The sequence below is a fragment of the Streptomyces sp. RKAG293 genome (assembly GCF_023701745.1).
GTDB lineage: Bacteria > Actinomycetota > Actinomycetes > Streptomycetales > Streptomycetaceae > Actinacidiphila.
Genome location: NZ_JAJOZB010000001.1, coordinates 5,566,213 through 5,681,555, shown reverse-complemented (window position 1 = coordinate 5,681,555; position 115,343 = coordinate 5,566,213). Strand labels below are relative to the sequence as shown.

The following is a 115,343-nucleotide window of genomic DNA, read 5'->3' as shown; positions in this document are numbered from 1 at the left end:
GCACCCCGCCGCGCGGGACCCAGGGCCCGGCGGGCGCCGCCATGGAGCCCGCCGGCCATCCGCGCCACGAGGAGCCGGCCGCGGCGCTGGCACCCACCCCCGCGGCGCCGCCCCCGCCCGCGGCCTCCGCGCTGCCCGCCCCGCCCGCCTCCGGCACCCTCGGCGCCCGTACGGCGGGGTCCTCGATCTCGGAGGCCGAGCGGCTGCGGTACGTCGGGGCGGCCACCCGGCGGATCGCCCGCGGTCTGGACCTCGACGAGATCCTGCTGGGCCTGTGCCGCTCCGCCGTCCCCGCGTTCGCCGACGCGATCCTGGTCTACCTCCGCGACCCGCTGCCGGTCGGCGACGAACGGCCGTCAGGGCCGCTCGTGCTCCGGCTGCGGCGCGCCGACGGCGGCCTGGACGAGCCCAGCGGGCAGTCCTACGTCGGCACCGTGCTGGCCCCGGTGCCCGCGGAGCCCGCCTACGGCGGCGCCGCCGAGAGCACCCTCGTCCGGCTGGACGGACCGCTCGCCGAGGTGCTGCGCGGCGTACGCCCGGTCTTCGCGGAACACCCGCAGTCCGCCGCCGCGCTGGAGGAGCTGCTGCGCTTCGGCGAGGGTCCTTCGGCCTCCGCCGGCGCGGGCCGGCCGGGTGAACGGCCCGGATTACACCCCGAGCCGGGCGCCGCCAGGAGCGACAGGCCGCTGCACCCGCCCGTCCTGCCGACCGGACGCCGCGCGATACTCGCCCCGCTGCGCGGCCGCCGCCGGGTCATCGGCGCGGCCGTACTGCTGCGCCGTCCCGACCGGCCGCCGTTCGAGTCCGACGACCTGCTGGTCGCCGCCCAGCTCGCCACCCACACGGCGCTCGGCGTCGACAAGGCGGTGCTGTACGGACGCGAGGCGTACATCGCGGACGCGCTGCAGCGCGAGATGCTGCCCGATTCCCTGCCGCAGCCCACCGGGGTCCGGCTCGCCAGCCGCTATCTGCCGGCCGCCGAATCGGCCCGGGTCGGCGGTGACTGGTACGACGCGATCCCGCTGCCCGGCAGCCGCGTCGCGCTCGTCGTCGGCGACGTCATGGGCCACTCCATGACCTCGGCGGCGATCATGGGCCAGCTGCGCACCACCGTGCAGACCCTCGCGGGGCTCGACCTGGCGCCGCAGGAGGTGCTGTACCACCTGGACGAGCAGGCCCAGCGGCTCGGCAGCGACCGCATGGCGACCTGCGTGTACGCGGTCTACGACCCGATCGCGCACCGCCTGGTGGTGGCCAACGCCGGCCACCCGCCGCCCATCCTGCTGCACGCCAACGGCCTGGCCGAGGTGCTGCGGGTACCGCCGGGCGCGCCGATCGGCGTCGGCGGGGTGCCGTTCGAGGCGGTCGAGCTGCCGGCGCCCGCGGGCGCGACCCTCGTGCTGTACACCGACGGCCTCGTCGAGTCCAGGACGCGGGACGTCTGGGGCGGCATCGAGCTGCTGCGCGAGCGGCTGCACGACGCCGCGACCGTACTGTCGCCGCCGCCGCTGGAACCGCTCTGCGACGAGATCCTGGAGATCCTCGGCCCCGGCGACCGGGACGACGACATCGCGCTGCTCGCCGCCCGCTTCGACGGGATCTCGCCGAGCGACGTGGCGTACTGGTACCTGGAGCCGCAGCCGCAGACCGCCGGCCGGGCCCGGCGGCTCGCCCGCCAGGCGCTGCGCCGCTGGGATCTGGAGCACCTGATCGAGCCGACCGAACTCCTGGTCAGCGAGATCGTCACCAACGCCGTCCGGTACGCCGAGCGGCCCATCACGCTGCGGCTGCTGCGCACCGACGTGCTGCGCTGCGAGGTCGGCGACGACGCGCCGCTGCTGCCGCAGATGCGGCACGCGCAGCCGCAGGACGAGGGTGGCCGCGGCCTGTATCTCGTCAGCCGGATGGCTCAGCGGTGGGGGCCACAAGACTGAGTGCGGGCAAGGTCGTCTGGTTCGAGCTGGCGATTCCGTAGTTCCCGGCACCCGGGCCCGGGTGCCGGAGGCCGCGCGGCCTCCGGCACCCCGCTGTCGCCCGGCGTGCCGAGCGGGAGGTTCGGTGCAAGGGTGGTCGAAGCGACGCCCCGGTACCGGACTCTCGACTCGAACGGGAGACACACGCGATGAGCACCCCGTACACCACCAACAACGCCGGTGTCCCGGCGGAGAGCGACGAGCATTCGCTCACGGTGGGCCCGGACGGCCCGATCCTGCTGCAGGACCACTACCTGATCGAGAAGATGGCCCAGTTCAACCGTGAACGGGTCCCCGAGCGGGTGGTGCACGCCAAGGGCAGCGGAGCCTACGGCAGCTTCGAGGTCACGAACGACGTCAGCCAGTTCACCAAGGCCGATCTCTTCCAGCCGGGCCGGCGCACCGAGATGCTGGCCCGCTTCTCCACCGTCGCGGGCGAGCAGGGCAGCCCGGACTCCTGGCGCGATCCGCGGGGCTTCGCGCTGAAGTTCTACACGGAGCAGGGCAACTACGACCTGGTGGGCAACAACACGCCGGTGTTCTTCGTCCGCGACCCGCAGAAGTTCCAGGACTTCATCCGCTCGCAGAAGCGCCGCGCCGACAACGGCATGCGCGACAACGACATGCAGTGGGACTTCTGGACGCTCTCCCCGGAGACCGCGCACATGGTCACCTGGCTGATGGGCGACCGCGGCATCCCGAAGAACTTCCGCCACATGAACGGCTACGGCTCGCACACCTTCATGTGGGTCAACGGCTCCGGACAGCGGTTCTGGATCAAGTACCACTTCATCACCGACCAGGGCATCGGCTTCCTCACCCAGGCCGACGCGGACGCGCTGGCCGGCGAGGACCCCGATGCCTTCCGGCGCGATCTGTTCGAGACGATCAAGCGCGGCGAGCACCCTTCGTGGACGTTGAAGGTGCAGGTCATGCCGTTCGAGGACGCGGCCGGCTACCGGTTCAACCCGTTCGACCTGACCAAGGTGTGGCCGCACGGCGACTACCCGCTGATCGAGGTCGGCCGGATGACGCTGGCCCGGAACCCGGAGGACTTCTTCGTCCACATCGAGCAGGCCGCCTTCGAGCCGTCGAACATGGTGCCGGGCATCGGCCCGTCCCCGGACAAGATGCTGATCGGCCGGCTCTTCTCGTACCCGGACACCCACCGGTACCGGATCGGCCCGAACTACGCCCAACTGCCGCCGAACCGGCCGCACTCGCCGGTCTACTCGTACGCCAAGGACGGCCCGATGCGGTACGAGCCGTCCCGTACGGCCGCCGTGTACGCGCCGAACTCCTACGGGGTCCTGCCGCCGACACCGAGCGGTTCGGTGAGCCGGCGGGCTGGGCGAGCGCGGGCGAGATGGTGCGGGAGGCGTACGCCCTGCACCGCGAGGACGACGACTGGGGACAGGCCGGCACGCAGGTGCGGCAGGTGCTCGACGACGATGCCCGCGCCCGGCTGGTGACGAACGTTTCCGGCCATCTGCTGAAGGGCGTCAGCGCACCCGTCCTGGAACGGGCGCTGCGGTACTGGCGCTCCATCGACAAGGAGGTCGGCGACCGGATCTCGGTCGCCGTCAAGAGCGGCTGACCCCGCCGCCGCAGCACCTCCGCCCTCGAAACCGCAGCCCCGGCGCACGTGTTACCCCCCTCCGTGCCCCGGGGCTGCATCGTGCGCCTATAGCCCTCCGTGCATTAATCTGCTATCACTTTGCTAGGCGGGCGAATGAGCGCGCCGAGCACTGTGAACGGGGGACCCATGTCCGAGAACCGCACCACCGATCTCCAGTCCGAGATCCCCGAGATGCCCGCCCCGCATGTCACCGAACGCGTGGCCGCCGGCATGCCGGGACTGCCCTTCCTGCTGATCGCCGTACCGGTGCTGTTCGGCGGCATCGCACTCTTCATCGTCGGCATCGCCAAGGCCAAGGACAGCGGCGGCGCGCTGGCGGGCGTCCTGACCGGCGCCGGTGTGGTGATCGCGATCGCCGCCTTCATCACCATGTTCGGCCTCACCCAGGTCGCCCCCGGCGAGGCCCGCGTCTGCCAGCTCTTCGGCCGCTACCAGGGCACCATCCGCCAGGACGGGCTGCGCTGGGTGAACCCGTTCACCAGCCGCCGCAAGATCTCCACCCGGATCCGCAACCACGAGACCGCGGTCCTGAAGGTCAACGACTCGTACGGCAACCCGATCGAACTGGCCGCCGTCGTCGTCTGGCAGGTCAGGGACTCCGCGCAGGCGGTCTTCGAGGTCGACGACTTCGTGGAGTTCATCGCGATCCAGACCGACACCGCCGTCCGGCACATCGCGACGAACTACCCGTACGACGCGCACGACGTGGAGGGCCTGTCGCTGCGCGGCAACGCCGAGGAGATCACCGAGAAGCTCTCCGTCGAGATCGCCGCGAGGGTCGGCGCGGCCGGAGTGAAGATCATCGAGTCCCGCTTCACGCACCTCGCCTACGCTCCCGAGATCGCCTCCGCGATGCTCCAGCGCCAGCAGGCCGGCGCGATCGTGGCCGCCCGCCAGACCATCGTCGAGGGCGCGGTCGGCATGGTCGAGTCCGCGCTGACCCGGATCTCCGAGCAGGGCATCGTCGAGCTCGACGAGGAGCGCAAGGCCGCCATGGTCAGCAACCTGCTCGTGGTCCTGTGCGGCGACCGCGCCGCCCAGCCCGTACTCAACACCGGGACCCTCTACCAGTGACAGAACGCACCGGCCGCACCGCCCGCAAGCAGGTGCTGCTGAGGCTCGACCCCGCCGTCCACGACGCCATCGCGACGTGGGCGGCGACCGAGCTCCGCAGCGCCAACGCACAGATCGAGTTCCTGCTGCGCCGGGCGCTCGCCGAGGCCGGGCGCCTCCCCGGCGCCGCCGAACCGATCCCCCGCCGCGGCCGTCCGGCCCGGTCGGCGGAGCCGCCCGCAGAGGGGTCGGCAGAACCGGAGAACCCGACCGAGAGCTGATAGGAGTGGCCTGACCTGCACTGATCAACTACACACCACGTCTATACACACCACGTATACACGTCATGTAGAGTGCTCGCATGTCAATCGGCCACACCCTGCTCGGGCTTCTTGAGTCCGGCCCACGCCATGGTTACGACCTCAAGCGCGCCTTCGACGAACGCTTCGGCCACGACCGCCCGCTGCACTACGGGCAGGTCTATTCGACGATGGCCCGACTCCTCAAGAACGGGCTCGTGGAGGTCGAGGGCATAGAGCCCGGCAGCGGCCCCGAGCGCAAGCGGTACGCGATCACCGACGCCGGACTGACCGACGTCGAGACGTGGCTCGCCCAGCCCGAGAAGCCCGAGCCGTATCTGCAGACGACCCTGTACACGAAGGTCGTCCTCGCCCTGCTGACCGGCCGCAGCGCCATCGACCTGCTGGACACCCAGCGCGCCGAGCACCTGCGGCTCATGCGCGAACTGACCCGTCGCAAGTCCAGCGGCGACCTCGCCGACCAGCTGATCTGCGATCACGCTCTCTTCCACCTTGAAGCGGATCTGCGGTGGCTGGAACTCACCGCCGCCCGGCTCGACCAGCTCGCGACGGAGGTACGCAAGTGACCAGCTCCACCCCTCAGCCCAGCACACCCCTGCTGACCGCCGACGCGCTGCACAAGACCTACGGCCCCACCCCCGCCCTGGACGGCGCCGACTTCACGATCCGCTCCGGTGAGGTCGTGGCCGTGATGGGCCCCTCCGGCTCCGGCAAGTCGACGCTGCTGCACTGCCTGGCCGGCATCGTGCGGCCCGACGCCGGCAAGGTCCTGTACCGGGGCGAGGAGCTGTCGGCCATGTCCGACGCCGCCCGCAGCGCCCTGCGCCGCGGCGACTTCGGGTTCGTCTTCCAGTTCGGCCAGCTCGTCCCCGAGCTGACCTGCGTCGAGAACGTGGCGCTGCCCCTGCGGCTGAACGGCACCAAGCGCAAGGAGGCCGAGCGGCTGGCCACCGAGTGGCTGCACCGGCTGGAGGTCGACGACCTCGGGCACAAGCGCCCCGGCGAGGTCTCCGGCGGCCAGGGCCAGCGGGTCGCGGTGGCCCGCGCGCTCGTCGGCGGACCCCGTGTGGTCTTCGCGGACGAGCCGACCGGCGCCCTGGACTCCCTCAACGGCGAGCGCGTCATGCGACTGCTGACCGACGCCGCCCGGGACACCGGCGCGGCCGTCGTCCTGGTCACCCACGAAGCGCGGGTCGCCGCGTACTCCGACCGCGAGATCGTCGTACGCGACGGCAAGTCCCGCGACATGGAGCGGGTCGCGTGAGCACGCCTTCGGACAACGCCCCGCGCACCGCTCCACGCACCGACGCCCGCACCTGGGCCCGTGACCTCGCGCTCGGCGCGCGCTTCACGCTCGCCGGCGGCCGGGAAGGCTGGATCCGCAACCTGCTGACCGCCGTCGGCGTGGGCCTCGGTGTGGCGGTGCTGCTGCTCGCCGCCGCCGTCCCGGCGATGATGGACGCCCGCTCGGATCGCGGCCACGACCGGGACGACCTGTACTTCGGCGAGAAGCTGAAGCCGACCGCCTCCACGATGCTGATCGACAACACCGACACCGTCTACCACGACGAGGACATCTACGGCCGGGTCCTGGACCCCGACGGCGACAAGCCGCCGGTACCGCCCGGCCTGAGCAGGATCCCGGCCCCCGGCGAGATGACGGTCTCCCCCGCGCTCGCCAAGCTGCTGGACTCCTCCGAAGGCAAGCTCCTCAAGGAGCGGCTCAACTACCGCGTCACCGGCACCATCGCCAAGAGCGGCCTGCTCGGCCCCGCCGAGCTCGTCTACTACGCGGGCAGCGACACCCTCACCGACGCACACGCCACACGCGTCGACACGATCGGCGGCGCCCAGCACGGCTCCGAGGGCCTGGGCGCGGTCCTGACCCTGCTCGTCATCATCGGCCTCGTCGTGCTGCTGATGCCGGTGGCCATCCTCATCGCCACCGCTGTCCGCTTCGGCGGCGAACGCCGCGACCTGCGGCTCGCCGCACTGCGGCTGGTCGGCGCCGACACCCGCATGACCCGGCGGATCGCGGCCGGCGAAGCGCTGGTCGGGGCACTCGTCGGGCTCGTGTTCGGCCTGGGGTTCTTCCTTCTGGGACGGCACTTCATCGGGCAGATCGAGCTCTACCGGCTGAGCGTCTTCCCCTCCGACGTCCGGCCCGGCACGGGACTCGCCCTGCTGATCGTGCTCGGCGTCCCCGCGGCGGCCGTCGCGGTCACCGTCCTCGCACTGCGCGGCATCGCCATCGAACCGCTGGGCGTCGTCCGGAACGCGGCGCTGCGCAAGCGGCGGCTGTGGTGGCGGCTGCTCATCCCGGTCGCCGGACTCGCGCTGCTGGCACCGCTGTTCGGCGGCGTCCAGGGCAACGCGGACCTCAACGCGTACCAGATCTCGGCCGGCGCGATCCTGCTGCTCGTCGGCGTCACCGCCGCCCTGCCCTGGCTCGTCGAACTGATCGTCAACCGCTTCGGCGGCGGCAGCGTCCCCTGGCAGCTCGCCACCCGCCGCCTGCAGCTCAACAGCGGCGCCTCCGCCCGGATGGTCAACGGCATCACCGTCGCGGTGGCCGGCGCCATCGCCCTGCAGATGCTGTTCAGCGGCATCGAGAGCGACTTCACCTCCAACACCGGCAAGGACCCGAACCGGGCCCAGATGCAGGCGGCCTTCGACGTCACGAACGGCCCGCAGGCAACCGCCGGGATCCAGGCGTACCGGACCACCCCCGGCGTGCGCTCGGCGCTCGGACTCGTCCAGACGTCCGCCATCCCCGGCGGCGCGGCGGCGAAGGCGAAAGCCTCCGGCAACCCCGACGCGGGAGGCGAGATCCTGGAGTTCCCGGTGTTCGTCGGCGACTGCGCCGCGCTCGCCGAGATCGCCGAGATCGGTGACTGCGCCGACGGGAGCGTCTACCGCGTCCTGCCGGATGCGTCGTACACGACCCCGCCCGACATCTCCAAGGCCGGCGCCGGGCTGGACCTCAACGCCCCGCAGAGCGGCGTGCTGTCCGGCCCGCCCCGACCGTGGACCGTCCCGGCCAACGCCCGCACGGTCAAGGCCCGCACCAGCCCCAACGGCGACGTGCAGTGGGGCATCCTCGCCACCCCCGGCACCCTGGACGTGGCACGGATGCGGGAAGCGCACGCCATGGTGCTGATCAAGCTCGACGCGCAGCGGCCGGACGCGGAGGACTACGTCCGCAACACCACGGCCCGGCTGGGCCCGGGCGCGAACACCTACACGCTCGAAAGCACCCGAACGGCGCGGAAGTACACCAACATCAAGCGCGGACTGCTCATCGGCGCGGTCACCACCATGCTGCTGATCGGCATCAGCCTGCTGGTCTCGATGCTGGAGCAGCTGCGCGAGCGCAAGAAGCTGCTCGCGGTACTGATCGCCTTCGGCACCCGGCGCTCCACCCTCGGGCTGTCGGTGCTGTGGCAGACCGCGCTACCGGTCGCCCTCGGCCTGGCGCTGGCGGTGATCGGCGGCCTCGGGCTCGGCTCCGTGCTGCTGAAGATGGTCGGCTCACCGATCCGCGTCGACTGGGCGAGTGCCGCGACGATGACGGGCGTCGGGGCGGGCGTGGTCCTGCTCGTCACCCTGCTCAGCCTGCCGCCGCTGTGGCGCATGATGCGCCCGGACGGTCTGCGGACCGAGTAGCCCCGCCGGATCCGGCACCGACGCCGGCCGGGCCTGCTTCCCTCAGGCCCGGCCGGCGTCCTCCGTGCCGCCGTCCGCCACGGCCTCGCCGTCCCACACGCGCACCGGCAGCGGCCGCAGCGCCTCGCGCAGCGCGGCCGCGAAGGCCGTGAACTCCTCCGCGCGGGCGGTCCCGCCGCGCATCGCGAGGGCGATCCGCCGCGACGGCGCGGGATCCGCGAAGTACCCGGTCGACAGCTGGTCGTTGCGCCCGGTCTCCACCAGGAGCGCGGTCCGTGGCAGCAACGTCACCCCGAGCCCGCCCGCGACCAGCTGTACGAGGGTGGACAGCCCGGCCGCGGTGGTCGTCACCGGAACCCCGCCCGGCCGCCCCGCCTCCCGGCAGATGTCGAGCGCCTGATCGCGCAGGCAGTGCCCCTCGTCGAGCAGCAGCAGATCCATCTCCCGCAGCGCCTCACGGGGAATGGCCTGCCGCCCGGCCAGCCAGTGCCCCTGCGGTGCGACCACGGCGAAGTCCTCGTCGAAGAGCGGCAGTTCGGTCACTCCGGGCATCCCGAGCGGCACCGCGAGCAGCAGCAGATCGAGCCGTCCGCCGGTCAGCCCCTCCAGCAGTGACGACGTCTGCTCCTCGTGCACCTGCAGATCCAGCGCCGGGTACCGGACATGGACCAGCCGCAGCACCGTCGGCAGCAGATACGGCGCGACGGTCGGGATCACCCCGAGCCGCAGCACCCCGGTGAACGGCGCCCGCGCCGCCTCCGCCTCCTCCATCAGCTCCCCCACGGCGTCGAGCACGCTCCGTGTCCGCGCCGCGATCCGCTCCCCGGCCGCGGTGAGCAGCACCCTGCGCGTCGTCCGCTCGACCAGTTGCACTCCCAATGTCTCCTCCAGCGCGGCGACCGCCCCGGAGAGCGCCGGCTGGCTGGTCCCTATGGACGCCGCCGCGTCACGGAAGTGCAGGTACTCGGCCACAGCCGCGAACGCCCGCAACTGGGACAGGCTGGGCTGCTTGCTCATGACACTCCGGGCTACTGATAGGCGACTCCGATCAACGCCGTCGAGTCTAGCTATTTCTGTGATCAATAGCCGCCATGGGAGGGTGGAATACGTCCAACCCTCTGGAAAGCCTCAAAAGGGATTTCCTCTGTTCCAAGGAGAGCGCGTGCTCACTGTCGGTGACAAGTTCCCCACCTACGACCTGACCGCCTGCGTCGATCTCGACGCGGACAAGGCCTTCGCTCAGATCGACCACAAGTCGTACGAGGGCAAGTGGCGTGTGGTGTTCTTCTGGCCGAAGGACTTCACCTTCGTCTGCCCGACCGAGATCGCCGCGTTCGGCAAGCTGAACGACGAGTTCGCCGACCGCGACGCGCAGATCCTCGGCGTCTCCGGTGACTCCGAGTTTGTGCACCACGCCTGGCGCAAGGACCACGCCGACCTGCGTGACCTGCCCTTCCCGATGCTCGCGGACTCCAAGCACGAGCTCATGCGCGACTGCGGCGTCGAGGGCGAGGACGGCTTCGCGCAGCGTGCCGTGTTCATCGTCGACCCCAACAACGAGATCCAGTTCACGATGGTGACCGCCGGTTCCGTGGGGCGTAACCCCAAGGAGGTGCTGCGGGTGCTCGACGCCCTGCAGACCGACGAGCTGTGCCCGTGCAACTGGAGCAAGGGCGAGACGACTCTCGACCCGGTCGCGCTCCTCGCGGGCGAGTGATCCGGTATGTCACTGGACAACCTCAAGTCGGCGCTGCCCGACTACGCCAAGGACCTGAAGCTGAACCTCGGTTCGGTCATCGGTAACTCCGAGCTTCCGCAGCAGCAGCTGTGGGGCACGGTGCTCGCCGTCGCCATCGCGTCGCGTTCGCCGCGGGTGCTGAGCGAGCTGGAGCCGGAGGCGAAGGCCAACCTCTCGCCCGAGGCGTACACCGCCGCCAAGTCCGCTGCCGCGATCATGGCGATGAACAACGTCTTCTACCGGACCCGGCACCTGCTGTCGGACCCGGAGTACGGCACGCTGCGCGCGGGGCTGCGGATGAACGTCATCGGCAACCCGGGTGTGGAGAAGGTCGACTTCGAGCTGTGGTCGCTGGCCGTCTCGGCCGTCAACGGCTGCGGCCAGTGCCTGGACTCGCACGAGGCCGTGCTGCGCAAGGCGGACGTCTCACGCGAGACGATCCAGGAAGCGGTCAAGATCGCCGCCGTCGTGCAGGCGGTCGGAACGACGCTGGACGCCGAAGCGGTCATCGCCGGCTGAGCAGTCGTATCGCCTCACGCAGCGGGCCCCCGACCGATGGTCGGGGGCCCGTCGTGCGTGCGGAGTCGTGCACGGGGAACGGTCCGCGCGCGGGAGCTAGCTCTCCTCCGCCAGGCCGCCGACCGGGGCGAGGTTCTCGACCGTGACGCCGAGCGGGGCGGGCTCGGTGGCCATCGCGGTCTCCCGGGCGTGGCTGCGGAGGTAGCCGACGACCGTGTTCGTCACGGCGACGAGCGGGACCGCGACGACGGCGCCGCCGATGCCGGCGATGAGCGAGCCGGCGGCGACCGAGAGCACCACGGCCAGCGGGTGGACGCGGACGGCGCGGCCGAGGATGAAGGGCTGCAGGATGTGGCCCTCGATCTGCTGGACCGCGAGCACCACGATGAGCACCATCAGGGCGGTGAACGGCCCCTCGGTCACGAGCGCGACGACCATCGCCAGCGCGCCCGAGGCGACGGCGCCGACCAGCGGGACGAAGGCGGCGACGAAGATGACGACGGCCAGCGGCACCGCCATCGGCACGTTCAGGAACCAGATGCCCACGCCGATGAAGACGGCGTCGATGAGGGCCACGATCACCGTGCCGCGCACGTAGAGCGTCAGCGTCCGCCAGGCGCGCGGCCCGGCGCCCGCCAGTCCGTCGCGGGCGGCGGCCGGGAAGAGCTTGAGGGTCCAGTTCCAGATGTTGCGGCCGTCGTAGAGCAGGAAGAGCGTGCTGAACATGGCGAGCAGCATGCCGGTGAGCAGCTCGACGATGACGGTGACGCCCTGGAGGCCGGCGTCGGTGATGGCCTTGGTGTTGGTGCTGATGGTGTCGGTGAGGTTCTTGGCGATCTGGTTGATCTGGTCCTCGGTGACATGGAACGGGCTGTTGAGCAGCCAGCGCTTCATCTCGGCGACGCCGTCGGTGAGCTTGGTGGACAGGTCGTCGACGTTGTCCATCACCTGCCACACGACGAACCAGCCGACCAGGCCCATCAGCACGAAGCCGCCGATGAAGGTGATGCCGGTGGCGAGGCCGCGCGGTACCCCGGCGCGCTTGAGCCGGGCCACGACGGGCTGGAGCAGCGCGGTGATGAGGAGCGCGGCGACGAAGGCCAGGACGACCAGCTGGATGGCGCCGATCACCCGCATCAGCACATAGACGGTGCCGGCCAGTACCAGCAGCCGCCAGGCGACCTCGGCCGCGACGCGCATGCTCCATGGCACGACGCCCAGCGGGTCGGGCAGCCGACCGCCGTCCGGCGCCTGCGGCAGCCGGCCGGAGACGGCCACGGCCTGGGGCGCGGGCCCCGGCTCCGAGCCGGACCCGGACTCGGCTGCGGTCGTCCCGGATCCAGCCGTCCCGGATCCGGTCTTCCGCGGGACGTGCGGCCGTGGCCTGGGCGGCTTCGGCGGCGGGGCGTCGGGCTGCTCGTCCTGCTCGGCCGTCACTTCCGCGCGCCGTTCGTCGAGGCGGTCGGCGAGCTTGGCCAGCTTGGAGGCAACCACCGCGCCCCAATGGCGCTTTTCCGACATCGCGTTCCCCTGCCCCTTTGTTCCGGTACCGGCACCGGCATCGGTGAGGAGGACGACGTTACCCGTGCCCGGGGTTGCCTCCCCGGCCGCCCGCCCCTTGTACGGGTGCGGTCACACGTATGCCCCCCGACCGGCTGGGGTCGGGGGGCATACGGGGAGGCTCACCAGGTGCCGGAACGAACCGGCCGGTGCGACCTAGTACGACTGGTGCTGCTGCCAGTAGGACCAGGCACCGCACGGGCTGTCGTACCGCTCGTTCATGTAGTTGAGGCCCCACTTGATCTGCGTGGCCGGGTTGGTCCGCCAGTCGGCGCCGACGGTGGCCATCTTCGAGCCCGGGTAGGACTGCACGAGTCCGTACGCGCCCGAGGACTGGTTGGTCGCCGTGTAGTCCCAGCCGCTCTCGTGCTCCACGATGTTGGAGAAGCACTGGAACTGACTGGAGCCGACGATCTGCAGGGCCATGGCCTTGACTTCGGCGGTCGAGTACGAGCTCTTGACCGCGAACGTCGCCCGCTCCGCGGAACGGCTCGCCGCCGCCTTCGCCTCCAGTTCCCGGGCTTCCTTCGCCTTGGCGGCCGCTTCGTCGGCGGCCTTCTTCTTGGCGGAGGCGTCCTTGGCCGCCTGCTGGCGCGCGCTGTCCTCGGCGGCCTTCTTCGCTGTCGCGTCGGCGGCGTCGGACTGTGCCTGCGCCTGCTGCGTCAGAGAAGCCTGCTGCACCTGCTGGCCAGCGGGTATGTCCGCGAGTACGGTCGTCGCGCCGGCGGCCTCGACAGGCTGGTTGGAGCCCTGGTCAGCGCCTGCTGCGACGCCGACTACGGCGCCCACGGTGGTGACTGCGGTGGCCGAGGCCACTGCGAATCCCCGGACCGAGATCCGGCTCACACGGTTGTCCTTCCAGCACCGTCCGCGTGGTGACCTCGCGGACGAAATCGTGCCCCTGAACGCTGGCCTCCCCTTGTTCCGGACCGCGAACGGTCCGACTGGTCACGGGGGCACTGGCCCGGTGCGGGTCCCTCACGGGATTCCGCGTGGTGCTCGGGCGGCTTACGGCGGCAACGCTGTTCAGTTCTGGGGTTCCACACCGCTGGGGGTGTGGGTGTGCCGTAAGCGGGGCCTGACAGCGTCACACCCTAGCGGGAAGGGAACGCCGTCAAGCAATTTACGGTTGCGTGGCAAACGTCACACGGCTTCATGAGCGGAAAACACCGGCGCGGCGCGCCCCACAACGCTAGGCTGCTGCGCCCCTTGGGGGCGCAGCAGCCTCAACTCACGCACGGTTACCGGGTCATACCCCGTTGTCCTCCAGCAACTCCGTCACCAATGCGGCGATCGGGGAGCGTTCGGACCGGTTCAGGGTGATGTGCGCGAAGAGCGGATGTCCCTTGAGCTTTTCGACGACGGCCACCACACCGTCGTACCGCCCGACCCTCAAGTTGTCCCGCTGTGCCACGTCATGGGTCAGAATGACCCGCGATCCGGCACCGATACGCGACAGAACGGTCAACAGGACGTTCCGTTCGAGCGACTGGGCCTCGTCCACGATCACGAACGCGTCGTGGAGCGACCGGCCGCGGATGTGGGTGAGCGGCAGCACTTCGAGCATGCCCCGCGCCACGACCTCCTCGATGACCTCCTTCGATGTCACCGCGGACAGGGTGTCGAAGACGGCCTGAGCCCAGGGGCTCATCTTCTCCGACTCACTGCCCGGCAGGTATCCCAGCTCCTGTCCGCCGACCGCGTACAGCGGCCGGAAGACCATCACCTTGCGGTGCTGCTGTCGCTCCAGGACCGCCTCCAGGCCCGCGCACAGCGCCAGTGCCGACTTGCCGGTGCCGGCCCGGCCGCCGAGCGACACGATCCCCACATCGGGATCGAGCAGCAGATCCAGCGCGACCCGCTGTTCCGCGCTGCGGCCGTGCAGCCCGAAGGCCTCCCGGTCGCCGCGCACCAGCCGCACCCGGCCGTCCTCGGTCACCCGGCCGAGCGCCTTGCCGCGCTCGGACTGGAGGACCAGTCCGGTGTGCACGGGCAGGTCGCCCGCCTCGGGCAGGACGATGACCTCTTCCGCGTAGAGCCTGTCCACCTCCTCCGCGTCGACCAGCAGCTCCTCCATACCGGTCCAGCCCGACGTGATCGCCAGCTCGGCCCGGTACTCCTCGGCCGCGAGGCCGACGGAGGAGGCTTTCACCCGCAGCGGCAGGTCCTTGGAGACGACCGTGACGTCGTACCCCTCGGCCTGGAGATTGCGGGCGACCGCCAGAATGCGCGAATCGTTGTCACCTAGCCGGAACCCGACGGGGAGCACCCCGGGGTCCGAGTGGTTCAGTTCGACGCGGAGCGTGCCACCCAGCTCGCCGATCGGGATCGGGGCGTCGAGACGCCCGTACTTGATCCGGAAGTCGTCGAGCAGCCGCAACGCCTGTCGGGCGAAGTAGCCGAGCTCTGGATGGGCCCGCTTGGCCTCCAACTCCGTGACCACCACCACCGGGAGCACGACTTCGTGCTCGTCGAAGCGGGTGAGGGCATTGGGGTCGGCAAGCAGGACGCTGGTGTCGAGGACGTAAGTGCGCCGGTCGTGCTCCCGGCGATTCTTGCTTTTCACCACGTGTGGACGAACCCCCTCGGGCAGAGGTCGGGGTGCGACAACGTCGCGCTGTACTGGGCCGGGACCGGGCGCGTGGGCCGGTCCGCGGCCCTCCGTAAACGGCACGTCCGTGGGCAATGGGCCTCCCGGGCGGACGAACCTGGGTGCCGTCCGCTGTTGACCGGTGTATGCCCTCGAAAGCGGGTGCCTATGCGACTGCATATGACAGCTGTGCCATCAATCCTGACGTGGGCCCGAAAAAACTGCGGCAGATGAACGGAAGGTGCTGCGGCAGATGGCCGAAGGAGGCTACGGAGCAGCCACTCGGGGTCGGCCGGAGGAGGTACCCGGGTTCGGCCGGAGGAGGTACTCGCGGCCCGGCCGGAGGGGGTACTCGCGGCCCGGCGTGGTGGTTACGAACCGTAGCGGCGGTGACGCGCCGCGTAGTCGCGCAGTGCGCGCAGGAAGTCGACCTTGCGGAAGGCCGGCCAGAAGACTTCGCAGAAGTAGTACTCGGAGTGGGCGCTCTGCCAGAGCATGAAGCCCGACAGCCGCTGCTCACCGCTGGTGCGGATGACGAGGTCCGGGTCGGGCTGGCCGCGGGTGTAGAGGTGCTCCGCGATGTGCTCGACGTCCAGCAGCTCGGCGAGGTCCTCGATGGACGTGCCGCGCCCCGCGTGCTCGTGCAGCAGCGAGCGGACCGCGTCCGCGATCTCCTGCCGGCCGCCGTAGCCGACCGCGACGTTCACGAGGATGCCCTCGACGCCGTGGGTGGCCTGCTCGGCCTCCTTCAGCACCGACTGGGTGCGCGCCGGCAGCATGTCCATCGTGCCGACGTGGTGGACGCGCCAGCGGCCGGTCTCGGCCAGCCCGCTCACCGCGCCCTCGATGATGCCCAGCAGCGGGACGAGCTCCTCGGCGGGACGGTCCAGGTTGTCGGTCGACAGCAGCCAGAGCGTGACGACCTTGACCCCGGTCTCCTCGCACCAGCCCAGCATCTCGGCGATCTTGTCGGCGCCGGCCCGGTGGCCCTGCTCCGTCGTACCGCCCGCGGCCTTGGCCCAGCGCCGGTTGCCGTCCAGGATCACACCGATGTGCTTGGGTCCCTGGGCCAGATCGAGGCGGTGCTCCACTCGGCGGGCATACAGCCCATACACCAGGTCGCGCAGATTCATCGCGTACCAGCCCCTCCAGCGCTCGTCACCCGATCGCCACAGTACTGCGCGCGGCGCTGGGCGCACGAACCGGGTGCCCGGCTTCCGGTTCGGATCCGGGGGCCCGGAGGCGTGATAGGCAGAGTGCATGAATAACCGTTCCCTCTACCGCGCCGCCGACGAGCGCTACGACTCCATGGAGTACCGCCGCACCGGCCGCAGCGGGCTGAAGCTCCCCGCCATCTCGCTGGGCCTGTGGCACAACTTCGGTGACGACCGCACCCTCGACTCGCAGCGCGCGATCCTGCGCCGCGCCTTCGACCTGGGCGTCACCCACTTCGACCTGGCCAACAACTACGGCCCGCCCTACGGCGCCGCCGAGTCCAACTTCGGGACGATCCTGGCGCAGGACTTCCGCCCGTACCGCGACGAGCTGGTCATCTCCAGCAAGGCCGGCTGGGACATGTGGCCGGGCCCGTACGGCGACGCCGGTTCCCGCAAGTACCTGCTCGCCTCGCTCGACCAGTCGCTGTCCCGCATGGGCCTCGACTATGTCGACATCTTCTACTCGCACCGCTTCGACCCGGAGACCCCGCTCGAGGAGACGATGGGCGCCCTGGCCTCCGCCGTCCAGCAGGGCAAGGCGCTCTACGTCGGCATCTCCTCGTACAGCCCCGAGCGCACCCGCGAGGCCGCCCGCATCCTGCGCGAGCTGGGCGTCCCGGCGCTCATCCACCAGCCCTCGTACTCGATGATCAACCGCTGGATCGAGGACGACGGGCTGCTCGACGTCCTCGCCGACGAGGGCATGGGCTGCATCGGCTTCGTACCGCTCGCCCAGGGTCTGCTGACGGACAAGTACCTCGGCGGCATCCCCGACGACTCCCGCGCCGCCCAGGGCAAGTCCCTCGACCCGGGCCTGGTCAACAAGGAGACGGTCACCCGGCTGCAGGCCCTCAACGAGATCGCGCAGCGCCGCGGCCAGTCCCTGGCCCAGCTCGCGCTGAGCTGGGTGCTGCGCGACGAGCGCGTCACGTCCGCGCTCATCGGCGCCTCGTCGGTCCGGCAGCTGGAGGCCAACGTGGCGGCGGTCGGCGCGCCGAAGCTCACGACGGAGGAGCTGGCGGAGATCGACCAGTACGCGGTGGAGCCGGAGGGCGTGAACCTCTGGTCGGTGAGCAGCGAGGCGTAACGCTCACACCGGGCGGTCCGCCCCGATCGCCTCCGGCCCCGACCCCCTCCGGCCCGGATCCGTCGGCCCGGATCCGCCCGCCCAGGCCCTCCGGCCCACGGTTGCTGAGGTGCAGTCGGCGACACGCCGCCTTCCGACTGCACCTCAGCTCGCCGATCCGTCGGCACCGCGCTCGCCCCTCCGCTGCCGCCCCCACCACGTCGCCCGGGGAACCGCCCATCCATGAACTGACGTGGAGCGTTCGTAGGATGTGTTCTCGGAAGCGTGTGATCCGAACTGGGCGGGGGCCGGTACATGTCGATCAATTTGCCGCATTGGCTTGCCGAGGTTGTCAATATCCTCGGCTTCAATTGGCCGGAAATCGATGAGGACGAGCTGCGTGCGGCGGCCAAGGGTCTGCGTTCCTACGCGGCCGAGTGCAAGGCCTCGCACGGCAAGACGCACGCGATCGTCACGGGCGATCTCCAGGCGGCGTACGCGGCCCAGTCGTACACCGCCCTCGCCGACCTGTGGGGGAACCAGACCCAGGCCCATATGCATTCGCTGATCGAGGCGTGCGAGCTGCTGGCCGGCGGCTTGGACATCGCCGCTCTCGGCGTGGAGGCGATGAAGGATGAGTGCCTCATCCAACTCGGCCTCGCTGCCGCCGAACTGATTGCCGATCAGGTGGGTGCGGTGTTCACCCTGGGCCTGACGGAGGCGCTTGCCGTGGCCGAGATCGAACTGCAGAACCGTCTCCTCAACGGGATACTCCAGCGGTTCGAGTCCGAGGTGATCGGCGCGTTGGTGGATCAGTTGATCGGTCCGCTGAAGGAGCAGGTCGACCATGCCGTGGAGAAGCTCCTCTTCGCCGAGATCGGCCACCTGGCGGTCGGCGGCCCGCCACCGGGCCTGAAGCTGGACACGGCGGCGATGCGGACCCACGCGGAGGCCATCAGGACCCAGGCGGAAGCGAACCTGACCGGCGGCCGGGAATTCAGCGGAAAAATGTCCGCCCTTACGTTCACGACCGGAGGCTGACCGCAGCGTGAGCGACATCGTCAACAAACTGGTCAAACCGACCATCGCGTTCATCGACCACCTCGCCCGCAAGGTCCCCGAGGCCCTGGGCAAGGGACATCACCGAATAGCCGAGCACACCCACAAGGCCGCCGACCACTTCGACAAGGTCGAAGCGGACCTCGCCAACCAGGCCAAGACCCACCACCACCCGCACGACAGCGGCCACCACGATCCGTCCCCGGTGGCCGGGGTGGGAGTGTCGGCCGCGGCCAAGGCCAAGAGCGGCGAGAAGGCCGCGGCGAACGCGGTCAAGGACGCCGAGAAGACCGCGGCGAAGAACGAGAAGGGGGTGCGCCCCCACGACGGCCCCAAGGAGTCCGTGCCGGGGCCCGAGAAGGTGTGCAAGACCGACCCGGTCGACGTCGCCACCGGGGACATGCTGTTGCCGATCACGGATGTCCAGCTGCCCGGCGCGCTCCCGCTGACCCTGGAACGCACCCACATCTCCTCCTACCGCCACGGCATGTGGTTCGGTCCGTCGTGGGCCTCCACGCTCGACCAGCGACTGCAACTGGACGCCGATGGTGTGGTGTTCGTGGCGGCGGACGGTATGCGCCTCGAGTACCCGCCCCCGCGCCGGAACGCCGAGGTCCTACCGGTCAGGGGGCCGCGGAACCCGCTGACCTGGAGCGGCGTACCCAACGACCCGATGCGGGTCAGCGACCCGAGCACCGGCGAGACCCTCGTCTTCGACCACCCCCGCCCGGCCCCCGGCGCCACCGGCGCTGTCATCCTGCGCCTGGCCGCGATCGAGGACCGTAACGATCGCCGGATCGACATCACCTACGCCGACGACGACACGCCCGCGCTGATCTCCCACCACGGCGGCTACCGGATAGCCATCGACCGGCACCCGGATCTGCCGCGCATCACCGGCCTGCGACTGCTCGACACCGACGGTCCCGGCAGCGGGACGACCCTGGCACGCTACGGCTACGACAAGGCGGGCGACCTCACCGAGGTCTTCAACTCCTCCGGCGAACCCCTGCGCCTCACCTACGACGACCAGCACCGCATCACCAGCTGGACCGACCGCAACGGCACCCGGTACGGCTACTCCTACGACAACGCCGGCCGGGTGGTCAGGACCACAGGGTCGGACGGCTTCATGTCCAGCACCTTCTCCTACAACGGCGAGACCCGGACCACGACGTTCACCGACTCACTGGGCCACACGTCGACCTACGAACACAACGACGCATACCGGCTCATCCGCACCACGGATCCGCTGGGCAACGCCACCGTTCAGGAGTGGGACGAGGGCAACCGGCTGCTGACGGCCGCCACCGATCCGCTCGGCCACACCACGCGCTACACGTACGACGCGGCGGGGAGCCTCACCGCCGTCGTGCACCCGGACGGCGCCAGTGCGGGCGTCTCCTACAACGAGCTGGACCTGCCGGTGGAGGTAACCGACGCGGGGGGCCAGATCTGGCGGAGTGAGTACGACGAGCGGGGCAACCGACTGGCGTCGATCGATCCGATGGGCGCGCGGACCGGCTACACCTACGACACAGCGGGCCTCCTCACCTCGGTGACCAACGCGCTCGGCGCGCAATACCGGATAACCAACGACCCGGCGGGCCTGCCGGTCGCGATCACCGATCCCCTGGGCCACGTCACCACGGCGGAACGCGACACCTTCGGCCGCGTGGTAGCCGCCACCGACGCGCTGGGCAACGTCATCCGGGTCGGTTGGACGGTCGAGGGCCGGGTGGCATCGTGCGAGCGGGCCGACGGCCGGCGGGAAACCTGGCAGTTCGACAGCGAGGGCAACGCGATCGCCTACACGGACATGGCAGGCCGCACCACCGCCCATGCGGTCTCGCACTTCGACCTGCCCGTCTCCAGCACCACCACGGACGGCGGGACCCACGACTTCACGTACGACACGGAACGGCGCCTGACGAAGGTCACCAACCCTTATGGGCTGACCTGGCAATACGAGTACGATCCGGCCGGTTGCCTGATCTCCGAGACCGACTTCAACGGCCGTACCCTCAGCTATGAATACGACGCGGCGGGACGGCTCGCCTCCCGTACCAACGGTGCGGGCGAAACCGTCGTCTTCTCACGGGATCTCCTGGGCCGCCTCGTGGAGTATCGCCACGGCGACGAGAGCACCACCTATGCCTATGACCCTTCGGGCAATCTCCACCGCCAATCCAACGCGCATGCGGAGGTCGTCCGCGAGTACGACGCGGTGGGCCGCGTTCTCGCCGAGACGGTCAACAGCCGGCGGATGTCCTACACCTACGACGTCATGGGACGCCCTGTCGAGCGCCGCACCCCCGGAGGCATCGTCTCCACCTGGTCCTACGACCCGAGCGGATTTCCGCAGTCCCTGACCGTCGCCGGTCACCGAACCGACTTCGCGTTCGACGCGATCGGGCGGGAGACCGCCCGTAGTTTCGGCGACGGCATCACCTTCGCCCAAGGCTGGGACAGCACCGGCCGCGCGACGAGCCAATCCATCGCCCGAGGACCGGGAGCCGAACGCACTCTCCTCCAGCAGCGTGAATACACCTACCGTGCCGACGACTTCCTGACCGAGATCCAGGAACTCACCACCGGCACGCGCCGCTTCAATGTCGACGCGACGGGCCGTATCACCGGAGTCCAGGCCCACGGTGGCTGGACCGAGAACTACGCGTACGACGCTCTCGGCAATCTCACCGAGGCGGCGACCCCACTCGCCCGGCCGGACGACGCCGCGCGGGAGTTCTCCGGCACGCAGCTTCGCCGCGCGGGACGCACGTCCTACGAGTACGACGCCCAAGGGCGCACCACCCGGACCGCCAAGAGACTGCTCAACGGGCAGGTCCGCACCCGTACGTTCGCCTGGAACGCCCAGGACCAACTCACCGCCACTGTCACCCCGGACGGCGTGCACTGGCAGTACCGATACGACCCCGCCGGCCGCCGCATCGCCAAACAACGCGTCGCCACCGACGGCACGATCGCCGAAGAGATCCACTTCAGCTGGGCCGATACCCGGCTGGCCGAACAGACCCCTACCGACGGCCGCTCAACAACCTGGGAGTACACGCCCGGAACCCACCGGCCGCTGGCCCAGGTCGATCACGACCTCACGCAGACAGACGTCGACGCCCGCTTCCACGCCATCATCACCGACCTCGTCGGTACCCCCACCGAACTCGTCTCGCCCGAGGGCGAACTGGCCTGGCAACAGCGCACCACCCTCTGGGGCATCCCGGCCACCGACCCCGGCGCCGACACGATCGACTGCCCCCTGCGCTTCCCCGGCCAGTACGCGGACCACGAAACCGGCTGGAACTTCAACTACTTCCGCCACTACGACCCCGAGGCCGCCCGCTACACCACCCAGGACCCGCTCGGCCTCTCCCCGGCCCCCAACCCCTCGGCATACGTCTCGAACCCCCACGCATGGGCGGACACGCTCGGGCTCAAAGCCTCCTGGGAGCCCGCGGACATCACCTGGGGCGGCAGGGTCCGCTACGGAGACCGCGACGCGGCGCGCGGCAACCGGGCCACGGGGGTGACAGCCACTATTGGAAAGGACATGCTGGGTGGACATACAGACGCACAGGTCGACCCGGCCGGCTGGCAATCCGGCCAGGGCTACAACCGAGCGCATCTGCTCGGCGCGCTGCTAGGAGGGTCCAACGAGGATCCGAGAAACTTCGCAACCATGCATGAATTCGCAAACTCGCCGGCAATGCGCCATTACGAGTTGCAGATTCAAGCGGCCGTGAGGAATGGCGAGATCATTCAGTACAGCGCAACCCCTGTATACCGGACCAATCTCGCGGGCGACGTGGTCCCGGTCGGGATGACCATCGAAGCCCACGGCTCGAACGGATTCTCGTTCAAAACGTATTCCCCGGACAAGAAGACCAGGCGCGACATGAGGAACGGCGAGGGGACGAATGTCGTCACGATTTTGAACGTTCCCAAGCAGTGCCCTTAGACTTGCAGCGGCCTGGAGGCGCGAGTCGTCTCCCGCCAGGCGTAATGATCTTGAACATGTTGGCAAGGGCCTGTGCCATGCCGGAAAACGCATGGCCGGCCCTGCCCATCCGTACGGGAGAGGGATCGATTCGATGGACGCGTTCCTTGCTGAACTGACCCGGTTGGTTCCGCCGGCCGCGACGCCGGCCGCCAAGGACTGGACCTCGGTCGAGAACGACATCGGGACAGTGCTGCCACGCGACTACAAGGAACTCATCGGGGCCTACGGTGGCGGGCGATTTGATTTCCACCTATGGCTGCTGGAGCCGGGATGTGAAAACAGATTCTACGATCTGTCGGTAGCGAACGATGGCCGCATGGACGACTTCGAAGACCTTTGGGATCTTGGCGAGGAGAAGCCGGGCGAGCTGGAGGAAGAGGGCAGCCGGATCATCGCCTGGGGAACCACGGACAACGGCGAGGGTCTCTACTGGCTCATTCGCCCTGGACAGGAACCTGACGACTGGACAGTCATGGTGAATGAAGCCCGTGGCCCCAGATGGGAGCACTTCGCCATGACGTGTACGAATTTCCTGGCGTCCCTCCTGGCAGGATCCGTTCGCTCGGACATCCTCGCCTCGCGGCTCCCGGCCCCGGAGCACGAGTTCCGCCCGAGCGGTACTTTTCTGTAAGGCTGCGCCGGTTACACGGTGGCAGCCAGCAGGACCCCGCCGAGCGCACCGATCAGCATGAACGGCCCGAAGGGCAGGGGCGTCTTACGGTTCGCCCGGCGGGTGGCCAGCAGGACGAGCCCGGCGACGGCGCCGAGGACGAACCCGGCGAACGTGCCCGTGAAGAGCACCGGCCAGCCGTACCAGCCGAGTGCGAGGCCGAGGGTCGGGGCGAGCTTCACGTCGCCGAAACCCATGCCGGCCGGGTTGATGAGGAACAGCAGGAAGTAGACGGCCCCGAGGACGACCCCGCCGAGCAACGCCCGCGGCCAGGAGCCCTCGTGCCCCGGCAGCAGGGCGGCGGCGCCCAGCAGGGCGGCCGTGCCGGCCATCGCGGGGAGCGTCAGGACGTCGGGGAGCCGGAAGACGGCCAGGTCGATGCGGGCCAGCAGCACCCCGAGCGGCACGAGCAGCAGCCACACCACCAGTTCGGGACGCGCCCCGACGAGCGCGGCGAGCGCGGCGCAGGCGGTGACGCAGAGGAGGACGGTGCCGTAGGGGCGCTGTCGCTTGCCGGTCCCGCTGCTCCCGCTGCTCCCCCCGTTCCCGCTGCTCCCGCTGCTCCCGCCGATCCAGCCGCGCGGGCCTGTGGGGTACGGCCGTCCGTCCTCGTCGTCCGCGCGCACCGGTTCCCCGGACGCGACCGCGAGCCGGTGGATGGCGCGCGGCAGCGCGAGGCCTGCCGCGATTCCCCAGACGGCGGCGACTGCGGTGAGGTAGACAGACATCCGGTGTCCTCCCGTGGGGACGGATTCGGCACGGCGCGGGAGGCGCGGCCCTGCGGGGTTTCGGGGGCCGAGGCTACACGGAGGTGCTGGACGGATGGGTCGGACGGTCCGGTGGCGGGACGGCGGCGGAGTGTTGCGAATCGCCGCGCAGGAAGAGGTGGAAGCGGTGGACGGCACGGCATGTGCGTCGCCCCCGCCCGTACCGCTGGAGATCGCCGCGTCCTACCGGGCCAGGACCCGCGGGCTGCTCGGTCGGGACGGGCTGGCGGGGGCGCTGCTGCTCACACCCGCGACGAGCGTGCACACCGTACGGATGCGCTTCGCGATCGACGTCGCCTATCTGGACCGCAGGCTGCGCGTGCTGGCGGTGCGCACCATGCCGCCCGGCCGCCTGGGGCGGCCCCGGCTGCGGGCACGGCACGTGCTGGAGGCGGAGGCGGGCGCGATGGAGCGGTGGGGGCTGCGGCGCGGGATGCGGGTGGAGATCGATGCCGGCTGACGTCGGGACGTCGGCTGACGTTCACTGACGGTCGCTTACGTCCGCTGACGGTCGCTGACCTCAGCCGACGTCGATGCTGTTGACGATCTGCCGCAGTTCGCCGGGCCAGCCGTCGACGTCGGGTCCGGTGACGCGGACGAGGACCGGGCGGCCGTGGCTGTCGGTCGTGGTGACCTCGACGGCCCGGTTCCTGCCGCCGTCCGCCGACCGCTCCACGTACCCCACCTGCCGCGCGGGCCGGCCGTCGATCGTCATGGCCCGTGCGCGGACCCCCCGCCGGGTGGCACCGCCCGGCCACACGCTGATCTCGCCGATCGGACGGCCACCCGTGCCACGGAGCACGGCGGAAGCCTGCGCGCCGCCGACGGTGTGTTGCCCTTCCGGCCGCGTTTCCTCCCACACCTTCGGATGCGCGACGGCCACCGAGCCGCCGCGCAGCACCTTCCACCCCTCGGGCGCGCCTTCACCGGCGGAGCAGCCGCCCAGCACGGCGGCCGCGCCGATCACGCCCGCTACAACCCGAATGATCCTCTTTGCCCGCATGGCGCCAATCTAGGGTCAGCGCGCGGTGCGCAGCCGGTCAGCACGCCGCGCGAAGGTCGCCCCACCGCAAACAGCGCTCACCCCGACAAGGAGCCCGCCATGGGAGATCTGACCGGCAAGACGGCACTGGTGACCGGAGCCTCACGTGGCATCGGGCGCGCGATCGCCCGGCGCCTCGCCGCGGACGGCGCCCTCGTCGCGGTCCACTACGGCAGCAACGAGGGCGCCGCCAAGGAGACGGTCGACGGCATCCTGGCGGCCGGGGGCCGGGCCTTCACCCTGCAGGCCGAGCTGGGTGTCGAGGGCGACGTGGACAGGTTGGTGCACGCCCTCGAAGGCGGGCTGCGCGAACACACCGGCCAGGCACCCCGTTTGGACATCCTCGTCAACAACGCCGCGATCAACGCCACCGGCGGGCCGATCGAAGCGGAGTCACCGGAGCGCTTCGAACGGCTCTTCGCCGTCAACGTCCGCGCACCGTTCTTCCTCGTCCAGCGCGTTCTGCCACTGCTCCACGACGGCGGCCGCATCATCAACATCAGCTCGGCCGTCACGCGGGTCGCCCTTCCCGAGACGATCGCGTACAGCATGACGAAGGGCGCCCTCGACGTCCTCGGCCACACCCTGGCCAAGCACCTCGGCCCGCGCAACATCACCGTCAACACGGTGGCTCCCGCCACGGTCGACACCGACGCCAACGCCTTCTGGCTGCGCGACAACCCGGACGCACACGAGCTGGTCGCCGCGGACACCGCGCTCGGCCGCGTCGGCCTCCCCGACGACATCGCCGCCCCCGTCGCCTTCCTCGCCTCCGACGACGCCCGCTGGATCACCGGCCAGGTCCTCGACGCGACGGGCGGCTGCCGGCTCTGAGCTCCGAGCTCATGCGGGTGTCTGGCTGAGGGCAACAAAAAACGGGCCGGTTCGCAGGGGGGGGAGAGCGAACCGGCCCGAGGGGGGGAGTTACACCGTACCGCTTATGAGCGCGTGCTCAGCACCTCACGCGGCGGACGGTGTGAACGTAATCTCCACCCGGCGGTTCTGACGGCGACCCTCTTCGGATGAATTGTCCGCTATGGGATAGTCCTCGCCGTACCCGCGCACCTGAAAACTGTGGCTTGCGCCACCGGCGGATCCGAGCGCCTGGGCCAAAACCTTGTAAACGGCGTCGGCGCGTTGCTTCGACAACACGTCGCCGTGCTCACTGCTGCCCAGGTTGTCGGTGAACCCGAAGACCCGGATGGGTGACGAAACGTTCTTTGCGTTGATGTCGCCCCCAATGGCCTTGATCCGCGCCGCCGCGGCCGGTGACAGCACCGCGCTGTCGATGGCGAACAGCACCTCCGACTGCAGCGCGTACGTGATCGAGGAGTTGGACTCCTCATGCCGCTGCTCCGGCTGACTCGCACGCGTCGACGACTGGTCCGTGACCGCCACGATGTCCAGCACCTTCGCCGGCGCCAGCGTCGCCCCTTCCGGCAACTTCAGCCGCGGCGAGGTCGGATCGACCTTCACCGGCGCCGAAGGCGCCGCAGTAGAAGGCGAAGCCGACGGCCCACCGTCCGCCCGAGCCATCCCGACGGGCCCGGCGAAGGTGATCGTGACGACCGAAAGCGTGAGCACGGCAGCACCGGCGGCACGTCGCTTGGTACGGGGCATGATCGCTCACCCCTCCGAAATCTGGATCTTGGCGGGCGGCATGGTGGGGAGTTGGAACTCCACGGAGGTGGTGGCGGTGGGCGGGGCGGGGAACTGGGCGAAGATGGGACGGGTCTCCTTGGGCTGGATGAGGTTCAGCCCCATCGTGCAGAGGCACTTCCCTTCCGTGTCCCGGAGAACGTAATACCGCTTCTTCCCCACTTGATCGACGAGGACTGCTCCGGCAAGGGAGGACCCGGACGGGACGAGAGCCAACTCGGCGCCCTGCCAGCTCCCGGCAGTGAATGCCTCGACGCCATTGTTGGTGACGGTGCCGGAGACGGTGACAAATCCGCCTGCATCCCTGACAGCCGAGTTGATGGTGACGACGATGTCCTTCTCGCCCTTGATCTGCGCCAGCACCTGAGTGGGCGCCGGAGTCGTCGCGTTACCCCCGGACGAGGAACCCCCTTGGGGCGCAGCGGACTTGGTGGAGGGCTTGTTGTCAGAGGGCTTGTCGCCACCCCCTCCGCCGCAGCCGGCCAGTGTCAAGGCGGCGCCGGCTGCGAGAGCCACCGCCACCCCGGCCCGGCGGCCTACCGTGCTGCGTCGAATTCCCATTGCTCCCCGATCCTCGCTTCGCTCGGCCATCACTTGCTGAGGTGCACAGTGAAGAACATCGACAGATCCAGAACGAACCCGTTCTCTGTCACGTCGACACTGAGATCCTCTCCGTTGCACTTGAACCTGACGGCTTTTCCGTCCTTGCCGTTCAAGACGCAGCGCGCTTCGACAACAGCCGTGGCGTCGGCCTTCGCTCGGATGTTCTCGGTGCCGTCGATCACCGACTCACCCACGGTCCCGTTCGTGACGACAGTGACTCTGGAACCGGGCAGCCCCTCCGCCGGCACACAGCTGGTGGTCCTGGCATCGTTCTCCGAAGCCAGGGCAGAGGCGGCAGGGCATGCACCGGCCCCATCCATGCCGACCCCTCCGAGCAACTGGCCGAGCTCGACGAGGTCGCCCGCCGTCAAGGCGGCCAAGAATGGATCCTTGATCTCGTCACGGGTCTCCCGCGCAGCGGCCAGAGCCGCCGCGTCCGCGGCGGTCTGGGCGCTATTGCGCTTGGCGGACGCCTGGCCCACCGCGAAGAACGCGAACGCCAGGAAGAACAGGGCCGCCACAGCGACGATGTAGATGCCGAAGGTCTGCCCCTCGTCATGCCCGCGGCGCCTTACTTGCCGTTGCCGCCCGAGATCTTTCCGATCGCGTTGATGATGGCCGTGCGGATCGTGGTTCCGATATCCGTCGTCGCCAACGCGCCGATAATCACTGCGATCACCACCGCGATGCCGAGGTACTCGAACGACGTCTGCCCCCGGTCCGTCGCCTTCTCGCGCATCCAAATCTGCGTGACCACGAGCCGCCTTACTGCCCACCTGCTCATGTCTGATCGCCCCATCCTTTGTCACCTGACGAACGCCGACCACGCCCGATGCGACGGCCGGTCCCTCGTTCACACGCTCACTACGACCGCAGACCTCGACGTCACCCTTCACGGCGCACCGCCTCTCACCGGTCCGGTCCGTAGCGATCCGTTCTTGATTGCAGGTGCAAATATGGTTGCGTCTGCAAAGGTACACCCGAACCCCGTGCAACCGCAGCCCTTTACGCGCCAACTGGCGCATCCAATATGGCGGTTCCGTACATCGCACATGTGCGGAATCACCCATTCCCCATGATCTGGTTGAAGTTGATCTGGGAACCCATGATCGTGCCGGTGAGCAGCAGGATCATGGTCGCGGGCACAAGCAATGTGGTGATCACGCCTGTGGCTTTGGGAACTGCTCTCGCCGCTCGCCGACGGGCGTTCTGCGCTTCAGTCCTGCGCATGTCCTGGGCTATCTGCAGAAGGGTGCGGGCGATCGGTGCGCCCAGCTCTTCGCCTTGCTGCAGAGTGCTCACGAACTGGCTTACCTGATCGCTTCGATTTCGATTCCGCAATTGATCGAAAGCGTCGCGGCGGCTCACGCCCACATCCATCTGCCGCAGCGCGATACGGATCTCGTCCGACCACGGGCCCTTGTAGACCGTGTTGACGCGCTCCAGCGCCTGGCGGAAGCCGAGTCCCGCGCTCACCACCACCGCCAGCACGTCCAGGAAGTCGGGAAGCGTGCGCTCGATGTCGTCGCGGCGCTTGCGGACCGCGAGCCAGAGGCCCAGGTCGGCCCAGCCCCAGGCGTAGCCTGCAAGAACCAGTGCCAGGAACCAGTGGCCCTTGATCACCAGCACCAGCGCCGCCAGCCCGCCCAGCGCCCCGTACACCGCCCGCCGCGCCGCGTACCGTTCCACCGTCAACCCGTGCGGGTGTCCCGCGTGGTCGATCTTCATGCGCATTTTGGCGACGCGGGCGGGGCCCATCCAGCGCATCACCATCGGGGACCAGCGCATGCCGAGTTGGTCGACGGCGTTGCCGGTGCGGGTGGTTCGGGTGCGGCCTACTTCCAGGGCGAGCATCAGGTCGTCGGGGAGCTTGGCGTCGGAGCGCAGGAGGGCGATCGCGTGGACGACGCCTACCGCGCACAGTGCAAGGGCGAGAGCCAGCCCGAGACCGATCATCACCATCAGCAACTCACCGCCTTCATACGTCGATCCTTGACATCCGGCGGATCATCCAGAACCCCACCGCATAGAGACCCAGCGAGATCAGCACGCAGATGCGCCCGAGGTTGGAGCCGGTCATCGCGCTCAGTGAGCCCGGCATGATCTGGTTCAGCAGGAACAGCGAGCCGATGCCGATGACGGGGACGGCGTACGCGGTGACCGTGACCTGGGACATCTGGGTGCGGATCTCCCGCCGGGTCTCCTTGCGCTCCTCCAGGGTGACCGTCAGGTTGCGGAGCGACTCGACGACGGAGCCGCCCGCGCGGCTCGACAGGACGAGGGTGGAGACCAGGACGATGAGCTCGCGGCTGGGCAGGCGTTCCTGGAGTTCGGCCAGGGCTTCCTCGACGGAGTGGCCCATCGCCATCGCGTCGGCGACCTTCTTGAGCTCCTCGCCCGCCGGGGCCTCCAGCTCGTCCGCCGCCATGCCGACCGCCGTGCGCAGCGCGAGGCCGGCCTGGGTGGCGTTGGCCAGGACGCGCGCCAGTTCAGGCAGTTGGGCGATGAAGCGTTCGGTGCGGACCCGGCGGCGCCACTCCAGGAAGGAGTACGCGGACCAGAACGCGAGGATTCCGGCGATCGGGCCGAAGAAGGGGGCGAGGACGACGTCGGCGACGAGCCAGGCGCCGCCGACCAGGCCGACGGCCGCCGCGGTGAACTGGCCGGGGGTGAGGTCGGTGCCGGTGGCGGCGAGGCGGCCGGCGAGGCGCCCGCCCCAGCCGGTGGCGCGCACCCGGCGGTCCAGGGCGGCGAAGGGGACATGGCGGCCGGCGCCCGAGCCCAGCTCGCCCGCGAGGCGTTCGACGAGGGCGGCGCGTTCGGCGCGGCCGCCGGACCAGGCGTGCAGGCCCCAGACACCCAGCGTCAGGGCGAGCAGGGTGACGCCGATGACGATCAGCGGGAGCTGGTCGCTCACTTGGCCTCCCGGATGTCGAGTTCCAGTTCGCTGGAGCCGACGCCGTAGGCGGCCGGGATGTGTTCACCGGCCAGGTACAGCCGCTCGGCGAGCTCCCTGGGGAGGGGGTGGTGCTCGTACCAGCCGCGGACGATGCGGTCGGCACCGAGCGGCTCCGCGCGGAAGCGGGTCGCGCTGGTGAGCCGGAAGACATCGCGGCCGCGGGAGGAGAGCATGGCGATCTCGACGATGCGGCGGGTGCCGTCGACATGCCGGGTGAGCTGCACGAGCACGTCCACAGCGCTGTTGATCTGGTCGCGCAGCGCCTCGAAGGGGATCTTGACCTCGCTCATCGAGGCCAGCGTCTGCAGGCGCAGCACCGCGTCCTCGGCCGAGTTGGCGTGCACGGTAGCGAGCGAGCCGTCGTGGCCGGTGGACATCGCCTGGAGCATGTCGAGGGTCTCACCGCCGCGGACCTCGCCGACGATGATGCGGTCGGGGCGCATGCGCAGGGAGTTCCGCACGAGGTCGCGGATGGTGATGCGGCCCTCGCCCTCGACGTTCGGCGGCCGGGTCTCCAGCCGGATGACGTGGTCCTGCTGCAGCTGCAGCTCGGCGGCGTCCTCGACGGTGATGATGCGCTCGCCGTCCGGGATCAGCCCGGACAGCGCGTTGAGCAGCGTCGTCTTGCCGGAGCCGGTGCCCCCGCTGACGATGATGTTGCACTTCGCGCGGACCAGCGCGGAGAGCAGCATCAGCATGTGCTCGTCGAGGGTGCCGAGGGCTATCAGTTCCTGCAGGGTGTAGGCGCGCGGGAAGCGGCGGATGGTGAGCGTCGGGCCGCTCAGCGACAGCGGCGGGATGATGACGTTGACGCGCTCACCGCTCGGCAGGCGCGCGTCGACCATCGGATTGGACTCGTCGACCCGGCGGTTGACGGTCGAGACGATGCGCTCGATGGTCTGCAGCAGCTGCTCGGCGGACGAGAAGCGGACGGCCACCTGCTCGACCCGGCCGCCCCGCTCGACGTAGATCTTGTCCGGTCCGTTGACCATGATCTCGGTGATGGTCGGGTCCTCGAGGAGTGGTTCGAGGACGCCGAGACCGAGCGCCTCGTCCACGACGCGGCGGATGATGCCCGCGCGCTCCTTCGTCGACAGGACCGGGCCCTCGCGGCTGATGATGTGCCCGAGCACCCGCTCCAGCCGGGCCCGCCGCTCGGCGGTGGCGAGCGCCGACATCTCGGCGAGGTCGATCTCCTGGAGCAGCTTGGTGCGGTAGACGGCCACCATGTGGCCCTCTTGGGTCTGGGGGGTGGCCTCTTCCGTGACGGCGAGGCGGGCGCGCAGGCTCATGGCGTGGTGTCTTCTTTCGGCATGGTCGCGCTGCGCCGCACCGGACCGAAGATGCTCACGCCGGGGATGACGGACGGGATGTTGATGGTGGCGGTCTCGGTGACGGAGTCTCCGTCGTCGGAGGCGGGCGAGATGACGGTGCCGGCCCGCAGCCAGTCGCTCACCGCGTTGCGGCCCGCTTCCCCCGCGTCCGGGTGCGGGGCGCGCAGCGCCGCGGTGCGGGCGGCGGTACGGGCCGCGGTGCCGGCCTGGTTGACGGCGTAGGCGACGAAGCCGAGCTGGATTCCGGCGAGCGCGATGAGCAGCAGGATCGGCAGCACGCCGAGGAACTCCAGGGACGCCGAACCGCGTTCACGCCACCCAGGGGTTCTCCGCACCGTCATCGCTTCGCCTCCTCGTCCACCGTGGACGCGTGGCCGTGCACCGTCAGCGGGAAGTCGATCGCGCCCGGGAACAGGACGGGGACCTTGAGGTTGACGGTCACGGTGACCGTGCCGCCGTCCTTGCCGGTGACGATGCCCGCGCTGCCGCGCCACGCCTCCGGCAGGTCCCGCATCCCCGCCGCCGACGCGTCCTGGCCCACCGCCGCCGCCCGCGCCGCCTCGTCCGCCGCGTGGCCGGCGAGGGTGAACGTGTAGCCCGCGAGCACCGCCTGCCAGACCAGGATCAGGGTGATGAGGATGATCGGCGTCATGCCGAGGGTCTCCAGGATCACCTGGCCCCGGTCGTCGCGCAGGCCGCGCCTGCCGCGTCTGGCCGCCTTGGGCAGCGCGTGGCCGCCGACGGCGAGGCCGAGTTCGGCCGCCAGCGCCCACAGGCCCTGCTTGACCGTGGAACGGTTGTCGAGGTCGTGGAGGCGTCCGGCGTCGATGACGGACTGGAGTTCCTTGAACGCGGCGGGCACGACGGAGGCCGCGACCCTGGTGCCGGTGATGCGGGCGACGAGGGACGGCTGGATCTCGGTGCCGCGCGTGTAGCGGTTGACGACGGTCGTGGTGTCCTGCGGCTTGCGGATCTGCAGCCGGTCCCACATCCGCACCATGCGCTTGGCCGCCCGGACCGCGACGACGTCCGGGGTGGTGACCAGCAGCGCCGTGTCGGCGGTCTCGACGGCCACGGCGTTGGCCGTGGTCAGCTGGGTGCCGCAGTCGACGACGACCACTTCGTACCGCTGCCGCAGCGCGTGCAGGACCAGCCGCACCGACCGGTCCGTGACGTCCTCGCCGCGTTCGCCCTCGCCCGGGGCGAGCAGCAGGGCGGGCCCGGACTCGTGGACGTACATCGCGTCGTGCAGGACGCGCGACGAGATGTCGGCGATGTCGGCGAGGTCGGCCATCGAGCGGCGGAACTGGACGTCCAGGTACGAGGCGATGTCGCCGCCCTGCAGGTCCAGGTCGACGAGGGCGGTGGACCGGCCGGCGGCGTGCGCGGCCAGCGCGAGCTGGATGGCGGTGACGGTGGTGCCGACGCCGCCCTTCGCGCCGGCGACGGCGACGAGGGTGCCGCCGGCCACGGCGGGCAGCGCGCGCTGCGGGCTGAGGTGCCGGCGGACCCCGCCCGCCCAGGCGGCGGCCGCCTCGACGCGGGCGCCCAACTCGTCGTACGACAGCGGCAGTCCGATGACGCCGCGCGCTCCGGAGTCCATCGCGGCGGAGAGCACGGCCGGGCTCGGGTCGGCGGTGAGCAGGACGACGCCGACGGCCGGGAAGCGGAGTGCGACCTCCCGTATCAGTTCCAGCGCGGGCATCGGGGTGATGCCGTCGTGCACGATGACGACCTCGGGCAGCTCGTCGATCCCCGCCTCGGCCGCGCGGGCGAGGGTGTCGAGCAGCAGCGTGGAGTCGGGCAGCGCGGGGCCCGGCTCGGCGCCGGGCAGCTGGTGCAGCAGACCGGCCAGTGCGCGGGCGGCATCCGGGTCAGCGGTGCCGGACAGGATCCTCACGATCACCTCTTGCCTCCCGTGTCGCCCGCCAGGGTGTACGTGCGGTCGCCCGCGGCCGGGGCGCTGTCGTCGCCCGGGGCGATCAGCGCCAGCCGGACGTGCCGGGCGAAGGACTCGGAGAACGCGACGCGCTGGGCGTCGGCCGCGTCCAGGGCGAACGTGATCGGCACGCCCTGCGCGGCCTGCCGCTGGGAGTCCTGGCTCTTGTCGAACGCCTTGATCTCACCGACGTCGATGACCCGCGCCCCGGTGACGATGATCTTCGAGATGTCGGGGTCGGTGTCCTTCTTGCCCGCGAAGGTGGCGAAGATGTTGACCTTCGACCCCGGGGTGATCTTCCCGGCGACGCCGGTCTCCGCGTCGATCATGATGGCGATCTCCATCTGGCCGGACTGGAGCACCGGCCTCGCCGCGACCATGCCGGACTCCAGCAGGGAGCCGCGTTTCAGCGGGATCGCCGCGACCATCCCCTGGACGGTGGCGAGGTCGCGCACAGCGGTGTCGGGCAGCCACTTCTCCGGTATCCGGACCTTCTCCAACTGGCCGGACGTCACCGCCGTATAGGCCGGCACGTCCTTGGTCAGCTGGTACGCGGTGACCTTCGGGCCGACCTCCGACCGTGCGTTGCCGATGACCGTGACGACTCCCGCGAAGGCCGCCACCGCGCACAGCACGGAGACCACCAGGAGGACGACACCGCGTCGCTGACGTGAATTCATCGGCAGGCAGACCTATCGCTTATGGGGTTCGAGCTGGGGGCGGTTGGGGGTGGGCAGTTCCCGCGACGGCGGTTCCTGCCGCTGGTGCTGCGGCTGGTACTGCGGCGGGCGCTGCTGCTGCGGCCGGCGTAACGGCTGCTCCCGGGCCGCGACCTGCTGCGTACGGTCGGAGCGGTCCGAGGAGCGGTCCGAGGAGCGGTCGCCCCGGTCGGAACGGTCGCCGAGCCGCGTCGAGCAGAAGAGGCACTGGTCGCCGATCACCTCCAGGCCGCACCACGGGCAGGTGTCCCGGCGGACCGACGTGACCAGTTGGTACAGGATGCCGATGTCCGCGATGTACGCGGTGAACTCGACGAGCCGGCCGGTGCCCCACCAGCGCGCCGAACCCTCCGGCAGCGGCACCTCGCGGATGTGCTGGGTGCGCCAGGCGGCGGCGAGCGGGCCGGTGACCCAGCCCGCGTCGAGGCCGTGCCCGGCGACCGCGAGCTGGGTGAGGAAGCCCGGCCCCGGCGGGACGGCGTCAGGACCGGCCTCGGACAGCCCCGGCTCCGGGTGGGCCATGACGGCGAAGTGCCGCCCGGGGACGAGGGACTTGAAGTGCTTGCCGACGGTGACCGGCACCCGGTCGAGCTTGCTGACCGAGCCGAGCAGGGCGCCGGAGTACAGGTAGTACGAGAGCAGCCGGGCCGCGCCCGCGAGTACACCGGGGCCCAGGTCGGTACCGGCCAGCTGGCGCAACTGCTCCGCGAGCAGCGCGGCGGCCAGCGGCGGCAGATCGACGGGGACGATCGCCATCCGGTCCGCCTCGAGCGCGGCGCGCACGGTGTGCAGCCGGCGCCGGCCGGGGTCGGCGGGATCGGGCGAGGCGAGGGCGATGAGGTGCCCGTAGGCGTCGAGCGCGGCGGAGGTGCGCGCGACATGCTGCTCGAGCGGAAGCGCGAGATCGTCCGCTGTGACCGTTATGACGCTCGACATCCGCAGCCCTCCTGTCCTGCGCAAGGACCGTTCACCCGCCGGATCGCGTGCGCCAGCCTATCGATGTGTAGCGGAATGAGTGCGGAAAGTCGCGGATCAGGATCGGTAAACGCCTGGATGCGCCCCATGAACGAGTGGTGAAGGCCAGAGGTCTTGACAACCCGATTGGTCTGGACCAACTTGGTCACACGCAGGGCACGCCGCACGCCGCCCAACCCTCATGCGCATTTCCCGTCACCCCCCAACTCCTTGCCCCCAGGAGGCAGTCGTGGAACGTGCATCGCATGCTTATCGGAGACCGAAGGTCGCGCGAACGGCCCTCGCCACCGTAGGGGCCGCCTCGCTCGTGGCCGCCGGCTTCGCGATGGCCGACGTCGGGACCGCGCAGGCCGCCGACACCAACCTCGTCAGCAACGCCGGTTTCGAGAGCGGACTGTCCGGCTGGACGTGCACGGCGGGCAGCGGTGCGGCCGTCTCCAGCCCGGTGCACGGCGGGTCCTCGGCCCTCAAGGGCAGCCCGAGCGGCTCCGACAACGCCAAGTGTTCGCAGACCGTGAGCGTCAAGCCCAACTCCGCGTACTCGTTGAGCGCCTGGGTGCAGGGCTCGTACGTCTACCTCGGCGCGAGCGGCACCGGCACCTCGGACGTGTCGACCTGGACGCCGTCCGCCGGTTCGTACCAGCAGCTGAGCACCAAGTTCACGACCGGCGCGAGCACCACCTCGGTCACCGTCTACCTCAACGGCTGGTACGCGCAGCCCGCGTACTTCGCGGACGACGTCGTCCTGACCGGTCCCGGCGGCACTCCCACGACGCCCCCGACGACCCCGCCCACGACGCCGCCGACCACCCCGCCGACGACTCCCCCACCACACCCCCGACCACGCCTCCCACCACCCCGCCGACCACGCCCCCGGCCGGCAGCCTGCCCAAGCACGTCCTCACCGGGTACTGGCAGAACTTCAACAACGGCGCGACCGTCCAGACCATCGCCCAGGTGCAGAACCAGTACGACATCATCGCCGTCTCGTTCGCCGACGCGTCCGGCACGCCCGGCGGGGTCACCTTCAACCTGGACCCGGCGCTGAACTACTCCGTCGCCCAGTTCAAGGCCGACATCGCGGCGAAGCAGGCGGCCGGCAAGCGGGTCGTCATCTCCATCGGCGGCCAGAACGGCACCGTGTCGATCAACGACTCCGCCTCCGCCACCAACTTCGCCAACAGCGTCTACTCGCTGATGCAGACCTACGGGTTCAGCGGCGTCGACATCGACCTGGAGAACGGGCTCAACTCCACCTACATGTCGCAGGCGCTGCGCAGTCTGAGCAGCAAGGCGGGTTCCGGCCTCATCATCACGATGGCGCCGCAGACGATCGACATGCTCTCCCCGTCGAGCGACTACTTCGCCACCGCGCTCAAGATCAAGGACATCCTGACCGTCGTCAACACCCAGTACTACAACAGCGGTTCGATGAACGGCTGTGACGGCGGCGTCTACTCGCAGGGCTCCGTGGACTTCATCACCACGCAGGCCTGCACGGTCATCCAGGGCGGGCTCGACCCGTCCCAGGTCGGCCTCGGGCTCCCGGCCTCGACGAGCGGCGCCGGCTCCGGCTACGTCGACCCGTCGGTGGTCAACAACGCGATCGACTGCCTGACCAAGGGCACCGGCTGCGGCACCTTCAAGCCGGCCACCAAGTGGCCGACGCTCCGCGGTGCGATGACCTGGTCGACCAACTGGGACGCCAAGAACGGCAACCAGTGGTCCAACTCGGTCGGCGCCCACGTCCACGCCCTGCCGTAACGCCTGAATCACCCACCGCATGACTCACCGCGCCCCCCGGGACGGCTCACAGCCTCCCGGCGGGCGCGGTGTCATGCCGCGGCCGCCGCGGTGTGACGGCGTCTGCGCGACCACCACCGGTACCCCGCCAGTGCGCAGAGCCCCAGCGCCGCGGCGCCGCCCACCGCGGACCCCGCCTTCAGCCCCGGCGGGGTGAAGTCGCAGCTGATGGTGCGCGACGTGCCGTCCAGCGGGACCGACAGCAGGCCCAGGTGGTTGCCGGCCGGCCTGGCGGCGCCGCCGCCCGTCGAGCAGCTCCATCCCTCGATCGCCGGGGCGGCGATCACGGCGACACCCGTGCTGCCGGGCGGCAGCTCGGCGGTCAGACGGCTGCCGGACACCGACACCCGCGTCGCGCCGGTGGCCTTCAACTCGGCCACCCGGGCGGCGAGTTTCACCGGATCGAGGCAGCCGATCGGCTCCTTGGGCAGCGCACCGGCGCCCAGCGCTATCAGGTCCACCCGCACATCGCCGGAGGCCGGCACCGTTCCCATGGGCTGGACGGTCGCGCGGTTCTGCGGCGGGCGGGCGTCGAAGCGCACCCCGTCCGACACCCCGCGCAGCCCGCCCTGGCCGGCGAAGTCCGGTACCGAGAGGAACACTTCGCTGCCCGCCGGGCAGTGCGCCCGCAGCACCTGCGTGGGCCCGCTCTTCCCCGCCTCGCGCGCCCTGACCCCGTACTGGCCCTCCAGCGTCAGCTTCGGCACAGTGCCGTCGGCGTCGCGTATGTCGACCCGCGGAACCGTGTAGACGCTCGCACCGAGCAGCGCCTCCTGGTTGCGGAACGTGTTGTCGCCGTAGGACCGCGGTCCGCCGGCCGGGCGGACGGTCACCAGCGGGGGAACGTCCATCCGTGAGACCGACACCGTCGTCGTGTACGGGCCGCGCAGCGGGTGCCGGAACGGGTCCTGGTTGGAGTGCAGCCGGGCGCCGACCGAGAAGATGGCGTCCGTGACCGGGCCGTCGATACTGCGCGGCGACCGGCCGCGCGAGGAGTAGCCGCCGCCGAGCGCGGTCAGCGTGCTCGCCCAGACCTCCGAGGTGAGGCTGCTGTAGTACTGGGCGCCCTGCCCGCCGACGACCAGCGGATCGTTGCCGACCGTCTGCCAGAGACCGGGATCGGTGCGGTACGCGGGCCAGCCGTCGGACCGCGAGACCGCGGCGCTCTGCACGTCCTGCCGCTGGCTCCACGGCCCGTAGTCGTCGAGCCGCCCGAGCCGCGCCTTGTCGTAGGACGCCTCCGAGACCGCGGACTCCGCGACCTGCGCGCCCACCAGCAGCGCGGCGGCCAGCACCGGCGCCCAGCGGGCGGTGAGCCGCCGGGCCTCCACCGACCGCAGCAGCACCAGGCTGCCGAGCACGGCCGTCAGGGAGAGCGCCAGCAGCGGCACCGTCCAGGACTCCGTGACGACGCTGGTGCTCCCGATCGCGGTCACCAGCACGAGCAGCCCGACGCCGCCCAGCAGCGGCTTCAGCCGCGGCACGCCCTGCGCGAGGGACAGCCAGCCGGCGATGACCAGCACCCCGCAGAGCACGAACGTCTGCCGGTAGGAACTGCCGTTGGGCGTGGCGAACGCGTGCCAGGCCAGGTGGGTGGGCTTCCACTGCATGGACAGCAGGACGATGAGAACGAGCGCGCTCCAGCCGGCCCGCTCCCGCCGGGCGACCGCCGCGTTGAACGGCAGGGTCAGCGCGAGCAGCAGCGCGGCCGTGCCGACCCAGACGGCCGGGGTCCCGAAGGTGTACGTGCCGGGCAGCAACCGCGCCAGCACATCGGGCATCGCGGCCGGCGCGAACTCGTTGACGCGGCCGGGGTGCGCGAGCTTCGTCGCCTTGAACACGACGAGGATCAGCGGCGCCGCCAGCCCGATGCCGAGCAGCGTCGCCAGCACGGCCCGCCCCAGCACGGCGAGCTTGCGCCGAACGTCCTCCCGGCCGAGCAGCAGCCGCAGCAGCAGGACGAGCGCGGCGCCGATCGTCGCCATGTACGCCGTGTAGAAGTTGGCCGTCCAGGCGAGGGCGACGACCAGCGGCCCGAGCACCGGGCGCCGGTTCGTCAGCGCCCACTCGCCGACCAGGCACAGCAGCGGGAACGCGATGAGCCCGTCCAGCCACATGAGGTTGTACGACGCCTCGGCCATCGACCAGCCGCACAGCGCGTACGAGGCGCCGAGCGTCCCGGCCGTCCACCAGCGGCCCTTGCGGAGCGTCAGCAGCAGGAACGCCATCGCGGCGCCCGCCGACGCCATCTTCAGCACCGTGATCACGTACACCGCGAGGTCGATCTCGTCCCGCGGGAAGAGCCCGACCAGCAGCGCGAAGGGACTGCTCAGATACGTGCCGAAGTCGGGGAGGAAGCTGGAGCCGTACCCGGACTGCCAGTTGACCAGCAGCCCGCCGTCGGCCCTGCCGTGCAGCAGGTCCCACAGGTGCGCGTGGAACGGTACGAACTGGTTGCCCAGGTCGCTGACGCTCCGGCTGTGGCGTCCGAACGGAAAGGTCGTCGCGACGGCGTCGCCGACGCAGAACGCCAGGGCTGTGATCAGCGCGGCCAGGGCGGTGGCACGGCGGCGGATGTGCGGTGCTGGGGCGGTCCCCCGGTCCCCGGTCCCGGTGGTGGTGGTGCTGGTGTCGCTGGTGTCGCCGGCATCACTGGTGGCGCTGTCACCGGCCCCTTTCAGGGCGGCTTCCTTCGTCGGCATGGCTTCCTCCGAAGGGGACGCTAACCTGCCGGAAGCCCGGATGCGCCCCTTGACCCGAAGTGCCCGTTCACCCGACGCCTCTGCTTCAGTGGGTGTTCATCGCGCGTTCCGTCGGCGCGGGGAACCGAAGAACGCCGGGACGTCTCCGGTCAGCCGGTCCGCGGCGAATCCGACACTTCCGACCAGCGGAAAGTCCCCATCACGGCGTCGAAGAGCTCCACCATCAGATCGGCCAGCCGGGGCTCCGCCACGGCCGTCGGCGTCGAGAACGCGGCGGCCAGACAACGCCCCGGGACATCCGGGACGGGCAGCACGTAGTCCACCCGCCGGGCCTCGCCCACGACGTACTCCCGCCGCTCCTTCCTGCCGCCCACCGCGAGCTCCGACACGACGAACGACGCAGGGACCGGGGCGGCTCCGCCGCGCGGCCGTACGGGGAGGTAGAGGTCGAGCCCGGCGCCGTCCCGGCGCGCCCGGACGGCCAGCTCCCGCAGCCGGCCCTCCAGCCGGACCCGCACCTGGGCCACCGCGTCCCCGCGCGAACCGTCGAAGGCCGTCGTCACGATCCCCCGGATCGCGTCCTCGGTCCCCTCCCGCAACGGAATCCGCCCCCAGCCGGGCGGCAGCACCAGCCGGTATCCGCCAACCATCACAACTCACCCTGTTCCGTCTCCGGTTCATGCCTGTGACCTATGCCCGGACAGATCGTTCCACAGGCACACAACCCCACAGGAGTCCGGACACATGTCCAACACATGCACCAGCACTGCCGACTTGAAGGTCGACGGCCGCCTCCTCGACGCCTCGGAGCACTCCCTCAGCTCCATCCGCACCGCCCTCCAGCGCTGCCCCGCCACCCAGGACGCCCTCGCCCACGCCGTCGGCGCCCCCCGCATGGCCGAGGTCATGCACACCTTCGCCGACAACTGGAAGGACAACCGCAAGGAGACCCTCTGGAACCTCGGCCAGGTCCTCAACCTCGTCCGCGGGACGAAGGCGGCCTTCGCCGCCGTCGACCGCGACCTCGCCGCCCGAGCGAAGGGCTGAGCCCTCCCGATGCCCCACCGCCCCCGCGACTGGCACCCCCTGCGCACCGAGGACCGCTACGCCGACCCCACCCCCGGCTCCCCCGCCGACATCCGCACCGGCCGCCGGACCATGACCGACACCGCCATCGAGATCCGCACCCAGATCACCCGGCTCCGCGCCCTCGCCGACGGCACCGGCCTGAAGGGCGAGTACGCCGACGCCCTCCAGGACGGCGCGGACCGTCTGCGCGACAAGCTCGGCAAGGTCGCCGACCGCTACGAGGCCGTCGCCGTCAAGGTCTCCGCCTGGGCCGAAGCCGTCGAGGACGCCCAGCACCAGACCGTCGCCGCCTACCGCGCCGCCACCGCCGCGCACGACCTCATCACCCCGCTCGACGCCCTCCCCGAAGCCGATCTCACCCCCACCCAAAAGAGCGACCTCGACCACGCCCGCGCCTCACTCATCCGTGCACAGGCCGCCTTCGACGGCGCCGTCGGCGACTACGAGACCGACGCCCGCCGCCTCTCCGGCGCCATCGAGGACCTCCTCGACGACTCGCTGGAGGACTCGTGCTGGAGCTGGACCTCCAACCTCCTCGAACGGAACGCCGCCTGGATCAACGAAGCGCTCGAGATCATCGGCTGGATCGCCACCGTCGTGGCCATCGCCGCCGTCCTCATCGCCTGCGCCCCCACCGCCCCCGCCTGGCTCGCCCTCGCCGCGTCCTGGGCCATCGCCGGAGCCGAAGCCGCCACCTACGGCACCGCCCTCATCCACACCGCCCTGGCCGCCACCGGCAACGGCACGTGGGCCGACGTCGGCCTCGACATCGTCGCGATCCTCACGCTGCGCATGGGCAAAGCGGCGGAACAGGGGGTGACGGCGGGCGTGGACGCCACGCGGGTTGCCTCCCGGCAGGCGGCGAAGGACGCCGTGTCGGCGGCCCGGGCCGAACAGAGCGGGGCCCGGCAGGAGATCGCGCGCGAGCTGCGTAATCGGAGCATTTCGAAGCCGCGACGGCAGTTCCTGGAGGGCCAGTTGAAACGAATGAACGCGCGGGCCCGCGCGGCGGCGAAGTACCCGTCGCAGCACGAACCGGAGGTGTCGGCGGCCGACGTATTCAACGCAGGCGGATCACGAGAGTCCGCAGTTTCTCGAAAGATCAATGCGCATGAACTCGCGAAGCATGCTGACAACCCTGCGGTGCAGGAGGTGACACGGCGTGTCGAAGGCCACGCAGTGAGGAACCAGCAAGCATTCGTGGTGGGTTCAACAGCCGACCTGGCCGATAAGAGCCTCGGTAGCAGCGGCATCTTTGAGAGGAAGCCGAGCGTGACGTCTTACGACGACGCAAAGAACTCCTTTCGCTTTCAAACCAGTTGGCTCGATCCCGACATCGCGCCGCCGATCAACGCGGGAGCGAAGACATGAGCTGGGTCGATATCTACTACCCGTTGGACCGGTGGGCCGACATCACGCCGCCCGCTACCTGGTCCGACGATTCCTGGGGAACTCGGGACATGTGGGCCCGATCGACTGCCGAGACGGTCCTGCTGCTGCGTGGACAACCTCATAGCTGGCTAGCGAATCGGCGCTTGGTGAAGAGGCTTCTCCGGGCCTACGACGTCTACGCCAAGCAGCCGCTCGGAAAGCACACCTATATCCACCTGGGGAACCTGCGGCAACTGCCGCTACCTGTCACCGTCTCCTACGGCCCCGCCGAAGGCGATAAGCCCGGCGCGCTGCGGCGCCTAGTCCGCGCCCAGGACCCCGAACTCCTCCGTCCACCCCAGGTGGACACCTTCCACGCCGGCCACCTCGGCGAGGGCCTAAGAGCCCTGGGGCATGTCGAGCTCGACGACAACGACATCGTCGCCAACCTCTGGTACGCCTTCCGCGACGAGCACCACTCCGTAGACGTCGTCGTGTTCGCGTCGACCGGGGATCTCGTGCGGCTCGGGGAGGTGATGCCGGACATCGACGCGCTCGTGCACGGGATCAAGGTGCGGGCGGATGACGAGGACGGGTGGTGGGCGGGGGTTTCCGACGACATTCCCGTCGACGCCAAGTCCGACGCCGCCACCGACGCCGGCGGCAGCTGACAAGGGTGGCCGGCCCCGCCGGGCCGGCCACCCCCACGCGCGCCTAGATAACAAGGCTCAGCGAGGCGGCCACCGCGAAGCCCGCCACCGAGAGGACGGATTCGAGGACCGTCCAGGACTTGAGGGTGTCGCGTTCGGAGATGCCGAAGTACTTGGAGACCATCCAGAAGCCGCCGTCGTTGACGTGTGAGGCGAAGATGGAGCCGGCGGAGATCGCCATGATGACCAGGGCCAGGTGGGCCTGGGAGAAGTCGCCGGCGGAGAGCATGGGGGCGACGATTCCGGCGGTGGTGACGATGGCGACGGTCGCGGAGCCCTGGGCGACGCGGAGGACCACCGAGATCAGCCAGGCCAGGACGATGATCGGCAGGCCGGCGCTGTCGAAGGCGTCGGCGAGCGCCTGAGCGACCCCGCTGCCCTTGAGGACGGCGCCGAAGACACCGCCCGCGCCGACGACCAGCAGGATGTTGCCGACCGGCTTGAGCGAGGCCGTCGAGACGGTCTCGAGGGACTTGCGGGACCAGCCGCGGCGGATGCCGAGCAGGTAGTAGGCGAGGAAGAGCGCGATCATCAGGGCCACGAAGGGGTGGCCGAAGAACTCGATGACCGAGCGGCCGGTGCTGGGGTCCAGGGCGATGGAGGAGAACGTCGCGCACAGGATGAGGATGAGCGGGGTGCCGATGATGGCGAGGACCGTGCCGAGCGAGACGGGGGTCTCGACGGGGGTGACGCCCGCGGCCTGCTGCTCGGCGGCGACGGCGGCCTTGGCCTCGTCGGCGGCGTCGACCATGTCCTGCGGGACGGGGACGAAGATGCGGTTCCCGATCCAGGCGGCGTAGACCCAGGCGGCGATGACGGACGGGATGCCGACCGCGGCGCCCATCAGGATGACCCAGCCGAGCTGGACGTGCAGCAGGCCGGCCGCGGCGACCGGGCCCGGGTGCGGGGGCAGGAAGGCGTGGGTCATGGAGAGGCCCGCGAGCAGCGGCATCGCGTAGAGGACCATCGACTTGCCGCCGCGCTTGGCGGCGGCGTAGACGATCGGCGCGAGGACGAAGATGCCGACGTCGAAGAAGACCGGGATGCCGAAGATGAGGCCGGTCAGACCCATCGCGAGCGGGGCGCGCTTCTCGCCGAAGGCGTTGAGCAGGCGGGCCGAGAGGGCTTCGGCGCCGCCGGATATCTCCAGGATCGCGCCGAGCATCGTGCCGAGCGCGATGATGATCGCGATGTGGCCGAGGGTGCCGCCCATGCCGGTCTCGATGAGCGAGGTGGCGCTGGACTTCTGGACCGTGCCGAAGAGTTCGGTGACGGACAGGCCCGCGGCGAGGCCGACTGCTATGGAGACGCCGAGCAGGGCGACGAACGGCTGGACGCGCGCCTTGATGATGAGGACGAGCAGCAGGCCGATGCCGAGGGCGGCGACGGTCAGCAGTCCGGCCGTGCCGTGGATCAGCAGCAGGAGGCCGCCGGTGTGCATCGTCGGTGGTGGGTCTGCCGCGAGGGTGGCGAGCGATGAGAACACGTGGGGACTCCGTATTCGGGGGAGGGCAGGGGGGACCGCGGCACGGCGCCCGTGGTGCGGGCGCCGCGCCGTGCGGCGGCTGAGGGTTGGTGGTGCGGTGCTGCAAGGAGACCTGTGGTGTCAGGGGGTTCGGGGGGATGAAGGGTGGTGGGGGGATCGGGGGATCGTCAGCCGAGGACGGCCAGCGCGTCGATCTCGATCAGCAGGCCGGCGGGGAGGCCGACGTAGACGGTGGTGCGGGCCGACGGCGCTTCCTTGAGACCGGCGAAGTACTCGTTGTAGATCTCGTTGAACTCGGCGAAGTGCGCGGTGTCGGTGAGGTAGACCCGCGTCATGATGACGTCCTCCCAGGAGGAGCCGCCCTCTTCGAGGATCGCCTTGACGTTGGCGAACGTCTGGAGGGTCTGTTCGCGGAGCGTCGGGCCGGCGGGGGTCGGGGCCTGGCCGTCCACGGCGGGCAGGAAGCCGACCTGGCCGGCGACCTGGAGCAGGTTCCCCTTGCGCACGCCGTGCGAGAACCGGGCGGGCGGGGTGGTGTGGGTCGCCGGGGTGATGGCGGTCTTCTGGAGGGCGGACTCGTGGGTCCGGGAGTTGTCGCTCATGGGGTGTCCTTCGAAACGGTGTTTCCTGAGTACTCCCGGCTGATGGCCTCCGCGGTACGGAGGATCAGCGGGCGCAGTTTGAGCAGTTCGTCGGCGGTGACGACGACGTTCGGCGCGGAGACGGACATCGCCGCGGCGATCCTGCCGTCCGCGCCCCGGATGGGGGCGCCGACGCAGTTGATGGATTCCTCGTGGCCGCCGAGGTCGGTGGCCCAGCCCTGCTCGCGTACCCGCAGCAGCTCGGTGAGGAAGGCGGCCGCGTCGGGTGTCGACCTGGCCGTGTACTTGGGGTATTCGAGGCGCTCGGCGATGGAGCGGCGCTCGGCCTCGGGGAGGTCGGCCAGGAGCAGCTTGGCGACGGCGGCGACGGTGATCGCGACGGGCTTGCCGATCCGCGAGTACATCCGGACGGGGTAGCGGCTTTCGACCTTGTCGATGTAGACGACCTCGCCCTCCTCGTAGACCGCGAGGTGGATGGTGTGGCCGATCTTCTCGTTGAGGGCGAGGAGGTGCGGGTGGGCGATCTCCCGGACGTCCAGGGTCTCCATGGCCTGCTGGGCGAGGGCGAAGAGCCGGGCGCCGAGCCGGTAGCGCTGGTCCTCCTGGCGGTAGACCATGCCGTGTTCGTGCAGGGTGCGCAGCAGCCGGAGCGCTGTGGACTTGTGGACGTCGAGGCGGGTGGCGACCTGTTCGAGGTTGGCGGGCCCCTCCGCGAGCAGCGGCAGGATGCGCAGCGCGCGGTCGACTGTTTGGCTCATCTGTCCTTCTCCGTCCGTCCGGCCCGATCCGTCTGTCCGGCCCGATCCGTCTGTCCGAACCGATCCGACTGCCGGACCCGATGCGACTGCCCGACCGGTTCCGGCTGTCCGGCCGGTTCCGTGCCGCCAGCCCGATCCGTCCATCCGGGGCCCAGCCGCAGTGTCCCCCACGCGTCCTCTCCGAGGGCGACAAGGGCGTCGGCGTGGGCGCGCGCGGGCGGTGTGCCGAGGTCGCCGGGGACGGTGAGGGCGGCGGCGGCCATGACGTGCCCGTGGCGCAGCCGGTCGGCGAGGGGCAGGCCGCGGAGGGTGGCGGAGAGGAACCCGGCGGCGAAGGCGTCGCCCGCGCCGACGGGTTCGACGACGTCGACGGCGAGGGCGGGGACGAAGGTCGCGGTGTCACCCGTGAAGGCGGTGGCTCCCGTGCTGCCCTGCTTGACGACGAGGACGGCGGGCTCCGGGAGCGCGGTGCGGATGGCGGCCGCGTCGGCCAGGCCCCAGGCGTCCTGGGCCTCGTCCTCGCCGACGAAGACGATGTCGCAGCCGCGGGCGAGTTCGGCGAGCAGCCAGGGGTCGTCGCCGGTGCCCCAGAGGGCCGGGCGGAAGTTCACGTCGTAGGAGACGAGGGGCCGGCCCGGTTCACGGGTGACGAGCGAGCGCATCAGGGCGCGGCACTCGGGCGACAGCGCGGCGGTGATGCCGGACAGGTGCAGGATGCGGCCGGACCAGGCGTCGCGGCGGTGCACGGTCTCCGGGGACATGGCGGCGGCCGCGGAGCCGGCGCGGTAGTAGAGCACGGCGGTACGGTCCGCCAGCTGTTCCTTGAAGTAGATGCCGGTGGGGCGGTCGGCGTCGCGCTGGACGGCGGTGACGTCGACGCCGGTCGCGGCGACGGCGCGGAGCAGATGGTCGCCGAAGCCGTCGCCGCCGACCCGGCTGATCCAGCGGGCGCTGTGACCGGAGCGGGCGAGGGCGCAGGCGACGTTGGACTCGGCGCCGCCGATCCCGCGGTGGAAGGCGGGGACGTCGGCGAGGCTGCCGGGCTGCGAGGGCACGAAGGTGACCATGGATTCGCCAAGGCACGCTACGTCGAACTGCGGGCCGCTCGGGACTGCGGTCACGGTCGCTCTCGCTCCTCATGGGGCTGTCGGGTGGGCTTTCGGTCGGTTGCTGTCCGGGGTGTCGGACGGTTGCCGCCCGGGGTGTCGGACGGTCACTGTCCGGGCCGACGGACGGTCGCCGTCCGGGCCGGCCGGCGGGTGCTGTTCGGTTCGGGCGGTGCTTCACACACCGTTGACCCGGTGCTTGCCGGGATGTTAGACAGCAGGAAGCAAGACATGCAATGGACGTTGCACATGTTGCAACGCAAAGATCCGCGCAGAGATTCTCCAGGAGGTTCCATGGACGTCGCGAAGACGACCGAGCGGCTGCACGAGGAGCGGGTCGGCCACCGCTTCAAGGGCCTGCCGCCGGACGCCGCGGAGCTCACCCTCGGCGAGCTGGCGGCCGAGCGGCGCTCGCTCTTCGACGGCGGCTTCACCACTCCGGTGCTCACGCTGTCCGCCATGTCCCTGGAGCACAACCTCGCGCTGATGGAGAGCTACTCCGAGAAGTACGGCCTCGCCTTCGCCCCGCACGGCAAGACGTCCATGGCTCCGCAGCTCTTCGCCCGCCAACTCGCTTACGGCGCCTGGGGCATCACGGCCGCCGTCCCCACGCAGGTCCGGGTCTACCGCGCCTTCGGCGTCCAACGCATCTTCCTTGCAAACGAGTTGGTCGACGCCGCGGCGCTGCGCTGGCTCGCCGCCGAGCTCGCCGCCGACCCGGACTTCCGCTTCGCCTGCTACGTCGACTCCGTGCGCGGCGTGGAACTGATGGACGCGGCGCTGGCCGATGCCACCCGCCCCGTCGACGTCGTCGTGGAGCTGGGCGAGCAGGGCGGCAGGACCGGCGTACGCGGTGCCGCGGCCGCCACCGAGGTCGCCGACGCGGTCGGCGCAGCCCGCCATCTGCGGCTCGTCGGAGTCGCCGGGTACGAGGGCGAGATCCCCGTCAAGACCCAGGAGACCGTCCGGGACTGGCTGAACCGGCTCGTCGCCCTCACCCGGGACTTCGACGCCGCCGGGCGCTTCGCGGACGCCGACGAGATCATCCTCAGCGCGGGCGGCAGCGGCTGGTTCGACACGGTCGCCGAGGTGTTCCAGCCGGTCGGGGCGACGGACTTCTCGAAGCCGCTGCTCAAGCTGCTGCGCTCCGGCGCCTACATCACCCATGACGACGGCCACTACCGCGAGATCACCCCGTTCCACGACCGCATCCCCCAGGAGGGCGCCCTCCAGCCCGCGTTCCGGCTCTGGGCCCAGGTCGTCTCCAAGCCGGAAGGCGCGCTCGCCTTCCTCAACGCCGGCAAGCGCGACGCCTCCTTCGACCTCGGACTGCCGGAACCGCAGGTCGTCCGCGGCACCGACGGCGCGCTGCGGCCGGCCACCGGGCTGACGGTGACGGCCCTCTCCGACCAGCACGCGTTCGTCGCCATCGGGCCCGGCGCCGGTCTGGAGATCGGCGAATGGGTCGGCCTCGGCCTCTCCCACCCCTGCACGGCGTTCGACAAGTGGAAGCTGCTGCCGCTGGTCGAGGCGGACGGCACGGTCACGGACTACATCCGCACCTTCTTCTAAACCCTTCGAAGCCTTTGCGCCCTTTCGCCCAGTCCAGCAGGCCGAGCACAGGAAAGGCACCGGCATGGATCTCGTGTTCCGCGACGTGAGCGTCATCGACGGAAGCGGGGAGGCCGCCTACCGGGCCGACGTCGGCATCGACGGGGGCCGGATCTCCGCGATCCGGCGCGAGGACGCAGCGCGGTTCGGGGACATCCGGCTGACCGGAACCCGCGTCGTCGATGCCGGCGGCCTGGCCCTGGCCCCGGGGTTCATCGACATGCACGCGCACAGCGACCTGGCCCTGCTGCGGGACCCCGACCACTCCGCGAAGGCGGCGCAGGGTGTGACGCTGGAGGTGCTGGGGCAGGACGGGCTGTCGTACGCGCCGGTCGACGACCGCACCCTCGCCGAGGTCCGCGCGCAGATCACCGGCTGGAACGGCGACGGCTCGGACATCGACTTCGACTGGCGCAGCGTCGGCGAGTACCTGGACCGGCTCGACCGGGGCATCGCGGTGAACGCCGCCTATCTCGTCCCGCAGGGCACCGTCCGGATGCTGGCACTGGGCTGGGAGGACCGCCCGGCCACCGCGGCCGAGGTCACCACGATGAAGCGGCTGGTGGCGGAGGGACTGGAACAGGGCGCCGTCGGGCTGTCGTCCGGGCTGACGTACACGCCCGGGATGTACGCGTCGGACGCCGAACTCACCGAACTGTGCCGGGTGGTGGCGGCGTACGACGGCTACTACTGCCCGCACCACCGCTCGTACGGGGCGGGCGCGCTCCAGGCGTACGAGGAGATGGTGGCGCTGACCCGGGACGCCGGCTGCGCCCTGCACCTGGCGCACGCCACGATGAACTTCGGCGTGAACAAGGGAAAGGCGCCCGACCTGCTGGCCCTGCTGGACCGGGCCCTGGACGCCGGCTCCGACATCTCGCTCGACACCTACCCCTACCTCCCCGGCTGCACGACGCTCGCGGCGATGCTGCCGAGCTGGGCGACGGAGGGCGGCCCCGAGGCGACGCTCGCCCGGCTGCGGGACGACGTGACGGCGGAGAAGATCCGCCACGTCATGGAGGTCGACGGGGCGGACGGCTGTCATGGCGTGCCGATGGACTGGGCGACGATCGAGGTCTCCGGGGTGAGCGATCCCGGACTCGCGGGCTGCGTCGGCAAGACCATCGCGCGCAGCGCGGCCGAGCGCGGCGAGGAGCCGTTCGTGACGGCCCGGCGGCTGCTGATCGACGACCGGCTGGGGTCGACGATCCTGCAGCACGTCGGCCACGAGGAGAACGTCCGGGCGATCATGCGGCACCGGGTCCACACGGGTGGCAGCGACGGCATCCTGATGGGCTACAAGCCGCATCCGCGCGCGTACGGGACCTTCCCCGAGTACCTGGGGAAGTACGTGCGCGAGCTGGGCATCCTGTCCCTGGAGGAGTGCGTCGCCCACCTCACCTCCCGCCCCGCCGCCCGGCTGCGGCTGCCCGACCGCGGCCTGGTCCGCGAGGGCTACCGCGCGGACCTGACGCTCTTCGACCCGGCGACGGTGGCCGCCGGCTCCACCTTCGACGCCCCCCGCGTCCTCCCGACGGGCATCCCGCACGTCCTCATCGACGGCCGCTTCGTCATCGAGGACGGGCGGCGCACGGATGTCCTGGCGGGCCGCTCGGTGCGGCGGGAACGGTCCGTGGGGCTGTGACGGGCGCTTTCAGCCGGACCTGGCGGCGCGCTCGCGGCTGAGCTGGTGCAGGGCATAGGACACGTCCTCGAAGTTGGCGGTGACCTTTTCGACGCCCAGTGCGGACGCCTGCCTCTCCCGCGCCGGAGTGACCCGATCCGTGAAGAAAATCACCGGTCCGGTGTAGACAGCACTCCTCCGCAGCCGGGAGACGTACTCGAATCCCGCGTTGGCGTCGTCTCCACGCTGGACGTTGGAGATGAGCAGCGCCGGTTCGCGGACGGCGAGCTCAGCGGAGGCCAACCCCTCGTCGGCGACCTGCCACACCTCAGCTCCGAACCTGGTCAATCTGGCGGACTCCTCCACGTTGTTCTGCGGATGGTCGTCCAGCCAGATGACATACATCCCTGCGAACGGGATGTCGGGCGGCGGTTCCGGCTGCGCCGACGGCCGCTGATAGGCCGGTTGCTGATAGGGGATCGGGCCACCGTGCATGCCGTACTGCGGCATGTAGGACGCGTACGGGTCGTCGCTGTTGAGCGGCGGCGGCGGAGGTAGCTGCGTGAGGCTTCTTTCCGGTGCGCCCTGCCGCAACTGCCGCACCAGTTCCCTGGACTCCGGCAGCGCCATCAGCTCCCCGATCAGCGAGATGAACGCCGGATCGGCGGCCAGCCCCGGGAAGCCGACGGGCAGTTGCTGCTCCAGTTCGGGCAGCAGGCCCGGCCTCCACTCCGTCTGGCCGGGCGGCAGCGGCCGCACGTCATGGGCGATGAGGAAGGGATTGAAGTCGGACCGGTCGTCGGCCGGGCCGCGCAGCGCCCGCCGCAGCTCGGCGTACGTCCGGAACTCGGTGACCACATCCCCGTCCGGAGCCCCCGAAGGCGTCGTCATCATCCGGTAGAAGTCGGGATAGAAGTACTGGATGAGCAGCGTTCTGATCACGCCGCCCGGCCCGAAGTCCCGCCACATCGGGTTGAGGGTGGCTTCCAGGACGAAGCCGTTGACCAGCCGTTTGATGCGGCGCGGGTTGCGGGCCGAGCGTTCGATGAGGAGGTCGGTCAGGCTCGCGTCGAGGTAGCGGCTGATGCCGGCGGTCTCCGCGCACCAGCGGACGTACTCCTGGGTCCCCTCGCCGTCCGTCACCGGGATGCGGTAACTGGTCTGGAAGATTTTTTCCATGAACGCGGCGGCGGCGGGCGACATGTCGCGCAGCAGTCCGTTCGGGGCCATCGCGGAGCGGTCGCAGCCGATGACGAAGGCGAGGCCCGGCACGTCCAGATAGATCTTGGCCGCCTCGCAGACGGCGAGGACGGTCTCCTCCGAACAGCGGTCGAGGTCGTCGATGAAGACCACGAGCATCCGCTGGTCCTGGAGCCCGGGGCCGGCGTCCGCCCAGTCCCTGACGAGCTCTCCGATCACGTCGCGCATGTCGTTGCGGGTCTTCGCGTCGACGTTCATCGAGTTCCACAGCTCGTCGGTCATCGCGGCGATCCCCAGCGGGCCGGCGACCACCAGACTCAGCGCGCGCAGCACCCCGAGCAGCGAGCGGTGCCGGGTGATCCGGTGCAGGCCGCGGCGCAGCACCCGTTTGTCGAAGCCGGTGAGGACGGACTTGATCAGCCCTTCGAGGGCGTCGTCGCCGGTGGAGGTCCAGGCGTTGTACCAGACGGTCTGCACGCCGGGCGCCGCGCTCAGCCGGGCGTCGACCAGCCGCATCAGGCTGCTCTTGCCCATCCCCCAGCCGGCGTCGACCGCCAGGGTGAACGGTGTGGAGCCCCGTGAGGCGACGAGCAGTCCGGCCAGTTGTTCCGCGACGCGTCCCGCGCCCAGCAGATCGCGTCCGGTGGCGGACACCGGCTCGTCGTTGAGGAGGGAGTACGGCAGCCATGAGGAGTGCGGAGAGTAGGGCGACACCACCGTGCCAGTGTGGCAGGGCGGCCTCCGGCCGTCCCGACGTGGCGAAAAACACCGGGCGGGCAGCCGTACGCGCCCGTAAGGTGACGGGCATGCAGCAGGTGATCCAGTCCACGAAGCTCGCGAATGTCTGTTACGAGATCCGGGGCCCGGTCCTCGAAGAGGCGATGCGGCTCGAGGCGGCGGGCCACCGCATCCTCAAGCTCAACACCGGCAATCCGGCGCCCTTCGGTTTCGAGTGCCCGCCCGAAATCCTTGAGGACATGCTGCGCACCCTGGGCGACGCGCACGGCTACGGCGACGCGAAGGGCCTGCTCTCGGCGCGCCGGGCGGTGATGCAGCACTACCAGACGAAGGGCATCCCGCTGGATGTCGACGACGTCTACCTCGGCAACGGCGTCTCCGAGCTCATCCAGATGTCGATGCAGGCACTGCTCGACGACGGTGACGAGGTGCTGGTCCCGGCGCCCGACTATCCGCTGTGGACGGCCTCGGTCTCGCTGGCCGGCGGCACCGCGGTGCACTACCGCTGCGACGAGCAGGCCGACTGGATGCCGGACCTCGCCGACATCGAGCGCAAGGTCACCGACCGCACCAAGGCCATCGTCATCATCAACCCGAACAACCCGACGGGTGCGGTGTACGACGACGAGATGCTCCGCGGCCTCACGGACATCGCCCGCCGCCACAAGCTGATCGTCTGCTCCGACGAGATCTACGACAAGATCCTGTACGACGGCGCCACCCACACCCCGACCTCGGCCATCGCCCCCGACCTGCTGACGCTGACGTTCAACGGGCTGTCGAAGGCGTACCGGGTGGCGGGGTACCGCAGCGGCTGGATGGCGGTGTGCGGTCCCAAGTCCCACGCCTCCAGCTACATCGAGGGCCTGACGATCCTGGCCAACATGCGGCTGTGCGCCAACATGCCCGCCCAGCACGCGATCGCCACCGCGCTCGGCGGCCATCAGTCGATCAACAGCCTGATCCTGCCCGGCGGCCGGCTGCTCGCGCAGCGCGACGCCGCGTACGACGCGCTCACCCAGATCCCGGGCGTCACCTGCGTGAAGCCGAAGGGGGCGCTCTACCTCTTCCCCCGGCTCGACCCGAACGTCTACAAGATCAAGGACGACCGGCAGATGGTCCTCGATCTGCTGCGCGCCGAGAAGATCATGGTCGTGCACGGCACCGGCTTCAACTGGCACGAGCCGGACCACTTCCGCATCGTGACACTGCCGTACGCCGACGACCTGACGGAGGCGTGCGCGCGCATCGCCCGCTTCCTGGACGGCTACAGCCAGCCGTAACGCTCGCGCTGGCGGCAAGCCGGAAACGACCCGGGGGCCCGGTCACGACGTGAGTCGTGACCGGGCCCCCGGTCGTGAGGGTTGGCGTCGGTCCGCCTGACAGACGTTCTTGGTCGGGGTGCCTGCCGGGCGGCCGAGCCGCGCCATCGGGCGGCCCGCCCGCATCGCACATGCGGACGGGCTGCCCGAGTTCTCGTGGAGCCGACTGTCAGGTCAGCCGAGGCGGGCGACCAGCGCGCGGTATTCGTCCCACAGTTCCTTCGGCGTGTGGTCGCCGAAGGTCTCCAGGTGGGCGGGGATCAGGCCGGCCTCGTCGCGCCAGACGTCGAGGTCGACGGAGAGCAGCAGGTCCAGGTCCTCCTGCGAGATGTCGAGCCCCTCGGTGTCGAGGGCGCCCGCGGCCGGGAGGATGCCGATGGGCGTCTCGACGCCCCCGCCCTCGCCGTTGAGGCGCTCGACGATCCACTTCAGGACCCGGCTGTTCTCGCCGAAGCCCGGCCACACGAAGCGGCCGCCGGCGTCCTTGCGGAACCAGTTGACGTAGTAGATCTTCGGCAGCTTGGCGGCGTCGGCCTGCTGGCCGATCTTGATCCAGTGGCCGAAGTAGTCGCCCATGTTGTAGCCGCAGAACGGCAGCATGGCGAACGGGTCGCGGCGCAGCTCGCCGACCTTGCCCTCGGCGGCGGCGGTCTTCTCCGAGGCGATGTTGGAGCCGATGAAGACGCCGTGCTGCCAGTCGAAGGACTCCGTGACGAGCGGCACCGCGCTGGCGCGGCGGCCGCCGAAGAGGATCGCGGAGATCGGGACGCCCTTGGGGTCCTCCCACTCGGGCGCGATGGTCGGGCACTGCGAGGCCGGGACGGCGAACCGGGCGTTGGGGTGCGCGGCCGGGGTGCCGGACTCCGGCGTCCAGTCGTTGCCCTTCCAGTCGATGAGGTGGGCCGGCGGCTCGTCCGTCATGCCCTCCCACCAGACGTCGCCGTCGTCGGTCAGGGCGACGTTGGTGAAGACCGTGTTGGCGTACATGGTCTTCATGGCGTTGGCGTTGGTGTCGTCGCCGGTGCCGGGCGCGACGCCGAAGAAGCCGGCCTCGGGGTTGATCGCGTAGAGCTGGCCGTCCTCGCCGAAGCGCATCCAGGCGATGTCGTCACCGACGGTCTCGACGGTCCAGCCGGGGATGGTCGGCTGCAGCATCGCGAGGTTGGTCTTGCCGCAGGCGGAGGGGAACGCGGCCGCGATGTACTTGGCCTCGCCGGTCGGCGGGGTCAGCTTGAGGATCAGCATGTGCTCGGCGAGCCAGCCCTCGTCGCGGGCCATGACGGAGGCGATGCGCAGCGCGTAGCACTTCTTGCCGAGCAGGGCGTTGCCGCCGTAGCCGGAGCCGTAGGACCAGATCTCGCGCGTCTCGGGGAAGTGCGAGATGTACTTGGTGGTGCTGCACGGCCACGGCACGTCGGCCTGGCCCTCGGCGAGCGGCGCGCCGACGGAGTGCACGGCCTTGACGAAGAAGCCGTCCTCGCCGAGGTCGTCCAGGACGGCCTTGCCCATGCGGGTCATGGTGCGCATGGCGACGGCGACGTACGCGGAGTCGGTGATCTCGACACCGTTGGCGGAGAGCGGGGAGCCGACCGGGCCCATGCAGAACGGGACGACGTACATGGTGCGGCCCCGCATGGAGCCGCGGAACAGGCCCTGCTCGCCCGAGAAGATCTCGTGCATCTCCGCGGGGGCTTTCCAGCGGTTGGTCGGGCCGGCGTCCTGCTCACGCTCGGAGCAGATGAACGTACGGTCCTCGACCCGGGCCACGTCGGTGGGGTCGGAGGCGGCGTAGTAGGAGTTCGGGCGCTTGTTGGGGTCGAGCTGCTTGAAGGTGCCGTTCGCCACGAGGTCGTCACAGAGGCGCTGGTACTCGGCCTCCGAGCCGTCGCACCACACGATCTCGTCCGGCTGGGTGATTTCGGCGATCTCGCCGACCCAGGCGATCAGGTCCTTGTGATTGGTGGGAGCCGCAATTTCGCGCGCCACGATCGCTCCGTCCCGCCGAATTTGCACAGATTCGGCGTAAGATTTGAGGGTTTTGCGGACTCTAGTCCTGCTGTCCGCATGGTGGAACTACCTCGGCCCCTTGGGGGCTGCGACCCGGACGCCACGTGGCCGCTCATCCGGTGCCGACCTCACTCATATGAGTGTCGGGGGAGAAAACCCGATCTGTCCAGGGCGCGAAGGGTGAGCATCGCCACTTCCACCTGCCATACCTACGGTGCCGTAACCTACGGTCCCGTAGGTAGCATTGACGCTATGGACCCCGTCGAGGAGACTTCCGCTGTGTCTCAAGCCGTAGAAGAGCTCGACCCGCCCACCCTCTTGAAGCCGTTGCTCAGAGGGTGGATTCATGCCGGTATGTTCCCTGCGGTGCTGATCGCGGGAGTGGTGCTGACCGCCTTCGCGGAGAGCACCCGGGGCCGCATCGCCTGCGCCGTGTTCACCGTGACCGCCTGCGCGCTGTTCGGCGTGAGCGGCCTCTACCATCGCGGAAACTGGGGCCCGAGAGGTGAGGCGATCCTGCGTCGCCTGGACCACTCCAACATCTTCCTGATCATCGCGGGCAGCTACACGCCCCTCGCGATCCTGCTGCTCCCGCCGAACAAGGCGACCCCGCTGCTGTGGTTCGTCTGGGCGGGCGCGCTCGCCGGCATCGCCTTCCGCGTCTTCTGGGTCGGCGCGCCGCGCTGGCTCTACACCCCCTGCTACATCGCGCTCGGCTGGGCGGCCGTCTTCTTCCTCCCGGACTTCCTGCGCACCGGCGGTATCGCGGTGCTGGTCCTGGTGGTCGTCGGCGGACTGCTGTACAGCGCGGGCGGCGTCATCTACGGCCTCAAGCGGCCCAATCCGTCACCTCGCTGGTTCGGCTTCCACGAGGTGTTCCACTCCCTGACGCTGGCGGCCTTCGTCATCCACTACGTCGGGATCTCGCTGGTCGCGTACCAGCACGCGTAAGCGGGACGGGGTCTGGACTCCGGCTCATGCCCCGCTCAAGGCACCGCCCAACGACCCGCCCCAGACTCACGTCAGGCGCCCGCGACCGATCCGGTCGCGGGCGCCTTTGCGTACCCGGTTCCGCGTAGCCGATTCCACGTACCCGGCTCCGCGTCCCGGTGCACAGTGGCGCGCACATCTGAATATTGACAGGCCCCATCTTTTGCGAGTTACTGTCACTTGATAGCAACTCTTAAAGATTTGACGGAGGAGTGTCATGACCGCACAGCTCGACCCCCGGCGCTGGTGGGCGCTCGGCGCCATGGTCGCGAGCATGCTCGTGCTCGGCTTCGACATGACGATCCTGAACGTGGCACTGCCGACGATGGCCGGCCAGCTCGGCGCCACCACCGGCGAGCAGCAGTGGATGGCGGACGCCTACGTCGTCGTCTTCGCGGCCCTGATGCTCCCCGCCGGACTGCTCGGCGACCGCTTCGGCCGCCGCAGGATGCTGGTGACGGGCCTCGGGATCTTCCTCGCCGGCTCGCTCGTCGGCTCGCTGGCCACCAGCGTCGAACCGGTCATCGCGGCCCGCGCGGTCATGGGCATCGGCGGCGCGCTGGTGATGCCGCTCGCCCTCGCCGTACTGCCGTCGCTCTTCGCGCCCCAGGAGCGCACCAAGGCGGTCGGCATCGTCACCGCCGCCTCCGCGCTCGGGATGCCGCTCGGCCCGATCATCGGCGGCTTCCTGCTCAACCACTTCTGGTGGGGCTCGGTCTTCCTGATCAACGTCCCGATGGCCGCCCTCGGGATCATCGCCTGCGTCTTCCTGCTGCCAGAGACCCGCGACCCGGCGTCGCCCCGGGTCGACGCGGTCTCCACCGCGCTCACCGCGGCCGGTCTCGGCGCACTGATCTACGGGATCATCGAGGCGCCCGCCCGCGGCTGGTCCGACCCGGTCGTGGTGGGGATGCTGGCCGGGGCCGCCGTGCTGATCGCGGCCCTCGTCCTGCGCGAGCGCCGGATGGTCCGGCCCATGCTGGACATGACGCTGCTCGGCCACCGCCCGTTCCTGCTCAACACGCTCGCCGCGACCCTCGGCATGTTCATCTTCTCCGGGCTGATGTTCGTCCTCCCGCCGTATCTGACGGCGGTGCTCGGCAACGACGCCTTCGGCACCGGCCTGCGGCTGCTGCCGATGATGGGCGGCGTGATGTTCGCCGCCAAGGGCAGCGCCCCCCTCATCCAGCGGTTCGGGGCCCGCGCGGTGATCAGCGGCGGGCTGGTGGTGCTCGCCTTCGCGGCGTTCCTCGGCAGCCGCACCACGGTCGACACCGGCTACGGCTTCACCGCCCTGTGGCTGTCCATCGTGGGATTCGGCTTCGGCTTCGCGGTGGTCCCCGCCATGACGGCGGCGCTCAGCGCACTGCCCGCGGACCGGGCGGGCAGCGGCTCGGGACTGCTGAGCACCGTCCGGCAGGTGGGCGCCGCGATCGGGATCGCGCTGCTCGGCTCGCTGCTCGTCGGCGCCTACGCCGACCGGCTGCCGGCCGGGGCGCCGCACGCCGCCGCCGACTCCGTGGTCGCGGCCCACGTGGTGGCCGGCAGGCTCGGCGACACCCGCCTCGCGGCCGCGGCGGACGCCGCGTACGTGCACGGCATGTCGACGGTGCTGCTGGTCTGCGGCCTCACCGCCCTCGTGGCGGCACTGCTCACCGCGACGCTGCTCCCCAGGACCGGTGCCGACGCCGGCACCGGGTCCGGTGCCGGTGCCGGTGCCGGAACGGAAGGCGCGGCGGGTGCCGAGACGGTTACCGAGGCCGGTACCGCGGCGGGTGCCAAGGCCGGAAACGCATCCGGGGCCGTACCGCCGGTGGCCGCGCTGCCGGCCGATGCCGGACAATGACCGGCATGTCCGCACGTACGACGGCCGCCACGACCACCGCCCCCGCCGGCACGCTCTCCGGCGCTCCCACCGGCACGCCGAAGATCGGCCTGCGGGAGCGGAAGAAGATCCAGACCCGCCAGGCGATCCGCCGGGCCGCGTACCGGCTCTTCGACGAGCAGGGCTACGACGCCACGCCCGTCGACCGGATCGCCGAGGCCGCCGACGTCTCCCCCAGCACCGTCTTCCGGTACTTCCCCACCAAGGAGGACATCGTCCTCACGGACGAGTACGACCCGCTCATCGAGGCGGCGATCCGGGCCCGCCCGGCCGACGAGTCCCCGCTCCAGGCGATCCGGTACGCCTTCGTGGAATCGCTCCGTGCCATCTGCGAGGACCCGCAGGAGCGCGCGGACCTCAGCGCGCGGGCCAAACTGCTGCGGGACGTGCCGGCCGTCCGCGCCCGCTCGATGGAGAGCATGTCGGCGACCGGCCGGATCCTCGCCGGCGTCCTCGCCGAGCGCACCGGCCGCCCGGTGGACGACCTGGAACTGCGGATCTTCACCGGGGCGGTGCTCGGCGCCTTCCAGGAGGCCACCATGCACTGGGGCGAGCACGACCAGCAGGGCGAACTCCTGGACGTCGTCGAACGCACCCTGGACGTGCTGGAACGCGGCCTCACCCTCTAGAACCTGTCCGGCCGATCTTGAACGGCCGGACAGGCCCTAGGCGGTTTCACGCTCCGGCGGTGTTCCCCACCGACGCGGCCAGTGCGGCCGGATCGGTGGTCGGCGCGTCGCACACGAAGTGCCGGCAGACGTAGGCGGCCGGGCGGTCCCCGACCAGCGGCCGCTCGTGCAGCAGGGGGAACTCGTCGCTGCCGGGCGCACCGGGCGCCACCACGGCGCCGGGGGCGGTGGCCAGCAGCGCCGTCCGGTGCAGCGCCACGGTGGCCGGATCGTCGGCCGCTCCCACGACCGCGATCTCGCGGGGGCCGTCCAGAGCCGCCTCGGCGACGGCGAGCCCCCAGCCGATGAAGCGCGGTGCCCGCGGCGCCAGCGCCCCCACGACGCCCAGGGCGCGCTCCGCCGCTTCGCGGTGGGCGCTCGACCCGGTGTGGGCGGCGTAGGACAGCAGTGCCCCGGCGGCGGCCGTCCAGCCGGACGGGGTGGCGTTGTCGGTCGGGTCCTGCGGACGGCGGATGAGCGTCTCGGCGTCGTCGGCGGTGTCGTAGAGCGTGCCGTCGGGGGCGGCGAAGTGGTGCAGCACCGAGTCGAGGAACAGCCCCGCGAAGTCCAGCCAGACGCCCTCGGCGGTGACCGCGGCGAGCGCGAGGAAACCCTCGGCGACATCCGCGTAGTCCTCCAGCACCCCGGAGTTGTCACCCGCGACGCCGTCACGTGACGTGCGGGCGAGCCGACCGGAGTTGTCCATGTGGACCCGCACCAGCACATCGGCCGCGTCCAGGGCGGCCCAGACCAGGTCCGGGCGGTCGAAGTACGCGCCGGTCTCGGCGAGCGCCGCGATGGCCAGGCCGTTCCAGGCGGCGACGACCTTGTCGTCCCGGCCGGGCCGCGGCCGCTCCTCACGCGCCGCCAGCAGCCGCTCGCGGACCGACGCGACGCGGTCCGCGTCGCCGGGCGCGCCGTCCGCCGCCAGCTGCAGCACGGAGGCGCCCTCCTCGAAGGTGCCCTCCGGCGTCACGCCGAAGTGCGCCGCCGCGAACGCCGCGTCCTGCTCGCCGAGCGCCTCGCGCAGCTCCGCGGGCGTCCAGGCGTAGAACGCCCCCTCGGCGTGACTTCCATCGGCGCGATCACTGTCGGCGTCGAGCGCGGACGCGAACCCGCCCTCGTGCGTGCGCAGTTCGCGCACCATGAAGTCGGCGGTCTCCAGCGCGACACGGCGCGCGAGCTCCGAGCCGGTGGAGCGCCACAGGTGCGCGTAGACGCGGCACAGCAGCGCGTTGTCGTAGAGCATCTTCTCGAAGTGCGGCACGGTCCAGGTGCGGTCGACCGCGTACCGGGCGAAGCCGCCGCCCAGCTGGTCGTAGATGCCGCCGCGGGCCATCGCCTCGCAGCTGTCGGCCGCCATCCGCAGGGCGTCCTCGGAGCCGGTGCGGGCGTGGTGGCGGAGCAGGAACTCCACGGCCATGGACGGCGGGAACTTCGGCGCCCCGCCGAAGCCGCCGTTGTCGGCGTCGTACTCCCGGCCCAGGCCGGCCAGCGCGGCGTCCAGCTCCTTCGCGCCGGGCGTCGCCGACGCCCCGTAGGCGCTCTGCCGCTCGCCGAGGTCCTTGACGATCCGCGCGGCGACCTCGTCCACCTCGTCCCGGCGGTCCCGCCAAGCCGCCTGAACGCCCTCCAGCACCTGCTGGAACGAGGCCATGCCGTGGCGCGGCTCGGGCGGGAAGTACGTGCCGAAGTAGAACGGCTCGGCGTCCGGGGTCAGGAACACCGTCATGGGCCAGCCGCCCTGCCCGGTCGCCGCCTGCACCGCCTCCATGTAGACGGCGTCGACGTCCGGCCGCTCCTCGCGGTCCACCTTCACCGGCACGAAGTGCTCGTTGAGGTACGCCGCGACCGTCTCGTCCTCGAACGATTCGCGCGCCATCACATGACACCAGTGGCACGCGGAGTAGCCGACCGACAGCAGAACGGGCACCTTGCGCCGCCGCGCTTCCTCGAAAGCCTCCGGCATCCAGGGCCACCAGTCGACCGGATTGTCAGCGTGCTGAAGCAGATAAGGCGAGGTCGCACCAGCCAACCGGTTCATGCGACCCAGCCTCTCACAACGCCCGGCTCAGCCCGGAGAAGCCACCGCAGGCGCTGCCTCGCCCAGCCGATTTGCGCGTCTGCGCCATCGGCGCCAGAACAGAGAAGGAGAGGGCATCGCGCTCTTCCGAATCGCGCGGCCCGCCATCACAGCACAGTAGGCTGAGCCCAGCAGCGCTGGACCTGTCGGGGCTCCTCGAAGGAGGCACACCATGACCGCCGAGATGGTGGCGCCCGCGTGGATGCACACCCAGATCAGCGCGGAGCAGTACGACTCCTGGTCCGAGGAGCAGTGCGCCGGCATCGAGATCGTGGACGGAATGGTCGTTGTGAGCCCGAGCGCGTCCAAGCGGCACAACCGGCTGGCCCGAATCCTGGCCAATGCCCTGGACACCGCCGCGGGCCCGGACTGGAACGCCGACACAGACTTCGACGTCCGCCTTCAGGACGTTCCCCTGACCAACCGGCGCCCGGACGTCATCGTCTACCGGGCGGCGACCATCGACCTCACGCCCACCCGCCCTGAGCACGTGCTCCTGGTCGTCGAGGTCGTATCGCCCGGATCGGAGACCACCGACCGCATCGTGAAGGTGGATCAGTACGCCAAGGCCGGCATCCCCTTCTACTGGCGGCTCGAACAGACAGCTACTGGTGTCCCCATCATCTACACCTACGTTCTCGACCCCGCCACCAAGGCTTACAGGGACGGCGAGATGTTCACCGGCACGGTGAAGGCCACTGCACCCTTCTCCATCACGGTCGATCTTGGGGTCATGTAGGGGGCACCGAGAGGTCGTTCACCATCGATGCTTGACCGTAAGCACATGCATCGTGCTTCTTCGCAGTCCGATCGAGGCGTCTTCCATCTCCGGACCTGGTAAACCTCCCACCACGCCAACTCGTCAGGTAGGCGATGGTGCACGCGTGGGCGGCGTCAGCAGTGCGGCCAGCTGATCCCTTGCCCGCCACCCCTGATCGCACGCCAACGTTCAACGGGAACCCGGCCCACAGCGGCATGAATCCAGCCTCCGTAAAGGGCCTCGTCAACGATCTTCTCAAACGTGTGCCAGTCGGCTTGGTGCCCACAGGAGGCGCAGCGGTTGGGGTTGAACCCTCGCCCGCGCTGCCACGCCGGCCTGTCAGCCAACTGCTCGCGGAGGCCTGGCTCGCTGTCCGGCTCCGCCAGGATGTCGCGGGCCGTCTCAACCGCTTCGGGAAAGTCCGTGGTGGTGAACTCGTCGCCCCGCGGCCGGTGTGAGGGCAACAGCGCGAACACGCACGGAGGCCTGCACACCGGAGCCTTCTACCACCTCCAGCGACGAGGAGGACAAGGGGGAACCGGTCCAAGGCCAGACGGTCGGCAACCTGCCCTCAGCGCTCAAGGGAGTGGTGTCGGTGTCCTCCTCGGCAAGCTTCGAGGAAGCGTTCACCAAGATGCGCCTCAACGGGTACTCGCAACTGCCGGTGCTGAGCGGACCTCGGAATCTGCGGGGTGCCGTCACATGGGAATCCATCGCGCGAGCGCGCTACTCGGACCCCGAGGCCCCCTTCTCCGAGGCCATCGTCGCCGCCCACGCGGTCAGCTATGCCGAGCACCTGATCGACGTCCTGCCCGATCTGGAACGGTTCGGCTTCCTCCTGGTCAAGGACCAGACGAATCAGATCGCCGGCATCATCACCGTGGCCGACGTGGCCGCGGAATACGGCGCCACGGCCCGGCCGTTCCTGCTCATCGGCGACCTCGACCGACAACTGCGCCGGGTCATCTCGGAGGGTCTGGACCTGACGGAGGTGATCACCCTCTGCGATCCGGACGGGCGCCGGAAGCTCTCTGCCTTCGATCAGCTGTCCTACGGCGACTACCAGCAGATCTTGGGCAATCAGGAGCAGTGGGACAAGCTGGGCTGGCCGCTGGACCGCAAGTCCTTTATCGCACGCCTCGATGAACTGCGTGAGATCCGCAACGAGCTGATGCATTTCAACGACAAGGACAAGGCCGGAGACTCGGCGATACCGATGCTCCGCAACATGATCGAACTCCTGCGCGAGCACGGCGGCTAAGGCAAGGCGGTTGCCCGGCCTCGTCCGGGTGACCGCAACGACCGGTCGAAGCTCTGCGGGGCCGCGTGATCATCAGAGAGGTATGAGCACCGCCGACTACTGGGTTACGAGTTCACTGACACCAGTGGCAACTGCTGTAACCGACGCTGAGCAGCAGCGGTACCCCCCGCTCGCGGGCCTCGGCGAACGCCTCCGCGCCCCACGGCCACCGGTCCACAGGGTTGTCGGCGTGCTGCAGGAGGTAGGGAGAGGTGGAACGGCTGAGCCGATTGGCCATGTACCCACCCTCACACACGGTGTCGCTCCGCGACGTGTACGGCAGGACACTTGGGGCGGGCGGGCGACCGAGGGGGAGCTACGTTGAGAGAAGCGCCAGAGCCGGCGAAGCCGTCCGGGAGGGACCGGGCGGAGGTCGAGAGCCGGCTGAAGCTGGCCGTGGTCGAGGAGGCTCGCGGCAGTACGGCGGCGGACGCGGAGCGGCTGCTGCAGCGGGCGCTGGCCTCGCTGGACGAGATCATGGCGCAGGCGGCCGGGGAGTACGCGCTGTATCTGCGCGCCGCCGGCGGCGAGCCGGGCGGGCCGACGGGGCTCGCCGGGCGGTTCGGCCCTGAGACGGTGACCACCGCCGCGATCTTGGCGGGCGCGACCGGGGTGACCGCGTTCGCGGTGGACGCGATCGCCCACAACCTGTCGGCCGGGGTGTCGCTCATCACCGGAATCGCCGCGGGGACGGCAGGAGCGGTGGCCGTGGGGCTCAGGTCCCCTCGCCGTACCGGGCCCCCCGCGGCGACCGACGACCCGGCCCCGTACCGGCTGCGCTGGCTCGACGCGGTGGAGCAGCGCGGCATCCGGCCCTTCCTGGAGCAGCACCGGAGCCGGGCGACCGCCGAGTCCGCCGCCTCCCGGGCCGCCTCCCCCGCCGCGGCCAACGGCCGGCACCAGGTCCCGGCGCCGCGCCGCACCGACCGCAGTGCCGCCGCGCGGACCCGGGCCGTGCTGGAGCAGTCGTTCGGCCAGCTGCCGTCCGCTGACGGGCCGTTCGCCGGGCGCCGCAAGCAGGTCGCGCAGATCGCGCAGTGGGTGCACCAGGCGCGGGTGTCCACGGAGAGCAAGCCGACCGTCGTCGTCCTGCACGGACCGGCCGGCGCCGGGGCGACCACCCTCGCGGTGCGCGCCGCCCGCCAGCTGCGCGACCAGTTCCGCGGCTCGTGCGTGGTGGACCTGCGCGGCGGGGCCCTGGACGAAGGGCCGCTGCCGACCCGGGACGCGCTGCTGCACCTGCTGAACCGGCTCGGCGCGCCCCGTGAGCAGTTGCTGTTCCGGGAGCGCCCCAACCACGAGCAGCATCTGCGGCGGCTCGCCGACCAGTACCAGAAGCATCTGACGGGTACGCCGGTGACGATCGTGCTCGACGACGCCTCGGACGCGGAACAGGTGCGGATGCTGGTCCCCGAGCGGTCCGAGGCGCTGGTGCTGGTCACCGCCCGCGAGCCGCTCTCCCTGGACCTGCCGAACGCGTGGGTGCACAGCCTGCCCGTCGGCCCGCTCGGCGCCGCCGACACCCATGAGCTGCTGGGCGAGCTGGCCAGGACCGCGAAGGCGCCCGAGCCCACCTCGGTGGAGTCCGAGCGGCTGCGCGGCCTGTGCGACGGACTGCCGATCGCCCTGCGGATAGCCGGCGCGGCGCTGCAGGACCACGGCACGGCCGCCGGGCTCGCCGCCGACCTGGAGGCGTACGGCCCGCAGGAGGCCGTCGAGCGGATCCTCGCGCTGCGCTACCACGACCAGCCCGAGCCGTCCCGGCGGCTGCTGCGCCGGCTCGCGCTCGCCGGGCGGGCCAGCTTCGGCGCGGCGGCCGCCGCCGCGCTGCTGGCCACCGACGAGCAGGAGGCCGGCCGCAGGCTGGAGGAGCTGGCGCGGGCCGGACTGATCGAGCACATCCGCGGCAGCCGCTACCGGCCGCACGACCTCGTTCGCCGCTTCGCGCACGCGCGGCTGCTCGACGAGGAGGACCCGGCCGAGCGCGCCGCGGCACACGAGCGGCTGATCCGCAGCTACGCCGAGCTGGCCAACGCCGTGATCCGGCTCGTCGAGGGCAAGACGTCCACCCGGGCCGGGCGGTTCGGCGCGCACGGCTTCGCCTCGCTCGAAATGGCGCTGCGCTGGCTGGACGACGAGTCGAGCTTCATCACCGCCGCGCTGCGGCACGCCGAGGGCGTGGACCGCACCGTCGTGCAGGCCCTGCTCGGCGCGCTGTGCGACTACTGCCTGCTGCGCGGCGACCTGTACCGGCTCGGGGAGATCAGCGAGCTGGCGCAGGCGTCCAAGGCCGCCCCGGACGAGGAGCAGAACATCCTGGTGCGGTCGGTGCAGTGGCGCACCGGCATCGCGGCCCGGCAGCTCGGCGAACTCGACAAGGCGCGTTCCACCCTCAGCTCCGTCGTCGACCTGTACTTCGAGGCGCAGCATCCGGCGGGCGCCGCCCGCGCGCTCGGCAGCCTCGGCATCACCCTGCACCACCAGGGCAGCCTGCGGGAGGCGGAGAGCAAGCTCCGCGAGGCCCTGGAGCTGCAGGCGGCGCCGGAGCTCGGCGAGGACCGGGCCTGGACGCTGCACGCGCTGGCGGCCGTGCTGCGCGACATGGGCCGGCTCGGCAAGGCGCTGCCGCTGCTCCTGGAATCCCTCGAACTGCACCGGCAGAACGAGAGCGTCAGCGGGCAGGCCTGGGCCCATCTCCAGCTCGGGCAGGTCCATCTGCGGCTCGGCGCGGTCGACGAGGGCGAGGCCGAGCTGCGCAGTGCCGGCCAGTGCTACGCGCTGACCCGCGACCCGCGCGGCGCCGCCTGGACCCGCACCCAGCTCGCCCGCGCCACCCTGCAGCGCGGCAACGCCCAGGAGGCCGCCCGCGAACTGGACGAGGCACTCGTCCGCCACCGGGCCTGCGAGGACGCCCGCGGCGAGGCCTGGACGCTGTACTACCTGGGGCACGCGCTGGAGGAGTCCGGCAACAGCGACCAGGCGCTGCGCACCCTGGAGCGGGCCCGTTCCATGTTCAGCCGGATGCGGGACGTGTACGGGCTGGCCTGCGCCCGCCACCACTCGGCCCGGGTCACCCGCGACCAGCGGGCCGTCCGCACCGGCAACCTCCGCAACAGCGGCTTCGCCCGTCAGCTGCTCCAGGACGCCCGGCAGGACTTCCGGCGGATCGGCGTCGAGCACGGCGAGGCCTGGTCCTGCGTGGAGCTCGCGGTGATCGACGCCGGGAACAACCGTTTCGTCGAAGCCCTGACGCTGCTGGACGAGGCCCGTGAGCTCTTCCACGACCTCGGCGACCGGCGCGGCCAGGACTGGGCGGTGTTCCTCCGCTGCACCGTCCAGCCCCTGCTGTCCGAGGACGGCGCCGGGCAGGCCGCCGACACGCTGCGCGCCCTGCTGGCCGCGCACTACCCGGGCCGGGACCCGGATCTGGAGGAGTACGCCGAGGCCTACTCCGTCCTGCTGGAGCGCGGTACGGCCGCCTCCGGCGGCAGCTGGGAGGCGTGGCGGCTGGGCATGATGCCGGGCCGCTCCGCGCGCATGGTCATGGACCTGCTGCCGGCGGCACCCTGAGGGCGGCGGGCGGGAGCGGCAGGCCGGAGCGCCGGTCGGGCCGGTGTGCGGCCGGCCCGCCCGGCACCCGGGCGCGCTACGGAACCTGCTGGTCCGCGGACGCCTGGGCGCGCTACGGCGCCGGGTGTCCTGGGACTCCCGGGCGCGCTACGACGCCGGGTTGTCCTGGGACGCCTGGGCGGCCTGGGCCGCCTGCGCTTCCCGGTGCGCCCGCAGACCCCGCGACGGCTTCCGGGCCGCCCCCGCGGCGGGGTCCGGGGCCTCCTCGAAGTCGATCTTCTTGAACTGCTTGCCCATGTTCTTCATCAGCGCCCACAGCGACAGCGCGATCGCCGCGAAGATCACAAAGCCGATGAGACCGGGCGTCACCTTGTTGTTGTCCAGCTCCTGAGCGGCGAGCGGGACGTACTGGGTCAGTGCGTGGGAGGCAATCACGTACCCATTGTGCGCTAGGCGGTGCGGATGCCCGCGAAGAGGTCGTCCTCGGGCAGCGAGGTGTCCACGAGCGACTTGGCGAGCTCGTAGTCCTCGGTCGGCCAGACCTCCTGCTGGATCTCCATGGGGACGTGGAACCAGGCGCCGTCCGGGTCGATCTGGGTGGCGTGCGCGAGCAGCGCCTTGTCACGGATCTCGAAGAAGTCGGCGCAGGGCACGTGGGTGCTGATCTGCCGCTCGGGGCGGTCGAACTGCTTCCAGCGCTCCAGCCACTCGGCGTACGGGGACTCCAGGCCGCGGGAGAGCAGCGCCTCGTGCATGGCGACGGTGCGCGCCTTGTTGAAGCCCTGGTTGTAGTAGAGCTTCTGCGGCGTCCACGGCTCGCCGGCCTCGGGGTAGCGCTCCGGGTCGCCGGCCGCCTCGAAGGCGATCATGGAGATCTTGTGGGTCATGATGTGGTCGGGGTGCGGGTAACCGCCGTTCTCGTCGTAGGTGGTGATCACCTGCGGCTTGAACTCGCGGATCAGCTTCACCAGGGCGCCGGCGGCCTCCTCGACGTCCTGCACCGCGAAACAGCCGTCGGGCAGCGGCGGCAGCGGGTCGCCCTCGGGAAGACCGGAGTCGACGAAGCCGAGCCAGGACTGCTTGACGCCCAGGATCTCGCGGGCCTCGTCCATCTCCTTGGCGCGGACCTCGTGGATGTGCTCCTCGATATAAGGGTCACCCTGGAGCTTGGGGTTGAGCACCGAGCCGCGTTCTCCGCCGGTGCAGGTGGCGACCAGTACGTCCACCCCCTCGGACACGTACTTGGCCATGGTGGCCGCGCCCTTGCTCGACTCGTCGTCAGGGTGGGCGTGGACGGCCATCAGTCGCAGCTGCTCAGTCAAGGCTGGATCCTCTAGTCATCGGTAGTAGCCCCCTCGTTCCATGTAAAGGGCGCCTCCTATAGTGACCGAAGCGAGGGGGCAATTAATTCCATGGCCCCCACCGGAAGGAACGATCATGGCTGCGGTGCGCGAGGGGCTGCCCGAAGGGCGCTACGGACGCGGCGCCGATGCGCGGGCCGACCGGCGACTGAAGATCATCGGTGTGGTGCTGGGCGTGCTGGCACTGGGCGGGGTCGGCTGGTTCGGCTGGCATTCGGTCGCGGGCACGGACGTGAGCGGCGAGGTCATCAAGTCCCGGGCCGTCTCGGACCAGGCCGTGGAAATCCATCTGGAGGTCCGCAAGGACGCCGGAACGATCGCCGTGTGCACGCTGCGCTCGGTCGACAAGGACCACACTGAGGTGGGACGCATGGACGTGACCATGCGCGACCACAAGAAGCAGGTCGACACCGTGGTCACCATGCGGACCACGCACCGCGGGGAGACCGCTGAGCTGCTCGGCTGCAAGCCGGCGGACCAGGGCTGACCTGCTACGACGACACACTGACGATTTCCCGCTCCCGTGCGGGTGCCGGAATTGTTAGGCTCCAGGTTTCGCCCGGCCACGCGATGGCAAGGCACTTTGACGCAGTCCCATGTACCTACGAGGAGCACCAGTGACCCAGACCAGCGAGAGCGTCACCTGGCTGACCCAGGAGGCGTACGACCAGCTGAAGGCCGAGCTGGAGTACCTGTCGGGTCCGGCACGCGCTCTGATCATCGCCAAGATCGAGGAAGCCCGCCAGGAGGGCGACCTCAAGGAGAACGCCGGCTACCACGCGGCGCGCGAGGATCAGGGCAAGCAGGAGCTGCGGGTCCGCCAGCTGACCCAGCTGCTGGAGCGTGCCAAGGTCGGCGAGGCGCCGGCCGACACCGGCGTGGTCGCGCCCGGCATGGTCGTCACGATCGCCTTCGACGGCGACCCGGACGACACCATGACCTTCCTGGTGGGCTCGCGTGAGTACGTGAGCGACACCCTGGAGACGTACTCGCCGCAGTCCCCGCTGGGCAAGGGCGTGAGCGGCAAGAAGGCCGGCGAGGACGCCGTCTACGAGCTGCCGAACGGCAAGAAGTCCTCCGTCAAGATCCTCTCGGTCAAGCCGCACCGGGGCTGACCTTCACGGACACACCTTCCGGGGACACAGCTTCCGGGACGACGCAGAACGGGCTCCCCGCCGTGGGTACGGCGGGGAGCCCGTTCTGCGTTGCGGGCCGGTCAGCTCAGGCGGTCGCGGAGCGGTACTTGCGCACCGCCAGGGTGCGGAACACCACGAGGATCAGGACGGACCAGAGCAGCGACGCCCACACGGCGTGCTGCATCGGCCAGGCGCTGGACGTCGAGACGCCCGGGTTGCCGAACAGCTCCCGGCAGGCCTGCACCGTGGCGCTGAACGGGTTCCATTCGGCGATATGGGCCAGCCAGGGCGTCATGTTGCCGGTGTCCGCGAAGGCGTTGGAAATGAACGTCACGGGGAACAGCCAGATCAGACCGCCGGAGGTGGCCGCCTCCGGGGTGCGGACCGACAGGCCGATCAGCGCGCCGATCCAGGAGAAGGCGTAACCCAGCAGGAGCAGCAGCCCGAAGGCGCCGAGCATCTTGGGGATGCCCTCGTGGACGCGCCATCCGACGATCAGGGCGACGACGGCCAGCACGATGACGGTCAGCATCGTCTGCACCAGGTCGGCGAGGGTGCGTCCGGTGAGGACCGCGCCGCGCGACATGGGCAGGGACCGGAAGCGGTCGATGAGGCCCTTGTTCATGTCGTCGGCGATGCCCGCGCCGGCGCCCGCCGTGGCGAAGGTGACGGTCTGGGCGAAGATGCCCGCCATCAGGAATTCCTTGTACGTGGCGGGGTCGGTGCTGCCGCCGACCTTCATGGAGCCGCCGAACACGTAGGTGAACAGCACCACGAACATGATCGGCTGGATCAGCCCGAAAATGATCATCTCGGGGATGCGGGTCATCCGGATCAGATTGCGCTTGGCGATGACCAGCGAGTCCCGGACGGACTGCATGACCCCGCCGCCGGACCGGGGGGCCAGCGTGGTCGTGGGCTTCGCGTCGATGACGGCCATCACTTGGCCTCCTCTTCCGGTGCGGCGACCTCGGCCTCGTGGCCGGTCAGCGAGAGGAACACATCGTCCAGGGTCGGGCGGCGCAGCCCGATGTCGTCGATCTCGATGCCTTGGGCGTCGAGATCGCGGATGACCTCGGCGAGCAGCTTGGCACCGCCGTCGACCGGGACGGTGATCCGGCGGGTGTGGTCCTCGGTCTTGGTTTCGCCCTTGCCGAAGCCGCGCAGGATGCCCTCCGCGTCGGTGAGCCGGTCCCGCTCGTGGACGACGACCTCGACGCGTTCGCCGCCGGTCTGCGCCTTGAGCTGGTCGGAGGTGCCGCGGGCGATGACCTTGCCGTGGTCGATCACGCAGATGTCGTGCGCGAGCTGGTCGGCCTCTTCGAGGTACTGGGTGGTGAGCAGCAGGGTCGTGCCACCGGCCACCAGGTCCTGGATGACCTCCCACATGACCTGCCGGTTGCGCGGGTCCAGGCCGGTCGTGGGCTCGTCCATGAACATCACGGGCGGCTTGACGACGAGCGCCGCGGCGAGGTCCAGCCGGCGGCGCATGCCGCCGGAGTACGTCTTGGTGGGCCGGTCGGCCGCGTCCGCGAGGTTGAAGCGGTCCAGCAGTTCGGCCGCGCGGAGCTTCGCGTCACGGCTCTTCATCTGGTAGAGCTGGCCGACCATCTGGAGGTTCTCACGGCCGGTCAGATACTCGTCGACCGCCGCGAACTGGCCGGACAGGCCGATGTGGCGGCGGACTTCGTTGGGGTGCTTGAGCACGTCGATACCGGCGACGACGGCTTGGCCGCTGTCCGGTTGCAGCAGGGTGGTGAGCACCCGGACGGCAGTGGTCTTGCCGGCGCCGTTCGGGCCCAGCAGTCCCAGAACCGTGCCTTCCGGGACGTCGAAATCCACTCCGTCCAAAGCCCGTACGTCGCCGAAGGTCTTGACCAGACCTTCCGCGTAGATCGCGCCTGGCATGTGACTACTCCCAATCCGGGGACAGATCTCCGGTGTCGATGATCGCGAGGTTCGCGGGCGGCCGCGACCTGTTTTGGCCAACGTCCGGGCCCGCACACAGGAGTCCCAACGCGACACATCGCGAGCATGGCGCATGCGATATATCGCGTCAAGACCGAGGGTTGCCGAATCTTCGGGCACCGCGGCCCGGAGCGGACGTCAGATGACCATGTAGCCGGCGGCCAGCAGCGCGGCCTCGACCGCCTCGCAGTGCTCCGGCCCCTTGGTCTCCAGGTGCAGCTCGACCTCCGCCTCCGTGAGTCCGAGCCGCGGATCGGTCCGTACGTGGCTCACATCGAGGACGTTAGCGTCCGCCTCTGACAACACCCCCAGGAGCGTCGCCAGCGCACCCGGCCGGTCCGTCACCCGCAGCCGCAGCGACAGATAGCGACCCGCCGCGGCCATCCCGTGCCGGAGGATCCGCTGCATCAGCAGCGGGTCCACGTTCCCACCGGACAGCACCGCGACCACCGGGCCCTCGAAGGAGTCCGGATCGGACAGCAGCGCCGCCACCGGGCTCGCCCCGGCCGGTTCCACGACCATCTTCGCCCGCTCCAGGCACAGCAGCAGCGCGCTGGAAAGGGCGTCCTCGGAAACGGTACGGACCTCGTCGACCAGTTCGCGAATGATGGTGAACGGGATGTCGCCGGGCCGGCCGACCATGATCCCGTCGGCCATCGTCGCCACCGCGCCCAGCGCCACCGGCTCGCCCGCCGCCAGCGAGGGCGGGTACGACGCCGCGCCCGCCGCCTGCACACCGATCACCTTCACGTCCGGACGCAGCGCCTTCACCGCCAGCGCGACACCCGCGGCGAAGCCGCCGCCGCCGATGCCGACCACGATCGTCCGCACCTCGGGGCACTGCTCCAGGATCTCCAGACCCACCGTGCCCTGGCCCGCGATGATGTCCGGGTGGTCGAAGGGGTGGATGAAGACGGCGCCGGTCTCCTCCGCGTACGCCTTGGCGGCGCGCAGCGTCTCGTCCACCACCTGTCCGTGCATCCGCACCTCGGCCCCGTAGTCGCGGGTCGCCGCGATCTTCGGCAGCGGTGCGCCCACCGGCATGAAGACCGTGGACCGCACACCGAGCAGTGACGCGGCCAGCGCGACGCCCTGCGCATGGTTGCCGGCGCTCGCGGCGACGACCCCGGCGGATCGTTCCTCCTGCGTGAGGCCGGCGATCCGCACATACGCGCCGCGTACCTTGAACGAGCCGGTGCGCTGCAGGTTCTCGCACTTCAGATGGACCGGGGAGCCGATCAGACCGGTCAGGTACCGGCTGCCCTCCATCGGGGTCACCCGCGCCACCCCGGACAGCATCTTGTGCGCCCCGCGCACGTCGTCGAGCGTGATCGGGTGGTGTACCGCGGGCGCCGCTCTGTCCATGCGCCCAGTCTCCCAGTTCCGGTCCCGTGTCACCGCCGGAGCACGGTTTGTGCGGGATGGGTCTCATGGTGACCCTCTCCGCGTACTCTTCTCCCAACCTCCGCAGGACCGACAGAACGCGAGCTTCCGGCCATGCCCAATCCATCGGAGTCGCCCTCCTCTCCCCCCCTCGACGAGGAGGGGCCCACCGAACTCTTCGAGCGGCTCCAGCATCAGGTCGCTCTCTTCGCCCGGCGCGCGGAGCAGACCCGCCTCGGCGGTGTGGGCAAGGCCCGCAACTCCATGGACCGGGCCGCGTACCTGCTGCTCAACCGGCTCGACCGCGAAGGCCCGATGGGCGTCAAGGCACTCGCGGAGGGCATGGGCATCGACTCCTCCACCGTCACCCGCCAGGTCGCGCCGCTCGTCGACACCGGCCTCGTCAAGCGCACCTCGCACCCCGAGGACGGTCGTGCCGTCGTGCTCGCCCTCTCGCCGCGCGGCCTGGGCCGGCTGGAAGAGGTCCGCAGCTCGCGCAAGCAGCTGATGGCCCAGGTCACCGAGGGCTGGAGCGAGAACGAACGGGAGATGTTCTGCGATCTGCTCGGGCGCTTCAACCTGGCGCTGTCCGAGTGGCACGCGACGACGGTGCAGGCCGGACCGGCCGACGAGTAGGTCCCGCACGGCCGCCGGCAGCTCCCCGCCCGGCAGCTTGCCCGTCCCGCCCGGCGCATGATCCGGCCCGCCCGGCGCCTGATCCCGTCCCGTCAGGCGCTTGATCCCGTCCCGCTAGGCGCTTGATCCGGTCCTGCCCGGTCGCCGCGCGCACCCCGCACCCGCAGAACCCTTGACCTGAACCGCCTGCTTGACGTCCACTGGCGGCGTGGGCACGCGCCGGGCGGCAGCGGAGTACCAACGGGACGTCGAGTTTCAGGCGTTCACCGCAGGAGCGGCAGGACGGCTCCTGCACGCCGCCACCCTGCTCACCGGCGACCCGGCCGCCGCCGAAAAACTGCTGGGAACCGTCCTGTCGCACACGTACGCGAACTGGTTCCGTATGCGTTCCGAGGACCCGTACGACCAGGCCCGCACCGAGCTCGTACGGCGCTTCGCGTACCGGCCGTGGTGGCGCCGGCCGCACGGTGGAGCGCTGGACCGGCTCACCGCCCAGGAGCGGCTGGTGGTCGTTCTGCGGCTGTTCGAGGGCGTCGCCGAGGAACAGGCCGCCGCGCAGCTGGGACTGCCTGTGGAGCGCGTACGGGCCATCTGCAACCGTGCCACCGCCACCCTGCGCAGCCGCCCCGCGCCGGCTCCCGCCCGGTCGGTGACCGAGGCCCGTGCGGCGGCGGAGAAGGCCAGGCAACGGGCCGCGGCGAAGAACTCCCGCGAGAACCCGCCGGGGGGATCGGCGGGGGGATCGGCGTCCTCGCCCGGGGGTCCGTCGGACCCGTCCGGGGGTCCGTCGGGCACCACGGCCGAGAGCTCCTCCGCGGCCGACGAGATCCAGGGAGCGGCGTCATGATGCCCCCGGACCGCAAGGAGGAGGAGGTCCGCCGGGTCCTCGACACCCCGCACCCGTACGTCCCCGCCGACCTGGCGGAACGGGCCGCCGAGCGCGGCCGCCGCATACTGCGGCGGCGGCGCGTCGTGCACCAGCTGCTGTGGCTGCTGCTCGTCGCGGCGATCGTGACGGGTGTGGTGTTCGCGGTGCTGGAGTGGCCCGACCCGCAGCCGCTGGACACGACGCCGCCGGTGGACACCTGGTAGCGGCTCAGCCGGCCACCAGGTGCCCACGGCGACGGATCACACGGATCAGACGGATCACGCGGATCGGACGGATCGGACGGATCAGCCGAGCGCCTGGGTCAGGTCCGCCAGCAGGTCGTCGACCGACTCGATGCCCACCGAGAGCCGTACGAGGTCCGCCGGGACCTCCAGCGCGGAGCCCACCACCGAGGCGTGCGTCATGCGGCCCGGGTGCTCGATCAGCGACTCGACGCCGCCGAGCGACTCACCCAGCGTGAACAGGCCCGCGCGGTTGCAGACCGCGACGGCCGCCTCCTCGCCGCCCTTCACCTGGAACGAGATCATGCCGCCGAACGCCTTCATCTGCTTCGCCGCGATCTCGTGCCCCGGGTGCTCGGCCAGCCCCGGGTAGAGCACCCGCGACACCTTCGGGTGCGACTGGAGCAGCTCCGCGATCCGGGTGGCGTTGGCGCTGTGCCGGTCCATGCGCACCGCCAGCGTCTTGATGCCGCGCATGACGAGCCAGGCGTCGAACGGCCCGGCGATCGCGCCCATCGCGTTCTGGTGGTAGGCCAGCTCGTCGCCGAGCGCCGCGTCACCGGTGATCAGCGCGCCGCCGACGACGTCGGAGTGCCCGCCCATGTACTTCGTCGTCGAGTGCAGGACGACATCCGCGCCGAGCGCGAGCGGCTGCTGCAGGTACGGGCTCGCGAACGTGTTGTCCACCACCAGCCGCACGCCGGTGCCAGCGCCGCGGGCGATCTCCGCCAGCGCCGCGATGTCCGTGATGCCGAGCAGCGGGTTCGACGGGGTCTCGACCCAGATCGCCTTGGTGTTCGGCCGCAGCTGCGCCCGCACGGCCGCCGGGTCGGACGTGTCGGCCACCGACCACTGGACACCCCAGCGCTCGACGACCTTGGCGAACAGGCGGAACGTGCCGCCGTACGCGTCGTTCGGGATCACCACGTGGTCGCCGGGCGACAGGATGGTGCGCAGCAGGCAGTCCTCCGCCGCCAGCCCGGACGCGAAGGCCAGCCCGCGCCGGCCGCCTTCCAGCGCCGCGAGGTTCTCCTCCAGCGCGGATCTGGTCGGGTTGGCGGAGCGGCTGTACTCGTAGCCGCCGCGCAGCCCGCCCACTCCGTCCTGCTTGTACGTCGACACCTGGTAGATCGGCGTCACCACGGCGCCGGTCTGCGCGTCGGCCGCCTGACCGGCGTGGATCGCGAGGGTTTCGAAATTCTGGTGCTGCTGGTCGTGGTCGCTCATTCCGCCGAGGGTAGTCGCCCCGACCCGTTAACCGCCTGGTCCGGGTGGTACCCCGCGCCGTATGATCCCGCTTCGGTTCGAACTTTTGTCCTGTGGGGGGACCTTCTTCAATGGGCGCAACCTTGCGCGCGCTGCGCGCTCTCGTGCTGCTCGCGGGCTTCTACGTGCTGAGCGCCGGTCTGCTGGCCCTGCTGGCCGGCCTGGCCGTTCTCATCGTCGCTGAACCCGTCCACAGGCAGCATCCCGCGGTCATCCTCACCAAGCTGCTCATGGTGCCCGTGATCCTGCTGGCCGTCCCGATCATTCGCGGAGTGTTCATGTTCCGCGCCGCCACGGGTGACCAGGGGCCCGCGGGGCTGACCGTCGACGACCGGCAGCAGCCGGAGCTGTGGGCCGAGGTGCGCGCCCTCGCGCGGCAGGCCGCGCGCCCCACCATTTCCTCGCCCACAGCACGGCGCTGCAGTACTGGTGCGCGAAGTGGCACGGCTCGCAGGAGCTGGCGAACCGGTTCGCCGCCGAGGCCGCCGCGGGTGCTCCCCCCGGCAGCCTGCTCTCGGCGCTGCCGCTGATCAGCTGGTACGAGCACCGCGAGAGCGTCGCGAAGCGGGCCGAATACCGTTCGGCGTTCATGATCGCCCGTGTCGACGCCCTGCTGGCCGATGTGGCCGCCGCCCCGGCCGCCCACCCCCAGCTGCCCGACGCCCGGCACCTGCTCGCGTACTTCCTCTACCGGCAGGGACGCTTCCAGGAGTCCGCCGAGCAGTTCCGGCTGGTCGACGGCTATGTCGGTGCCCTCCCCTGGCGTTACCAGGTGGATTCCGCGGAGTTCTTCGTCGTCGTCCGGAACCAGGCGATCAAGAAGGCGCTCAAGCGGGCGAAGTGACCGGCGTACGGAATCCTGCGGCCCGCTCAGGCGTTCCCTGATAGCGAGCCGACCCCGGAGGAGTAACCCCCCATGTTCCTGAACCGTCACAAGAACCACCTGCCCTCCGCCGACGAGGCCCTCAGGGGCCGCACGGAGCCGGAATTCGACGTGGCCGCGCGGCACACCGTGCTGGGCAAGCAGCTGACCGGCCCGTATCCCGCCGATCTGGCGGTCGTGGACTTCGGGATGGGCTGTTTCTGGGGCGCCGAGCGCAAGTTCTGGCAGACCCCGGGCGTCTGGACCACCCTCGTCGGCTACCAGGGCGGCCACACCCCGAACCCCACGTACGACGAGGTCTGCAGCGGTCTCACCGCCCACACCGAGGCCGTCCGGGTCGTCTACGACCCCGCGCTGGTGTCCTTCGCCGAGCTGCTGAAGGTCTTCTGGGAGTCGCACAACCCCACCCAGGGCAACCGCCAGGGCAACGACTCCGGCACCCAGTACCGCTCCGCGGTCTACACCCACTCCGCGGACCAGCTCACCGGCGCCCAGGCCTCCCGCGACGCCTACCAGCAGATCCTCACCAAGGCCGGCTACGGCGACATCACCACCGAGATCCTCCCGGCCGGCCCCTTCTACCCCGCCGAGCCCTACCACCAGCAGTACCTCGACAAGAACCCCGACGGCTACTGCGGCATCGGCGGCACCGGCGTGAACCTGGACTCCCCCTCAGAAACCAACTGGGGCCGCTCCTGCCCGACGGGCATCGCCCCGGCCGGCGGCTGACTCCGGACCTCGTCAGTCCGCGATGCCCAGATCGGCGCGCATCAGGTGCTGGAGTTCGGTGAGCTTGGGTTCTGCCGCGCGCAGGTGGTCGAGGGCCGACTCGGCGGTCTCGCCCGGGGCGGCCATGCCGCGGTCGAGGCGTTTGGCCGCGGCATCGGCCTGTGCGAGCACCGCGTTGAGCTCTCGGGAGGCCGCGAGTACGCGTTGCGGGACGATCATCTGGGCCTCGGCGTAACGGTCCCGGTAGTCGCGGCGGGTCTCCTCGACGAGGGTGCGCTCCTCCTGGGTGTAGACGCCGTCGCGGATCCGGTGCAGGGCGTCCTTGAGCAGGGTGTGGAACTGCCGGGACGCGCGGTTCATCGCGGTGTACGCGTCGCGCCGCTCCTCGAAACCGCGCCGCCTTTCGGCGGCCGCCGCGTCCTCGGCCCGCTGGCGAGCGGCGGACCGCTGGGCGACCAACGGTGAGAGGAGCGTGCCCAGTACGCCCACCACGGCAGTGACCATTGCGGCTATCGCGACACCCATGGGTGGACCCTAGCGGGGTGGTGGGGCCGGGCTCTCCTGCGCCCGGCCCCACCACCCCGCCCGCCATCCGGCTATCTCGCCGGGACCCGTTCCGTCACCGTGACCTGGCCCTTGCGGATGGTGGCCAGGCGGGGGGCGCGTTTGGCGATGGCGGAGTCGTGGGTGACGAGGATGAAGGTCAGGCCGCGTTCTCTCCAGAGGCCTTCGAGGAGGCCCATGATGTCGTCGCGGGTGGCCTCGTCGAGGTTGCCGGTCGGCTCGTCGGCGAGGAGGACCTTGGGCTTCTTGACGAGGGCGCGGGCGATGGCGACGCGCTGCTGCTGACCGCCGGAGAGCTCGGAGGGCAGGTGGCTCAGGCGCTCTTCGAGGCCGACGGACGCCAGGGCCTCGACGGCGAGGCGGCGGCGTTCCGCGGTCTTGATACCCATGGGGACGAGGGCGGTCTCGACGTTCTCCTGGGCGGTGAGCGTCGGGATGAGGTTGAAGCTCTGGAAGATGAAGCCGATGTTCTCGGCGCGCATCCTGGTGAGCTTGGCCTCGCCGAGCCGGGCGAGGTCGACGCCGTCGAACTCCACCGAGCCCTCGGTCGGGCGGTCGAGGGCGCCGAGCATCTGCAGCAGGGTGGACTTGCCGCCGCCGGTGGGGCCCTGGATGACGAGCTGGTCGCCGTCCTCGATGGTGAGATCGACGCCCCGCAGGGCCTCGACGGTGTCCTTGCCGCGTCGGTAGCGCTTGGTGACGCCGGTCAGCTGGTACATGGTCAACTCCCTTGAGACTGAAGGTGGGTGGCTATTCGACGCGGCGCAGGGCGTCCGCCGGGCGGAGCCTGGAGGCGCGCCAGCCGCCGAAGGTGCCGGCGATGAGGCCGCCGGCGACGGCCAGGCCGACCGACAGGCCGATGGTGCCGAGGCTGACGGGAGCGGTCAGCGCGATGTCCAGCGCCTTCGTCGCGGCCTGCCGGCCGGGCCCGCCGCCGAAGCCGCCGCCACCACCGCCACCGGAGGCGACCGACGCGGTCAGCGTCGGGCTGATGGCGGTGATGAGGTACGCGCCGCCGAGGCCGAGCGCGATACCGAGGGCGCCGCCGATGAGGCCGTTGACCAGGGCCTCGCCCATCACCTGACCGGTGACCCGGCGGCTCTTCCAGCCCAGCGCCTTGAGCGTGCCGAACTCCCGCACCCGCCGGCTGACGGCGGAGGAGGTGAGCAGTCCCGCGACCAGGAACGCGGCGATCAGCACGGCGATGGAGAGCCACTTGCCGAGGTTCGTCGCCAGGTCGGACGCGGTGGAGAGCGAACCGGAGACCGTGGAGGCGAGATCGGCGGAGGTGGTGACCGTCGTGCCCGGGACGTTCTTCTGGATGGCGGACTTGACGCCGTCGATCTGCTGCGAGTCCGTGGCCTTCACATAGACCGTGGTGACCTTGTCCTTGGCGCCGGCCAGCGTCTGGGCCTGCGTCAGCGGGATGTAGACGTTGGCGGCGGCGTCGCCGCTGTCGGCGGTCGCGATGCCGATGACCTGGTACTTGACGGCCTTGATGGTGAGCGTGCCACCCACCGCCAGCTTGTTCTCCTTGGCGTAGGAGCTGTCGAGGACGGCCACGGCGGCGTTGGACTGCGCGCTCGTGAAGGACGTACCCGAGGTGATCTTCGAGGAGGTCAGCGGCCCGAGCGCCGGCTTGGCGACGTCCACGCCGTAGACCGAGTAGTTGTTGACGTCGAACTGCGCGCCACCGCCCTGCACCTCACCGGGCGGCTGCGCGCCGCCACCACCACCACGCCCGCCGCCGGTGGTCTGGCCCTGCTTGAACTGCCCCCGGTCGAACTGCCCGCTCACCTTCAGCACCCGCAGGCTCAGCCCGCCGACCGCGTCGTCCACCCCCTTCTGGCCGGCGACCTGGGACACGACCGTGGTGGGCAGCGACTCAAATCCCTGCACCATCACCTGGTCGCTGCTCTGCTCCTTGGAGTCCGTGGTGGCACCGAAGTTGAACTTCGGACGCCCGGTGGCCCCGGTGCTCCCCTGCGCGGCGGCGGCCTTGGTGACCGTCATGTCGGTCCCGAGGCCGTACAGGGACTGCAGCACCTTCCCCTGCGCCACCTGCATCCCCGCCGAGGCCGAGTTGACGGTGATGACCAGCCCGATGCCGAGGGCCAGCCCCAGCGCGATGACCAGCGCGGCTTTTCTGCGACGCCGCAGCTCACGCCTGAGATATGTGAAGAACATGCGATTCCTCGCCGTTGCCACCCCGGCCAGGATGCGGGGGGATGAATGGGGACGGCGGAAGTACGAGTGGATCGGAGGTCCCTCGTACTCCCGCTGCGCCGTCACGGTAGGAACCAGCGGTGATGAACGGGTGAGGCCGGACTGAGAGCCGGATGAGAAAGGTCAGCGGGCGCCGAGCAGATGGTCCATCGCCAGCTGGTCGAGCTGCTCGAACGCCATGCCCTTCACCGCCGCCGCCTCGACGTCGAAGTCCTCGAACGCCGCCCGGTCTCCCAGCAGATCGCTCAGCGTCTCGCCCTCCCCCAGCGTCGGCCGGGCCAGCTCGTCCAGCCGCGACGCCCTGAGCGCCTCCTGGACGACCGGATCGGCACGGAACGCGGCGGCGCGCTCCTTCAGCAGCAGGTAGTTGCGCATGCACCCGGCGGCCGAGGCCCAGACGCCGTCGGAGTCCTCGGTACGCGGCGGCTTGAAGTCGAAGTGCCGGGGCCCCTCGTAACCGGCGGTCTCCAGCAGATCGACGAGCCAGAACGCGTCCCGCAGGTTGCCCGCCCCGAAGCGCAGGTCCTGGTCGTACTTGATGCCGGTCTGGCCGTTGAGGTCGATGTGGAAGAGCTTGCCGTGCCACAGCGCCTGCGCGATGCCGTGCGTGAAGTTGAGCCCGGCCATCTGCTCGTGCCCGGTCTCGGGGTTCACCCCGACCATCTCCGGGTGCTCCAGCTCGTTGATGAACGCGAGCGCGTGCCCCACGGTCGGCAGCAGGATGTCGCCGCGCGGCTCGTTCGGCTTGGGCTCCACGGCGAACCGCAGGTCGTACCCCTGCCCCAGCACGTACTCGCCGAGCAGGTCGAACGCCTCCTTCATCCGGTCCAGCGCGACCCGCACGTCCTTGGCCGCCCCGGACTCGGCCCCTTCCCGGCCGCCCCACGCGACATAGACCTGCGCCCCGAGCTCGACGGCCAGATCGATGTTGCGGATCGTCTTGCGCAGCGCGTACCGCCGTACGTCACGGTCGTTGGACGTGAAGGCGCCGTCCTTGAAGACCGGGTGCGTGAAGAGATTGGTGGTGGCCATGGGCACCACCAGCCCGGTCGCGTCGAGGGCCTGCCGGAACCGCTTGATGTGCGTTTCGCGCTCGATCTCCGTGGCACCGAACGGGATGAGGTCGTCGTCGTGGAACGTCACGCCGTACGCGCCCAGCTCGGCGAGCCGGGTGACGGACTCGACCGGGTCGAGGGCGGGACGGCTGGCGTCACCGAACGGGTCGCGGCCCTGCCAGCCGACCGTCCAGAGGCCGAAAGTGAACTTGTGCTCGGGGGTGGGGGTGAGACTCATGGCGCCGGCTCCTATTCGTAAGACCGTTGAACAAATTAGTATGCGAGGGCCGCGATGGGAAGAGAAGGGGTCGCTCAATGGAACCGACGGTCGTGATCGGGGTGGACAGCTCCACCCAGTCGACGAAGGCACTGGCGGTCCGGGTGGACACCGGCGAGGTACTGGCGCGGGCCAGATCGCCCCACACGGTCAGCGAGGGCGGACGGCGCGAAACAGACCCGGAAGTCTGGTGGCAAGCGCTCAGAACAACCCTGACGCAGCTACAGGCGCACACCCCCGCAGCAATCTCCATCGGAGGCCAGCAACACGGCCTGGTCACCCTCGACGCATCCGGCAAGGCCCTGCGCCCGGCCCTCCTCTGGAACGACGTGCGATCAGCTCCCCAAGCGGAAGCACTCGTCGCACAGTTCGGGGCGAAGCACTGGGCCGAGCGCTTCGGCTCGGTACCCGGTGCCAGCTTCACCGTCGCGAAATGGGCCTGGCTGCGCGAGAACGAACCGGCCGTCGCCGCCGCGACGGCCGGAGTGCGCCTGCCGCACGACTTCCTCACCGAGCGGCTGACGGGCCAGGCGGTCACGGACCGCGGCGACGTCTCAGGGACCGGCTGGTGGGCCTCGGACACCGAGACCTACGACAACGCCGTCCTCACCACGGTCGGCCTCGACGAAGCCCTCCTCCCCCGCGTACTGGCCCCAGGAGAACCCGCCGGCACGACACTCCCCGGCCGCCCCCTCCCACCCGGCATCCCGGTCGCCTCCGGTACCGGCGACAACGCGGCGGCCGCCCTGGGCCTCGGCCTGACACCCGGCCGCGCGGCCCTCAGCCTGGGCACGTCGGGAACCGTCTACACCCCCTCCACCAACCGCCCCACCGACCCCACGGGAACGGTCGCCGGCTTCGCGGGGGCGCACGGCGGCTGGCTGCCGCTCGCCTGCACCCTGAACTGCACGCAAGCCGTGGACAAGATCGCCGGCCTGCTCAGCCTCACCAGAGAGGCCGTGGAACCCAACCGAACGATCACCCTCCTCCCCTTCCTCGACGGCGAGCGCACCCCCAACCTCCCCCTCGCCTCGGGCACCCTCACCGGCCTGCGCCACGACACCACCCCCGGCCAGATCCTGCAGGCCGCCTACGACGGCGCCACGTACACCCTGCTCGCCGCCCTGGACCTGGTCCTGGCCGTCGACGACCGGCCCTCCGACGAACCCCTCCTCCTGATCGGCGGCGGCGCCCGCGGCACCGCCTGGCGGCAGACCGTCCGCCGGCTGTCCGGACGGGCGGTCCAGATCCCCGACGCGGACGACCTCGTCGCCCTGGGCGCCGCCGCGCAGGCGGCCGCCCTCCTCACCGGGGAAACACCCACCGACATCGCCGCCCGCTGGGGCACGTCGGCGGGCCCGGTCTACGATCCGATCGAACGCGACGAAACCACGCTGGAAACCCTGAGAGCGGCACTCGGCACCACCTGAAGCACGGGCCGCAGTTTCACCCCCGGGCCCGACCCCCACGGGTGGCTCGAACGCGAGGGGGACGGGCCCGCAGGGGCAGGGTTTCGAAATGCTGCCGAGCTATTTGTGGGCCGCCAGGCCCGTAAATAGTCGATTTCGAAACCCTGCCCCGGAGGGACCGGCCCCCGCCCGTCCAAGCCGCCCGCACCCCACCGATAGGAGCCACCGTGGCCAAGGGCACCGGCCCCGGCCCCCAAGCCGCACTGCGCCGCCGCAACCTCTCCGCCGTCGTGCACGCCGTAGCCGCCGGCGACAACATGTCCCGGGCAGCCGTCGCCGCCGAGGTAGGCCTCACCCGGGCCACCGTCTCGACGCTCGTCGACGAACTCATCGCGGCGGGCCTCGTCACCGAGCTGGGCGCGCAGCGCCCCGGCACCGTGGGCCGTCCCGGCACCGCACTGGCGCTCAGCCCGCGCGGCCCCGCCGGGATCGGCGCCGAAGTCGGCGTGGACCACCTCGCGGCCTGCGTCGTCGACCTGCGCGGCACCGTACGGGCCCGCGCGACGGTCGAGGCCCGCAACCGCGGCCGGGCCGCCGCGCAGACGCTCGGCGAGCTGGACGGACTGGTCCGGCAGGTGACGGAGGAAGCGGTGGCGCTCGGGCTGCGCCCGGCGGGGCTGACCGTCGCGGTCCCCGGCCTGGTGGGAAGGGACCAGCACACGGTGCTGCGGGCACCGAACCTCGGCTGGAAGAACGAACGCACCGACCTGACCGTGGAGAACGAGGCGAACCTCGGAGCACTGGCAGAACTGTGGCTGGCAGGCAGGGGAGAGACGATCCCCGGCACCCGCACCCCCCAAGGCGCCGCCGCCCAAGCCCCCCTCACCGACTTCATCCACGTCTCGGCAGAGATCGGCATCGGCGCGGCCCTCGTCATCAACGGCAGCCTCTTCCGCGGAGCGCGCGGCTTCGCCGGCGAGCTCGGGCACGTCCCGGTCTACCCCGACGGCCCCCGCTGCTCCTGCGGCGCCCGCGGCTGTCTGGAGCAGTACGCGGGCGAGGAGGCGGTGCTGCGCGCGGCCGGCATCGCCCCGGAGCTGCCGGGGCGTCTCAAGGCGCTGCGGACGGCGGCCTCGGACGACGACGCGCCCGCGCTGGCGGCCCTGGAGGCCGCCGGCCGGGCGCTCGGGATCGCGCTGAGCGGCGCCGTGAACCTGCTCGACCCGCAGGCGGTGGTCCTCGGCGGCCCGCTCTCCGAGCTGGCCCCATGGCTGCTGCCGGGCGTACGGCGGGAGCTGGGCCGGCGGGTCACGGGCGGCGGCGCGCTGGTGGTCGAGTCACGGCTGGGCCGGGACGGGGTACTGCTGGGCGCGGCGTACAGCGCGGTGCGGGCGGTCCTGGACGACCCGTCCGAATGGACGGCCCGCTAGAGAGGGACCCTCCGGGCCCCGGGCCCCGGGCCGGGGACCCGAAGGACCCCCGGCCCAAGCCCGGCCGCCGACAGAAGTGCGGGCCGCAGGCTCAGACCGCCGACCCCGCCGTCCAGGCGCTCCACGTCATGTTCCACCCGTTGAGCCCGTTGTCCGGCTTGATCGTCTTGTCGGGCGAGTTCTTCATCACGACCACGTCGCCGATCAGCGACTGGTCGAAGAACCAGGCACCCAGCGTGTCCGGGTCGTTGGCGCCCTTGGTGTCACTCAGGCCGATGCAGCCGTGGCTGGTGTTGGCCGAGCCGAAGATCGCCTTGCTGCCCCAGTAGTTGCCGTGGATGAACGTGCCCGAGGAGCTCAGCCGCATGGCGTGCGGCACGTCGGCGATGTCGTACTCACCCTTGAAGCCGACCGAGTCGCCGTTCATCCGCGTCTGCTTGTACTTCTCGGAGATCACCATCTGACCGTTGTAGGTCGGGTGGTCGGCGGAGCCTGCCGATATCGGGATGCTCTTGATCGTCTTGCCGTCGCGGACGACCGTCATCGTCTTGGTGGTGGCGTCGACCGTCGAGACCTGGGACCGGCCGACGGTGAAGTTGACGTCCTTGTTCTGGACGCCGTAGACGCCGTTGGAACCCTCGACACCGTCGAGCTTCAGCTTGACGCTGACGTTCGAGCCGGCCTTCCAGTACTCCTGCGGACGGAAGTCCAGCCGGGTGGAGTCGAACCAGTGGCCCACGACCGTCTGGCCGCTGCTGGACGCCACCTTGATCGCCGACTCGACGGCCTTCTTGTTGGTGACGGCCTTGTCGAACTTGATCGACACCGGCATGCCGACGCCGACCGTGGAGCCGTCCTCCGGCGTGAAGTAGCCGATGAAGCTGTTGCTCGCGGAGACCGTGCCGAAGGTGGAGGTCTCGGTGACGACGCGGCCCTTCGCGTCCTGCGCGGTGGCCGCGACCTTGTACTTCTTGCCGCGGTCGAGGGAGGCGTCCGGCTTCCAGCTGCTGCCGTCGGTGGCTATCGCACCCGTGACGGCCTTGCCGCTCACGACCTCGGTCATGACGACCGCGGTGAGTTTGCCGTCGGTCACGGCGATCTTGGTGCCGCTGCTGATGCTCGCGTTGCTGGTCCCCGTCTTCGGGGTGATGGCGATCTTGGCGTCCGAGGAGACCTCGGCGGCCGCCGCGTCGACGTCCGCCTGCGTCTTGCCCTTGTCCGTCGCGGCGGCGCCCTTGTCCGTCGCGGCACCGCCCTTGTCCGAGCCGCTGCCGCCGCACGCGGTCAGCGCGACCGCGCCGCCGAGCACGACCGCGACGGCCGCCAGGCCGGTGCGGCGCCTGCGCCGCGAGCGCGTGCGCTGGTCGGGCGTCATGCCGTTGACGGGGCCGGTTGCGGTGCCGGGGTCGGGCGACTTCACACAAATCTCCAATGCCTGCGGGCGCACGTTCCCTGCTCGCGTTCCCGCGAGTCCTGCCCGCGTCCCCGCGAGCGACGGATCCGGACGAGATGGATCCGGAAACGAGCCTCATCCATAACCAGAGGAACATGAAGGGCCGAAGGTCCGTTCCCTTTGTCCGGAAAGTGTGTCGAGGCACACGTGCGGAACCCCGGGCCGCGAACGGCCCGGGGTCGGGGAAAAGTGCAGGTCAGACCGGCATCAGGCCGGAGCCGGACCAGGACCGGCCCGGTTCGGGTAGGGATCGGCCCGCTGCGGGCCGGGACCGGCCCGGGGTCAGGCCGTCGTGGTGGCCTCCTCGACGTCCTCCTCGGCGGCATCGTCGTCGTCGTACATGTCCCACTCCTCGGAGTCGGGGTCGTACTCGGTGTGCGCGCAGGACCACGAGGCCTGCACGAGTTCGATCCCGGGGACCGTCGTCACCAGGTCGAACGGGTCGATCAGATAGGCCAGCGCCTCGGACTCGTCCTGCTTCACGGCCGCCTCGGCGTGCGTCCGCTCCTCGGCGGGCATCTCCGCGTCGGCGGCGATGTGCTCCAGCGCGGCGGCGGTCATTTCCTGCTGTCCGGTGACCTCGAGAACGAGCTCGACCTGGAGTCGTACATAGCGCGGGCCGCTCTCGCCACGGGGAATCTCAGTAGTGCTCATGCGACGGAGCGTAAACGCCGGAGCGCCAGCTTCCCACCAGGCACACCAGGTCACTAACATCGGCGTCTACGGTCAAGTCGCCGCACCCAATGGGGGATCCGTTGACCTCACCTCTGGCTTCTCCACGCCCGTTCGTCGCCGCCGCCGCGGCTTCCGTACTGGCAGCGCTGTATTTCGTGCCGTCCGCCACCGCCAGCCCGGATCATGCCCCCGCTTCGCAGGTCAAGGCACCCGTGACGGGATCAGGACCGACGACTTCGACGACCGGGACGCTCCATCTCGCGGCCACCGGCCAGGTGCACACCACGCCCTATCTGATCGGCGGGGCCGCGTTCCTCGTCGGCGGTGCGGGGCTGGTGCTGAACGCGGGGCGCCGCTCCCGCGCGCAGGCGCTCTGAAGCACTGAGGGACGCACACCCGCGGGTGTGCGCCCCTCGTCTTCCCTCGTCTTCGTCACGCTCAGCAGTCGCGCGGCGTCCGCCGCCGGCACCGCTGATCCGGCGTCAGGCGGGCTGCCCCGTCACCGATTCGGCGGCGGGGCTGCCATGTCACCGATCCGGCGTCAGGCCAGCGGCCCGGTCACCGATTCGGCGGCCGCGTTGAGCTTTCCGGCCCGGACGAACGCGTACGCGGCCTCCAGGTCGGGCGACAGGAAACGGTCCGGGCCGACACCGTCGATGCCCGCCTCACGGACCGCCGCCACGATCGCCCGGGTGGCCGGGGCGGGCCGCAGACCGCCCGCGGTCAGCTTCTCGCGCATCTCGATGGCGCGGGTCGCGGCGAACAGCTCGACCGCGATGATCCGCGCCAGGTTGTCGACCGCGGTGCGCAGCTTGCGGGCCGCGGACCAGCCCATCGAGACGTGGTCCTCCTGCATCGCGGACGACGGGATGGAGTCCACCGATGCCGGTACGGCCAGCCGCTTCATCTCGCTGACCAGCGCGGCCTGCGTGTACTGAGCGATCATCAGGCCGGAGTCCACGCCCGGGTCGTCGGCGAGGAACGCCGGCAGCCCGTGCGACCGCGACTTGTCGAGCAGCCGGTCGGTGCGCCGCTCGGCGATGCTGCCGAGGTCGGCGGCGGCGATCGCCAGGAAGTCCAGGACGTACGCCACGGGCGCGCCGTGGAAGTTGCCGTTGGACTCCACCCGGCCGTCGGGCAGCACCACGGGGTTGTCGACGGCGGAGATCAGCTCGCGGTCGGCCACCAGCCGGGCGTGCGCCAGGGTGTCCCGGCCGGCGCCCGCGACCTGCGGCGCGCAGCGGATCGAGTAGGCGTCCTGGACGCGCGGGGCGTCGTCCTGGTGGTGCCCCGTGAAGCCGGAGCCCTCCAGTACGCGGCGCATGTTCTCGGCGCTCGCAGCCTGGCCCGGGTGCGGGCGGATGGCGTGCAGTTCGGGCGCGAGGACGCGCTCGGTGCCGAGCAGCGCCTCGAGCGAGAGCGCGGCGGTGATGTCGGCCGCGGTGAAGAGCTGCGCGAGGTCCGCGCACGCCATCACCAGCATGCCGAGCATGCCGTCGGTGCCGTTGATGAGGGCCAGGCCCTCCTTCTCGCGCAGCTCCACCGGCTCGATGCCGGCCTCGGCGAGCAGCTCGCCGGCCGGACGAATCGTTCCGTCAGGGCCTTCGGCCACGCCTTCGCCCATCAGCACCTGCGCGCAGTGCGCGAGCGGTGCGAGGTCGCCGGAACAGCCGAGCGAGCCGTACTCGTGCACGACGGGGGTGATCCCGGCGTTCAGGATCGCCGCCATCGTCTCGGCGACGACGGGGCGCACGCCGGTGCGGCCGGACGCGAGCGTCTTCAGCCGCAGGAACATCAGGCCGCGCACGACCTCGCGCTCGACGCTCGGGCCCATGCCGGCGGCGTGCGAGCGCACCAGGGAGCGCTGCAGCTGCGCGCGCAGCTCCGGGCTGATGTGGCGGACGGCCAGCGCGCCGAAGCCCGTGGACACGCCGTAGACCGGCTCGGGCTTGGCCGCCAGCGCCTCGATGACCTGCCGCGACGCGGCGATCCCGGTCAGTGCCTGCTGCGACAGTTCGACCTTCGCGCCGCCGCGAGCCACGGCCAGGACGTCGTCCGCGCTCGCGCCGTCGGCGCCGATGACCACGTTATGCATATTCATATTCACGCACCCTAGAGAGTGAATCGCCGCCTGTCACTCCTTACCTTCGCCGACGATCTTCGACCGCCCGCCCCGGCGATCTTCGCGGGCCCCGCCCGGCGACCGCTCGGGGCCGGGCACAGCACGGGAACAGCAGGGGACCGGGGCCCGTGGACAGGCCCGCCCGTCACGACCCGTGGCGCCCGCGAATCCGTCGGCGCTCGCCCTCGGGGGCGGGCGGCTGGTCCGCGAGGCGTACGACGGGGTCGTCGGGGCCGCCGCGCCCCGCGACGACCGGCGTGGTCGACCGCAGCGCCTTGGCCCGGTACTGGGCGGCGTCCGCGAGGCGGAAGAGCCGTCGGGCGGTCCGCACCGGCCCGATCGGGTCGCCCGTCGAGGCGACACCGCAGGCGACGCCTTCGCCCACCTCCAGCTCGGTGGCCCGCCGGCACAGCTCGTCCGCCGCGCCCACCACCTCGTCCGGGCTCTGACCGACCGCGACGAGGCAGAACTCGTCGCCGCCGAGCCGGGCCGCCAGGCTGCCGGGCAGCAGCGCGCCGCACAGCGACAGGACGGAGCCGAAACGTTCGAGCAGCTGGTCCCCGACGGCGTGCCCGAGCCGGTCGTTCACCTTCTTCAGACCGTTCAGATCGCACACCACGAGGCTCACCACGGCCCCCGAGACCCGGTGCAGCTCCAGCGCCTCGTCGAGCCGGACGTCGACGGCGCGCCGGTTCCCGAGCCCGGTCAGCGGATCGGTGAAGGCCAGCCGCTGGACCTCGGCGAGCCGTTCGGTCTGCGAGATCCCGGCCGCGATCACGGCGGCCAGCACCGTCGCGAAGTCCGCGTCCGCCCGGTCGAAGACCGGCTCGCCCGCGCCCCGCGCCACGTACAGCTCGCCCCAGGCACGCCCGTGCAGCACGATCGGCGCGACGACGCAGCAGCCGCGCCCGCGCCGCCGCAGGGCGGCGACCCGCTGGTGGCAGTACGCGCCCGGCCCCTGCGGACCGTCCTCGGCCGTCTCGACCCAGGCGTGCGGCTCCCCGCCGCCGGCCCATTTCCCGTGCAGGAACTCGACGATCTCCGGGAAGTCGTTCACGGGGTAGGTCTCGTCCAGCGGCTCCGGGTCCTCGCCGGGCGCCAGGTCGCCGTCGTTGACGAGCACCCGGAGCTGGCCCGATCCCCGTTCCCACGACGACAGTGCCGCGAACGAGCCGCCCATCGCGAGCCGCGCCCTGGTGGCGGCCGCCCGCACCGCCTCGTGCGGGTCCTGGGCGGCCGCCATCGCCTGCGCCAACTCCACGACCGCTCGCAGCCGTCGATCGGCCGTCCCGTCACCCATCCCACCAGGTTAAGAACAAATGTCGCACTTGGGGCTGTTTGACTACTCCCGAAGCGGATTTCCTGGCCCCCGCGTCACTCCCCCGGCCAGTCCGGCGTCCGCTTCTCGTTGAACGCCGCCACGCCCTCGGCCCGGTCGCCCGAGAAGGCCACCGTCCGCCACGCCGCGTCCTCGACGTCGAGACCGGCCCGCAGATCCAGTCCGTGCCCCAGCCGCAGCGCCCGCTTCGCGGCCCGCAGACCCACCGGCGAGTTGGCGGCCATGCGCTCCGCGAGCGCCAGCGCGTCCGCGCGGTCCTCGCCCGCGGCGGCCAGGATGTCGACGAGGCCCAGCTCGCGGGCCTCCTCGGCCGCCACCCGCCGCGCCGTGAAGATCAGCTCGGCGGCGCGTGCCGCACCCACCCGGCGCGGCAGCAGCTGGGTGCCGCCACCGCCGGGGATCACGCCCACCGACACCTCCGGCAGCCCCACCACCGCGGTGGCGTCCGCCACGATCACGTCGCAGGACAGCGCCAGCTCGAAGCCGCCACCGAGCGCGAAGCCGTGCACCGCGGCGATCGACGGCATCGGCAGCTCCAGCACCGCGGTGTACGCGGCGCGGGTGTGCGGCCGCTGCCGGCCGAGGTCGGCGTCCGTGAAGGAGTTGCGCTCCTTCAGGTCCGCGCCGACGCAGAACGCGCGCTCGTGCGTGGACGTCAGCACCACGGCGCTGACCGTCCGGTCGGCGGCGAGCGCGGCACACGCCGCCGCCACGCTCCCGGCCATCTCCGTCGAGATGGCGTTCATCGCCTTGGGGCGATCCAGCACCAACTCCGCGACGCGCGCGCCGTGCCGCCGCACCGCGACCCATTCCCCGAACCGCACTTCAGACTCCGTCATGCCCCGGATCATGCCAGCCGCGCCCGCCGCGCGGCAGGGGAGGTGGGGTCAGCCGCGGCGGGTCAGCAGCCACGGCTCGACGACGCCGAGCCCACGCACCGGGCGGCGCCACATCGGCTGCAGGGCGAAGCGGTACTTGTCGTCCTCGGAGGCGTCGACCTCGGAGACGGGGGCGTCGCCCGCCGCGCCGAGCGCCTGCGCGAAGTCACCGTCGACGAGGACGGCGTCCCGTGGCGCTATCGACGTCAGACGGCTCGCGAGGTTCACGGTGGTGCCGAAGACATCGCCCATCCGGGTCGTCACGGTCCCGAAGGCCATCCCGACGCGCAGCGCGGGCATGGACTCGTCGCCGGTCATCGTCTCGATGAGGCGCAGCCCGATCTCGGCGGCGGTGCCGGGGTCGTCGGCGACGTACAGCACCTCGTCGCCGAGCGTCTTGATCAGGCGCCCGCCGTGCGCGGCGACCTGGTCGGCGCAGGTGGTCTCGAAGGCCTCGACGAGCTCGCCGAGTTCCTCCTCCTCCAGCCGCCGGGTGAGCCGGGTGAAGCCGACGAGGTCGGCGAAGCCCACGGCCAGCCGGCGGTCCACGGCCTCCTCGTCGTCGGACTGGACGACGCGGCTGGTGGCGGCGGCCAGCTGGCGCCGCCAGACGTAGATGAGGAACTCCTCCAGCTCGGGCAGGAGCAGTTCGACGAGCGGGTAGGCGACCTCGGCCCGCGTCATGCCGGGCTCGGGCGGCTCGGTGAGCCCTTCGAGGAAGGAGTCGGTCTGCCAGTCGGCGAGCCGGGCGGTGGTCTGGCCGGTGGAGCGGGCGACCTGAATGGCCATCGACTCGCTCAGCAGCCCGGCCTCGACGAGTCCGGCGAGGCGGCGCAGCGCCAGCACGTCGGCCTCGGTGAGGGCCTTCGCCTGGCCGATGTCGGCGAAGCCCATGGCGCGCCAGAAGCGGGAGGCGAGATCCATGGAGACGCCGGCGGTGCGGGCCGCCTGGAAGGGCGTGTACTGGCGGCCGGCGCCGAGGATCAGGTGTTCGAGGCGCAGCGCGAGCGGGTGCTCGGCGGGATCGGTGGAATCCGCGCCGTTACCGGGATCGGCGGGCGTCCCGGGGTCGGCGGAGCCGGCCGGCCTGGCCGGCTGATCGGGGTCGACCCCGTCCGGGTCCGGGCCGGTGCCCGGATCCGTCGCGTACGGGGGAAGGTCCGCGTCGTCCACGCTCACCCTCCGCCCCCTGTCAGATCCCTGCGCAATGCCCGTCCGAGCCCTTCCGATCATCAAGCCGACGCGCCGCCTCAACGATACGGCAGGTGTGCCGTAGCTCACGTCACCTGCCCGTGCCTACGTCAGCGGGTCTTCGGCGGGCCCCCGCGGACGACCCGCTGACGGGCGATGCGCAAGGGAGGACCGGGATCCGGACGGGCCGCCGGGACCGCCCCGGGGCCCGGCGCTACGCGCGGCGGACGTGGACGACGTCCCCGGCGCCGACCGCCTGCTCGCCGTCCGCGGTGGCGAGCACCAGCCGGCCGTCGTCGTCCACGCCGACCGCGGTGCCGACCAGCTCGCGGCCGCCGGGCAGCTCGGCGCGGACCTCGCGGCCCAGCGTGGCGCAGCCGGCCGCGTACGTCTGCTGGAGGCGGGAGGCGGCCGGGTCGCCGGCGGCCGCGCGCCACTCGCCGTACCAGTCGGCGAGGGAGCGCAGCACGGCGCGCAGCAGCGGGTCGCGGTCGGTGCCCTTGGCGCCGGCGAGGGCGAGGGAGCCCGCGGCGGGGACGGGCAGTTCCTCGGTGCGCAGCGACACGTTGACGCCGATGCCGATGACGACTCCGTCGGTGCCGGCGCGCTCGGCGAGGATGCCGCCGGTCTTGCGCTCCTCGCCGTCGATGGTGACCAGCAGGTCGTTGGGCCATTTGAGTGCCGTGTCGACGCCGGCCGCCCGGGACAGCGCGGTGGCGGTCGCGACGCCGGCGAGCAGCGGCAGCCAGCCCCAGCGCTCCACCGGTACGTCGGCGGGCCGCAGCAGCACCGAGAAGAACAGGCCGGAGCGCGGCGGCGCCGACCACTGGCGGTCGAGCCGGCCGCGGCCCGCGGTCTGTTCCTCCGCGACGAGTACGGCGCCTTCCGGGGCACCGGCGTTGGCGCGTTGTGCGAGGTCGCTGTTGGTGGAACCAGTGGCCTCGACGACGTCGAGGGACGTCCAGGGGCTGTCCGGCGCGATGACCGCCCGGCGCAGCGCGGCTTCGCCGAGAGGGGGGCGCTCCAGGTCGGACCAGCGGTTGGGAGTCGTCATCCGCCCAGATTAGGAGAAGACCTGTGAGCGGAGTGTGTCCAACGCCGCACTGCTCGAGAAGCAGTCGCGCCGTTACGCTACGAAACAGCGTTACTCGCCAGTCAAGTAGGACCCGACAGGACCCACGAGAGCAGGAGAGCCGCCTCCATGGCCGAGCCGGAGCACGACATCCACACCACCGCGGGCAAGCTCGCGGATTTGCGCCGCCGTATGGAAGAGGCGACGCACGCCGGCTCCGAGCGCGCGGTGGAGAAGCAGCACGCCAAGGGCAAGCTGACCGCCCGGGAGCGGATCGAACTGCTCCTCGACGAGGACTCGTTCGTCGAACTGGACGAGCTCGCCCGGCACCGGTCGACCAACTTCGACCTGGAGAAGAACCGGCCCTACGGCGATGGTGTCGTCACGGGTTACGGCACGGTCGAGGGCCGCCCGGTGGCGGTCTTCTCCCAGGACTTCACCGTCTTCGGCGGCGCCCTGGGCGAGGTCTACGGCGAGAAGATCGTCAAGGTCATGGACTGGGCGATGAAGACCGGCTGCCCGGTCATCGGCATCAACGACTCCGGCGGCGCCCGCATCCAGGAGGGTGTGGCCTCGCTCGGCATGTACGGCGAGATCTTCCGCCGCAACACCCACGCCTCCGGTGTGATCCCGCAGATCTCGCTGATCGTGGGCCCGTGCGCGGGCGGCGCGGTGTACTCGCCGGCCATCACGGACTTCGTGGTGATGGTCGACCAGACCTCGCACATGTTCATCACGGGACCCGACGTCATCAAGACGGTGACCGGCGAGGACGTCGCCATGGAGGAGCTGGGCGGCGCCCGCACCCACAACACGACGTCCGGCAACGCGCACCACATGGCGGGTGACGAGAAGGACGCCATCGAGTACGTGAAGGCGCTGCTGTCGTACCTGCCGTCCAACAACCTGGCGGAGGCCCCGGCCTACCCGGTCGAGGCGGACCTGGCGACCAGCGCCGAGGACCTGGAGCTGGACGCGCTGATCCCGGACTCCGCGAACCAGCCGTACGACATGCACAAGGTCATCGAGCACGTGCTCGACGACGGCGAGTTCCTGGAGACGCAGGCGCTGTTCGCGCCGAACATCGTCGCGGGCCTCGGCCGGATCGAGGGGCGGCCGGTCGGCATCATCGCCAACCAGCCGATGCAGTTCGCGGGCTGTCTGGACATCGACGCGTCGGAGAAGGCCGCCCGCTTCGTCCGTACCTGCGACAGCTTCAACATCCCGGTCATCACCTTCGTGGACGTACCCGGCTTCCTGCCCGGCACCGACCAGGAGTGGAACGGCATCATCCGGCGCGGCGCCAAGCTGATCTACGCCTACGCGGAGGCGACGGTCCCGCTGATCACCGTCATCACCCGTAAGGCGTACGGCGGCGCCTACGACGTGATGGGCTCCAAGCACCTGGGCGCGGACCTGAACCTGGCGTGGCCGACCGCGCAGATCGCCGTCATGGGCGCGCAGGGCGCGGTGAACATCCTGCACCGCCGCACGCTGGCGGAGGCCAAGACGCCGGAGGCGGTCGAGGAGCTGCGCCAGCAGCTGATCACCGACTACGAGGACACGCTGCTGAACCCGTACGTGGCGGCCGAGCGCGGTTACGTCGACGCGGTGATCATGCCGTCCGAGACCCGCTCGCACCTGGTCAAGGCGCTGCGGACGCTGCGCAACAAGCGCGAGAGCCTGCCGCCGAAGAAGCACGGCAACATCCCCCTGTAAGGAGCCGTCCCGTGGTGATCAAGGTAGAGCGGGGAAATCCGACCCCGGAGGAGCTTGCCGCCGTCGTGGCACTGGTCCAGGCGCGGGCCGCCGCGACGGCGGGCAGCGCCGACGGCCCGCGGCAGACGGAGCATTGGGCCGACCCGGCCCACAATGTGCCCCGCCCGGTCCCCGGCCCGGGTCCCGGCGCGTGGCGCACGTCCTTCTGGCCGCGCTGAACGGGCCGAGCAGCCGAACAACCCACACAAATAGTCACCTCCCGGCCCGCGCTTGAGTATCCGTACTCAGGCGCGGGCCTTTTCCCGGGCGCAACCTGGAAGACATGTTGTGGTCGGACCGCGACCGGCGCGACGAACCGCCGGAGGACATGCGGCAGGTGCAGGCGATGCTGCGGCGCGCGATGCTCGTGATCGCGCTGACCATTCCCCTGCTGATGCTGCTCGTCGGCTGGCACAGCTGACCGCCCGGCAGTGTCCCGCCCCGGCACCGGAGCGGCCGCGGCCCGAATTACGATGGCCCGATGAGCACCCCTCGCCCCCTCGTCCTGGCCTCCGCCTCCCCCGCCCGTCTCAACCTGCTGCGGCAGGCGGGACTCGATCCCCGGGTCGTGGTCAGCGGGGTCGACGAGGACGCGCTGACGGCCGCGAACCCGGCGGAGCTGGCGCGGGTGCTGGCCGAGGCGAAGGCGGCGGCGGTCGCGGCCGGCCTGACCGGCGGCGAGCTGGTGATCGGCTGCGACTCCGTCCTGGAACTGGACGGCGAGGCGCTGGGCAAGCCGGCGGACGCCGCGGAGGCGACCGCCCGGTGGATGTCGATGCGCGGCCGGTCGGGCGTACTGCGGACGGGTCACTGCGTCATCGACACCGCGAACGGCAAGCAGGTGTCGGTGACCGCGTCGACGACGGTGCGCTTCGGCTCGCCGGACGACGCCGAGATCGCCGCCTACGTCGCGAGCGGCGAGCCGCTGTACGTCGCGGGCGCGTTCACCCTGGACGGCCGCTCGGCCCCGTTCGTCGACGGCATCGACGGGGACCCGGGCAACGTCATCGGGCTGTCCCTGCCGACGCTGCGGCGGCTGCTGGGCGACCTGGACGTGCGGATCACCGACCTCTGGACGGCGTAGCCCCCGGTTTCCGCCCGCCCCCGCCGGTAACGTCCTAGGCTGCGGCCGGAGCGGTCGGCGGCGGGACCTCGTTGCCGTTGCTCCCGGCGGCGGGCGCGCCGTCCTCGGTGTCCGGGTACAGCAGCAGAGTGCCGACGAGGAGCGCCAGGACGAGCATCATGAAGACGAAGGCGGCCCAGCCGACGAGGCCGACCACCAGCGCACCCAGCAGGCCGTGAACGACCGCGCACACGATGAGCAGGATCTGCCCGAACCTGCCGGGCGGCCGGCCACGCAGCGCTACCCGCGCCGGGATGAGGGCACAGCCGATGAGGAAGAGCCCGAACAGGGCACCGCCGACCCAGGTGCCGATGGCCATGCCGTCGGAGTCGAGCCCCGCGACGGACATGTTCTGGTTGCGCACGGCGAGGCCGAGCACCACATGGACGAACGCGATGCCGAACGCCTCAAGGACGAGCACTACAGCCGTGGTCGCGGCCAGACCTCTGCGCACCTTTCCCCCTTCAACCTGCAACCGTTACCCCGGGTATCACGCATCGCGAACGCTACTAACGGGTACGCCGCGCGGCAAGGTCCATGACCCCACCACCCTTTCGGGGTGGCGGACCAGCAAAGATTCCACCCCCTATTCGTGGAGAACCCACAAAGGATCCGGCATCCTGCCCTTGGTCACGCAGAGAGACATGGGCCACACCAAGGCCCCTGGGGCACCTGGACGAATGGGGTCGTACCGTGGATTTAGCAGGCACTCGGGCGCTCGACCGGCGCTCGAATCACCCTCCGTGTGGGCAAGCTCACCTGTAGGGGTGACTCGGCATGAAGTGTCGTCAGTAACTAAACTCGGCTTGTTTCAAGGAGGGAGCCATCGTGCGCAAGGTGCTCATCGCCAACCGCGGTGAAATTGCAGTCCGCGTCGCCCGCGCCTGCCGGGATGCCGGGATCGCCAGCGTAGCCATCTACGCAGACCCGGATCGGGACGCGCTGCATGTCCGCGCGGCCGACGAGGCCTACGCGTTGGGCGGTGACACCCCGGCGTCCAGCTATCTGGACTACGCCAAGGTGCTGGCCGCCGCAGCCGAATCAGGGGCGGACTCGATCCACCCCGGGTACGGATTCCTGTCCGAGAACGCCGAGTTCGCCCAGGCGGTGCTGGACGCCGGGCTGACCTGGATCGGACCGCCGCCGCAGGCGATCCGCGATCTCGGTGACAAGGTGGCGGCCCGTCATATCGCGCTGCGTGCCGGTGCCCCGCTCGTCGCGGGTACCCCGGACCCGGTCGCGGGCCCGGACGAGGTCGTCGCGTTCGCCCAGCAGCACGGCCTGCCGGTCGCCATCAAGGCCGCCTTCGGCGGTGGTGGGCGTGGTCTGAAGGTCGCGCGCACCATCGAGGAGATCCCGGAGCTGTTCGACTCCGCGGTCCGCGAGGCGGTCGCCGCCTTCGGGCGCGGCGAGTGCTTCGTCGAGCGCTACCTGGACCGGCCGCGGCACGTCGAGACGCAGTGCCTGGCCGACAGCCACGGCAACGTCGTGGTCGTCTCCACCCGTGACTGCTCGCTGCAGCGCCGCCACCAGAAGCTGGTGGAGGAGGCTCCGGCGCCGTTCCTGACCGATGAGCAGAACGCCGAGCTGTACCGGGCGTCCAAGGCCATCCTCAAGGAGGCCGGCTACATCGGCGCGGGCACCGTGGAGTTCCTGGTGGCCGTGGACGGCACGATCTCCTTCCTGGAGGTCAACACCCGTCTGCAGGTCGAGCACCCGGTCACCGAGGAGGTCTCCGGTATCGACCTGGTCCGGGAGATGTTCCGGATCGCGGACGGCGAGGAGCTCGGCTACGGCGACCCGGTGCTGCGGGGTCACTCGATCGAGTTCCGTATCAACGGCGAGGACCCGGGTCGCGGCTTCCTGCCCGCTCCCGGCACCGTCACCACCTTCCAGCCCCCGTCGGGCCCCGGTGTGCGGCTGGACGCGGGCGTCGAGTCCGGCTCGGTCATCGGCCCGGCCTGGGACTCGCTGCTCGCCAAGCTGATCGTGACCGGGGCGACGCGGCAGCAGGCGCTGCAGCGTGCGGCCCGTGCGCTGGCGGAGTTCCGCGTCGAGGGCATGGCCACGGCCATCCCGTTCCACCGCGCGGTCGTGGCCGACCCGGCGTTCGCCCCCGAGCTGGGCGGATCCACCGAGCCGTTCACCGTCCACACCCGGTGGATCGAGACGGAGTTCCAGAACACCATCACGGCGTTCGCGCCGGTCGGTGGCGAGGACGACGAGGCCCCGGCCCGCGAGACGGTGGTCGTCGAGGTCGGCGGCAAGCGCCTGGAGGTCTCCCTCCCGGCGTCGCTCGGTGTCGCGTCCATGCCGGTCGGCCTGAACAAGAAGGCGCCGCGCCGCGCCACCACCAAGAAGGCCGGTTCGGCCGCTTCCGGTGACTCCCTGGCATCCCCGATGCAGGGCACCATCGTCAAGGTCGCGGTCGAGGAGGGCCAGGAGGTCAACGAGGGCGACCTCGTCGTCGTCCTGGAGGCCATGAAGATGGAGCAGCCGCTCAACGCGCACCGCTCCGGCACCATCAAGGGCCTGACGGCCGAGGTCGGCTCCTCGGTCACCTCGGGCGCGCTGATCTGCGAGATCAAGGACTGATCCCAGGACGGATCTCCGGTCAGGTGAACTGACGATGCCGGGCGGGCCCGATCGGGCCCGCCCGGCATTTCGCTGTTCCGGCACCCTCAGCGTTTCGAGGGCGCCCGGACGGCCAGGACGAGCAGCAGCGCCAGGCCGGTGAAGACGGCGGCCGCCGCGAAGGCGGCGGTGGCGCCCGCCGTGAAGACCTCCCCGGCACCCCCGCCGGCGTGCCGGGCCGCGGTGCCGAAGACCGTGACGAGGATCGACAGGCCCAGGCTGCCGCCGATCTGCTGCATCGTCTGCAGCAGTCCGGACGCCGAACCGGCGTCGCGCGGCTGGACGCCCGTCAGGATGAGGGTGTTGAGCGGCATCATCGTGAAGCCGACACCCACCCCGATGAGGGCCAGCGGCCCGAGCAGCGCGCCCGCGTATCCGGTGCCCGCGTCGAGCTGCGAGAGCCACAGCGTCCCGCTGAGCGAGAGCAGGGCGCCGGCCGACGCGACGCGCTTGGCGCCGAAGCGGGCCAGCGCGCGCGGGGCGGTGCGGGCGGCCACGAAGAGCGGGGCGGCCAGCGGGAGGAAGGCGAAGCCGGTCCGCAGCGGGCTGTAGCCCAGTACGCCCTGCAGGAACTGGGTGGAGAAGTAGAAGACCCCGAACATGCCCGCCGGGATGAGCAGCATGCAGCCGTAGGCGAGGGCCCGGTTGCGGTCCGCGAACAGCCGCAGCACGACCAGCGGCCGCTCGGCCCGTACCTCGTTGACGAGGAACGCGGCGAGCAGCGCGGCCGCCGCGCCGAAGGTGGTCAGCGCCCGGGTGTCGCCCCAGCCCTGGTCGGCGACGCGGATGAACGCGTAGACGAGCGAGGCCATGCCGAGGGTGCCGGTGAGCGCCCCGGCGACGTCGAACCGGCCGCCGGGGTGGCGGGCCGTCTCGGCGACGTAGCGCGGGGCCAGCGCGGCGATGGCGAGCCCGACCGGGATGTTGATGAAGAACACCCAGCGCCAGGAACCCCATTCGGTGAGCATCCCGCCGACGATGAGGCCGACGGCGGAGCCGGCGCCGGAGATCGCGGAGAACACGCTGAGCGCGCGGTTGCGCTCGGTGCCCTCGGTGAAGGTGGTGGTCAACAGGGCGAGGGTGCTGGGCGCGGCCAGTGCGGCGGCGGCTCCCTGGGCGCCGCGGGAGACGAGCAGCAGCGTCGCGTCGGTGGCGAATCCGCCGGCCACCGAGGCGGCGGTGAAGGCCAGCACGCCGATGATCAGGGCGCGGCGGCGGCCGATGAGGTCGCCGATCCGGCTGCCGAGCAGCAGCAGACCGCCGAACGCGAGGATGTAGACGTTCAGGATCCAGGACATGCCAGTGGAGGAGAAGCCCAGGTCGGCGCCTATGCCCGGCAGGGCGACGTTCACCACGGTCGCATCCAGCAGCAGCATCAGCTGGGTGCCGACGATGGCGGAGAGAGCGAGTAACGGGTGGTGCCGCCGGGTCGGGGCGGGGGCGGTGAGTGGAGCCGTGCTCAAGGATGTGGACATGCTGAGTAGACCTCCCGAGAGGCAGAAACGGAGGGTGCCTCCGCAAACTATACGGAGGACGCCTCCGGTTCTACAATGCCATTCTGGGATCCTGGATTTCCGGGATCGGACCTTGGGAGGCGAGTGGCGATGCGGGCAGACGCGCAGCGCAACTACGACCGGTTGCTGGCCGAGGCCCGACAGGCCTTCATCGTGCACGGCACCGACGCGTCGCTGGAGGACATCGCACGCCACGCGGGCGTCGGCATCGGCACCCTCTACCGGCACTTCCCCGACCGCTACGCGCTGATGAACGCGGTCTTCGAGCAGGAGGTCGAGCTGCTGACCGTGCGCGCGGACGAACTGCTGACGGCGGACTCACCGACCGACGCGCTCGTCCGGTGGCTGCGGATGGTCGCCGTCCACTCCACCATGTACCGCGGCCTGGCGGCCGCCATCATGGCCGCGGGCGACGCGAAGATGGTCGCGTGCAAGGTGCCGCTGCGCGCGGCGGGCGGGGCGCTGCTGGAGCGCGCCCAGCGGGCCGGTGAGGTACGTACGGACGCGACCATCGCCGACCTGCTCAAGCTGACGAACGCCATCGTGCTGGTGGCCGAGAAGGACCCGGAACGTCAGGCGATCTTCGACCGGCTGATGGACCTGACCCTGCACGGCCTGCGCACCCCGGCAGGAGTCACCGCGCAGGCGTGACGCCACGGCTCCCGTGACCAGGACTCTCCGCGACCCACTCCGTTCCGCGACCCGGGCCTTTCACGACCCGGGTCCAGGGTCCGTCGGGATCTCTCCCCGCGGCGTCCCTAACGGCGCCGCAGGTCGGCGATCCTGGCTGCCTGCTGGTCGGCCGCGATCGGCGTCGCGCTGCGCAGCGGCGGCTGTCCCGGGTGCGGGTGCCTCCGGGGCGCGGGCATCGGCATCTCGCGGCGCGGCCGGCCGGCCGCGATGGCGTCGGCCCCCATCAGGGACGCGACGGCGACCTGCACTCCACGGTCCGCGAGGGCCTGGAGCTCGGTCGCGCTGCGGTCGTCACCCGGCGGCGGTTCGTCCGTCACCAGATGCGTGATCAGATCGGTGGGCACGGTCTGGAACATGGTGTCCGCGCCCAGTTTCGTATGGTCGGCCAGGACGACGACCTCCGCCGCCGCCTGCACCAGCGCCCGGTCCACGCTCGCGGAGAGCATGTTGGACGTCGACAGACCGCGCTCCGCGGTCAGTCCCGCGCCGGACAGGAAGGCCCGCGACACCCGCAGTCCCTGGAGGGACTGTTCGGCGCCGCTGCCGACCAGGCCGTAGTTGGAGCCGCGCAGAGTGCCGCCGGTCATGACGACCTCGACCCGGTTCGCGTGTGCCAGCGCCTGCGCCACCAGCAGGGAGTTGGTGACGACGGTCAGTCCCGGGATCCGCGCGAGCCGGCGGGCCAGCTCCTGCGTGGTGGTCCCGGCGCCGACCACGATGGCCTCGCCCTCTTCGACGAGACTCGCCGCGAGATCGGCGATGGCCGTCTTCTCCGCGGTCGCTAGATGGGATTTCTGCGGAAAACCGGACTCCCTGGTGAAGCCACCCGGCAAAACCGCACCGCCGTGCCGGCGGTCGAGCAGTCCTTCGGCCTCCAGAGCGCGCACGTCCCGCCGTACGGTCACTTCGGAGGTCTGGACGACACGGGCGAGCTCACGGAGCGAAACCGCTCCGTTGGCCCGCACCATTTCGAGGATCAATTGGCGACGTTCTGCAGCGAACACGAAACTGACAGTAACGCCAACGACCGTCTGCTTTCAGCACTTTGCGCCACTTAACCGAAGTCGTGCACAAAAGAGACCATCGGGTGGTAGAGCCTTTACGGCTCCACCACCCGGTTACCGTCCGGTCATCTCCCGGCCGCAACCCACGCCCGGAACCCCGCGCCCGACGGCTAGGGTCTGTCGTCTGGATCTCCGTGGGGGAAGGAGCGGTGTCCGGTGCGTGCAGCTGCAAGGCGGAGGAGGGAGGCGACGCGGAGCGTCGTCGACCGACGACAACGCGGCAGATGTGCGTGCTGGACACCGCGACGCCGCGGAGATCCAGACGACAGACCCTAGAGCTCGCTCGCGGTCTTGCGGGTGTGCAGCTGGCGCGCCACCTCGGCGATCGAGCCCGACAGGGACGGGTAGACGGTGAACGCGTTCGCGATCTGCTCGACGGTCAGGTTGTTGTCGACCGCGATCGAGATCGGGTGGATCAGCTCGCTGGCGCGCGGCGACACGACGACGCCCCCGACGACGATCCCGGTGCCCGGCCGGCAGAACAGCTTCACGAAGCCGTCCCTGATGCCCTGCATCTTGGCGCGCGGGTTGCGCAGCAGCGGCAGCTTGACGCAGCGGGCGTCGATCCGGCCGCTGTCGACGTCGGCCTGGGTGTAGCCGACGGTGGCGATCTCCGGGTCCGTGAAGACGTTCGAGGAGACCGTCTTGAGGTTGAGCGGCGCGACCGCGTCGCCCAGGAAGTGGTACATCGCGATCCGGCCCTGCATGGCGGCGACCGAGGCGAGGGCGAAGACGCCGGTGACGTCACCGGCCGCGTACACGCCGGGCGCGGAGGTGCGGGAGACCTTGTCGGTCCAGATGTGGCCGGAGTCCTTGAGTTTGACGCCCGCCTCCTCCAGACCCATTCCGGTGGTGTTCGGGATGGCGCCCACCGCCATCAGGCAGTGCGAGCCGGTGATGACCCGGCCGTCCGCCAGGGTGACCTCCACCCGGTCGCCGACCCGCTTGGCGGACTCGGCGCGCGAGCGCGCCATCACGTTCATGCCGCGGCGCCGGAAGACGTCCTCCAGGACGGCGGCGGCGTCCGGGTCCTCGCCCGGCAGCACGCGGTCGCGCGAGGAGACAAGCGTCACCTTCGAGCCGAGCGCCTGGTACGCGCCGGCGAACTCCGCGCCGGTCACACCGGAGCCCACCACGATGAGCTCCTCGGGGAGCTCGTCCAGGTCGTAGACCTGCGTCCAGTTCAGGATCCGCTCGCCGTCCGGCAGCGCGTCCGCCAGCTCGCGCGGGCGGGCGCCGGTCGCGATGAGCACCGCGTCGGCCGTCAGCGTCTCCGACGTGCCGTCCGCCGCCTCGACGACGACACACCGGGTGCCACCTGCGGTCTGGCAGCCCTCCAGCCGGCCGCGGCCGCGCATCACCCGTGCGCCCGCACGGGTGACGGAGGCGGTGATGTCGTGCGACTGGGCGAGCGCCAGGCGCTTCACCCGCCGGTTCACCTTGCCCAGGTCCACGCCCACCACACGCGCCGCCTGCTCCAGCGGCGGGGTGTCGTCCGCGACGATGATGCCCAGCTCTTCGTACGAGGAGTCGAAGGTGGTCATCACCTCGGCGGTGGCAATCAAAGTCTTCGACGGGACGCAGTCGGTGAGTACCGACGCCCCGCCCAGACCGTCGCAGTCGACGACGGTCACCTCCGCGCCGAGCTGCGAGGCAACGAGCGCTGCCTCATATCCGCCGGGTCCGCCGCCAATGATCACGATCCGAGTCACGTACCCCATTGTCCCGCACGCGCCAAGCGTTCACTTACAGGGGGCTCACCTCCCTCCCGTACTCTCGTCCTCATGTCGCTCTACGCCGCCTACGCAGGCAACCTCGACGCGCGGCTCATGACCCGCCGCGCCCCCACTCCCCGTTGCGCGGCACCGGCTGGCTGGACGGCTGGCGGCTCACCTTCGGCGGTGAGCAGATGGGCTGGGAAGGTGCCCTGGCGACCCTGGTGGAGGACCCGCTGCGGCAGGTCTTCGTGGGGCTGTACGACATCGCGCCGATCGACGAGGAGTCGATGGACCGCTGGGAGGGCGTACCGCTCAGCATCTACCGGCGTACGACCGTTCGGGTGCACACCCTGGACGGCGAGGTCGCCGCCTGGACGTATGTGCTGAACGACTACGAGGGCGGGCTGCCGAACGCCCGCTACCTCGGTGAGATCGCGGACGCCGCGGAGTCGTGCGGCGCGCCCCACGACTACGTGATGGAGCTGCGCAAGCGCCCCTGCTGAACCGCCGGCACCGCGGCCCGCCACCCGTCCCGGCGGTGTCCTAACCTCCCGCCGGCGCGGTCGTCAATCAGCGGATCATCCGAAATTCCGAGGACGCTCCGCTGGGACGTCTACGCGCGTAGGCCGGAACCGGATACCCTCGTGCGCGTGAACGCTTCTGTTAATCCCGACCCGTACGGCGCCGCCGATGCCGCCGCCGCCCGCCTGCGCGAGCTCACCGGCGCCGAGACCCATGACGTCGCCCTCGTCATGGGCTCGGGCTGGGTCCCCGCCGCCGACCAGCTCGGCACCGCCGACGCCGAATTCCCGATCACCGAGCTCCCCGGCTTCCCGCCCCCCGCCGTGGCCGGCCACTCGGGCAAGGTCCGCTCGGTCATGATCGGCGGCGTCCGCGCCCTGGTCTTCCTCGGCCGCAACCACCTCTACGAGGGCCGCGGTGTCGCCACCGTCGTGCACGGTGTCCGCACCGCCGTCGCCGCGGGCTGCAAGACCGTCGTCCTCACCAACGGCTGCGGCGGACTGCGCCCGCACTTCCGCCCCGGCCAGCCGGTCCTGATCAGCGACCACATCAACATGACGGCGACCTCGCCGATCGTGGGCGCCAACTTCGTGGACCTCACCGACCTGTACTCCCCGCGGCTGCGCGCGCTGTGCAAGGAGGTGGACGACACCCTCGAGGAGGGCGTCTACGTCCAGCTGCCCGGCCCGCACTACGAGACCCCCGCGGAGATCGGCATGGTCCGCGCCATCGGCGGTGACCTCGTCGGCATGTCCACCACGCTGGAGGCCATCGCCGCCCGCGAGGCCGGCGCCGAGGTGCTCGGCATCTCCCTCGTCACCAACCTGGCGGCGGGCATGACCGGCGCGCCGCTCAACCACGAAGAGGTCCTCGAAGCCGGCCGCGAGTCCGCCACGCGGATGGGCAGCCTGCTGGGCCAGGTCCTCGGCCGCCTGTAGGACTGCGTCCGGCTTTGGGCCGGCGGATGCTCTCGGGTGCCTGGCCTGCCAGGCACCCGAGAGCATCCGCCGCGCGGAACAATCCGCAGACGGCTCCCGATCAGGAGCTCCTGTGACTACTCCCCCTCGCCAACGAGGGGCTTCTCACTCGGCCCCGCGGAGCCTCATGACGGCCAAGCCCTGACCGCTTCCGCTGAGGGAAGGCCGGCAACCATACCTGCAACGCTGCGGCACTCCGGGTCGCAGGAATCAAGAGTCGCTTCAGCTCCGGCGTGTCAGCCGGGGAACCCAGCGAAGGAGTTCTGATGGGAATCGACAAGCCCCAACTGCTGCAGCAGGCACGCACCTGGCTCGGCGAGGACCCGGACCCGGACACCCGGGCGGAGCTGGAGGCGCTCCTGACGGCGGTGGAGGCCGGTGACGAGGCAGCTGCGGCCGGGCTGGAGGAGCGGTTCTCCGGGACGCTCCAGTTCGGCACCGCCGGGCTGCGCGGCGAGGTCGGGGCCGGCCCGATGCGGATGAACCGCTCGGTGGTGATCCGGGCGGCCGCGGGCCTCGCGGGCTATCTGAAGGCGCAGGGGCAGACCGGCGGCCTCGTCGTCATCGGCTACGACGCGCGCCACAAGTCGTACGACTTCGCGCGCGACACGGCGGCCGTGATGACCGGCGCGGGCCTGCGGGCGGCGCTGCTGCCCCGCCCGCTGCCCACCCCTGTCCTCGCCTTCGCCATAAGGCACCTCGGCTCGGTGGCCGGCGTCATGGTGACCGCGAGCCACAACCCCCCGCAGGACAACGGCTACAAGGTCTACCTCGGCGACGGCTCCCAGATCGTGCCGCCCGCCGACGCGGAGATCGCCGACCAGATCGAGGCGGTCGGCGCGCTCGCCGACGTACCGCTGGCCGCGGACGGCTGGGAGGTCCTCGGCGACGACGTCATCGACGCTTACCTGACCCGGGCGGCCGGCGTCGTGGCGCCGGGCGGCCCGCGCGACGTGTCCGTCGTCTACACACCGCTGCACGGGGTGGGCCGCGAGGTCCTGATGGCGGCCTTCGCGCGCGCCGGCTTCCCGGCCCCGACGCCCGTCGCCGAGCAGGCGGAGCCCGACCCGGACTTCCCGACGGTGGCCTTCCCCAACCCGGAGGAGCCGGGGGCGATGGACCTGTCGTTCAAGGCCGCGCAGTCCCTCGGCCCGGACATCGTCATCGCCAACGACCCGGACGCCGACCGCTGCGCCGTCGCCGTCCCGGACCGCTCCTCGGCGTCCGGCTGGCGGATGCTGCGCGGTGACGAGGTCGGCGCGCTGCTCGCCGTCCACCTGGTGAACAAGCACGCGACGGGCACCTTCGCCGCGTCCATCGTGTCGTCCTCGCTGCTCTCCAAGATCGCCGCCGCGGCCGGGCTGCCCTACGAGGACACCCTCACCGGCTTCAAGTGGATCGCCCGCGTCGACGGCCTGCGCTACGGCTACGAGGAAGCGCTGGGCTACTGCGTCGACCCCGCCGGCGTCCGCGACAAGGACGGCATCACCGCCGCCCTGCTCATCGCCGAGCTGGCCGCGTCCCTCAAGGAGCACGGCCGCACCCTCGACGACCTCCTGGACGACCTGGCCCTCGACCACGGCCTGCACGCCACCGACCAGCTCTCCGCGCGCGTCGCCGACCTCTCCCTCATCGCGGACGCCATGACGCGGCTGCGCGAGAAGCCCCCGACGGTCCTCGCGGGCCTCACCGTCGCCTCCGCCGAAGACCTCGCCGAGGGCAGCGAGCAGCTCCCGCCCACCGACGGCCTCCGCTACACCCTGGCCGGCGACACGGCCTCCGGCGTCGAGTCGGCCCGGGTGATCGTGCGCCCGAGCGGCACCGAGCCCAAGATCAAGTGCTACCTCGAGGTCGTCGTCCCCGTCACCACCCTCACCGAGGCCCGCACCACCGCGGACACGGTCCTCGCCGCCCTCAAGAAGGACCTGGCGGCCGCCGCCGGCATCTGAGGATCAGCCGAACCGGCCGTTGACGTAGTCGGTGGTGCGCGGGTCCTGCGGGTCGCTGAACATGGCGTCCGTGGGACCGTGCTCCACGATGACGCCCGGCGTGCCCTGCTCGGCGAGGAAGAACGCGCAGGTATCCGACACCCGCGCGGCCTGCTGCATGTTGTGGGTGACGATCACGATGGTGACCTCCGACGAGAGGTCCGCGATCGTCTCCTCGATGCGGCGGGTCGACGTGGGGTCGAGCGCCGAACACGGCTCGTCCATCAGCAGCACCCGCGGCCGCACCGCCAACGACCGCGCGATGCACAACCGCTGCTGCTGCCCCCCGGACAGCGCGCCACCGGGCTGCCGCAGCCGGTCCTTGACCTCCTTCCAGAGCCCCGCCCGCGTCAGACACTCCTCGACCAGATCGTCCCGCCCGGCCCGGGTGGACTTGATCCCACCGAGCTTCAGCCCGGCGAGCACGTTGTCGTAGATCGACATCGCGGGGAACGGGTTCGGCTTCTGGAACACCATCCCGATCTGCCGGCGAGCACTGGTGATGCGGCGCCCCCGGTCGTAGATGTCCTCCCCGTCGAGCAGCACCTGCCCGGCGAGCGAGGCGGACCCGATCAGCTCGTGCATCCGGTTCAGCACCCGCAGGAACGTCGACTTGCCGCAGCCGGAGGGCCCGATGAGGGCGGTGACCTGGCGCGCGGGCATGGTCAGCGAGACCCGGTCGAGCACCTTGTGATCGCCGAACCAGGCGGAAACAGCGTCGGCCTGCAGCGTGGCAGCGCCTTCCTCCCCGCTCTCACTGAGAACCGGAAGTACCTCGGTATCAGTCATCGTGCAGAACTCCGTTCTCAGAGCAGATTGGGCAACAGACAGGTCGCGGCCCCGGACGCGGCGACCCCGAGGGCGGTGAGCACGGGCATTGCAGTGATCCAGGTCTGCCAACGCCCCCAGCGGCGATGCGTCCACACGGTGAGCAACGCGGCCGCCAGCAGCGCCTGCGACCACAGATAGACCGACAACCAGGCGCCGTTCTCGGTCCCGAGCGGCTTCTCGGCGGCATCGATCCAGCCCGCCCGCCGCGGCCGGGGCGGACTCGGCTGCGTCTCCGACACCAGATCCGCATCGACCCGAACCACCCCGGACGGCGTATACGCACCCCCGGTCGCGGTGATCAACGTCAGCCGCCCCTTGCCCGCACCCAGAACCGCGGGCAGCGGATCACCGTCCCCGCGGACCCCCGTGACGCGGTACTCGGCGGTGGCCTGACCGGTCGTCACCTTGATCACCGCACCCACCGGCAGCCGGGCAACCTCGTTGAACGGCCCCCCGTACCCCCACGCCCGCCCCATGATCTGGCTGGTGCCCGCCTGCCCGGGAAACGGAGTATCTCTCCGGTGCCCCGGCCCCGACCGCAGCACACCCGACGTGGTCCCCTCGAAGACCACCTGCCTCAGCCCGAGCGCCGGAATCCGCAACAACGCCATGGGCGCCCCCGCTTCCAACGGCTTACCGTCGAACGTGGTCTGCCCCACCGGCGCGGTACCCATGGCGAGCTCCGCGCGCAGATCGTCGTACGCGGTCCGCTGATCACGCGCATGCTGCAGGTGCCCCACGATCGTCAGATTGGCGGCGAAGCCCAGCAGCAACGCCGCGAGAACACACAACGCGGCACCCGCCAACGCGATACCGGGCGCGGGAGCCGGCCGTTCGGCGACGGGCTCCGGGGACCGCACAGGGGGCGGGGCGGGAGGGGCGAGCACGGTCACGGGGATGCGCTCCAAGTGGTCGAGAAAGGGCGGGTCTAGCCCGCCGCAGGGCTTGAACGAGAGGGGGACGGGCCCGGAGGAGTGGGGTTCGAAATGCTGCCGAGCTATTTGTGAGCCGCCAGGCTCGTCAATAGTCGATTTCGAACCCCACTCCGGAGGGACTGGTCCCCGACGATCAACGGTGCCGAGGAGAACCGAACGTCAACAACCCACTCCGCCGCGCATGCCGCACGAACACGACACCCGCCACAGCCAGCACACCCGCAGCCACCCCCAGCGGCAGCGCCGCCCCGGCACCGGTATGCGCGAGACTCCCGTTACCACCAGCAGTCCCGCCGCCGGAACTACCGGCACCGCCGGACCCCCGCCCGCACCCCCGTCACCGGAAGTCCCCCCGGACGTCGTGTCACCCGTCGTCCCGGACGCCGTAGGCGAACCCGTATCCGTAGCCGTGGGCGACCCCGTGTCCGTGGGCGACGGAACCCCGGTGTCAGTGGGGGTCGGAGACCCCGTATCCGTATCCGACGGCGTCGGCGACTGCGTCGCACCCGTGATCGTGTACGTCACCACAGCAGACGTCGACGCCACGAACGCCGCCGGATCCGCCGGCGTGAACCGTGCCGTCAGGTCATGCGCGCCCGCGGCCAGCGCGGACGTCTTCACCGTGGCCTGCCCGGCGACCACGTCCGCCTCCCCCACCCCCGTCGCGCCGACGAAGAACGCGAGCTTGCCGACGGCCCCCGCCGGGTCGACGGCGCCCGTCAGCGTCACCTCGGCGCCCGCGGCGGCGGTGCCCGCCGGGCTCGCCGTCAGGGTGGTGGCGGTGGGTACGGCCTGGGACTTCACCGTCCAGGTGTCACCGGTGCTGGTGATGGTGGTGGAGAAGCCGGCGGGCGCCGCGTCCCCGGTGCCGTTCCAGCAGGTGACGCGCAGCTCGTGGTCACCGTCGGCGACCGGCGCGCCGATGACGTCCGCCAGGGTTCCGCCGATCGCGTCGTAGGTGAGGGTGAACGGCCCGGTGTCGAAACCGCCGGACTCCCGGGCGCCGGGGATGGTCACGGCGGAGCCGTCCGGCATGACGAACTGGAGGGCCGCCGACGCGCCGAAGCCCGCCGGGCAGCCCGCGGAGGTCCGCAGGGACGTCAGGAACGGGTCGGCGGTGAGGTCGCCGCCGGCCGGCGTCGGCGCGAACGTCCCGGCGCTGTCACCGGTCCCGGCGTGCGCCGACGGAGCCGCGCCGAACAGGGCGGCCGCGGCCGCGAGGAGGACCGCCGCCAGCGCGAACAAGGCGGCCGGGACTTTCCGTGGTGCGATGACGATCATGGTGGCGATCCCCCCAAGGGATGTACCGCGGTCAGGACGGAAGCCGGGCGCCTGTGAGGCGCCCGGCCGTCGAACGGGGTGTCAGGTCGAGTCAGGTCAGGTCAGCTCCGGTACAAGGTCACTTCTCGCCCTTGACCGTGGTCGCGCCGCAAGCGGTGCCGAGCGAGCCGAAGCCGTAGTTCTGGATGACGGTGGTCTGGGCGCAGACCTTCGACGTCGTGCCGACGAAGGTGGAGGAGATGAGCGCGTCCGTGAGCTTCGCGGTCGGGACGACGTTGTAGACGTCGCGCACGATCGGGAAGGAGGTGTTCAGGACGCCCGAGGTGGTCGGGGCCACGCCGTTGACGTTGCGCAGTACGGACGAACCGCGACGGTTCGGCACGTTCGGCAGGCTCTTGCCCTGCGCGATGTACTGGGCGATCGAGTACGGCATGATCTGGCTGTTGTTGGTAAGGGCCAGGCCGTTGTTCTCCTGGATCGTGCCGTTGACGCACGAGCCGATCGTGGCGTCGGTCAGGCCGAGGGTGTTCAGCCAGAACTTCCGCGTGCCGGAACCGGTCTGCGGCAGCAGCGGCTGGAGCGTCACGCCGTTGAGCGACGTCAGCGTGCACTTGTAGATATCGGTCAGCTGGGTCTTGGTGAGGTTCGTCGGCAGGGCGCTGAAGGAGCGCGTGGCGTAGGTGACGCCGTCCTTCGCGAACGGGATGAAGGTCAGGTCCGTGGTGCTGGTGTCCGACGGGCCGCTCGAGGAGCGCGCGAAGTCGAGGCAGCCGGTGCTGTTGTCCACGGCGTTGTTCAGGGCGGCGATACCGGCCCCGGAACCGTCGGGGCGGGCGAGGGTGTCACAGCCCACCGCACGCGTCTTGATGGGGGAGGTTCCGGTCGCGTCGTAAGAGGCGATGATCTTGCCGCTCGCGTTCGTGACGACGTCGCCGAGACCGTTCACCACGTCCTGGGTGGTGTCGGAACCGACTCCGGCGAGCTGCCGGTACTCGCCGGCCGGCGGGTTGGCCGCGGCGGGGATGGCCATGGCGGCGAGGCTGATGGCGGCAGTCGCGGTGATGAAGCCGATACGAGCGCGGGACTTGACGTTCACTTCTGTTCTCCTCCGAATAAACGGATACCGAATGGACGTTCAAGCAAAATCCGGACTTTCGTGCTGCCGACCCGTCGGCCGGCCACCGCAAACAATTCCCGAATTTCGTTGCGGTGGCCACCAATTGGGGCGGATGAAAAGGTTACGGGAGGGTTTCCAAGGCACCCCTTAGGGGATTCGGCGCAGAAAATGCGATTCCCGGAACTCGCCCGCCATTCCCACCAGGCACCACGGATGCCCCGGGCTGCCACGGCCGGACCGGGGCCTCAGGACCGCCGGCGCCACACCCCCCACTTGAGCATCGCCGGGCCGGCCAGCGCCGAGCCGCCGCCCGCGACGAGGACGGCCAGCAGCACCCAGCGGATGGCGCCGAGCACCGCGCCCGGCGTGGAGCCGGTGGCGCGGACGACGCTCTGCTTCTGCGGATCGATGTGCTTGGCGGGGTTCACGGGCGGGGTGGCGGACGCCGGCGGCCCGCCGGACGTGCCGCCGGTGCCGCCGCCGGGACCGCCGGTCGTCGCTCCGCCGCTGCCGCCGGACGAGCTCCCGTGCGCGCCGCCCGCGGCTCCCGCGCCGGCCGTGGTGCCGCCGTCCGCCCCCGACGGGTCCTTCGCCTTCTCCAGGGCGGTGGCGGCGGCGAGCGCCTGGGTGCGCAGCGCCTGCGGCATGGGCGCGTAGCCGGGCGGCAGCTGGCCCGCCGACACGCCGGGCGTCTGGCCGGGCCCCGCCGCGTACCGCATGAGCCGGCTGTACGCCGCGCGGTCCGCGGCGGGCCGGCCGGTCGAGGCGGCGGCGTACGTGACGGTGGTCAGCGGGTACGCCCCGCCCCTGGCGCTCGCGGGGTCGGGGGTCAGCACCCCGGGGACGGCCGACGGCCGCATCGTGCCGACGCCCTTGGCGAGGGCGTCGTTCGTCGGCTTCACGAACGTGCCGTCCGCGGTGCGCAGCGCGGCGGTCCGCAGTCCGTACCGGGCCGCGGAGGCGGAGTCGACGAGGGCGATGACGGCGCGGTCGCCGGGCTTGGAGGCCTGGCTGACCAGCTTCGCCTTGTGGGCGTTGCTGTCGAGCTCGGCGACGATCGTCCGCCCGGTGTTGCCGCGCCGGGTGCGCTGGGCGCTGTCGTGCATGTCCTGGGTGTACGGGTCCAGGTCGGTGATCCCGTACTGGAGCGGGTCGTTCGGGGGTACGGAGAGCGCGGGCGACAGCGTCGGGTCGGACTTGGGGAAGTCGGTCAGACCGGTGTCCTTGTCCAGGGTGAGGCTGCCGAAATACGGATTGATCTTCGCGCCCCATGGATCCGGCTTCCCCGCGAGGAAGTCCCTGGCCTCCGGGTCCGACCGCAGCCACTGCCAGACCAGGCGCGCGGTGTCGGACTCGTCCAGCGGCACCAGCAGGGAAAGCGGCCTGGCCGCGTCGACCGCCCAGTTCTTGTACTGCGGATTGAGGGCGATGAATTCCGGGTCGTTGCGCAGTGACGCCGGATTCTTCGCCACATGTGCGGGCGGCTGCGCCAATTGCCAGCCGGGCACATCACGGATATAGGAATGCGTGAGCATCTTCGCCACGAGCCGCGGCGTCAGTCTCATTTCCTGCAGTTCGCCTGAGCCCGGCGTCTCGATGTAGAACCCGAGGGTGAGGCCGGAGACCGCGACCGGCGCGTGCACGACCGGTGGCCCGCCTTCCGCGGCCTCCACCGGGTCGAGGGTGAACGCCAGACCGGGGGCGTCGGCGGCGGTCGCCGTCACCTGACGGCGGGCGTAGGGCTCACCGCTCTGGCTGAACCCGAACGTCGTGCCGGTGCTCTGGCAGAGCGTGGGCTGCCAGGACGTGAGGGCGTCCGTCACCATCTCCGAGCCGATGGTGCGGGACTCGGGCTGGCCGATCGGGCAGTAGGAGCCGGTGGCCAGGAAGTCCAGCCGGAAGACGAGCCGTTGCTCCCAGCTGGTGGTGGAGAGCCCGGAGGAGTCGATCTTGTCCCCGGCGTTCGCCGTCGTGCCGTCCGCGTCGTGCGCTCCGCGCGGCACGACGACCAGCCAGCAGTGCCGCGGGCCGGCGGCCGTGGCGTCGCCGCAGCCGAGGTGGGGCGCCTGGACGACGGTCTGCGCCTCGAAGACCGACTCCCCGGTGCCGTCGGCTCCGACGCGGACGAAAGGCTGCTCGTTGGTGTCGATCGGCCCGAAGTAGGTGAAGTCCGTGGACGACTTGGTCGGCTTTCCCTTGACCGGCCGGAACGGCACGAAGGGGTTGTCGAAGGGGTGCGCCGGGTCCAGGACGTAGGTCTTCTCGCCGGGGTCGACCTGGTCGGGCAGCGCGCGCTGGCTGGCCCACCGGCCGCCGGTGCCGCCGATGCCCGAGGCGCCGAACTCGCAGTTCTCCCGGTCGGGCCCGTTCTGGCCGTCGCCCCAGCACTGCATGATCTGCAGGTAGTTGGAGGTGAACTCGGTGTCGGTGGTCGGCGCGCCGCCGGTCCAGGTCACCCGGACGCCCTGTGCCCGCAGCTTCTTCGTCTGGTGGACGGTGACCTTCAGGGCGGAGAAGTCGTCGTAGCGGCCCTTGCCGCCGGAGAGCGTGACGGCCGACTCCTCGCCGTCGGCGGCGCTGGCCCGGGACGTGGTGACGGGCAGCGGCAGCAGGGCGATGACGAGGGCCGCGAGGAGGGCGGCGACGCCCAGCACCCGCCGGCTCATGCACCGGTTCATCAGCCGGATCGCGGGCCCGTTCCTGCTGGTACGGCTGCTGGTACGGCTGCTCATGCGTCCGCTCCCTTGCGCGGGATGCGGGCAGCCCGGCCGCCGCGGGCTCCCAGCGCGCGGGCGGCGATCGGCGGGCCGACGACCACGCCGAGCAGCAGGATCGCGGAGAGGGCCATCAGCGTGGTGCGCAGCGCGCCCTGCCCGTCCGCGGCGAGGGAGACGGGGTTGCCCGCCACGGTCGCGTCACCGCCACCGCCGCTGTCGGCCGGCAGCTGCTCCCCGGTGTCCGGGTCGATGGCCGTGGCGCCGGTGGTGCCGGTCGTCGCGCCCGCCGTCGTGGCACCGGCGGTGGTCCCGCCCGCCGCGGTACCGCCCGCCGTACCGCCGAACGTGCCGGCCGTCGTCCCGCCGGTGACGCCGGACGAACCGCCGGACGAGCTGCCGCCGTTGGCGCCGGCCTTCACCGGCGTCTGCTGGTTCTTGGCGCCCGCCGTGCCCGTCGAGCACTGCTTCGTCCCCCGCTGGTCGCAGGGCTGCGGGTACGGGGCGTTCTTGGCGAGGGTGTTGGAGCCGTCGGCGGAGAAGGTGGGGTTGCGGCAGCCCTTGATGTCGACGTTCTTCGCCTCGACGCCGGGGATCCGGCGGACCTGTGAGAGCCCGGCCTGCACCAGGTTGATGGGCAGCGGCGAGTAGCCGAGCTGGTCGGCCTGCTGCTGCCCCTCGCAGAGGAAGTAGTAGGCGAAGGCCCCGAGCGTTCTGCCCTTGTCCTCGGTGAACGGCGCTTCGTTCGTGGTCGGGACGATCATGTAGCTGTAGCTGGACAGCGGGTACGCCCGGCGGTCACCGGAGCGGTAGACGTTGTCGAGGATCTGCGTCAGATAGTCCGTGGAGTTCTTGTCGTCGTTGATCCGGGCGGACATCAGGCCCACCGCGACGCTGGAGGCCGTCGGCTCGACGTAGTAGCCGCTGCTGTTGAGCAGCTTGGCGACGGGGAAGCCGGTCTTGATCGCGTACGAGTACTCGACGTACGTGATCGCGCCCTCCGCCTGGGGCTGCCGGACGTAGCCGGAGACGCCGAGCGAACCGGACTGCGCGGTGAACCCGGAGCCGGGGATGACCGGGTAGTACGACGTCAGGCCGCACGGCGTCGGCTTTCCGGCGCGACGGCAGTAGTCGTTCCACAGGCCGCTCTGCTCCTTGGCCATCCAGGTGCTGAACTGCGCGGTGGTGCCGGAGCCGTCGGAGCGGACGACGGGGATGACGCGGCGCGCCGGGAGCGTCAGGCCGGGGTTGTCGGCCGCGACCTCGGGCGCGTTCCACATGGTGATCTTCCCGGTGAAGATCTTGGTGAGCACCGCGCCGGACAGCCGCAGGTTGGTGACCCGCTTGCCGCCGATCTTGAGGTTGTACATGAAGGAGGTGCCGCCCGCCACGATCGGCATATAGGCGTAGCCGCGCTTCGGCGGCGCCTCCTTCACGCCGAACTCGGTGAGTCCGTACGGGATCTCCGAGACGCCGAAGTCCGAGACCCCGTTCTTGAACTGCTCGCGCCCGACGGACGATCCGACCGCTGCGTAGTTCACCGTCATGCCGTACTGGGTGACGTTGCGGCGCCACTGGTCCAGCGCGTTGGAGCTCCAGGTCGACCCCGCCCCGCTGATCTTGGTGTACGAGTCGGCGTGCGCGGCGGGAGCCGCGGGCAGCTCGACGGCGAGCAGCACGCAGAGGAGCGCGAGGAACGCGGCGACGGCGCGGATGCGATACGCACCGCGCGCGGACATGGGTACGGGTACGGGTGCGGGTATCACGAGGCACTCCTGGTCGGGGCGGATGCACGGGAGCCGGAGTCGATCCGTTTCGCGGCCTGTTCGTCGGCCTGTTCG

98 protein-coding genes and 6 pseudogenes (2 of these 104 only partly in view) are annotated in these 115,343 nt (G+C 70.9%); 48 read left to right on the top strand and 56 right to left on the bottom strand.

Annotated elements, in window-relative coordinates:
- The 7 genes and pseudogenes from LNW72_RS25495 to LNW72_RS25465 form a co-directional block, all read left to right on the top strand.
- Nucleotides 1-1,975 (top strand): annotated as a pseudogene (locus tag LNW72_RS25495) (SpoIIE family protein phosphatase); it begins 364 nt to the left of the window's first position.
- Nucleotides 1,976-2,122: 147 nt separating this feature from the next.
- Nucleotides 2,123-3,570: pseudogene (locus LNW72_RS25490) on the top strand (catalase).
- Between the two features lie 168 nt (nt 3,571-3,738).
- The gene (locus LNW72_RS25485; RefSeq protein ID WP_250977497.1) at nt 3,739-4,686 is read left to right on the top strand and encodes an SPFH domain-containing protein; all 948 of its coding nucleotides are present in this window, start codon (nt 3,739-3,741) and stop codon (nt 4,684-4,686) included.
- A complete protein-coding gene (locus tag LNW72_RS25480) occupies nt 4,683-4,946 on the top strand; it encodes a hypothetical protein (protein ID WP_250977496.1) in 264 nt (87 codons plus the stop codon). Before LNW72_RS25485 ends, LNW72_RS25480 begins: the two co-directional genes overlap by 4 nt.
- An 80-nt stretch (nt 4,947-5,026) precedes the next feature.
- Entirely contained in the window at nt 5,027-5,551 is a 525-nt protein-coding gene (locus LNW72_RS25475) for a PadR family transcriptional regulator (protein ID WP_138352113.1), read from the top strand.
- Nucleotides 5,548-6,249 (top strand): ABC transporter ATP-binding protein, encoded by a 702-nt coding sequence (locus LNW72_RS25470; protein WP_250977495.1) that lies wholly within the window; start codon nt 5,548-5,550, stop codon nt 6,247-6,249. Before LNW72_RS25475 ends, LNW72_RS25470 begins: the two co-directional genes overlap by 4 nt.
- On the top strand, nt 6,246-8,651 hold the full coding sequence (locus LNW72_RS25465) for an FtsX-like permease family protein (RefSeq protein WP_250977494.1): 2,406 nt from the start codon (nt 6,246-6,248) through the stop codon (nt 8,649-8,651). Before LNW72_RS25470 ends, LNW72_RS25465 begins: the two co-directional genes overlap by 4 nt.
- Nucleotides 8,652-8,693: 42 nt before the next feature.
- On the opposite strand, the gene LNW72_RS25460 is transcribed toward LNW72_RS25465, so the two are convergent.
- Nucleotides 8,694-9,668, bottom strand: coding sequence for a hydrogen peroxide-inducible genes activator (locus LNW72_RS25460; protein ID WP_250977493.1), 975 nt, complete (start codon nt 9,666-9,668; stop codon nt 8,694-8,696).
- A 145-nt stretch (nt 9,669-9,813) separates the two neighbouring features.
- Here LNW72_RS25460 and LNW72_RS25455 point away from each other — a divergent pair, with 145 nt between their 5' ends.
- Complete coding sequence (locus LNW72_RS25455; protein WP_138352116.1) at nt 9,814-10,368, top strand: peroxiredoxin; 555 nt, start codon at nt 9,814-9,816, stop codon at nt 10,366-10,368.
- A gap of 6 nt (nt 10,369-10,374) precedes the next feature.
- A complete protein-coding gene (locus tag LNW72_RS25450) occupies nt 10,375-10,908 on the top strand; it encodes an alkyl hydroperoxide reductase (protein WP_138352117.1) in 534 nt (177 codons plus the stop codon).
- A 96-nt stretch (nt 10,909-11,004) separates the two neighbouring features.
- Here LNW72_RS25450 and LNW72_RS25445 read toward each other — a convergent pair whose 3' ends face one another.
- The 4 genes from LNW72_RS25445 to LNW72_RS25430 all read right to left on the bottom strand — a co-directional run bounded on the left by LNW72_RS25445 (nt 11,005) and on the right by LNW72_RS25430 (nt 16,191).
- Entirely contained in the window at nt 11,005-12,429 is a 1,425-nt protein-coding gene (locus LNW72_RS25445; protein WP_250977492.1) for an AI-2E family transporter, read from the bottom strand.
- A gap of 195 nt (nt 12,430-12,624) precedes the next feature.
- Nucleotides 12,625-13,314: a transglycosylase SLT domain-containing protein gene (locus LNW72_RS41735; RefSeq protein WP_250977491.1), complete on the bottom strand. Its 690-nt coding sequence runs from the start codon at nt 13,312-13,314 to the stop codon at nt 12,625-12,627.
- Nucleotides 13,315-13,717: 403 nt separating this feature from the next.
- Nucleotides 13,718-15,037, bottom strand: coding sequence for a PhoH family protein (locus LNW72_RS25435; protein ID WP_138352120.1), 1,320 nt, complete (start codon nt 15,035-15,037; stop codon nt 13,718-13,720).
- A gap of 392 nt (nt 15,038-15,429) precedes the next feature.
- Nucleotides 15,430-16,191 carry an isoprenyl transferase gene (locus tag LNW72_RS25430; RefSeq protein WP_138352121.1) on the bottom strand — a complete coding sequence of 254 codons (762 nt, stop codon included), beginning with the start codon at nt 16,189-16,191 and terminating at the stop codon, nt 15,430-15,432.
- 127 nt (nt 16,192-16,318) lie between these two features.
- On the opposite strand from LNW72_RS25430, the gene mgrA reads away from it, so the two are divergent.
- The 4 genes from mgrA to LNW72_RS25410 all read left to right on the top strand — a co-directional run bounded on the left by mgrA (nt 16,319) and on the right by LNW72_RS25410 (nt 23,049).
- Nucleotides 16,319-17,362: an L-glyceraldehyde 3-phosphate reductase gene (mgrA, locus tag LNW72_RS25425; protein WP_250977490.1), complete on the top strand. Its 1,044-nt coding sequence runs from the start codon at nt 16,319-16,321 to the stop codon at nt 17,360-17,362.
- A 294-nt stretch (nt 17,363-17,656) separates the two neighbouring features.
- Nucleotides 17,657-18,382: a hypothetical protein gene (locus LNW72_RS25420; protein ID WP_250977489.1), complete on the top strand. Its 726-nt coding sequence runs from the start codon at nt 17,657-17,659 to the stop codon at nt 18,380-18,382.
- 7 nt (nt 18,383-18,389) lie between these two features.
- Nucleotides 18,390-22,376, top strand: coding sequence for a DUF6531 domain-containing protein (locus LNW72_RS25415; protein WP_250977488.1), 3,987 nt, complete (start codon nt 18,390-18,392; stop codon nt 22,374-22,376).
- Between the two features lie 133 nt (nt 22,377-22,509).
- Nucleotides 22,510-23,049, top strand: coding sequence for an SMI1/KNR4 family protein (locus tag LNW72_RS25410; RefSeq protein ID WP_250977487.1), 540 nt, complete (start codon nt 22,510-22,512; stop codon nt 23,047-23,049).
- Between the two features lie 11 nt (nt 23,050-23,060).
- Here LNW72_RS25410 and LNW72_RS25405 read toward each other — a convergent pair whose 3' ends face one another.
- The gene (locus tag LNW72_RS25405) at nt 23,061-23,816 is read right to left on the bottom strand and encodes an A24 family peptidase (protein WP_250977486.1); all 756 of its coding nucleotides are present in this window, start codon (nt 23,814-23,816) and stop codon (nt 23,061-23,063) included.
- Between the two features lie 94 nt (nt 23,817-23,910).
- Here LNW72_RS25405 and LNW72_RS25400 point away from each other — a divergent pair, with 94 nt between their 5' ends.
- Nucleotides 23,911-24,315, top strand: a complete 405-nt coding sequence (locus tag LNW72_RS25400; protein ID WP_250977485.1) for a DUF192 domain-containing protein — start codon at nt 23,911-23,913, stop codon at nt 24,313-24,315.
- A 60-nt stretch (nt 24,316-24,375) separates the two neighbouring features.
- On the opposite strand, the gene LNW72_RS25395 is transcribed toward LNW72_RS25400, so the two are convergent.
- Complete coding sequence (locus tag LNW72_RS25395) at nt 24,376-24,858, bottom strand: hypothetical protein (protein WP_250977484.1); 483 nt, start codon at nt 24,856-24,858, stop codon at nt 24,376-24,378.
- A gap of 99 nt (nt 24,859-24,957) precedes the next feature.
- On the opposite strand from LNW72_RS25395, the gene LNW72_RS25390 reads away from it, so the two are divergent.
- The gene (locus LNW72_RS25390) at nt 24,958-25,731 is read left to right on the top strand and encodes an SDR family oxidoreductase (RefSeq protein WP_250977483.1); all 774 of its coding nucleotides are present in this window, start codon (nt 24,958-24,960) and stop codon (nt 25,729-25,731) included.
- Between the two features lie 126 nt (nt 25,732-25,857).
- Here the strand turns inward: LNW72_RS25390 and LNW72_RS25385 are convergent, their stop codons facing one another.
- The 11 genes from LNW72_RS25385 to LNW72_RS25335 all read right to left on the bottom strand — a co-directional run bounded on the left by LNW72_RS25385 (nt 25,858) and on the right by LNW72_RS25335 (nt 35,046).
- Complete coding sequence (locus LNW72_RS25385) at nt 25,858-26,517, bottom strand: OmpA family protein (protein WP_250977482.1); 660 nt, start codon at nt 26,515-26,517, stop codon at nt 25,858-25,860.
- A 6-nt stretch (nt 26,518-26,523) separates the two neighbouring features.
- Nucleotides 26,524-26,919: a hypothetical protein gene (locus tag LNW72_RS25380; protein ID WP_308402031.1), complete on the bottom strand. Its 396-nt coding sequence runs from the start codon at nt 26,917-26,919 to the stop codon at nt 26,524-26,526.
- A 227-nt stretch (nt 26,920-27,146) separates the two neighbouring features.
- Nucleotides 27,147-27,680, bottom strand: a complete 534-nt coding sequence (locus tag LNW72_RS25375; RefSeq protein ID WP_250977480.1) for a pilus assembly protein TadG-related protein — start codon at nt 27,678-27,680, stop codon at nt 27,147-27,149.
- Nucleotides 27,681-27,730: 50 nt separating this feature from the next.
- The gene (locus LNW72_RS25370; protein ID WP_250977479.1) at nt 27,731-27,898 is read right to left on the bottom strand and encodes a hypothetical protein; all 168 of its coding nucleotides are present in this window, start codon (nt 27,896-27,898) and stop codon (nt 27,731-27,733) included.
- A gap of 323 nt (nt 27,899-28,221) precedes the next feature.
- Nucleotides 28,222-29,121 (bottom strand): DUF5936 domain-containing protein, encoded by a 900-nt coding sequence (locus LNW72_RS25365; RefSeq protein WP_250980306.1) that lies wholly within the window; start codon nt 29,119-29,121, stop codon nt 28,222-28,224.
- Nucleotides 29,122-29,137: 16 nt separating this feature from the next.
- Nucleotides 29,138-30,076 (bottom strand): type II secretion system F family protein, encoded by a 939-nt coding sequence (locus LNW72_RS25360; protein WP_250977478.1) that lies wholly within the window; start codon nt 30,074-30,076, stop codon nt 29,138-29,140.
- Complete coding sequence (locus LNW72_RS25355; RefSeq protein ID WP_250977477.1) at nt 30,073-31,410, bottom strand: CpaF family protein; 1,338 nt, start codon at nt 31,408-31,410, stop codon at nt 30,073-30,075. Before LNW72_RS25355 ends, LNW72_RS25360 begins: the two co-directional genes overlap by 4 nt.
- Nucleotides 31,407-31,793 carry a TadE/TadG family type IV pilus assembly protein gene (locus LNW72_RS25350; protein WP_250977476.1) on the bottom strand — a complete coding sequence of 129 codons (387 nt, stop codon included), beginning with the start codon at nt 31,791-31,793 and terminating at the stop codon, nt 31,407-31,409. Before LNW72_RS25350 ends, LNW72_RS25355 begins: the two co-directional genes overlap by 4 nt.
- Nucleotides 31,790-33,358, bottom strand: a complete 1,569-nt coding sequence (locus LNW72_RS25345) for an AAA family ATPase (protein ID WP_250977475.1) — start codon at nt 33,356-33,358, stop codon at nt 31,790-31,792. The genes LNW72_RS25350 and LNW72_RS25345 overlap by 4 nt, the downstream gene beginning before the upstream one ends.
- Nucleotides 33,355-34,071, bottom strand: a complete 717-nt coding sequence (cpaB, locus tag LNW72_RS25340; protein ID WP_250977474.1) for a Flp pilus assembly protein CpaB — start codon at nt 34,069-34,071, stop codon at nt 33,355-33,357. Before cpaB ends, LNW72_RS25345 begins: the two co-directional genes overlap by 4 nt.
- Before the next feature lie 12 nt (nt 34,072-34,083).
- A complete protein-coding gene (locus LNW72_RS25335; RefSeq protein ID WP_250977473.1) occupies nt 34,084-35,046 on the bottom strand; it encodes a hypothetical protein in 963 nt (320 codons plus the stop codon).
- A 220-nt stretch (nt 35,047-35,266) separates the two neighbouring features.
- Here LNW72_RS25335 and LNW72_RS25330 point away from each other — a divergent pair.
- Nucleotides 35,267-36,849 (top strand): annotated as a pseudogene (locus tag LNW72_RS25330) (chitinase).
- A 71-nt stretch (nt 36,850-36,920) separates the two neighbouring features.
- Here LNW72_RS25330 and LNW72_RS25325 read toward each other — a convergent pair.
- On the bottom strand, nt 36,921-39,590 hold the full coding sequence (locus tag LNW72_RS25325) for a YfhO family protein (protein ID WP_250977472.1): 2,670 nt from the start codon (nt 39,588-39,590) through the stop codon (nt 36,921-36,923).
- A gap of 149 nt (nt 39,591-39,739) precedes the next feature.
- Complete coding sequence (locus LNW72_RS25320) at nt 39,740-40,240, bottom strand: hypothetical protein (RefSeq protein WP_250977471.1); 501 nt, start codon at nt 40,238-40,240, stop codon at nt 39,740-39,742.
- Between the two features lie 94 nt (nt 40,241-40,334).
- Here LNW72_RS25320 and LNW72_RS25315 point away from each other — a divergent pair, with 94 nt between their 5' ends.
- The 3 genes from LNW72_RS25315 (at nt 40,335) to LNW72_RS25305 (ending at nt 42,721) form a co-directional block, all read left to right on the top strand.
- The gene (locus tag LNW72_RS25315) at nt 40,335-40,637 is read left to right on the top strand and encodes a hypothetical protein (protein ID WP_250977470.1); all 303 of its coding nucleotides are present in this window, start codon (nt 40,335-40,337) and stop codon (nt 40,635-40,637) included.
- A gap of 111 nt (nt 40,638-40,748) precedes the next feature.
- The gene (locus tag LNW72_RS25310) at nt 40,749-42,050 is read left to right on the top strand and encodes a hypothetical protein (RefSeq protein ID WP_250977469.1); all 1,302 of its coding nucleotides are present in this window, start codon (nt 40,749-40,751) and stop codon (nt 42,048-42,050) included.
- The gene (locus LNW72_RS25305) at nt 42,047-42,721 is read left to right on the top strand and encodes a hypothetical protein (RefSeq protein ID WP_250977468.1); all 675 of its coding nucleotides are present in this window, start codon (nt 42,047-42,049) and stop codon (nt 42,719-42,721) included. The genes LNW72_RS25310 and LNW72_RS25305 overlap by 4 nt, the downstream gene beginning before the upstream one ends.
- A gap of 43 nt (nt 42,722-42,764) precedes the next feature.
- On the opposite strand, the gene LNW72_RS25300 is transcribed toward LNW72_RS25305, so the two are convergent.
- The 4 genes from LNW72_RS25300 to LNW72_RS25285 form a co-directional block, all read right to left on the bottom strand.
- On the bottom strand, nt 42,765-44,201 hold the full coding sequence (locus tag LNW72_RS25300) for a gluconate:H+ symporter (RefSeq protein WP_250980305.1): 1,437 nt from the start codon (nt 44,199-44,201) through the stop codon (nt 42,765-42,767).
- 212 nt (nt 44,202-44,413) lie between these two features.
- Nucleotides 44,414-44,848 (bottom strand): RidA family protein, encoded by a 435-nt coding sequence (locus LNW72_RS25295; protein ID WP_250977467.1) that lies wholly within the window; start codon nt 44,846-44,848, stop codon nt 44,414-44,416.
- Entirely contained in the window at nt 44,845-45,606 is a 762-nt protein-coding gene (locus LNW72_RS25290; RefSeq protein WP_250977466.1) for an IclR family transcriptional regulator, read from the bottom strand. Before LNW72_RS25290 ends, LNW72_RS25295 begins: the two co-directional genes overlap by 4 nt.
- Entirely contained in the window at nt 45,603-46,673 is a 1,071-nt protein-coding gene (locus LNW72_RS25285; protein ID WP_374117420.1) for a sugar kinase, read from the bottom strand. The genes LNW72_RS25290 and LNW72_RS25285 overlap by 4 nt, the downstream gene beginning before the upstream one ends.
- A 333-nt stretch (nt 46,674-47,006) precedes the next feature.
- On the opposite strand from LNW72_RS25285, the gene LNW72_RS25280 reads away from it, so the two are divergent.
- Entirely contained in the window at nt 47,007-48,284 is a 1,278-nt protein-coding gene (locus LNW72_RS25280; RefSeq protein WP_250977465.1) for an amino acid deaminase, read from the top strand.
- Between the two features lie 64 nt (nt 48,285-48,348).
- Nucleotides 48,349-49,968: a D-aminoacylase gene (locus LNW72_RS25275; RefSeq protein ID WP_250977464.1), complete on the top strand. Its 1,620-nt coding sequence runs from the start codon at nt 48,349-48,351 to the stop codon at nt 49,966-49,968.
- A 9-nt stretch (nt 49,969-49,977) separates the two neighbouring features.
- On the opposite strand, the gene LNW72_RS25270 is transcribed toward LNW72_RS25275, so the two are convergent.
- Nucleotides 49,978-51,864: a P-loop NTPase fold protein gene (locus LNW72_RS25270; RefSeq protein WP_250977463.1), complete on the bottom strand. Its 1,887-nt coding sequence runs from the start codon at nt 51,862-51,864 to the stop codon at nt 49,978-49,980.
- 89 nt (nt 51,865-51,953) lie between these two features.
- Here LNW72_RS25270 and LNW72_RS25265 point away from each other — a divergent pair, with 89 nt between their 5' ends.
- Nucleotides 51,954-53,168 carry a pyridoxal phosphate-dependent aminotransferase gene (locus tag LNW72_RS25265; protein WP_250977462.1) on the top strand — a complete coding sequence of 405 codons (1,215 nt, stop codon included), beginning with the start codon at nt 51,954-51,956 and terminating at the stop codon, nt 53,166-53,168.
- 213 nt (nt 53,169-53,381) lie between these two features.
- On the opposite strand, the gene LNW72_RS25260 is transcribed toward LNW72_RS25265, so the two are convergent.
- Nucleotides 53,382-55,193, bottom strand: coding sequence for a phosphoenolpyruvate carboxykinase (GTP) (locus tag LNW72_RS25260; protein ID WP_250977461.1), 1,812 nt, complete (start codon nt 55,191-55,193; stop codon nt 53,382-53,384).
- Between the two features lie 273 nt (nt 55,194-55,466).
- On the opposite strand from LNW72_RS25260, the gene LNW72_RS25255 reads away from it, so the two are divergent.
- From LNW72_RS25255 to LNW72_RS25245, 3 genes are all read left to right on the top strand, one after another.
- The gene (locus LNW72_RS25255) at nt 55,467-56,165 is read left to right on the top strand and encodes a hemolysin III family protein (protein WP_250977460.1); all 699 of its coding nucleotides are present in this window, start codon (nt 55,467-55,469) and stop codon (nt 56,163-56,165) included.
- A gap of 256 nt (nt 56,166-56,421) precedes the next feature.
- Entirely contained in the window at nt 56,422-58,050 is a 1,629-nt protein-coding gene (locus LNW72_RS25250; RefSeq protein ID WP_250977459.1) for a DHA2 family efflux MFS transporter permease subunit, read from the top strand.
- A gap of 5 nt (nt 58,051-58,055) precedes the next feature.
- A complete protein-coding gene (locus LNW72_RS25245; protein ID WP_250977458.1) occupies nt 58,056-58,718 on the top strand; it encodes a TetR family transcriptional regulator in 663 nt (220 codons plus the stop codon).
- Nucleotides 58,719-58,764: 46 nt separating this feature from the next.
- On the opposite strand, the gene LNW72_RS25240 is transcribed toward LNW72_RS25245, so the two are convergent.
- Nucleotides 58,765-60,801 (bottom strand): thioredoxin domain-containing protein, encoded by a 2,037-nt coding sequence (locus tag LNW72_RS25240; protein ID WP_250977457.1) that lies wholly within the window; start codon nt 60,799-60,801, stop codon nt 58,765-58,767.
- A 211-nt stretch (nt 60,802-61,012) separates the two neighbouring features.
- On the opposite strand from LNW72_RS25240, the gene LNW72_RS25235 reads away from it, so the two are divergent.
- Complete coding sequence (locus LNW72_RS25235) at nt 61,013-61,579, top strand: Uma2 family endonuclease (RefSeq protein ID WP_250977456.1); 567 nt, start codon at nt 61,013-61,015, stop codon at nt 61,577-61,579.
- A gap of 475 nt (nt 61,580-62,054) precedes the next feature.
- Nucleotides 62,055-62,861 (top strand): CBS domain-containing protein, encoded by an 807-nt coding sequence (locus tag LNW72_RS25230; protein ID WP_308402028.1) that lies wholly within the window; start codon nt 62,055-62,057, stop codon nt 62,859-62,861.
- A gap of 118 nt (nt 62,862-62,979) precedes the next feature.
- Here the strand turns inward: LNW72_RS25230 and LNW72_RS25225 are convergent.
- Nucleotides 62,980-63,138, bottom strand: a pseudogene (locus LNW72_RS25225) (DUF255 domain-containing protein); the annotation flags it as partial.
- 83 nt (nt 63,139-63,221) lie between these two features.
- Between LNW72_RS25225 and LNW72_RS25220 the strand changes: the two are divergent.
- A complete protein-coding gene (locus tag LNW72_RS25220) occupies nt 63,222-66,470 on the top strand; it encodes a tetratricopeptide repeat protein (protein WP_250977454.1) in 3,249 nt (1,082 codons plus the stop codon).
- A gap of 147 nt (nt 66,471-66,617) precedes the next feature.
- On the opposite strand, the gene LNW72_RS25215 is transcribed toward LNW72_RS25220, so the two are convergent.
- Complete coding sequence (locus LNW72_RS25215; protein WP_250977453.1) at nt 66,618-66,905, bottom strand: hypothetical protein; 288 nt, start codon at nt 66,903-66,905, stop codon at nt 66,618-66,620.
- A 14-nt stretch (nt 66,906-66,919) separates the two neighbouring features.
- Nucleotides 66,920-67,792 carry a mycothiol conjugate amidase Mca gene (gene mca / locus LNW72_RS25210; protein WP_138352156.1) on the bottom strand — a complete coding sequence of 291 codons (873 nt, stop codon included), beginning with the start codon at nt 67,790-67,792 and terminating at the stop codon, nt 66,920-66,922.
- Between the two features lie 115 nt (nt 67,793-67,907).
- On the opposite strand from mca, the gene LNW72_RS25205 reads away from it, so the two are divergent.
- Together LNW72_RS25205 and greA are read left to right on the top strand one after the other, a co-directional pair.
- Entirely contained in the window at nt 67,908-68,318 is a 411-nt protein-coding gene (locus LNW72_RS25205) for a DUF4307 domain-containing protein (protein WP_250977452.1), read from the top strand.
- A 130-nt stretch (nt 68,319-68,448) separates the two neighbouring features.
- The gene (gene greA, locus LNW72_RS25200; RefSeq protein WP_250977451.1) at nt 68,449-68,946 is read left to right on the top strand and encodes a transcription elongation factor GreA; all 498 of its coding nucleotides are present in this window, start codon (nt 68,449-68,451) and stop codon (nt 68,944-68,946) included.
- A 106-nt stretch (nt 68,947-69,052) separates the two neighbouring features.
- On the opposite strand, the gene LNW72_RS25195 is transcribed toward greA, so the two are convergent.
- From LNW72_RS25195 to ilvA, 3 genes are all read right to left on the bottom strand, one after another.
- Nucleotides 69,053-69,907: an ABC transporter permease gene (locus tag LNW72_RS25195; protein WP_250977450.1), complete on the bottom strand. Its 855-nt coding sequence runs from the start codon at nt 69,905-69,907 to the stop codon at nt 69,053-69,055.
- Nucleotides 69,907-70,875, bottom strand: a complete 969-nt coding sequence (locus LNW72_RS25190) for an ATP-binding cassette domain-containing protein (RefSeq protein WP_250977449.1) — start codon at nt 70,873-70,875, stop codon at nt 69,907-69,909. The genes LNW72_RS25195 and LNW72_RS25190 overlap by 1 nt, the downstream gene beginning before the upstream one ends.
- Nucleotides 70,876-71,073: 198 nt before the next feature.
- On the bottom strand, nt 71,074-72,300 hold the full coding sequence (gene ilvA / locus LNW72_RS25185) for a threonine ammonia-lyase (protein WP_250977448.1): 1,227 nt from the start codon (nt 72,298-72,300) through the stop codon (nt 71,074-71,076).
- Between the two features lie 132 nt (nt 72,301-72,432).
- Here ilvA and LNW72_RS25180 point away from each other — a divergent pair, with 132 nt between their 5' ends.
- The 3 genes and pseudogenes from LNW72_RS25180 (at nt 72,433) to LNW72_RS25170 (ending at nt 74,046) form a co-directional block, all read left to right on the top strand.
- Nucleotides 72,433-72,954, top strand: coding sequence for a MarR family transcriptional regulator (locus tag LNW72_RS25180; protein ID WP_250977447.1), 522 nt, complete (start codon nt 72,433-72,435; stop codon nt 72,952-72,954).
- A 208-nt stretch (nt 72,955-73,162) separates the two neighbouring features.
- A pseudogene (locus LNW72_RS25175) lies at nt 73,163-73,630 on the top strand (sigma factor-like helix-turn-helix DNA-binding protein); the annotation flags it as partial.
- A 167-nt stretch (nt 73,631-73,797) separates the two neighbouring features.
- Complete coding sequence (locus tag LNW72_RS25170) at nt 73,798-74,046, top strand: hypothetical protein (RefSeq protein WP_138352164.1); 249 nt, start codon at nt 73,798-73,800, stop codon at nt 74,044-74,046.
- Nucleotides 74,047-74,127: 81 nt separating this feature from the next.
- Here LNW72_RS25170 and LNW72_RS25165 read toward each other — a convergent pair whose 3' ends face one another.
- Complete coding sequence (locus LNW72_RS25165; RefSeq protein WP_250977446.1) at nt 74,128-75,291, bottom strand: cystathionine gamma-synthase; 1,164 nt, start codon at nt 75,289-75,291, stop codon at nt 74,128-74,130.
- A 110-nt stretch (nt 75,292-75,401) separates the two neighbouring features.
- Here LNW72_RS25165 and LNW72_RS25160 point away from each other — a divergent pair, with 110 nt between their 5' ends.
- The 3 genes from LNW72_RS25160 to msrA all read left to right on the top strand — a co-directional run bounded on the left by LNW72_RS25160 (nt 75,402) and on the right by msrA (nt 76,942).
- Entirely contained in the window at nt 75,402-75,860 is a 459-nt protein-coding gene (locus tag LNW72_RS25160; protein ID WP_250977445.1) for a hypothetical protein, read from the top strand.
- 59 nt (nt 75,861-75,919) lie between these two features.
- Nucleotides 75,920-76,174 carry a hypothetical protein gene (locus tag LNW72_RS25155; RefSeq protein WP_250977444.1) on the top strand — a complete coding sequence of 85 codons (255 nt, stop codon included), beginning with the start codon at nt 75,920-75,922 and terminating at the stop codon, nt 76,172-76,174.
- Between the two features lie 72 nt (nt 76,175-76,246).
- Nucleotides 76,247-76,942, top strand: coding sequence for a peptide-methionine (S)-S-oxide reductase MsrA (msrA, locus tag LNW72_RS25150; RefSeq protein WP_250977443.1), 696 nt, complete (start codon nt 76,247-76,249; stop codon nt 76,940-76,942).
- A gap of 12 nt (nt 76,943-76,954) precedes the next feature.
- Here the strand turns inward: msrA and LNW72_RS25145 are convergent, their stop codons facing one another.
- The 4 genes from LNW72_RS25145 to xylA form a co-directional block, all read right to left on the bottom strand.
- Nucleotides 76,955-77,467, bottom strand: a complete 513-nt coding sequence (locus LNW72_RS25145; RefSeq protein WP_250977442.1) for a hypothetical protein — start codon at nt 77,465-77,467, stop codon at nt 76,955-76,957.
- A 71-nt stretch (nt 77,468-77,538) separates the two neighbouring features.
- Entirely contained in the window at nt 77,539-78,225 is a 687-nt protein-coding gene (locus LNW72_RS25140) for an ABC transporter ATP-binding protein (RefSeq protein ID WP_250977441.1), read from the bottom strand.
- Between the two features lie 31 nt (nt 78,226-78,256).
- Nucleotides 78,257-79,693 carry an ABC transporter permease gene (locus LNW72_RS25135; RefSeq protein ID WP_250977440.1) on the bottom strand — a complete coding sequence of 479 codons (1,437 nt, stop codon included), beginning with the start codon at nt 79,691-79,693 and terminating at the stop codon, nt 78,257-78,259.
- A gap of 162 nt (nt 79,694-79,855) precedes the next feature.
- Entirely contained in the window at nt 79,856-81,025 is a 1,170-nt protein-coding gene (gene xylA / locus LNW72_RS25130; protein WP_250977439.1) for a xylose isomerase, read from the bottom strand.
- Nucleotides 81,026-81,102: 77 nt separating this feature from the next.
- On the opposite strand from xylA, the gene xylB reads away from it, so the two are divergent.
- A complete protein-coding gene (xylB, locus tag LNW72_RS25125) occupies nt 81,103-82,494 on the top strand; it encodes a xylulokinase (protein ID WP_250977438.1) in 1,392 nt (463 codons plus the stop codon).
- 206 nt (nt 82,495-82,700) lie between these two features.
- Entirely contained in the window at nt 82,701-83,903 is a 1,203-nt protein-coding gene (locus LNW72_RS25120; protein WP_308402027.1) for an ROK family transcriptional regulator, read from the top strand.
- Nucleotides 83,904-83,994: 91 nt separating this feature from the next.
- Here LNW72_RS25120 and LNW72_RS25115 read toward each other — a convergent pair whose 3' ends face one another.
- Nucleotides 83,995-85,278, bottom strand: a complete 1,284-nt coding sequence (locus tag LNW72_RS25115) for an Ig-like domain-containing protein (RefSeq protein WP_250980303.1) — start codon at nt 85,276-85,278, stop codon at nt 83,995-83,997.
- Between the two features lie 360 nt (nt 85,279-85,638).
- Complete coding sequence (locus tag LNW72_RS25110; RefSeq protein WP_250977437.1) at nt 85,639-86,010, bottom strand: hypothetical protein; 372 nt, start codon at nt 86,008-86,010, stop codon at nt 85,639-85,641.
- 101 nt (nt 86,011-86,111) lie between these two features.
- Between LNW72_RS25110 and LNW72_RS25105 the strand changes: the two genes are divergently transcribed.
- Nucleotides 86,112-86,408, top strand: coding sequence for a hypothetical protein (locus LNW72_RS25105; protein WP_250977436.1), 297 nt, complete (start codon nt 86,112-86,114; stop codon nt 86,406-86,408).
- 164 nt (nt 86,409-86,572) lie between these two features.
- Here LNW72_RS25105 and hutH read toward each other — a convergent pair whose 3' ends face one another.
- The 5 genes from hutH to LNW72_RS25080 all read right to left on the bottom strand — a co-directional run bounded on the left by hutH (nt 86,573) and on the right by LNW72_RS25080 (nt 92,615).
- Nucleotides 86,573-88,126 (bottom strand): histidine ammonia-lyase, encoded by a 1,554-nt coding sequence (hutH, locus tag LNW72_RS25100; protein WP_250980302.1) that lies wholly within the window; start codon nt 88,124-88,126, stop codon nt 86,573-86,575.
- A gap of 172 nt (nt 88,127-88,298) precedes the next feature.
- Complete coding sequence (locus tag LNW72_RS25095; RefSeq protein WP_250977435.1) at nt 88,299-89,453, bottom strand: sensor domain-containing diguanylate cyclase; 1,155 nt, start codon at nt 89,451-89,453, stop codon at nt 88,299-88,301.
- Between the two features lie 74 nt (nt 89,454-89,527).
- Entirely contained in the window at nt 89,528-90,331 is an 804-nt protein-coding gene (locus tag LNW72_RS25090; RefSeq protein WP_250977434.1) for an enoyl-CoA hydratase/isomerase family protein, read from the bottom strand.
- A gap of 48 nt (nt 90,332-90,379) precedes the next feature.
- Nucleotides 90,380-91,549: an adenylate/guanylate cyclase domain-containing protein gene (locus LNW72_RS25085; protein WP_250977433.1), complete on the bottom strand. Its 1,170-nt coding sequence runs from the start codon at nt 91,547-91,549 to the stop codon at nt 90,380-90,382.
- A gap of 226 nt (nt 91,550-91,775) precedes the next feature.
- Nucleotides 91,776-92,615: a biotin--[acetyl-CoA-carboxylase] ligase gene (locus tag LNW72_RS25080; protein WP_250977432.1), complete on the bottom strand. Its 840-nt coding sequence runs from the start codon at nt 92,613-92,615 to the stop codon at nt 91,776-91,778.
- A 147-nt stretch (nt 92,616-92,762) separates the two neighbouring features.
- Here LNW72_RS25080 and LNW72_RS25075 point away from each other — a divergent pair, with 147 nt between their 5' ends.
- From LNW72_RS25075 to LNW72_RS25060, 4 genes are all read left to right on the top strand, one after another.
- On the top strand, nt 92,763-94,352 hold the full coding sequence (locus tag LNW72_RS25075; protein WP_250977431.1) for an acyl-CoA carboxylase subunit beta: 1,590 nt from the start codon (nt 92,763-92,765) through the stop codon (nt 94,350-94,352).
- A 14-nt stretch (nt 94,353-94,366) separates the two neighbouring features.
- Nucleotides 94,367-94,570, top strand: a complete 204-nt coding sequence (locus LNW72_RS25070; RefSeq protein ID WP_250980301.1) for an acyl-CoA carboxylase subunit epsilon — start codon at nt 94,367-94,369, stop codon at nt 94,568-94,570.
- A 104-nt stretch (nt 94,571-94,674) separates the two neighbouring features.
- Nucleotides 94,675-94,812: a morphogenic membrane protein MmpB gene (mmpB, locus tag LNW72_RS25065; protein ID WP_187144992.1), complete on the top strand. Its 138-nt coding sequence runs from the start codon at nt 94,675-94,677 to the stop codon at nt 94,810-94,812.
- 60 nt (nt 94,813-94,872) lie between these two features.
- Nucleotides 94,873-95,475, top strand: coding sequence for a nucleoside triphosphate pyrophosphatase (locus LNW72_RS25060; protein WP_250977430.1), 603 nt, complete (start codon nt 94,873-94,875; stop codon nt 95,473-95,475).
- Nucleotides 95,476-95,509: 34 nt separating this feature from the next.
- On the opposite strand, the gene LNW72_RS25055 is transcribed toward LNW72_RS25060, so the two are convergent.
- Nucleotides 95,510-95,968 carry a hypothetical protein gene (locus tag LNW72_RS25055; RefSeq protein ID WP_250977429.1) on the bottom strand — a complete coding sequence of 153 codons (459 nt, stop codon included), beginning with the start codon at nt 95,966-95,968 and terminating at the stop codon, nt 95,510-95,512.
- A gap of 374 nt (nt 95,969-96,342) precedes the next feature.
- On the opposite strand from LNW72_RS25055, the gene LNW72_RS25050 reads away from it, so the two are divergent.
- A complete protein-coding gene (locus tag LNW72_RS25050; protein ID WP_250977428.1) occupies nt 96,343-98,109 on the top strand; it encodes a biotin carboxylase N-terminal domain-containing protein in 1,767 nt (588 codons plus the stop codon).
- A gap of 86 nt (nt 98,110-98,195) precedes the next feature.
- Here LNW72_RS25050 and LNW72_RS25045 read toward each other — a convergent pair whose 3' ends face one another.
- On the bottom strand, nt 98,196-99,623 hold the full coding sequence (locus tag LNW72_RS25045; protein ID WP_250977427.1) for an MFS transporter: 1,428 nt from the start codon (nt 99,621-99,623) through the stop codon (nt 98,196-98,198).
- 129 nt (nt 99,624-99,752) lie between these two features.
- Here LNW72_RS25045 and LNW72_RS25040 point away from each other — a divergent pair, with 129 nt between their 5' ends.
- Nucleotides 99,753-100,313, top strand: coding sequence for a helix-turn-helix domain-containing protein (locus LNW72_RS25040; RefSeq protein WP_250977426.1), 561 nt, complete (start codon nt 99,753-99,755; stop codon nt 100,311-100,313).
- Nucleotides 100,314-100,420: 107 nt separating this feature from the next.
- Here the strand turns inward: LNW72_RS25040 and LNW72_RS25035 are convergent, their stop codons facing one another.
- Nucleotides 100,421-101,359 (bottom strand): DeoR/GlpR family DNA-binding transcription regulator, encoded by a 939-nt coding sequence (locus LNW72_RS25035; RefSeq protein WP_250977425.1) that lies wholly within the window; start codon nt 101,357-101,359, stop codon nt 100,421-100,423.
- 332 nt (nt 101,360-101,691) lie between these two features.
- The gene (locus LNW72_RS25030; protein ID WP_250977424.1) at nt 101,692-103,140 is read right to left on the bottom strand and encodes an NAD(P)H-quinone dehydrogenase; all 1,449 of its coding nucleotides are present in this window, start codon (nt 103,138-103,140) and stop codon (nt 101,692-101,694) included.
- A gap of 63 nt (nt 103,141-103,203) precedes the next feature.
- Between LNW72_RS25030 and LNW72_RS25025 the strand changes: the two are divergent.
- The 3 genes and pseudogenes from LNW72_RS25025 to LNW72_RS25015 all read left to right on the top strand — a co-directional run bounded on the left by LNW72_RS25025 (nt 103,204) and on the right by LNW72_RS25015 (nt 106,585).
- Nucleotides 103,204-103,640, top strand: a pseudogene (locus LNW72_RS25025) (gamma-glutamylcyclotransferase).
- 147 nt (nt 103,641-103,787) lie between these two features.
- Complete coding sequence (locus LNW72_RS25020; RefSeq protein ID WP_250977423.1) at nt 103,788-104,597, top strand: purine-nucleoside phosphorylase; 810 nt, start codon at nt 103,788-103,790, stop codon at nt 104,595-104,597.
- A gap of 305 nt (nt 104,598-104,902) precedes the next feature.
- Nucleotides 104,903-106,585 carry a phospho-sugar mutase gene (locus LNW72_RS25015; protein ID WP_250977422.1) on the top strand — a complete coding sequence of 561 codons (1,683 nt, stop codon included), beginning with the start codon at nt 104,903-104,905 and terminating at the stop codon, nt 106,583-106,585.
- A gap of 3 nt (nt 106,586-106,588) precedes the next feature.
- Here LNW72_RS25015 and LNW72_RS25010 read toward each other — a convergent pair whose 3' ends face one another.
- The 7 genes from LNW72_RS25010 to pstA all read right to left on the bottom strand — a co-directional run.
- Nucleotides 106,589-107,413: a phosphate ABC transporter ATP-binding protein gene (locus LNW72_RS25010; protein ID WP_250977421.1), complete on the bottom strand. Its 825-nt coding sequence runs from the start codon at nt 107,411-107,413 to the stop codon at nt 106,589-106,591.
- Between the two features lie 17 nt (nt 107,414-107,430).
- A complete protein-coding gene (locus tag LNW72_RS25005; protein WP_250977420.1) occupies nt 107,431-108,348 on the bottom strand; it encodes a sortase in 918 nt (305 codons plus the stop codon).
- 201 nt (nt 108,349-108,549) lie between these two features.
- On the bottom strand, nt 108,550-109,671 hold the full coding sequence (locus LNW72_RS25000; protein ID WP_250977419.1) for an Ig-like domain-containing protein: 1,122 nt from the start codon (nt 109,669-109,671) through the stop codon (nt 108,550-108,552).
- Nucleotides 109,672-109,789: 118 nt separating this feature from the next.
- On the bottom strand, nt 109,790-110,767 hold the full coding sequence (locus LNW72_RS24995; RefSeq protein WP_250977418.1) for a substrate-binding domain-containing protein: 978 nt from the start codon (nt 110,765-110,767) through the stop codon (nt 109,790-109,792).
- Between the two features lie 266 nt (nt 110,768-111,033).
- Nucleotides 111,034-113,520, bottom strand: coding sequence for a hypothetical protein (locus tag LNW72_RS24990; protein WP_250977417.1), 2,487 nt, complete (start codon nt 113,518-113,520; stop codon nt 111,034-111,036).
- Complete coding sequence (pstS, locus tag LNW72_RS24985; protein WP_250977416.1) at nt 113,517-115,268, bottom strand: phosphate ABC transporter substrate-binding protein PstS; 1,752 nt, start codon at nt 115,266-115,268, stop codon at nt 113,517-113,519. Before pstS ends, LNW72_RS24990 begins: the two co-directional genes overlap by 4 nt.
- On the bottom strand, nt 115,265-115,343 hold the 3' portion of the coding sequence (pstA, locus tag LNW72_RS24980; protein ID WP_250977415.1) for a phosphate ABC transporter permease PstA. Its footprint extends 1,223 nt past the window's final position; the window shows 79 of its 1,302 coding nt (coding positions 1,224-1,302); its start codon lies beyond the right edge, outside the window; the stop codon is at nt 115,265-115,267. Before pstA ends, pstS begins: the two co-directional genes overlap by 4 nt.

Bases quoted from the DNA above. Each gene is read 5' to 3' on its own strand.
- LNW72_RS25170 (WP_138352164.1), top strand. From the start codon at position 73,798: ATGATGCCCCCGGACCGCAAGGAGGAGGAGGTCCGCCGGGTCCTCGAC.
- xylB (WP_250977438.1), top strand. From the start codon at position 81,103: ATGGAACCGACGGTCGTGATCGGGGTGGACAGCTCCACCCAGTCGACG.
- LNW72_RS25365 (WP_250980306.1), bottom strand. From the start codon at position 29,121: ATGGTGATGATCGGTCTCGGGCTGGCTCTCGCCCTTGCACTGTGCGCG.
- LNW72_RS25320 (WP_250977471.1), bottom strand. From the start codon at position 40,240: ATGGTTGGCGGATACCGGCTGGTGCTGCCGCCCGGCTGGGGGCGGATT.
- LNW72_RS24990 (WP_250977417.1), bottom strand. From the start codon at position 113,520: ATGAGCAGCCGTACCAGCAGCCGTACCAGCAGGAACGGGCCCGCGATC.
- LNW72_RS25485 (WP_250977497.1), top strand. From the start codon at position 3,739: ATGTCCGAGAACCGCACCACCGATCTCCAGTCCGAGATCCCCGAGATG.
- LNW72_RS25250 (WP_250977459.1), top strand. From the start codon at position 56,422: ATGACCGCACAGCTCGACCCCCGGCGCTGGTGGGCGCTCGGCGCCATG.
- LNW72_RS25290 (WP_250977466.1), bottom strand. From the start codon at position 45,606: ATGAGCCAAACAGTCGACCGCGCGCTGCGCATCCTGCCGCTGCTCGCG.
- LNW72_RS25190 (WP_250977449.1), bottom strand. From the start codon at position 70,875: ATGCCAGGCGCGATCTACGCGGAAGGTCTGGTCAAGACCTTCGGCGAC.
- LNW72_RS25390 (WP_250977483.1), top strand. From the start codon at position 24,958: ATGGGAGATCTGACCGGCAAGACGGCACTGGTGACCGGAGCCTCACGT.
- LNW72_RS25245 (WP_250977458.1), top strand. From the start codon at position 58,056: ATGTCCGCACGTACGACGGCCGCCACGACCACCGCCCCCGCCGGCACG.
- LNW72_RS25405 (WP_250977486.1), bottom strand. From the start codon at position 23,816: ATGTCTGTCTACCTCACCGCAGTCGCCGCCGTCTGGGGAATCGCGGCA.
- LNW72_RS25400 (WP_250977485.1), top strand. From the start codon at position 23,911: ATGGGTCGGACGGTCCGGTGGCGGGACGGCGGCGGAGTGTTGCGAATC.
- LNW72_RS25310 (WP_250977469.1), top strand. From the start codon at position 40,749: ATGACCGACACCGCCATCGAGATCCGCACCCAGATCACCCGGCTCCGC.
- ilvA (WP_250977448.1), bottom strand. From the start codon at position 72,300: ATGGACAGAGCGGCGCCCGCGGTACACCACCCGATCACGCTCGACGAC.
- LNW72_RS25010 (WP_250977421.1), bottom strand. From the start codon at position 107,413: ATGACTGATACCGAGGTACTTCCGGTTCTCAGTGAGAGCGGGGAGGAA.
- LNW72_RS25295 (WP_250977467.1), bottom strand. From the start codon at position 44,848: ATGAGCGACAACTCCCGGACCCACGAGTCCGCCCTCCAGAAGACCGCC.
- LNW72_RS25030 (WP_250977424.1), bottom strand. From the start codon at position 103,140: ATGGGGTACGTGACTCGGATCGTGATCATTGGCGGCGGACCCGGCGGA.
- LNW72_RS25335 (WP_250977473.1), bottom strand. From the start codon at position 35,046: ATGTCGAGCGTCATAACGGTCACAGCGGACGATCTCGCGCTTCCGCTC.
- LNW72_RS25280 (WP_250977465.1), top strand. From the start codon at position 47,007: ATGGACGTCGCGAAGACGACCGAGCGGCTGCACGAGGAGCGGGTCGGC.
- LNW72_RS25115 (WP_250980303.1), bottom strand. From the start codon at position 85,278: ATGACGCCCGACCAGCGCACGCGCTCGCGGCGCAGGCGCCGCACCGGC.
- LNW72_RS25265 (WP_250977462.1), top strand. From the start codon at position 51,954: ATGCAGCAGGTGATCCAGTCCACGAAGCTCGCGAATGTCTGTTACGAG.
- LNW72_RS25385 (WP_250977482.1), bottom strand. From the start codon at position 26,517: ATGCCCCGTACCAAGCGACGTGCCGCCGGTGCTGCCGTGCTCACGCTT.
- LNW72_RS25160 (WP_250977445.1), top strand. From the start codon at position 75,402: ATGGGCGCAACCTTGCGCGCGCTGCGCGCTCTCGTGCTGCTCGCGGGC.
- LNW72_RS25045 (WP_250977427.1), bottom strand. From the start codon at position 99,623: ATGTCCACATCCTTGAGCACGGCTCCACTCACCGCCCCCGCCCCGACC.
- LNW72_RS25145 (WP_250977442.1), bottom strand. From the start codon at position 77,467: ATGGGTGTCGCGATAGCCGCAATGGTCACTGCCGTGGTGGGCGTACTG.
- cpaB (WP_250977474.1), bottom strand. From the start codon at position 34,071: ATGAATTCACGTCAGCGACGCGGTGTCGTCCTCCTGGTGGTCTCCGTG.
- LNW72_RS25420 (WP_250977489.1), top strand. From the start codon at position 17,657: ATGTCGATCAATTTGCCGCATTGGCTTGCCGAGGTTGTCAATATCCTC.
- LNW72_RS25395 (WP_250977484.1), bottom strand. From the start codon at position 24,858: ATGCGGGCAAAGAGGATCATTCGGGTTGTAGCGGGCGTGATCGGCGCG.
- LNW72_RS25300 (WP_250980305.1), bottom strand. From the start codon at position 44,201: ATGCACACCGGCGGCCTCCTGCTGCTGATCCACGGCACGGCCGGACTG.
- xylA (WP_250977439.1), bottom strand. From the start codon at position 81,025: ATGAGTCTCACCCCCACCCCCGAGCACAAGTTCACTTTCGGCCTCTGG.
- LNW72_RS25430 (WP_138352121.1), bottom strand. From the start codon at position 16,191: ATGAATCTGCGCGACCTGGTGTATGGGCTGTATGCCCGCCGAGTGGAG.
- LNW72_RS25195 (WP_250977450.1), bottom strand. From the start codon at position 69,907: ATGGCCGTCATCGACGCGAAGCCCACGACCACGCTGGCCCCCCGGTCC.
- LNW72_RS25275 (WP_250977464.1), top strand. From the start codon at position 48,349: ATGGATCTCGTGTTCCGCGACGTGAGCGTCATCGACGGAAGCGGGGAG.
- LNW72_RS25235 (WP_250977456.1), top strand. From the start codon at position 61,013: ATGACCGCCGAGATGGTGGCGCCCGCGTGGATGCACACCCAGATCAGC.
- LNW72_RS25370 (WP_250977479.1), bottom strand. From the start codon at position 27,898: ATGCGCGAGAAGGCGACGGACCGGGGGCAGACGTCGTTCGAGTACCTC.
- LNW72_RS25075 (WP_250977431.1), top strand. From the start codon at position 92,763: ATGGCCGAGCCGGAGCACGACATCCACACCACCGCGGGCAAGCTCGCG.
- hutH (WP_250980302.1), bottom strand. From the start codon at position 88,126: ATGCATAACGTGGTCATCGGCGCCGACGGCGCGAGCGCGGACGACGTC.
- LNW72_RS25450 (WP_138352117.1), top strand. From the start codon at position 10,375: ATGTCACTGGACAACCTCAAGTCGGCGCTGCCCGACTACGCCAAGGAC.
- LNW72_RS25410 (WP_250977487.1), top strand. From the start codon at position 22,510: ATGGACGCGTTCCTTGCTGAACTGACCCGGTTGGTTCCGCCGGCCGCG.
- LNW72_RS25015 (WP_250977422.1), top strand. From the start codon at position 104,903: ATGGGAATCGACAAGCCCCAACTGCTGCAGCAGGCACGCACCTGGCTC.
- LNW72_RS25445 (WP_250977492.1), bottom strand. From the start codon at position 12,429: ATGTCGGAAAAGCGCCATTGGGGCGCGGTGGTTGCCTCCAAGCTGGCC.
- LNW72_RS25095 (WP_250977435.1), bottom strand. From the start codon at position 89,453: ATGGGTGACGGGACGGCCGATCGACGGCTGCGAGCGGTCGTGGAGTTG.
- LNW72_RS25000 (WP_250977419.1), bottom strand. From the start codon at position 109,671: ATGATCGTCATCGCACCACGGAAAGTCCCGGCCGCCTTGTTCGCGCTG.
- LNW72_RS25205 (WP_250977452.1), top strand. From the start codon at position 67,908: ATGGCTGCGGTGCGCGAGGGGCTGCCCGAAGGGCGCTACGGACGCGGC.
- LNW72_RS25285 (WP_374117420.1), bottom strand. From the start codon at position 46,673: ATGGTCACCTTCGTGCCCTCGCAGCCCGGCAGCCTCGCCGACGTCCCC.
- LNW72_RS25325 (WP_250977472.1), bottom strand. From the start codon at position 39,590: ATGCCGACGAAGGAAGCCGCCCTGAAAGGGGCCGGTGACAGCGCCACC.
- msrA (WP_250977443.1), top strand. From the start codon at position 76,247: ATGTTCCTGAACCGTCACAAGAACCACCTGCCCTCCGCCGACGAGGCC.
- mgrA (WP_250977490.1), top strand. From the start codon at position 16,319: ATGAATAACCGTTCCCTCTACCGCGCCGCCGACGAGCGCTACGACTCC.
- LNW72_RS25155 (WP_250977444.1), top strand. From the start codon at position 75,920: ATGATCGCCCGTGTCGACGCCCTGCTGGCCGATGTGGCCGCCGCCCCG.
- LNW72_RS25090 (WP_250977434.1), bottom strand. From the start codon at position 90,331: ATGACGGAGTCTGAAGTGCGGTTCGGGGAATGGGTCGCGGTGCGGCGG.
- LNW72_RS25060 (WP_250977430.1), top strand. From the start codon at position 94,873: ATGAGCACCCCTCGCCCCCTCGTCCTGGCCTCCGCCTCCCCCGCCCGT.
- LNW72_RS25080 (WP_250977432.1), bottom strand. From the start codon at position 92,615: ATGACGACTCCCAACCGCTGGTCCGACCTGGAGCGCCCCCCTCTCGGC.
- mmpB (WP_187144992.1), top strand. From the start codon at position 94,675: ATGTTGTGGTCGGACCGCGACCGGCGCGACGAACCGCCGGAGGACATG.
- LNW72_RS25350 (WP_250977476.1), bottom strand. From the start codon at position 31,793: ATGACGGTGCGGAGAACCCCTGGGTGGCGTGAACGCGGTTCGGCGTCC.
- LNW72_RS25040 (WP_250977426.1), top strand. From the start codon at position 99,753: ATGCGGGCAGACGCGCAGCGCAACTACGACCGGTTGCTGGCCGAGGCC.
- LNW72_RS25135 (WP_250977440.1), bottom strand. From the start codon at position 79,693: ATGTTCTTCACATATCTCAGGCGTGAGCTGCGGCGTCGCAGAAAAGCC.
- LNW72_RS25305 (WP_250977468.1), top strand. From the start codon at position 42,047: ATGAGCTGGGTCGATATCTACTACCCGTTGGACCGGTGGGCCGACATC.
- LNW72_RS25355 (WP_250977477.1), bottom strand. From the start codon at position 31,410: ATGAGCCTGCGCGCCCGCCTCGCCGTCACGGAAGAGGCCACCCCCCAG.
- LNW72_RS25255 (WP_250977460.1), top strand. From the start codon at position 55,467: ATGGACCCCGTCGAGGAGACTTCCGCTGTGTCTCAAGCCGTAGAAGAG.
- LNW72_RS25140 (WP_250977441.1), bottom strand. From the start codon at position 78,225: ATGTACCAGCTGACCGGCGTCACCAAGCGCTACCGACGCGGCAAGGAC.
- LNW72_RS25240 (WP_250977457.1), bottom strand. From the start codon at position 60,801: ATGAACCGGTTGGCTGGTGCGACCTCGCCTTATCTGCTTCAGCACGCT.
- LNW72_RS25315 (WP_250977470.1), top strand. From the start codon at position 40,335: ATGTCCAACACATGCACCAGCACTGCCGACTTGAAGGTCGACGGCCGC.
- LNW72_RS25475 (WP_138352113.1), top strand. From the start codon at position 5,027: ATGTCAATCGGCCACACCCTGCTCGGGCTTCTTGAGTCCGGCCCACGC.
- LNW72_RS25180 (WP_250977447.1), top strand. From the start codon at position 72,433: ATGCCCAATCCATCGGAGTCGCCCTCCTCTCCCCCCCTCGACGAGGAG.
- LNW72_RS25165 (WP_250977446.1), bottom strand. From the start codon at position 75,291: ATGAGCGACCACGACCAGCAGCACCAGAATTTCGAAACCCTCGCGATC.
- LNW72_RS25460 (WP_250977493.1), bottom strand. From the start codon at position 9,668: ATGAGCAAGCAGCCCAGCCTGTCCCAGTTGCGGGCGTTCGCGGCTGTG.
- LNW72_RS25110 (WP_250977437.1), bottom strand. From the start codon at position 86,010: ATGAGCACTACTGAGATTCCCCGTGGCGAGAGCGGCCCGCGCTATGTA.